Raw genomic sequence first — 85,458 nt, forward strand, 5'->3', positions numbered from 1 at the left:
CCCGGCTCGCGCTGCGCTTAGCCGGGCTACGAGCTGACCGGGGCTACGGGTTCCCTGGCGTCTGCGAGCCGGGAAGGGGGCTGATGCCAGCATCTTTACCCCAGCGGGCCGCCCTGAATGGTTTCGCACAGACCGTTGATAATCCGCTCCCCGGTTTCGGATTTCAGCTCCTGATACCAGGCTTCCGTCAGCGCCATATCTTTACCGTGGGTCACATCGCAGCGCTTACGCGCCTTCAGCACCAGGTCGCGGACCCGGTCGCAGCGCTGCGCTTCGTACTGGCGCAATACCTCGGTGATATCCCGGCTCTGGCGGAACAGATCCCCCAGCACCACCGCATCCTCCAGCGCCGCGCAGCCGCCCTGGCCGATATCCGGCGTGGTGCTGTGCCCGGCATCGCCCAGCAGCGCCACCTTGCCGCGAACCAGCCGTTCAAACGGCTCGATATCATGGATTTCAATGCGGTTAGTGGTCTGCGGGTCGAGGGCGGCAATCAGCTTCTGCACCTGCGGCGACCAGCCGCTGAAGTAGCGGCTGAGATCCGCCCGCAGGGTGCTGCGATCCTCGGCCAGCCCCGCCGGGAGCGGAACATCAAAGAAAAAGTAAAACCGTCCATCGGAGACCGGCATCAGCGACACCCGTTTCCCCTCGCCAACGAAGGTGGTCCACTGGTTGCCCGGCGCAATCGCCTCATCAATTTCCACCAGACCGTTCCAGTTAACGTAGCCCGCGTAGCGGCGCTCAGGGGTATAGCCGAGCACGTACGGGCGCAGCGCCGAATGGCTACCGTCGGCGGCAATCAGAAAATCGCCTTCAGCCATCGACCCGTCGGTAAACCAGACGCGAACCCCGTCGGCGTTTTCTTCGCAGCGGGTGACGCGTTTACCAAACTGCACGGCGTCGCGCCCCCAGAAGTTGAGCATCTCGCGCTGTAGCTCGGCGCGGGAAACCGGACAGGGACGGCCGCCGGTGCGCGCCACCAGCGGCGCTAGGCTGAACTGCGTCAGAGTCTCCCCGCGCAGATAATCCTTGTAAGCCAGAAAATACATGGGGCCGCCGTAACTCTCGATAATATCCCCCATGCCTAAATGCTTCATGCACTTAACGCCGTTAGGCCAGATGGAGATAGCCGCGCCCACCGGCTTGATTTCTTTCACCGCTTCAAAGACTTCGCAGTGGATACCTGCATTTTTTAATGCCACCGCCGCGCTCAGGCCGCCGATTCCGCCGCCGATAACTAATGCTTTCATTTGCTTCTCCTTTACATACGTCGTTATTGGCTTGAGCAATTTGCGTACCACTTTGGCGCAGGCGCTGATTTCGCCGATTCGGGCTCCCCGCGACCGTGCGGTTGCACAACGCTGGTGCGCAGAGCGGGTTTTATTGCCTTTTTATGAATCAATAATTTCTAAATTTGTAATTGAGAATCTAATGTTTCATTGTCTTGCCGAGGTCAGACGCCAGGGAACTGGCAAAAATGATGGGTTATCTGCTTGAAAAAACGGAATAAAATTAAATGTTGCGCAAATGTGAGCGAGTTTGGCCTGTTTTGTGCACCCGTTCCCGCACGCTTATTCGCAACGGGATGAAACGACCATGTCAGATGAAAAAAACGGCGGCTTACTGTACGGCCTTGAGCAGCGGATCCCGCCGCTCCCGGCTTTTTTTAGCGCCTTACAGCACGTACTCGCCGGGCTGGTAGGCATTATTACGCCGCCGCTGATTATCGGCGCGGCGCTGGGGCTGGGGGAGTGGCTGCCCTATTTGATCAGCATGTCCCTGCTGGCTTCCGGCATCGGGACCTTCCTGCAATCCAACCGCCTGTGGGGGATCGGCGCGGGCATGATCTGTATGCAGGGGACCAGCTTTGCGTTCCTCGGCGTCGCCATTGCTGGCGGTATGTGGGTAAAAGGGCAGGGCGGCACGCCGCAGGATATTATGGCCATGCTGTTTGGCGTCAACGTTGTCGCCGCGCTGGTGCCCTGTCTCGTCAGCCGCTTTATTGAACCGCTGAAGCGCATTTTTACTCCGGTGATTACCGGCAGCGTGATTGCGCTGATCGGCATTAGCCTGATTAAAGTCAGCGTCATTAACTGGTGCGGCGGCGAGCAGGCTAAAGCGTTTGCCAGCATGAGCAATATCGCCCTCGGCGCGGGCACGCTGGGGACCATCGTCCTGCTGAGCTGTGCGAAAAACCGCTGGCTGCGTCTCTCTTCGGTGGTGGTGGGGATTGCCGTCGGCTGCGCGGCGGCGGCGCTGAGCGGATCGTTCCAGCTTAAAGGCGTCGGCGATGTCTGGTTCCGCTTACCGCAGCTGTTCCCGTTTGGTTTTCAGTTTAACAGCGCGATTTTTCTGCCGATTGCGCTGGTGTCGCTGGTCTGCATTCTTGAGGCGGTAGGCGATCTGACGGCCAATTGCCTGATCTCTCAGCAGTCGATAGATGACGAGGCCTTTCGTTCGCGGCTGAAAGGCGGCATTCTTGCCGATGGCATAAGCTGCATGGTGGCGGCGATGCTGTGCGCGTTCCCCAATACCACCTTTGCGCAAAACAACGGCGTGATTCAGATGACTGGCGTCGCCAGCCGCTACGTTGGCCGCTACATCGGGGTGATTTTGATTCTGCTGGGCCTGTTTCCGCCGTTCGGCGAGATACTGCGCCAGATCCCGGCGCCGGTGCTGGGCGGCGCGACGATGGTGATGTTTGGCTGCGTTGTGGCGGCGGGGATCCGCATTATCACCCAGAAACCGCTAACCCGTCGCGATATGCTGATCGTTGGCCTGGCCTTCGGTTTTGGTCTCGGCATTGAAGCGGTTCCGGCGTTTCTGACCCACTTCCCGCCGATCGTGGGTAACCTGTTCGGTTCCGCGGCGACCAGCGGCGGGCTGGTGGCGATTGTCCTGAATCTGATTATTCCGGAAGAGAAACCGGCCGCGGCGGCGGCCACAAGGAGCACCGATGATCGCGCTGAATCACTTTAATCAGCTGAGCGGCGAACATGCCGTCGCCGTGCTGGAACCCTGCGTGGCCATCTCCGGCTGGGCGGCGGCGCTGGCCGCCGGCCGGCCCTGGCGCAGCCGCGCTGATTTACTCAGCGCCGCCCGGCGGCTGATGGCGGCGTGGGGCGAAGCGGAGCTGACCGAGGCGCTAAGCGCCCATCCGCGTATCGGCGAAAAGCCCGCCGGGTCTCAGGCGCACGCGGCGCTCTCGCGTCAGGAACAGGGAAGCGTTGATGACCGCGATGCTGCGCTGGCGCAGGCGCTGAAAGAGGGCAACGCCCGCTACGAAGCGCGATTTGGCCGGGTCTTTTTGATTCGCGCGAAAGGGCGCAGCGGGGATGAAATCCTGGCGGCGCTGTCGCGTCGCCTGCAAAACAGCGAGCGCGCAGAAGTCGAGGACGCGTTAGCGCAGCTGCGCGAAATCACCCTATTAAGACTGGAAGGAGCGATTGGCGAATGAGTACCTTAAGCACCCATATTCTGGATATTTCCACCGGCCGACCGGCGCAGGGCGTAAAGATTGCGCTGGAGCGCGAAGGCGCGCTGGTTGCCCGCGGCGTCACCGATGATAACGGTCGCATTGGCGAACTCGGCGCCGGGACGCTGGCGCCGGGGCGTTACCGGTTGTGCGCGGAAATCGGCGAGTGGTTTGCCGCCAGCGGGCGCGAGACGCTCTACCTGAGCGCGCAGATTGATTTCGTCATCCGCGAAGCGGCTGGCGAGCACTATCATTTACCGTTTTTAATTGCCCCCGGCGGCTGGTCCACCTATCGCGGCAGCTAAATTTCCCCGGAGGCGGCGCTGCGCGCCTGTCCGGGCTACGAGTTCGGCACTGTCTGTGGTCTGGTAGCCCGGACAGGCACAACGTGCCGCCTCCGGGAAAGGGACTACTGCGCAGCCGCATCCCCCCACACGCGCTCGCCGTTTACCCACGTCTCGCTGATATTACGTTCATCGCCCAGGGTCATCAGCACGAACAGCTGTTCATAGATATCTTTGCAGCGCCCGCTGCGCAACCTTTGCAGCGGCGTGACCGCCGGGTCGATAACCACAAAATCGGCCTCTTTGCCGGGCTGGAAATTGCCAATCTTCTCGTCAAGGCGCAGTGCGCGCGCGCCGCCAAGGGTCGCATGGTAGAAGGCTTCGCTGGCGCGCAGGCGATAGCTTTGCAGCTGGCTGACCTTATACGCCTCGCCGAGGGTGCGCAGCATACTGAACGTGGTGCCCGCGCCAACATCGCTACCGATGCCCATGCGCACTTTGTTCTGCCAGCAGGCCGGTAAACGAAACAGCCCGCTGCCGAGAAACAGGTTTGACGTCGGGCAGAAGGCCAGCGCTGAGCCGGTCTCGTGCAGGCACTGCCACTCGGCGTCCGCCAGGTGAATGCCGTGGGCAAACACGCTACGCTCGCCGGTCAGCCGATAGTGATGGTAGACGTCAAGATAGTGCTCATGCTCCGGCCACAGGCTTTTTACCCACGCCACTTCGTTGAGGTTTTCGCTCAGATGGGTGTGCAGCCAGGTATCGGGAAACTCTTCCCGCAGCTGCCGCACCGCGGCCAGCAGCTCCGGCGTTGAGGTCGGCGCGAAGCGCGGCGTAATGGCATAGCCGAGGCGGCCGCGCCGGTGCCAGCGTTCAATCAGTTCGCGGGTTTGCCGGTAGCTCTGCTCCGCGCTTTCGCTAAGGTAGTCCGGCGCGTGGCGATCCATCATCACTTTGCCGGCGAGCAGGCGCATATTCAGGCGCAGCGCTTCGTTAAACAGGGCATCCACCGATTGCGGATGCAGCGTACAAAAAACCAGTGCGGTGGTGGTGCCGTGGCTCAGCAGCTGGTTGACAAAAAACTGCGCGATCTCCGCGGCGTAGTCGGCATCGGCAAACTGGCTCTCCACGGGAAAGGTATAAGTGGTGAGCCACTCCAGCAGCTGCTCGCCAAATGCGCCGATCATCTCGGTTTGCGGATAGTGGACGTGGGCATCGACAAACCCCGGCAGCAGTAGCTTACCGCGCAGGTCGCGATAGCCCTTCTGCGGGTGCAGAAAGCGTTCGCCCTCCTGCCACGGCAGCAGCGCCTGAATGCGTCCGTCGCGAAGAAACAACACGCCATCCTCCAGATAGCGCGCCTGGCGGGCGATATCGTCGGCGCTCTCGGCAACCCCGGCGATATCGAAAAATGCGCCGCGAACCGCGGCATGGTAGTCAAACATCATAGCTGCCCTGTGGGTTAGCGAAAGGATAGGTTGATTGAGCAAGATTAATGCCAGTTTGCGCAGGCGGAGAGCCGCCGCGACGTGACGCCGCGGCGGGAAAGCCGGGTTACTCTTTCTGGGCGAGGGCGCTGAAGCCGGCGGTGGCGCCGACGCGCTCGTCGCGGGCGATCCAGCGGTAGGCCGCGCCGCTCAGGAAGACGCCGATAAACCAGCTAAAGTTAGCCACTTCGTGCAGGGCCGGAATAAAGCTGATGACCAGACCAATCGCGACGGAGGGTACCAGGGCGGCGATCGCTTTCGGGTTAAAGCCGTTGCGGTACCAGTACTGGCCTTTTGGCGTGTCGTCGAACAGGTCGTTAACGGAAACCTTGCCGCGCTTAATGATGTAAAAGTCCACGATCAGGATACCGAACAGCGGGCCGATAAATGCCCCCAGCACGTCGAGGGTGTAGTGGATCAGCTCCGGCGAGTTAAACAGGTTCCACGGCGTCAGCAAAATCGATCCCACGGCGGCAATCATCCCGCCGGTGCGGAAGCTGATTTTCTGCGGCGAGCAGTTAGAGAAATCGAACGCCGGGGAGACAAAGTTGGCCACGATATTAATCCCGATGGTGGCGGTGATCATGGTCAGCAGGCCAATGGCGACCGCCAGGTCGTTACCCACGCGGCTCACGGTCTCAATCGGGTCGGTGATCATGCGGCCAAACAGCGACTGCGTGCCGGAGACAATCACCACGGTCACGATGGAGAACAGCAGGAAGTTAAACGGCAGGCCCCAGCGGTTGCCGCGGCGGATCTCACCCATGCTTTTGCCGTAGCGCGAGAAATCGCCAAAGTTGAGCAGCGGGCCGGAGAAGTAGGAGACCACCAGCGCGGTGGCGGTGATCATCTGCCAGGTCTGCTCCCCGGCGCTCAGCGATTTGCTGGCGAGGGTAAAGGAGATCCCGTCAAAACCGGTCTTGTATACAATCCATCCCGCCAGCGCCAGCATTACCACGTAGACCGCCGGGCCGGCGATATCGATAAAGCGCTTGATGGCGTTCATCCCGTGCCAGAACACCATCGCCTGCAGCAGCCACATGGTGGCGAAGCAGAGCCAGCCCAGATGCGACAGGCCAAGGAAGCTGGAAGCGGTGAGCGTCGACAGCGAGGGCCAGAACTTCAGCAGCACCAGCATCAGCGCGTTGGCGGCGAGATAGGTCTGAATGCCGTACCACGCGAAGGCGATAAGCCCGCGGATCACCGCCGGAATATTGGCCCCAAAGACGCCAAACGCCTGACGGCAAATGACCGCGTAGGGCACCCCCGCCATCTGGCTGGGCTTCGCCACCAGGTTAGCGCACAGCTGAACGATGCAAATCCCCACCAGCAGGCACAGCAGCACCTGCCAGCTCGCAAGACCAAGGGTAAAGAAGCTCGCCGCCACCACGTAGCCTCCCATGCTATGCACGTCCGACATCCAGAAAGAAAAGATGTTGTACCAGCTCCAGTTCTGGTCGCGCGTCGGCGCCAGATCCTCATTGCAAAGCCGTGGGCTGTATCCAGCGTGGGGATCAGCGGCCTTAACCTGATGCGTATTTTGTTGATTTGGCATGAAACCTGCTCCTGTAAATGAACACCCGTTTAAATGGATTGCCGAGGCTGTTGCAGGAATCAGGCCAAAACAGTTAATTTTGTATGCAAGAATTAAATTTTATGTATACGATCCGATATCAAAAAGTAAAAACCGGAGTGGTGAATGAGCAACCAATATCGTCTGCAGGCCGCGCCAGAGCTGCAGGATAAAGACGAATCCATCTATCAGGCGCTGATGACCGCGATCGTCGAGCATCAGCTGCCGCCGGGGAGCAAACTGCCGGAGGAGGCGCTGGCGGAGGTGTTTGGCGTAAGCCGCACCGGGATCAGAAAAGTGCTGCAACGACTCGCGACTGTGCAAATGGTCGCCCTGACGCCCAAACGTGGTGCACAGGTCGCCAGCCCAACGGTCGAAGAGGCGCAGGCGATCTTCCGTACCCGCGCGCTGCTGGAGGTGGCCAACCTGCCGGATGTGCTGACCCGCTGCCAGCCGCCGCACCTGGCGGCGCTGGAGGCCATTATCCGTCAGGAGCAGCAGGCGCATGAACGCTATGACGGCCCGGCGGCGATCCGCTATTCGGCCGAGTTTCATATCCAGCTGCAGGCGATCTCCGGCAATCAGGTGCTCACCGAGATGGTGACCCGCCTGAGCCAGCGTTCATCCTTGGTTATCGCGGCGTGGGGATCGCCGTGGCGTCAGGGCTGCCGCTGCGACGATCACGAACAGCTTGTCCAGCTGCTGCGCGACAAGGCGCTCCAGCCCCTGAGCGACGCCTTAAGCCACCATTTTGAACATATTGTCGCCAGCCTCTGTTTTGAGCGCTCTGGCGTGACTCTGCCCGATTTTGCCCGGCTGTTTGCCGGCTATAAGGAGCCGTAATGGCCGCTGTTTGTATACAAGTCATCAACCCCAACACCAGCCTGGCTATGACGGAAACCATCGGCGCCGCCGCGCGGGCGGCTGCCGCGCCGGGAACCGAGATTCTGGCGGTCTGCCCCCGCGAGGGCGTGCCGTCGATAGAGGGCCACTTTGATGAAGCCATCGCCGCCGTGGGCGTGCTGGAGCAGATCAAAGCCGGTCGTCAACAGGGGGTAGACGGGCACGTGATCGCCTGTTTTGGCGACCCCGGGCTGCTGGCGGCGCGCGAGCTGGCGCAGGGGCCGGTGGTGGGGATTGCCGAAGCGGCGATGCATATGGCGACGCTGGTGGCCACCCGTTTTTCCATCGTGACCACGCTGCCGCGCACCCTGATCATCGCCCGTCATCTGCTGCACCAGTATGGTTTTCATGACCACTGCGCCGCCCTGCACGCCATTGATTTACCGGTGCTGGCGCTGGAGGACGGCAGCGGTCTGGCGCAGGAGAAAGTACGAGCGCGCTGTATCCAGTCGCTAAAAGAGGACGGCTGCGGGGCTATCGTGCTGGGCTGCGGCGGGATGGCGACGCTGGCCCAGGAGCTGACCCGCGAGCTGCGCGTGCCGGTGATCGATGGCGTCAGCGCGGCGGTCAAAATGGTTGAGTCGCTGGTGGCGTTAGGCCTGTCGACCAGCAAGCAGGGCGATTTAGGGTTTCCGGAAGCCAAGGCGTTGAGCGGCAAATTTCAGGCATTAAATCCCTTTTAATATGAAGAGGTAGCAGATGGCATTTTTGGCAGACGATTACCCGCGCGACCTGCGCGGCTACGGTGGACAGCCGCCGCACGCGCGGTGGCCGAACAATGCGCGCATCGCCGTGCAGTTTGTTCTGAACTACGAAGAGGGCTCGGAAAACCACGTGCTGCACGGCGATGCCGGTTCTGAGCAGTTTCTGTCCGATATTATCGGCGCCGCCAGCTATCCTGACCGGCATATGTCGATGGATTCGCTGTATGAGTACGGCAGCCGCGCCGGTTTCTGGCGCATCCATAATGAGTTCAGCCAGCGGGGACTGCCGCTGACCGTGTTTGGCGTCGCCATGGCGCTGGCGCGTCATCCCGAGGTGGTCGAGGCGATTAAGTCGGCGAACTATGACGTGGTCAGCCACGGCTGGCGCTGGATCCACTACCAGAATATGCCTATCGAGCAGGAGCGGGAGCATCTTCATAAAGCCGTGCAGGTGTTAACCGATCTGTTTGGCAAACCGCCCACCGGCTGGTATACCGGGCGCGATAGTCCCCATACCCGCCAGTTGGTGGTGGAGCACGGCGGTTTTGATTACGACAGCGACTATTATGGCGACGATCTGCCGTTCTGGAGCGAGGTGGCCTGCGGCGACGGGACGCGTAAGCCGCACCTGATCGTACCTTATACCCTCGACGCCAACGATATGCGCTTTGCCACCGCCCAGGGGTTCAATACCGCCGAGCAGTTTTACACCTATTTGAAAGACAGCTTCGATGTGCTGTACGCCGAGGGGGCCTGCGCGCCGAAGATGATGTCCATCGGGATGCACTGCCGCCTGCTGGGGCGCCCGGGCCGCTTCCGCGCGCTGCAGCGTTTCCTTGATTATGTGCAGCAGCACGACCAGGTTTGGGTCTGCACTCGTCAGCAGATTGCCGACCACTGGCGCGACGTTCATCCGTTCCGGGGGTAAAGGCGTTCCCCGGGTCGCGCCGCAAGCGGCTTACCCGGGCTACAGCTCTGCAAACGGCCGCAATCCGGTAGGACCCGTAGCCCGGGTAAGCGCAGCGCAACCCGGGGGATACCGGGAAAGGCGCGGGGCTTAACTCATCAAACTCACCTGGGCGGCGACGATGCGCCAGCCGCAGGGGAAGCGCACCCAGGTTTGCTGCTGTCGGCCAATGCGTTCGCTGCCTTCGCGGGTGAATTCGGTGCTGCACACCGCGTAATCCTCGCCGAAGGTGGTGATGGTGGTGTGCCGCAGCGCGCGCTGCAGGCCGGCGGCCGGGCGGGCGGCGCGAAAGGCGCGGATTTCGTCGATACCGTAGAGATTTTCCCCGGCCCCCAGCCGCACCGTGCGCTTATCGTGCCAGAACAGCTCATCCAGCACCGCGATATCGTTGCTCACCAGCGCTTCCTCATAGCGGTAAAACGCCGCCGTCACCTCCGCGAGAACCAACGGGCGATTAATCTGCTCTTGCGTCATCATGCTGCTATCTCCACCGGGCGGGCGTCGGTAATGCCCATCTCTTCCAGCGCCCGCGCCGCGCGCAGACAGGCTTGTTCATTAAAAGGCGCGGCAATCAGCTGCAGGCCAATCGGCTGACCGTTCGCCGTACGCAGCGGCACGGTGACCACCGGCAGGCCAAGGAAGGAGATGGGCTGGGTCAGCATCCCCATGCTGGCGCGAATCGGCAGCGGCTGGCCGTTAATCTCCATGGTCTGCGCGCCGATGAGCGTCGCGCTGCACGGCGTGGCCGGGGCGATCAGCACATCCGCATGGGCGAACAGGGCTTTAAACGCCTGCTGCGCGTGGCGGCGGAAGCGCTGGGCCTGAAGATACCAGGCCGACGGGATCATCGCGCCCGCCAGCAGGCGCTCGCGGGAGTTCGGCTCAAAACGTTCGGGCTGGCTACGCAGCGCGGGCAGGTACTGATTTCCGCCCTCGGCGGCGCTGATAATAAACGCCGCCGAGCGGGCCAGCTCCGCCTCCGGGAAAATCACAGCCTCATGCGCCGCCAGCGCCCCGGCGACGCGAGCGACGGCCGCACGGGCGTCGTTATCGCACCATGTCGTAAAATAACCGACGAGCGTGGCACAGCGCAGGCCTTCGAGACCGCGCGACAGCAGATTAGCCGTGCGCTCGCTGGCCTTGTCGGCCTGAAAACCATCGCCCGGATCGCGACCCTGCAGCGCATCGTAGACCGCCGAAAGGTCGCTGACGCAGCGGGCAAACGGACCGATATGGTCGAGGCTGGCGACGAAAGGATGGCTGCCGGAGCGCGACAAACGGCCAAAGGTCGGCTTGAGGCCGAAGATCCCGCACAGCGAGGCCGGGACGCGAATGGAGCCGTTGGTATCGCTGCCCAGCGAGAAATTCACCAGCCCGGCGGCCACCGCCGCCGCCGACCCGCCCGAGGAGCCGCCTGCGATCCGCGAAAGATCGTGCGGGTTACGCGTCGCCCCGTAGTGGCTGTTCTCGGTGGTAAAACCGTAGGCGTAGGCATCCATATTCAGCATCCCGGAGAGCAGAGCGCCCGCGCTATGCAGCTGGCGCACCGCCCAGCTGTCGGCGGCGGCGGCGGGGCGATCGCTCAGCAGCTGCGCCCCGGCAAGGGTGGTATGGCCGGCGACATCGAACAGATTTTTCACCGCGTAGGGAACGCCTGCCAGCGCGGGCAGGGGCTTTTTTTCCCGCCGCAGGGTATCGATATTCTCCGCCTCAGCGAGCATGCGCTTTTCGCTGACGTGGGTCCAGGCGTTGATCTGCGGGTTAACGCGGGCGATGTTCTCCAGGGTGTGGCGGGCGATCTCTTTGGCGCTGAGCTCGCCGGCGGCCAGCGCGCGCTGGATTTCGTGAATCGTCATTTCAGGTAGCTTCATGCTTTATAGACTCCGGCGATTTCGACGCGATCGTCGAGGGGAAAGGCCAGCAGCGGCCCGGCCATGGCGGCAATGCGGCTAAACTGCATCCTGAGCTCTGCGCGCCGCGCATCGTCCAGCTCCAGCGCCAGCAGCTGTTCCATTTGTGTGAGGTAAGCGTCCCATTCATTGTGCGGTGTGTTCATCATCAGCTCCTAATAACCGGCGGCGGAGCCGTTGCTGCGCGGATCGCTGGCCCCCTCAAACAGGCCGTTGGGATGGCGTACAATCGCCCCGGCGTGGCCCATGGCTTCGCTAAAATCGGCCAGCACGTCAACGTCGTGCCCCAGCTGACGCAGGCGGGCAACGCTTTCGGCGCTGAAGCGGCCCTCCAGCTTGAGCGAGTCGGAAGTCTGCCCCCAGGTACGCCCCAGCAGCCAGCGCGGCCGGGTGATGCTCTCCTGTAGCGGCACGTTTTGCATGACGTAGCGGGTGAAAATAGCGGCCTGAGTTTGCGGCTGGCCGTCGCCGCCCATGGATCCGTACACCATCACCCGGCCATCGTTCAGCCTTGCGGCGGCGGGGTTGAGGGTGTGAAACGGCTGCTTGCCGGGCGCCAGCGCCAGCAGGTGGCGCGGGTCGAGGCTGAACGATGCCCCGCGGTTCTGCCAGACAATGCCGCTTTCCGGCAGCACCACGCCGCTGCCGAACTCGTGGTACAGGCTTTGGATAAAGGAGACCGCCAGCCCGCTTTTATCGATAACCCCCATCCATACGGTGTCGCCCGGGCCTTTGCCCGCGCCCCACGGGGCCGCCCGCTGGTCGTCGATATTCTCCGCCAGCGGCTGCAGCGCCGCCGGCGCCAGCAGGCTCTGGATATCGACATCAAGGTGGCGGGGATCGGTGATATGCGCGTCGCGCAGGCCGAAGGCCAGCTTGGTCGCCTCCACAATTCGGTGGACGGTCATCGCATCGTCGGCATCGGCCATCGCCAGCCTGTCGGTGATGCCGAGGATCGCCAGCGAAACCAGCCCCTGGGTCGGCGGCGCGAGGTTCCACAATTCGCCGTGCCGGTGCGCCAGCCTGAGCGGCTGGGGGCGGCGAGCGCGATGCTGCCGCAGGTCTTTCAGGGTGACGGGCAGCCCGTACTTTTCCATACCGCGGGCCAGCTGCTCCGCCAGCGGGCCGCGATAGAAGCTGTCTAAACCGTCTTCGGTTAATCGGCGCAGGGTGTTCGCCAGCGCCGGCTGCAAAAAGCGGCTCCCGGCCTTCGGCGGCTGGCCGTCCACCAGAAAGGTTTCGGCGAAGCCGGGCTGGTCGCGCAGTTCGCTGAATTTATCGGCGGTCGCGCTGGCCTGCGAGGCGGTCACCGGGATACCGCCGGCGGCGTAGCCGATGGCATCTTCCAGCAGACGCGTCAGCGGTAGCGATTTCCCGGTTAACTCCCGCGACACCTTCAGTGCTTCGTCCCAGCCGCTGACGGTGCCCGCCACGGTCAGGGCCGCCTGCGGTCCGCGGTGGGGGATCTGCGCGAGGCCGGCGTAGGCCTGCGGCGTCGCCAGCGACCCCGCCGCGCCGCTGGCGTCAATGGCGATGGGATCGCCCTCGGGGGGCACGATAAGCCAGAAGCCATCGCCGCCGAGGCCGTTCATATGCGGGTAAACCACGGCGATGGCCGCAGCGGCGGCGACCATCGCTTCTATAGCGCTTCCGCCTTCGCGCAGAACCGCCAGCGCACTCTGGCTGGCCAGATGATGGGGCGCAACCGCCATCCCGCGGGCGGCAACATGACTTTGCATGGGGTGTCCTCAATTAAGCGAAATGTCCGCAGAGGGTTGCAAAAGCTGTTCCATATCTGAACGTAAAGTTTCAATCGCTGCCGACGATGCGCGTTTTTTGCCGAACTGGCATGCATTATGAAAGGCGTTAGCGGTATAGTGCGGTGAAACGAAAGTTACAGAGGTCTTATGCAACAGCTTGATGAACGACTGAAAGAGCAGTACCCGTCATTATCGCCCCAGGAGCAGCGGGTGGCGGATTTTATTTTCGATCATTTTGATGACCTGATTAGCTACAACAGCGCCGAGCTGGCGCAGCTGAGCGGCGTATCGAAAGCCACGGTCAGCCGGCTGTTCAAGCGCCTGGGCTATGAAAAATATAAAGATATGCGCGATGAGCTGCGCACCCTGCGCCAGAGCGGAATGCCGCTGACCGATAATCGCGATGCGGTGCAGGGCAACACGCTGCTGGCGCGCCACTATAAACAGGAGATGGCCAACCTGACCCAGTGGGTTAACGCCCTTGATGTCCAGCAGTTCGCCGAGGCGATTCAGGCGCTGGTGAGCGCCAGGCGTATCGTGATTATCGGCATGCGCAATGCTTATCCGGCGGCGCTGCATCTGCGCCAGCAGCTCCTGCAGGCGCGCGGGCAGGTGCTGGTGCTGCCGCAGCCGGGACAAAGCTTAAGCGAAGAGCTGGTGGACTTAACCGCCGACGATCTGGTGGTGGTAATGGCGTTCCGCCGCCGCCCGCGAATTATTCGCCCGCTGCTGCAGCAGCTGCAGAGCAGCGGCATTCCGGCGCTGCTGATGTGCGAGCCGCAGGCCCACGGCCTGTTTCCGCTGGCGCGCTGGCGGCTCTGCGCGCCGCTGGATAGCGTATCGGCCTACGACAGCTACGCCTCGGTCAATAGCCTGATCAATCTGCTGTCGAACGCCTTTCTGCACGAAATTCTCGATAAAGGCCGCCCGCGCATTCACGACATCGCCACCCTTTATCAGCAGCTGGACGAGCTGGAACAACGATAATGGGGCGCCAGCGTGGTGCTTTGCATGGTTTTGGTGCGATCAAATAATGGGGGAACGCGCGGTCGTTCCCTCTTAATTCCTCAATTTCCCTTGTTTTACGTTCGCTTAGCCAAACGGCGGGCTAACCCGATGCGCGGCGCTTTATCTGGCACATTAGTTGCAAAAGTGACTTTAAAGAATCTTTTGTTTCATGCTAACGTAACGGGTAAACATCATGAAGAAACTGTTGATCGCACTGGCCGGGGCCGCTTGTCTGTTAACCAACCTCCCGGCGGCGAAAGCTGACCAGCTCCAGGATATTGAAAAGCGCGGCACAATCCGCATTGCGGTGCCGCAGGATTTCCCGCCGTTTGGCTCGGTAGGCACCGACCTTCAGCCGCAGGGCTACGACATCGATATGGCGCGCTATCTCGCCAAAGAGATGAAGCTCAAGCTGCAGCTGGTGCCGGTGACCAGCGCCAACCGCGTGCCTTACCTGCAAACCGATAAGGTGGATCTGGTGATTTCCAGCCTCGGTAAAAACGCCGAGCGCGAAAAGGTGATCGACTTTAGCCGCGCCTATGCGCCGTTCTTCCTCGGCGTATTTGGCCCGAAAGGCGCGGAGCTGAAAGACCCGGCGGCGCTGAGCGGTAAAAGCGTGGGCGTGACCCGCGGCGCGGTGGAAGATATGGTGCTGACCAGCGTGGCGCCGAAAGAGGCGCAGATTAAGCGCTACGAAGATAACAACACAACGCTGTCGGCCTATTTATCTGGCCAGGTGCAGTATGTGGCCACCGGCAACCTGGTGGTGGCGGCCATCTCCCGGCAGAACGCTGACAAGGCCCCGGTGCCGAGCTTTATGCTGAAGGATTCGCCGTGCTTTATCGGCCTGAAAAAGAACCAACCGGCCCTGAAGGCGAAAGTGGATGCGCTGATTGAGCAGGGCGTAAAAGACGGCACCCTGAACGGTTTGTCTGAGAAGTGGCTGAAAGCGCCGCTGCCTGCCAGCCTCGGCGCATAAGGTCCGGGCATGACGGAGCAACTTCATTTTTCTGCGCTCTGGCCGCACTGGCCGGAGCTGCTGGCGGGGCTGTGGGTGACCATTCAGCTGACGGTGCTGGCGACGATAGGTGGCCTGACGATTGGCATCTTCGGCGCCGCCATCCGCAGCGGGCGTCCCACGTGGTTCAGCCGGATTTGGGGCGGGTATGTCGAACTGATTCGCAACACGCCGTTTGTGGTACAGCTGTTTTTTATCGTCTTCGGCTTACCGAATCTGGGGCTGAAGATGACGGCGGGCGAGGCCGCGCTGCTGGCGATGGTGGTCAATCTTGGGGCCTACAGTACCGAGATCGTACGCGCCGGGATTCAGGTGACGCCGAAAGGTCAGTGGGAAGCGGGGCGCGTACTGGGGCTGACCCGGACGCAGATCTTTATTCAGGTCATTCTGCCGCCCGCGCTGCAGCGCATTTATCCGGCGCTGGTGAGCCAGTGCATCATCGTCATGCTCGGTTCATCGGTGGTGTCGCAGGTCTCTTATGAAGAGCTGACCTTTGCCGCTAACCTGATTCAGTCGCGCACCTTCCTCAGTTTTGAGGTCTATCTGGTGACGACGGGGATTTATTTAGCGCTGTCGATAACGATGCGTCAGCTGCTGATGGCGGCGGGACGTAAATGGCTGGGGGTGCAGGCATGATGACCACCTTTACCGATTGGGACATTGTCCGCAATCTGCTGCTGGCCGGGCGCTGGACGGTGCTGCTGTCGCTGGTGGCGTTTCTCGGCGGCGCGCTGGTCACGCTGCCGCTCCTGCTGCTGCGCATGACCGGCGGGCGTCAGGTAAAACGCCTGATCCGCGGCTATGTCGAACTGTTTCAGGGGACGCCGCTGCTGATGCAGCTGTTTCTCGCCTTTTTCGGCGTGGCGCTGTTCGGCATCGACGTTTCGGCGTGGACCGCGGCGTCGCTGGCGCTGACGCTGTATACCAGCGCCTTTTTGCTTGATATCTGGTTTGGCAGCATCCGCGCCCTGCCAAAAGGGCAGTGGGAAGCCTCGCGCTGTCTGGGGCTGAGCTTTGGCCAGACGCTGTATCGGGTCGTCGCCCCGCAGGCGCTGCGGATCGCCATCGCCCCGACGGTGGGGTTTGCCGTGCAGGTGATCAAGGGTACCGCGCTGGCGTCGATTATCGGCTTCGTCGAGCTGACCAAAGCGGGAACGATGCTGACCAACGTGACGTATCAGCCGTTTAAAGTCTTTGCGCTGGTGGCGCTGGGCTATTTCATTCTGTGTTACCCGCTGTCCCGCTACAGCCGTCATCTGGAGAACAAATTCAATGCCTCTCATCACCATTAATCAGATGCAGAAGTACTACGGCGATAACCACGTGCTCAAGGGCGTCGATCTGGATATCGATATGGGCGAAGTGATCTCGATTATCGGCCGCAGCGGGTCGGGCAAAAGCACGCTGCTGCGCTGCATCAACGGCCTGGAAGGCTATCAGGAAGGCAGCATTAAGCTCGGCGGGATGACCATTACCGACCGCGAATCGCAGGCGCGGGAGATCAGCCGCTCTATCGGCATGGTGTTCCAGAGTTTTAACCTGTTTCCGCATATGACGGCGCTGGAAAACGTGATGCTGGCGCCGCGTCGGGTGCTGAAGAAGAGCGCCGCCGAGTGCCGTGAACTGGCCCAGCGGATGCTGGAAAAGGTCGGATTGGGCGACCGGCTCGATTACTACCCGTCGAGTCTCTCCGGCGGCCAGCAGCAGCGCGTGGCGATTGCCCGCGCGCTGGCGATGTCGCCAAAAGTTTTACTCTGTGACGAGATCACCTCGGCGCTGGATCCGGAGCTGGTTGGCGAAGTGCTTAAGGTGCTGGAGCAGCTGGCGGCGGAGGGCATGACGCTGATTCTCGTGACCCATGAAATGAATTTTGCCCGCGAAGTGGGCGACCGCGTCGTGTTTATGCATCAGGGACGGGTCTGGGAGCAGGGCGACAGCAAAACGCTGTTCGCCAACCCGCAGACCAGCGAACTGAAGCAGTTTATTTCCTCCGTGCGCGGCCTCAATCAATAAGGACTTAAAGATGGATATCACTCAGTTTCCGCAACTCAATCCGCCGTCGCGCCTGCTGATGGGGCCCGGCCCGATTAACGCCGACCCGCGCGTGCTGCGCGCCATGTCGAGCCAGCTGATCGGCCAGTACGACCCGGCGATGACCCACTATATGAACGAAGTGATGGCGCTGTACCGCGGCGTATTTCGTACCGAAAACCGCTGGACGATGCTGGTGGACGGAACCTCAAGGGCCGGGATTGAGGCGATCCTGGTTTCGGCTATTCGGCCGGGGGACAAGGTGCTGGTGCCGGTGTTTGGCCGCTTCGGCCATCTGCTGTGCGAAATCGCCCGCCGCTGCCGGGCGGAAGTGCACACCATTGAAGTGCCCTGGGGTGAGGTGTTTACCGCGGACCAGGTGGAGGATGCCATCAAACGTATTCGTCCGCGCCTGCTGCTGACGGTGCAGGGCGACACCTCCACCACGATGCTGCAGCCGCTGGCGGAGCTGGGGGATATCTGCCGCCGCTATGACGTACTGTTTTACACCGACGCCACCGCTTCGCTGGGCGGTAACCCGCTGGAAACCGACGCCTGGGGGCTGGATGCGGTCTCGGCTGGGATGCAAAAATGCCTCGGCGGTCCGTCCGGCACCTCGCCGATTACCCTCAGCGCGCGCATGGAAGAGGCGATTCGCCGCCGCAAATGCGTGGAAGAGGGGATTCGCACCGATGCCCACCGCGACGGCGACGAGGAGATGATCTACTCCAACTATTTCGATCTCGGCATGGTGATGGACTACTGGGGGCCGGAGCGCCTTAACCATCATACCGAGGCCACTACCGCGCTGTTCGGCGCCCGCGAATGCGCACGGCTGATCCTCCAGGAGGGGCTGGATAACGGCATTGCCCGCCATAAGCTGCACGGCGACGCGCTGGTCAAAGGCATTCAGGCGATGGGGCTGGAGACCTTCGGCGACCTGAAACATAAGATGAACAACGTGCTTGGCGTCGTTATCCCGCAGGGTATCAACGGCGACCAGGCGCGCAAGCTGATGCTGGAAGATTTCGGTATTGAAATCGGTACCTCGTTCGGCCCGCTGCACGGCAAAGTGTGGCGGATCGGCACCATGGGGTACAACGCGCGTAAAGACTGCGTGATGACCACGCTCAGCGCGCTGGAGTCGGTGCTGAACTATCTCAAATTCTCCACCACTCAGGGCGCGGCGATGCAGGCCGCGTGGGATCACTATCGCAGCGAGAGCGCCCAATGAGTCCAGCACAACGCCAGCAGGCGGAAATGCAGCAGGTCGCGGCGCGGGTGATGGCCCGCGCCGATGAGCTGGCCGCGATCAGCGAAACGCCGGATGCCCTGACCCGGGTTTATCTCTCCCCACAGCATCTCGAGGCCAACCAGCGGGCGGCGCGGTGGATGACCCAGGCCGGAATGACCGTCTGGCAGGACAGCGTCGGCAATATTTGCGGCCGCTACGAGGGAGAGCAGGAGGGGGCGCCCGCCATCCTGCTGGGGTCGCACCTTGATACGGTGCGCAACGCCGGGCGCTACGACGGGATGCTCGGCGTCCTGGCGGCGATCGAAGTGGTGCACGGTCTGCATCAACAGGGGCGGAGGCTGAAACAGGCCATTGAGATTGTCGGCTTTTGCGATGAAGAGGGGACGCGCTTCGGTATTACGCTGCTCGGCAGCCGCGGGATAACCGGTACCTGGCCCGAGAGCTGGCTGGCGCAGACCGATGCCGACGGCGTCAGCGTGGCGCAGGCGATGGTGCTGGCGGGGCTGGATCCGGCGCGCATTCATCTTGCCGCCCGCCGCCCGGAGGAGATTGCCGCCTACCTGGAACTGCATATCGAGCAGGGGCCGTGCCTCGAGCAGGAAGGGCTGGCGCTGGGGGTGGTCGAGGCGATCAACGGCGCGCGTCGCCTGAACTGCCGCTTTACCGGCGAGGCGGGACACGCCGGGACCGTGCCGATGAGTCATCGGAAAGATGCGCTGGCCGCCGCCGCCGAGTGGATGGTGCGGGTAGAGACCCTGACCCGCGAGCAGGGCGGAAACCGGGTCGCCACGGTGGGTACGCTGCGCTGCGCGCCCGGCGCGGTTAACGTGATACCCGGCGACGTTACGCTGACCCTGGATATTCGCGGGCCGCACGACCAGCCGCTGGATGCGCTGCTGGATACGCTGCTGAAGGAGGCGCAGGCCATTGCTTCTCGTCGCCAGCTGCGGTTCAGTGCCGAAGAGTTTTACCGTATTGCCGCCACCGCCTGCGATAGCGGATTGCAGCAGGTATTGAGCGAGGCGGTGCAGGCGGTGCAGGGGCGTTCGTTGACGCTGCCGAGCGGCGCCGGGCATGATGCCATCGCCATTGCCGAACGCTGGCCGTCAGCGATGCTATTTGTGCGCTGCAAAGGCGGCATCAGTCATCATCCCGCCGAGTCGGTCACCGCCGACGATGTGGCGCTGGCGATAGCGGCCTATTCGCGCGCGGTGTCGGCGTTGGATGCCGGGAAGTAGCGGCTATCGTTTCGCTTCTGGTAAACCGGGCATAGCGCAACCCCCACCACGGTGGGGGCCTGTTTTATCTTTTGCCGTTCGGTTTAAGCTGTTCGCCGGGTCTGAGCCTGAACAGCTCGTCATCTCGCGTGGAGTAGCGAACCGTCCCGTCAGCCAGCCGATAAGCACCCTCGGTGAATCCCGCGCCGTTCAGGAACGGCGCCACCGCGTCCGGCGTGTTGCGGAAGGCGGCTTCCAGGGCGAGAAGCGCATAGGGGGCAATACTATCGATACTGGCATATTCGGCCTCAGGGTCATCGACAAAAAAGCCGTTGAGGCGCTGCTTGTTGATGATGTTCGCGCCGATGCGATCCGCCAGCGTCAAATAGTCCTGCTGCCCGGTGGCCTGCCACAGGTCGATAAGCGCGAAAATCGCATACGGCTGATGGTTCTCCGTTTGGTTATTCAGCCTGCGGTTTGCGCCGCCGGGTTCACCGATATCGCCTAAACCCTGGCCTTTCGCGATGCCGCGGGCGACTTTCCAGATGGCACGATCCGGTTCAAGCGTCCAGGCGCGGGCGTAGGAGAGAAGAAATTCATTTCCCGCCGGATAGGCTTTGAGCACCGTGCCTTTTTTCCCATAATAGCCATCGCGTTTTAACGCATAGCCGGAGAGATCCGTGCCGTTGGCCAGCATCGGGCGGAAGGTATTGTTCTGCTCATCGTAAGCGTAGGTCGCGAAGGCTTTGAGGCCATCAAGGGTCCATTTTTTGAGATCGTCACCGTCTTTGCCGAGCGATTTTGCCAGGGCAAGCTGCATCAGCGCATTTTCTGAGTAGAGCGTGCTGGTCCGGCCCTTCAGCAGCATATTGCCCTCCAGCGCGTCCGGGCCCAGTTCGGGGCCAAACTGACGCTGCGCGCGGTCGCCGTATTTCGAATGCGTGTCGCTGTCATCGGTGGTGTCGGCGCGTTTTAGCGGTTGGGTAAACTGGTAGACGCCAAGTCCGGTCTTCTTATCTCGCGGCAGAACGTACTGTTCGGCCAGACGCTTCGCCCACGTCAGCGCGCCAGCGTCACCATCGTATTGATAGAGCAGCGATGCGGAGTAGATAAGGTCGTTGCCGGCATTGAGAAAGCTCAGGCCTTTGGTGGCGAAAAAGGGCGGCTGTTGGACAAAATCACTTTGCCAGAGCGCGCCCATCGCTTTGCCGTACTCCCCGTGACGGCTGGTTTCCAGCGTTTTCCAGTCGTAAACATGAGCGTTCCAGAAAGCCTTGATAAAGCGCGCGGTAGCCTTGTCATCGACGGCAAACATCATGTCGTAATAGGGATACGCGTTCTTGAGTTCATGGACCATCTCCTTTTCGCTCGGGCCTTGAGGCTGCAGCGTTTTCAAATCAACAAAGCGATGGCCTCCCCACAGCAGTAGCCCGCTGGCGTCCTGATAGTGGTCAAAGTAGTAGCGAATATTCTCCGCGACCCGCTGCTTATATTTTGCTTCGCCGGTCAGGTTGCTTAACCCTACCAGCACCCGCATCAAATTTTGCTGGGCCGAGAAGTTCGACAGCACGGTCACTTTACCGTCCGGAAAGACCCATTCCATTTGCTTGCCGGTGCGAGGATCCACGCCATTGGCCAGCAGAGGAGAGTGATGGCCGTACCGATCTCCCGCTTTATCCAGCACGACGTCAGCGAACTGCTTTACGCTGCTCAGGCGCGCGTTCTCCTGGGCGCCAGCACTCAGTGAGAAGAGACTCAGAGCGCCCAATGCCAGGGTGATTTTTGCAATCTTCATTATTATCCTCTTAATGAAAATAAGGGTTTAATAAAACCCTTATTTATTATCTGGCTGACAGGAAGTTATCAGAAGGAGTATTTCACACCAACGCGATAACGCGTTTGGCGTTCATCGGTGGCTTTACTGCCGGAAACGTTGCCGATGGCCATATAAGGAGACCAGTTTTTATCAAATTTATAGGTTAGCTTAAAATCATGGGTCCAGTCGTAGCTTTCGTTATCCGCTAAAATAACCCCGGCGGAGTTGGCTTTTTTATAGTCCAATTCATAATCGAGCTGATAATCTTTGAGGAATTTCCAGGAAATAACGCTGGTCAGATTATAGCCGTTCTCCGAGGTGTCTTTAGACGTGCCGATATTGCCTGAATTGCGCTTGTAGTAAGGGCGGTAGCGCAATGAGGCACTGACATCGTCGGTCAGATTCGCTTTACCGCGCAGGTAGGGACGATAGTTGTTTGAGGACGAACTGGTATCCAGAGAGAAGCCGGGCTCAATCTGGAAGGTTTTATTTATTTTATGCACATAGCTCGCCACCACTTCGGTGCCGTTACTCACGGTTTCATCATAGGCTTTATTTTTATCCTGCGAACCTTTCCATTTCCCTTCCAGCGACAAGCCAAAGCCATTGGCAAAACGGTGAGACATCAGCAGTCTGTCTTTATGATTATTGCCGGCTTTGTCATTCGTTTCATGACGATAATCAAATGTCACCGCATGGGCAGCAATACTGATAAAAGGGATCGTGACTAATAATAAAGAACGAAACATAGGGTGCCTCTACTTTTTTTATTTTCCAAAGGTACAAGAAATTACCTGCCGTAAAGCAGGCAGAACGATACAAATGAAATTATTAGATGGTAGTGTGGTGCCGGGTGCCTCCCGGTGAATCAGGCGCTGACTTCCTGATTCGTCTATAAAAACGAAACGTCGATGAGGGTATTCCTCAATTCAGCATGACCCCGCCGCTTAGGGGGATTCACCACACATTATTCTTTATTCCCTGATGATGACAAATTCGCACTGCTTGTGATTTTATTGAAAATAACTTTTACACAAAATGAAATGATGTTTTGAGATCGAGATCTGAATATTAAAAATAGAGGGTAAATATTTTTTATGTCATTTATAAAGATAATCCTAATAATTTATTATTCTTTTAAATCAATAGATTGAGTGGTTTCTTTGGGTTTGTTTTGCGTTTTTATTTGCGAATATAAGGATTTTTTGTGAATTGACGGTAATCTTATTCCTATATTTTTAAGCGCTCAATTTGTTAAAACTTAAAAATACTTCGATGGTTTCAATGGTTAAACCGAAGCCAGTACTGCCAATCCCTTTAAGCTAAACGAAAGCTAAACGGAAAAGAGGGCGGTATTGATCTGCCAGACTGACGACATAACACTCTCAGAAAAGCGTCCATATGGAAGGATAATAAAAGACGGTAACCTCGGGACTTCAAGATGACTATTCATGGAAAGGATCGTGTATTTATTTCTGGCGTAGAGAATATAGTGCAGGAGCTGAGCGATGGCGCGGATGCGGGGTTAAGCAACTGCGTGTATGTCACCTGCGGGATGGATATCCAGGAGATATATACTTTGTTCTTTCGCCATCCGCCGGAGCACTACGCCATCTTCATCACCTCTGAGCGCCATTTTGAGACCATCAACCGGCTGTTTCCGGGCCTGTTAAAGCTCTGTTTGTCAGAGAGGTTGACGGTCGAAGAGCTGCGTCAGGCGTTAAAAGTGATGGGCCTGTTATCGGCTCAGAACCAGAGCGTTGCTTATCTGCCCGATACGTTTAATTTTACCCATGCCGAGCAACAGATCATGAGGCTCAGTTTACGCGGCCATTCTCTGGATGATATTGCCCGTATCCGCGGGGTCAGCCCGTCCACGGTCAGCGTCCAGCGTACCCGGCTGATGAAGCGCATGGGAACCAAAAGCCTGCAGGAGCTCTGCTCCCTCTATGCGGCTATGCGTACCAGCGCTTTCTGAATAAACGCAGGGCTGGAATCTGGCGAAATTTGAGATATTATTCTGAGCCATTGTACTAGTTTAAAGGTTCAAAGTGATGACGTTTTCCACCCTTGCCGATGTCAGAAGCCAGATCGATTCGATTGATAGCGAACTGGTTAGCCTGATTGCTCAACGTGCTGAGTGCGTTAAAGCCGCTGCCGCATTCAAAACTGACCACTCCGCCGTTCGTGCTCCCGCGCGCGTGCAGCAGGTTATTGATCGGGTTCGCGAAAAGGCGGCTGCCGCAGGGTTACCCGAAGTGATTATTGAGAAAGTGTATCGGTCCATGATAGATGCATTCATTGAATATGAGCTTGAGAAACATAATCAGCTACAGCGGCAAAAAAGTAACGGTGTGTTGGGTGAGTGACCCACACGATATTCTCCTGGCGTGAAGGGTCAGTTAGCCTCATTCTGACCCCCGACGGGCTGCTAAGCTATTATCCCCACGCTCTGATAGCCAGTGCCGCGATATAGAGCCCGAATCCCCAGGCCAGATGTGTGAGCACGCTTAGCAAGCGAGCCAGCCACGGGCGAGGTGTTTGCGACGCCGCAATGCCGAAGCCCAATGCGGGCTGAAGAATTATGAACGGCGCAAATAACGTTAACCCGCCTGCCAGCAGGCCTCCCGTAAGCGAGGGGGCATCCAGCCAGACGGCGCCGTACAGTACCAGAGGGACAAAAGCAAAAACGATCCCGGTCAGGTAGTGAAATACCCAGCCGGTAAGCCTCTCCCCAGCGATTTCCGGCGTTGAGACGATGGTGCGATGGCAAAGCTTTCCTCTGGATAGCCATAATATCCAGCGACCGACCAGGGCATAGTTCAGCGGCGGTATCTTGAGGAGGTCTTTTTGACACCATGACCACAAATCCATAATCAGCGTCGCGCCAATACCCGTTATGACAGTTTTAACAACAATAATCGTATCCAGGGTGTACTCCTTTTCCAATCAATGACAGGCTGGTAGCCAGTGTGCAACTTAAAGCGAGGTTTAAGTCAACGATGAAAGCGCTGGATATCCGACAAATTGCCGACCTCTCAGGCGTTACCCCCTCAGCCTTGCGGTATTACGAAAAAAAGGGGTTAATTCAGCCTGTTGGCCGTAATGGTTTACGAAGGCAGTATCATGAAAATGTGCTCAATAAGCTGCAGCTCATTGTGCTGGGGCAGGCGGCAGGGTTCTCTCTGGATGAACTTGCCGCGATGTTTGGTACCGCATCAGCGTTAGCGATAGACCGGGCGCAGCTACACCAGCGCGCACAAGAGATTGACGCCACCATTCGCAGGCTGCGGCTGTTAAGCCGCGGGCTGAAGCACGCTGCGCGCTGCACGCAGCCGGAGCATAGGCATTGTGAAGAGTTTAAAAGGATTGTCGCGAGAGGGCTGAGGCTGGTCAGCTAACGAGAATGAGCGAGCCTACGGTTTTTCGCGACGCAGGCCGGAAACGCCGGGAGGCCCGGAGACGGCACATCCCGGTCCGGGCTCCCCGGCCCGCGTTATCCCGAAAGCGATGCCGCGGTGGGATTCAGCGCGCGGTAAGTTTGACCCTGTGGTATCAGACTGGCCGCAAAAAGAATGTTGTGGGTGTTTTGCCATTTCCACTGGCTAGTCGTTGATGAGGGACTGGTTTTTGATTATCGGCAATGAGCATTATGTCGTTACCTTCGCATTCCAGAACCAGATAAATATGATCGTAACCGTGGTGCGCCGCGGGACCGCAGGTGGAGCCGACATCGCCGGGCCGTTGTTCACCCACAGAAATGACTTCCCATTGTCGTTTATCACGAAGATAGTTGCCCAACGCTAATGCCTGCGTAATATCGGGAACGGCAATCCCTCCGGCCTGTAACAGGTTGGCCAGGTTCAGGGCGCAACCATCATGCGGCCACTGCTCATGGGCTAATTTGAAAAGCTCAATCGCAGCGACGGCCTGAACGTTTTCATAACGAACCGGCGTTTTGGCAATATTGACTACGTTGCGCATTTTTTCTTTGTCGCTCAGCGGCGCGATGCTATCGGCAAACATCACAGGAGGCGTATGTAGCGTAACAAATGTCTGGAATTCCTCCACGGCATCACGTCGCACGTGAGAAATAACCATCGCGGGGTTTACGATGGTACCGCACCAGCTGGTGCTGAAACGCAACAATCGGGCACAATACTCTATCGCCAGCGGGTGGTCTGTTTTCATTTTTGTAATGAAATTTTCAGCTGTATCAATGTCATGCTGTTTGGCAAAATTACGGAGTTCCGCCTTTCCATTGCCGATACTGTCAAATGACACCTGAAACGCCCCGGTTTCTTCGCTTTCGATATGAGCCTGTGAACGAGCGTTTTTGGAATCAACGCCGGCATCCCAGCGCCAGTCTGATTCAAACCCCGCCTGAACGCGAAGCACTTCACACATGACGGCTTTACGGTGTAAAAGGCTGGTGTAGGGCCCCAGAGCCCCTTTCATTACGGCATAGATATCATGAAGCTTATTTTCAGCAAAAACCTCATCAGGTAAAGCATTTAAAGTATCGACTAGCTGTTCTAAAAACGCTATCGGTGGACGACCATGCTGCGTGCTGACGGGATAGCGAGTCGCGATGAATATACGCTTGTTGCTAGTATCCATAAAACTCTCCTTCATGACGGTGACGAATATTGAGATAGTGTCTTAGGTCTATTTACTCGAGGTTAAGCCCTGAAAGAGAGAAGAAACTTTATTTACCAGGTAAGGCGCAAATAATGTCATTCCGGCTATCAGGAATTTAATGATTTCACCCAGAGCATCAGGGTTGGATATTTTTCTATTGTGGCCAAAATCAAGTAGCAATAACGAGCCGAAGCCAATATACATAAACAAAATAACCAGCATGCCGATTAGCGCAATGAGCCGGCTCGAACTGGCTTTCATCTCTTTGACCAGAAGCGGTTTGCCCGCAACGTCATAAAGCGGTTTCTTTGTCACGGTATCAGTGCCGTCCGTGGTGGTTTTAACCTCTTCGGTAGCGGATAATTCAACGTCTTCCGAAAGCGCATCGGCTAAAGACCACGCTTCAGGAAGCGACTTGCGGATGACTAAAATAGAAAGCAAGGTACCAAAAATAACGATGAAAAATACAAGGTAAATTAAATATTTGTCGATGTTATCACCGCAGGGCTGCTCAGCCTGACAGGATACATCATTAGCGTGAACTGCGGCAGAGAGAAAAAACAAAACGATTGCCGATGCTGATGTGTGTCTTTTTAGCAAAAACATAAGTATATTCCTCACCAATATAAAGTTTATTTATATGTGGCATGCGAAGATAAAGACATATACGCGGATATTTCTACTGACTACAGGATACTCGCTTATTCCCGTTTGCTATGCCGATAAGATGATTTCTTTTTTCTGACCTCCACCGCCTCTCTTTAGCGGGTTTTATGAAAAGCCACAGGCAAGCCGGGTGCTGACGTGCTCTCCGGACCGGCTGGCAGCAAGCAAAAACCACGTGGTTTAATGATACGCGGCCCCGCGTATAGGGTTCAGTATAATGGTGGTCATGGCATCCACATTCATTCAAATGAATGAGCGAGCAAAATAAATCAGCGATAAATAGCCCTGATAATGAGCAGGAGCTCGGACTGATTGCGGGTATGCGTTTTTCGGTAAAGCGCACTCAGATGGGTTCTGACGGTGGTGATGGCGACGCCCAGATGCATGGCGCATTCATCCGCAGTCATCCCTCTGAGCAGCAGCTCTGCCACCGCATTTTCGGCGGGTTTGACATTAAACAGTTCCATGAGCGCGCTGCCGCTGAGGAAGGGTTCAGGGATGATAATGCAAGCCGTACCGGGAATGCTGGGGGACGGGATGACCAGAATCGGTTTTGGATACCGTCCGGCGGTGTAGCATAATCCTGCCCGCGGACGCGCCTCCGTCCGGGTGGCCTGTTCAATGGCATGCCGCAGTTTTTTGCTGTCCGTATTCAGGCTTAGGGTGTCAGCGCCGACAGACCAGATCGCTTTGTGGTTTGCGCGCTGGTAATGTTCGGCCTGGGTGCTGGCGTAAAGCATTTTCCCGGCGCGATCCACCAGCCAGACCGGGTAGATACCGTTATCCATAACGGCACTCTGATATTTAATCGTGTCACGAAGTTGTTCAAATCTGGCATGAAGCTGGCTGGCGGAAATTAACGCCGGGATGAGACGCCGGAACAGGTCAAATTGTACAGCCAGCGGATAGCTGGCTTCATTAGCCGTCATCAGTGATAAATACGTAGAATAACCGTTGACGGTACACAATTTAACGCTGGTCAGATAATTCAAATCATTAGGATGATGAAATTCATTATAATAAGCGCTGTTAGCAATAAATTTATCCCCTAAAAACTCCCTGTCCCTGTACATCTGCCCTACAGGTAACCCCGTCAATATTTTTTCGGCAGGATCTATTGCCAGAAAGATATCCCGATAGGCCGTAAAGACTTTTTCATCAAAGAGTAATGAATCCGTCATGAGATGCGCATTACCTTTGTCATAATAAAGCAATGCCGCGTACTGATGTCCTGTCAGTAACGATAGTTTCTGCAGCGCGGGTTTCCAGAACTGGGGATCCAGCGCCGCCATCAGAATAGTCTCCAGGATTTCTATATATAAAAGCTCCGGATCAATGGCCATAACGACACCTTATATTTAGCGTTTAACCGGCAGGACACGGCTGATGAGGCGGGTACTATCAGCATAGTTGTGGCAGATAAATAATGGCAATCCCGATTCAGCCAGTTGGTATGGAAATGCAAAAACGGCGCGGAAACCCTTATTTTACGATGGGCTTCCTGCGGTTTATGAAGTTTATCCCTGACCCCGGCGTGGCTTTGATGAATATTCTCCCATCGCCTGCTGATGCAACCCTCTGCTCCCAGACTCGCGCGCTTGCGCGAACCCGCTTCGATAACAATTTCATCTCATACAGAGCATGGGATAGGTGGAAGTCCGCGCCCGTCGCCCGGCATCGCACCTTTACAGTTCGCGCAAACGCTCTGCGCTGTTATGCTAAAAACCCGGCAAGCCGCGCTGTAATGAGACCTGACCATGCCCGAACGCGAAAAAAACATCCATATTCAACCCTCTTCCTCTATCTCTCGAACGCATATTCTTCCGGCAATGCTGGCGATCGTCGTCGTATCGAGCCTGTGCGCGTTCGTCTCGCCGCCGCTGGGGCCGTGGCGCGAAATTTTGACCAATCCAGGGATGTATATCGATCTGCTGGCGCTGCTATTTCTGCTGTTTATGCTCTGGAGTTCGACCAAGGTGCGGATGAACCACGTGGCGGTTAACTGGGTACGCTACGGCCTGCTGCTGTGGATTGCCGGGGGCACTTTCGATCTGATGGACGAAATATTCCACCAGCCGCGCTGGATGGGGTACTACTGCGAAGATCTGCTGCGCCTGTCCGGCATGCTGCTGAGCGCGGTCGGGGTCTACAAAATTATTGAGCGCATCAATCTCCTGTACGTCGACGCGCGTTCGCAATCGCTCAAGGATGAGCTGACCCAGCTGCCCAACCGTCGCTTTTTTATCGACACCATCCGCGAGAAGGAGGGGCGCAGGCTGGCGCTGATGATTGTGGATATCGACTACTTCAAGAAAATTAATGACACCTGGGGACATCTGGTGGGGGACGAAGTGCTGTTTGCCCTTGGCAAACAGCTGGCGAAGCTTACCAGCGATAAGGTGTTGCCTTCGAGGATTGGCGGAGAAGAGTTTGCCATTATTGTCGATGGCCTGTCGGCGCAGGAAGTGGATGAACTGGCGCAGTCGATTTTGCAAAACGCCCGCGCGATCTTGATCAACCACGATAACCCGCTGTCGATCAGCATTGGCGTCGGTCTGCGCCATAAAGACGAGCCGCAGAACCTGTTTATTAAAAAGGTCGATGACGCGCTCTATAAGGCGAAAAATAACGGCCGCGGACGGGTTGAATGGGCCGCGTGAACTATCCCTGCTGCGCGCTGCGGCAGTGGCGACGATATTCGGAAGGCGAGCGCTCGGTGTAGCGTTTAAACACCCGGCAGAAATAGTTGCTGTCGACAAAACCGCAGTTGTGGGCGATCTCTTTGACCTTGAGGTCGTAGCCGCGCAGCATCTTTTTCGCCTTTTCCAGGCGGACGCTGGTGAGAAACTCATTAAAACCGACGGAGCCGGATTTCTGAAATATATGCGACAGGTAGTTGGGCGTAATATGAAAACGCTTCGCTACCGACTCGCGGGTCAGCGGCTGGGTGAGATGCTCTTCGAGATAATCCTGTACCGCCAGAAACAGATCGCGGCTGCGGCTGACGCGCATCTCCAGCCCGACCAGCTGCTCAAGGCAGTGGCTCAACAGGGCCGCGACCACCAGCCTGGCGGTTACCGGGTCCGGCTGCAGGCAGATTTCATTGAGCGACAGCAGCAGGTAGGAGCCCACGCGCGGTCCGAGGCGGGCGACGTTCTGCTTTTCCGTGCGCAGCTGCTTGCCGTCCCAGTGCTGAACGCAAAACCCGAGCTTCTGGCGACCAAACAGAATGCTTAACGTCGACGCCGGCGCGGTCCATTCCGGCAGCGTCCATTTACCCGCCTGAACGTAGAGCACCTGCGAGGCGGAGAGCATTGTCTCCGACAGCGGCAGCCCGCTCTCCTTAAGCTCACCCTCAAGCACAATTTCCAGCCGTGGGAAGGGCACCTTAAACGCCAGCTCGGGCTCGGAGATATCCGGGTCGGGGAACCTGACGTGCAGATTATCTTTCTGATTTACTAAACGATTTAAAATATCCGCCAGATCGTCAATCATTCCGTATGCCTTAGAAGAGAGCAATTATCCTGTTGATTATAATCTATTTTATCTGCACAGGCTTGTTCTGTGTCAGGCGGCTTGGCTAATGATTGCCCTGCAGGAAGGGGGAAAAAGCTGGATTTTGATGGCCATCACACTTTTCCCTGCCGCGTACGCTCGTCCAGTTTTTCGTAGTTTTGCCCTCATGTATTCCCGCCCGCCGCCGATTAGAGTTTGTTTTGTGTTATCGATAAGTTAAGGAATATAAATATGGAACAACAATCTGCGGTTTATCTGGATGCGCTGGGGGCGAACGTTGCGCTGAGCCCGGCAATGAAACAGGAGCTGGATACCCTGGGCTACACCGTCGTGCATAACGTGGCGGACGCGGAGTGGCTGGCGGCGATGCGCGCGCTTATCGACGCCATCGTCGAGAGAGAGGGCGATAATCTGGCGATCGAGCACCACCAGGAAGCGACGGCAACCCGCATCGCCAACCTGATTAACAAAGGCGCGATTTGGGAAAAGGTCTGGTCCCATCCGCTGATTCTCTCCGCCTGTCGGCATGTTTTTCAGGGGGATTTTAAAGTCTCCAGCCTGAACGCGCGGGAAGCGTTGTTCAACGGCGGCCATCAGCCGCTGCATGCGGACTGGAAAAAGCCGCGTCACGATTTTCCGAAAGTGCATCTGGTGAATACCATCTGGGCTATCGATGATCTGAGCGCTGAAAACGGCGCGCCGCGCATTATTCCCGGCACCCATTTGCGTCCGGAGCTGCCGGAAGCGGTGCTGGATGACCCGGAGCTGGCGCATCCTGATGAGGTGGTGTTCGCCGCGCCGGCGGGCAGCGTGATGATTTATAACGCCCACGCCTGGCACGGCGGGACGCGCAACCGCGTCGGCAGCAGAAGGCGCGTGCTGCACGGCTTATATATCGACAGAGCGGATACCGCGCAGCAGGATCAGCAGCGCTGGCTGACGCCGGAAACCGCCAGCCGCCTGACGCCCGCGCAGAAATGGCTGCTGGGGGTGGCGTAAAAATCGCATGGAATTGTAGCCCCGGTAAGCGCAGCGCGACCGGGGGAAGTCTGAGCGGGCGAAGTGTTATTTCCCCGGGCCGCGGCGCAAGCGCCTTGCCCGGGCTACAAAACGGCAAACGGCGGTGAACCTGTAGCCCCGGTAAGCGCAGCGCGACCGGGGGAAGTCTGAGCAGGCGCGGTGCTATTTCCCCGGGCCGTGGCGCAAGCGCCTTGCCCGGGCTACAAAACGGCAAACGGCGGTGAACCTGTAGCCCCGGTAAGCGCAGCGCGACCGGGGGAAGTCTGAGCAGGCGCGGTGCTATTTCCCCGGGCCGCGGCGCAAGCGCCTTGCCCGGGCTACAAAATCACCGGTGTACTCACGGGATCTCAAGATAAACCACCGGCTTTTTCATAATGCATTTCACCGCGTCGACAATCTGCTGCGGCTGCAGCAGAAAGGTTTTGATGCTGGTCTTAATGGTGCGGATGCCGCTAAAGCGTCCGGCATCGTCAATTTCAATATCCGTCACCAGCAGAACGACATCGGCATGGGCGATGTCGTCGGCCATTATTTTGTTCTCAACCCCCAGCGCGCCCTGGGTTTCAATTTTGATATTCCATTTCTCCTGGTGGCCGACTTTTTCCAGCCGCTCGGCCGCCATATAGGTGTGAGCGACGCCGCTGACGCAGGCCGTGACGGCAACGATAGTGAAATCCATAGCATCCTCCTGGCGTTATCCGCCGACGGTCACGCTAAAACCGGCCCGTTCGGCCAGCGTCCTGAATGGCTGAATCTCAGATTCTGCAGGGGCTTTAATCATCGACATCGACCATTTTTTTCCCAGTAAGTGATATTTGGGTTCGCCGTACTGATGGAACGGCAGAAGATGAATTTCCGGCAGCTTAAAGGGGGCCAAAAACGCCAGAATCCGGCGGAAATTCGCTTCATCAAGCGTGAATCCCGGAATCAGCGGCACCCGGGGGATCACGTGAATATGCGCTTCCACCAGACGGGTAAAGTTATCCAGCACCCGCGGCATATTCATCCGCAGCTGCTCGCGGGCCAGCGTTTCATCCATGATTTTCAGATCGAACAGCACTTCATCGCAGGCCTGCGCCAGCGGAAAAAAGCGGCGGTAGGCGGTATCGCCCGCCGTTTCAATCGCCGTTCTGATCCCCCATTCGCGCAGGCGGCGCAGCAGGCGCGCGGCGAATTCGGCCTGCATCAGGACTTCGCCGCCCGACAGGGTCACGCCGCCGCCGGAGGCGCGGAAGAAGACCTCATCCTTCAGCACCTCTTTAAGCAGATTATCGAGAGTGACGTCGCGGCCAATCTGCTGCCACGCGCCGGAAGGGCACTCGACCACGTCCTGCTGGCAGCGGGAGCAGCGCAGGCACTTGCTCTCCCGGCGTACGGTCTGAATTTGCGGCGAGATCGATTCCGGATTGGCGCACCAGGGACAGGTATGCGGGCAGCCTTTAAAAAACACGACGGTGCGGATCCCCTGACCATCATTCAAAGAGTAGCGCTGGATATTAAAAATGCGCGCCTTATCGGCGCGCGTTTCCAGGACCTCACAGCTGATGCGCGGTGCGGCGGATAATGTCATCCTGAATCTCCTGCGACAGCTCGACGAAAAAGGCGCTGTAGCCCGCAACGCGCACCACCAGGCCGGCAAAATCCTGCGGCCGCTGCTGGGCTTCGCGCAGCGTATCGGCGTTAACCACGTTGAACTGAATATGCTGCAGCTTCAGCCTGGTGAATGCCTGCAGGAAGTCGGCCAGCTTATTGAGGCCGCCGTCGCCGGCAAGGGTCGCCGGGGTGAATTTGACGTTCAGCAGCGTACCGTTGGAGAGCAGAAAGTTATCCAGCTTGCTGACCGACTTGAGCACCGCGGTCGGCCCCTGCACGTCCTGGCCGAGCATCGGCGACAGCCCGCCGTCCGCCAGCTGCTCTCCGGCCAGGCGTCCGTCCGGAGTGGCGCCGACGACCGAGCCGAGCGGCACGTGGGCAGAGACGGTATAGGAGCCCGGCGTAAAGCGACCGCCGCGCGGGTTGCGGTACTGCTCTACCTCTTTGCAGTAGAAGCGCAGCAGATCGGCGCTGATATTGTCCACTTCGTCAATATCGTTGCCGTATTTCTCGAAGCGGTTGATCAGGCGCGCGCGGATTTTTTCCCCTTCCGGCGTCTGGAAGTTGGCTTTCAGCACCGCGATCAGTTCAGCGAAGCTGAGCCGTTTTTGCTCAAACACCATCCCTTTAAGCGCGTGCAGCGAGTCGCTGAGGTTAGCGATGCCGATGCCCTGGACCCCGGAGAAGTTATAGCGCGCGCCGCCTTCGGTGATATCCTGGCCGTGCTGCACGCAATCCTCAATAAAGGAAGAGAGCAGGGGAACCGGCGCCCAGTCGCGGTGGCCGATATCGCAAATATTGCTGCCTTCGACCATCAGCTTAATGTAATAGCGAATCTTGTCGCGGATCTGGTCGATCAGCCCATCCCAGGTGATGTCAGGGTTGCTTTCGTTTTCCAGCATCACGATTTCCATCACCTTCAGCAGGTTGAACATGGCGATATCGTGCAGGCCGTAGGTGCGCCCCGGGATCGACAGCTCAACGCAGCCAACCACCGAGTAATCCCGCGCGTCATCCAGCGAGACGCCGCGGTTGAGAAACGCCGGGATCACCACTTCATCATTGAAGATTTGCGGAATGCCGGTGCCGAGGCGAATGGTCTCGGCGGTTTTGCGCAGGAAAGGGCGATCGACCAGCTCGTTGACCCGCACGCCGAGGTTCGGCTGCGGCAGGCGAACGTTCTGGTAGGCGTCGAGGGATAAAAACGACAGGATATTGACCGCGCTGCGTCCGGTCTCGGTCAGGCCGCCGAGCAGGGCGGTATAGCCGGTCGGGAAGCCCGCGAAGTAGCGCGCGCTGCTGGTGGAGCGCAGCAGGACAATATCGTTGCACTTCACCCACAGCGACTCCAGAAGCTCCTGAAGAAACTGCGGATCCTGGCCGCGATTCAGCGAAGCCTGATAGTACGGCAGCATGTACTGGTCAAAGCGACCCAGCGAGATGGAGCTGGCGTTGGATTCATACTGCAAAATGATGTTCATATACCAGAAGAGCTGGCAGGCCTGCCAGAAATCTTCCGGGCGGTGCACCGCGTTATGGCGGGAGATGTCCGCGATGGTCTCCAGCTCTTTGCGCCGCTGCCCGTCGCCGCAGACGGCGGCCATGTCATCGGCAAGCGCCGCATAGCGCAGAATATGGCGCTGGGAGGCTTCCAGCAGGATTAGTACCGCCTGATAAAAATTGTTCTGCGGGTGCCGCTGACTCACCGCTTTCATCTCCGCCACCAGCGCGGCGAGGCCGTTTTCCAGCAGGCGAGGGTAGTCGATGATGATATGTCCCTGGCCTTTATCGGTCTGGTTGACGCTAAAAATCTGCGTGCTGACGGCGGCCTTCACTTCATCGGTCATCTGGGCGTTGATGAAGTCCTTCATCGATCGATTTTCCCAGTAGGGGAACAGCACTTCGCGGTAGATGCGCTTATCTTCTTCGCTGATGTTGAAGCGGTCCTGCGGGCGGGTCGGGAACTGGTCCAGCTCCTTGAGCAGCCAGTAGGGATCCATCTCCGGCGACATGATCCCGGCGCGCGGTTTGATCGTACGGTTGCCGGCAATCAGTTCATCATCACGAATCGAAATCTGCACATGATCGAGGACCCATGCGGTCGCTTTCGCCCGGCGGATCATTACCGGCTCCCCCTCGGTCTGTTTATGGCTGGCGGTGTAGAGCAGCGCTCGCTCGAGGGAGATTTCGCGCGGGTTGGCGAACAGACGATCTTTTAAGCGTTGAGTGCGATTAGTCATCAATATGCCTCCAGGATATTCCCACCGATAAAGCTGGGGAGGAATGGAAACGGTTTTCGTGCATGAATACTGTATGTTTGATCACTATCAATAGCCCTCACATAATTGTGCGTATCTTGTAACACCATGAAACGCGCATATAAATTTCGATTCTATCCATCAGCCGATCAGGTTGAGCTTCTGGCTCAGACGTTCGGCTGTGTGCGTTTTGTCTACAATTCAATCCTTCGTTGGCGCACTGATGCGTACGACGAACGGCAGGAGAAAATGGGTTACGTCCAGGTCAGCGCCCGGTTAACGGCCCTAAAAAAAGAGCCGGAATTTGCCTGGCTCAATGATGTTTCTTGCGTGCCATTGCAGCAGTCTTTACGTCACCAACAGACTGCCTTTGCGAACTTCTTCGCCGGGCGTGCCGCATATCCGGCATTCAAAAGTAAGCGTCATAAACAAGCTGCTGAATTAACCGCTAGCGCATTCAAATACCGTGACGGCAGATTGTATATGGCAAAGAGCAAAGCGCCGTTAGACGTGTGCTGGAGCCGTGAGTTGCCGTCTGCTCCGTCTACCGTCACCATTTCAAAGGATGCTGCCGGACGATACTTCGTCTCCTGTCTCTGCGAGTTTGAACCTGTATCACTGCCAGTCACTACAAAAACGGTCGGCCTTGATGTGGGTTTAAAAGATTTGTTCGTCACCGATACCGGATTTAAATCCGGCAATCCCCACCATACTGCTAAATACGCGGCACGCCTGGCGCTGCTCCAGCGCCGATTAAGCAAAAAGGCCAAAGGTTCGAAAAACCGCGCCAAAGCCCGCTTAAAGGTGGCCCGACTCCACGCGAAAATAGCCGATTGCCGAATGGATGCCCTGCACAAGGCCACCCGCAAACTGATTAACGAAAACCAAGTTGTTTGTGTCGAATCCCTCAAAGTGAAGAACATGATCCGTAACCCGTTGCTGTCCAAAGCGATAGCAGACGCAGGCTGGGGGGAGTTTACGCGCCAGCTCCAGTACAAGGGCGAATGGGCCGGGCGTTCAGTGGTCGCTATTGACCCGTTTTTCCCGTCCTCAAAACGCTGTAGCTGTTGCGGTTTCACCATAAAAAAGATGCCTCTGGATGTTCGTAAATGGTCTTGTCCTGAATGCGGCGCAGACCATGATCGCGACATTAACGCGGCCCGTAATATCAAAGCGGCAGGGCTTGCCGTGTTAGCTTGTGGAGTGGCTGTAAATCCTTAATTCTTTCTGGGCTAAGGTTCGCCACCGTGAAGCAAGAATCCCTTCCCTGAGTCGCGCTAGCGCAAAGGTGGGGGAGTACGCCAAGACAAACTCCATGTTATTTTGCGGGGCGCAGGCCGCGCCCCGTGCATTCAGTCAGGCATTCTGCGAAAGGTGGCTGTCGATTTTGTTCATAATGGCTTCGGCGCGCTTCACGGCGTCGCTGATGTTGACGCGCACGATGGTTTTACCGGCAAAACGCTCTTCAAACTTGATACCGATATCTTTGGTCAGAATCACCATATCGGCGCTGGCGACGTCTTCTGCGGTCAGCTCGTTCTCAATGCCGATGGAGCCCTGGGTCTCGACTTTGACCTGCCAGCCTTTGGCCTTAGCGGCGCTCTCCAGCGATTCAGCGGCCATATAGGTGTGGGCGACGCCAGACGGGCAAGCGGTAACGGCGATAATTTTGGTCATACAATATTCCTTCCCGTGTCTCAGTTAATTTCGAAATCAAGATCCATCTCGTCATCGGCTTTGGCGTCAGACGTTTTCTTTTTCGCCAGGGCCTTAAGCAGGATGACGCAGGCGGCGCTGACGATGGCGCCAACCGCGAGGCCGGCAATAAATCCGCCTTTACCCTCAACGACCGGCAGAACGATAAGCCCGCCCCAGCCGGCATAGCACTGGGCGCCGAGCAGTGCGGCGGTAACGCAGCCGGCGGCGGCGCCGATCATATTGGCCGGGATAACGCGCAGCGGGTCGGCGGCGGCGAAGGGGATCGCGCCTTCGGTCACGCCAACGCAGCCCATCACCAGCGCGGCTTTCCCGGTTTCGCGCTCTTCCGCGGAGAAGTATTTACGTCCAATCAGCGTTGCCAGGCCCATGCCCAGCGGCGGCACGGCGATGCCGACGGCGGCGATGGCCACCACGCTGTAAACGCCCTGGGAAACGCAAATCAGCATGAAGGCGTAGGCGACCTTATTCACCGGACCGCCCATGTCGAAGGCCAGCATCAGGCCCATGATGATGGCGAGAATCACGATGCTGCCTTCGCGCATGCCCTGCAGCCAGCCGGTCAGGCTGGCGGTGAGCGCGCCAATCGGCTCGCCGAGGCCCCACATCATGATCCCGGCGGTAATAAAGGTGCCGATAATCGGGATAACGAAGATGGGCATCACCGAGCGCAGCACCTTATGCACCGGGATTTTCTTCAGGTAGTAGACCACCAGCCCGCCTATGATCCCGGCAATCAGCGCGCCGAAGAAACCGGCGCCGAAGCTGTTGCCGACCCAGGCGCCGATGGCGCAGGGAGCCAGCGCCGCGCGGTCGGAGATGGAGTAGCCGATATAGGCCGCCAGAAACGGCACCATTAGCGTCAGGCCGGCCACGCCGATATCAAACAGTTTTTTCAGGTTAGGGTCGGTGGCGGCATCGGGCACCGCGCCCTTGCCGTACAACATGACGGAGACTGCCAGCAAGATCCCACCGGACACGACAAACGGGATCATATGTGAAACCCCGGTCATGAGGTGCTGGCGGGTATTTTTTAATATTTGCACCAGTTCATTCATTGTTATTCTCCTGAGCGCTGCGTGGCCCGTGACTGAGTTGATGCTTCAACCTTAGAAAAAGGGCGGCGCATAAAATAGTAGAGAAAAAGTGCATTTACTGGATATTTGTAAGGCCAGAGGAAAATTGCGATCCACCTCAAATCTTAGCGCTGGTGGGTTTTTGGCGCCGTTAGTCAGGCGATTTGTGACCGCGAGCATAAAAAAGAGTCGGGCATACAATTATCCAGTAATTGCCACTTTTATCGTGTAGTGGCGGGCCGGTTCTTTCTTTACCTTTTGGCTAAATACGCATTATTCAGGAGGAAGGCGATGGCTCTGGTAATTGAATTCATATGTGATTTGCCCAACGGCGTGCATGCGCGTCCGGCAAGCCTGGTAGAAACCCTGTGCAATACTTTTTCGTCTTCGGTCGAATGGTTAAATACCCGGACAGAAGGTCGTGGAAACGCGAAAAGCGCGCTGGCGATTATCGGCACCAATACCTTGAAGGGGGACCGCTGCCAGCTGGTCGTCAGCGGTGAAGATGAACAGCAGGCGTTTGACGCGCTGTCGGCATTCATCAGCGAGGAGTTCCCGCACTGCGATGCGCCGCTGCCGACGGCGGAATCCATGGACCTTCAGCCGGTTCCTGAATCCCTCTCGCGCCTCAATCCCACGCTGTTTCACGCCCAGCCGGTCTGCGCCGGCAGCGCGGGCGGCAGGCTCACCCATCTTAAGTCCCTCGACCTGCGCGATTCAGGCGCGCTGCCCGCAGCGGGCGCAATTGAACAGGAACAGGCGGCGCTGGACAAGGGCCTGACCCTGCTGGTGAAAAATATTGAGTTCCGCCTGCTGGATAACGACGGTACCGCCAGCGCGATCCTTGAGGCGCATCGCTCTCTGGCTACCGACGCCTCGCTGCGCCAGCATCTGCTGGGCGGGCTGCTGAGCGGCCTGAGCTGCGCTGAGGCGGTGGTCGCGACCGGCGAACATTTTTGCGCCCAGTTCAGCGCTTCCGGCAATAGTTATTTGCAGGAGCGGGTGCTGGACGTGCGCGATGTCTGCTTCCAGCTTCTGCAGCATATCTACGGTGAGGATCGTTTTCCGGCACCGGGTAAGCTGACGGAAGAGGCCATCTGCCTCGCCGATGAACTCACCCCCAGTCAGTTTCTTGAACTGGATAAAACCCTGCTTAAAGGTCTGCTGTTGCGCAGCGGCGGCACCACTTCACATACGGTGATCCTCGCGCGTTCGTTCAATATTCCCACTCTGGTGGGCGTCGATATGGAGGCGCTGCTGCCGTGGGTCGATCGGCGAGTGCAGATTGACGGTAACGCCGGGCTGGTGGTGGTGAATCCCGATGAAGCGGTGGCGCGCTACTATCAACAGGAGGCCTGGGTGCAGGCGCAGATCCGCCGCCAGCAGCAGGCCTGGCTGGATAAAGCGGGGCGTACGGAAGACGGTATTCGCCTGGAGGTGGCGGCCAACATCGCCCATTCGGTAGAGGCGACGGCGGCCTTCAACAACGGCGCGCAGTCGGTAGGCTTGTTCCGCACCGAAATGCTCTATATGGACAGGCCCAGCGCGCCGTCGGAAAACGAGCTGTATAACCTATTTTGCCAGGCGCTGGAGCCGGCCAACGGGCGCAGCATTATCATCCGCACCATGGATATCGGCGGCGACAAGCCGGTGGCCTACCTCAACATTCCGGCGGAGAACAACCCGTTCCTCGGCTACCGGGCGGTGCGTATTTATGAGGAGTATCAGGCGCTGTTCCGCACTCAGCTGCGGGCGATTCTGCGCGCTTCCGCGCACGGCGCGCTGAAAATCATGATTCCGATGATCTCCTCGATGGAGGAGATTCTGTGGGTGAAAGAGCAGCTGGCGGATGCCAAACAGTCGCTGCGCAGCGAACAGATTCCGTTTGATGAAAAGATCCCGCTGGGCATTATGCTCGAGGTGCCGTCGGTGATGTTTATCATCGACCAGTGCTGCGAAGAGATTGATTTCTTTAGTATCGGCAGCAACGACCTGACCCAGTATCTGCTGGCGGTGGATCGCGATAACGCCAGGGTGACGCGCCACTACAACAGCCTCAATCCGGCCTTTTTGCGCGCGCTGGATTACGCGGTTCAGGCGGTGCATCGCCAGGGTAAATGGATCGGCCTGTGCGGCGAGCTGGGGGCCAAAGGTTCCGTGCTGCCGCTGCTGGTGGGGCTGGGGCTGGATGAGCTGAGCATGAGCGCGCCGTCGATCCCGGCGACCAAGGCGCGTCTGGCGCAGCTTGACAGCCGCGCCTGCCGTCAGCTGCTGAATCAGGCGATGCAGTGTCGTACTTCGCTGGAGGTCGAGCACCTGCTGGCCCAGTTCCGTATGACCCAGCAGGATGCGCCGCTGATTACCCCTCAGTGCATTACGCTGAACAGCGACTGGCGCAGTAAAGAGGAGGTGATTAAGGGCATGACCGACAATCTGCTGCTGGCCGGGCGCTGCCGCTATCCGCGTAAGCTGGAAGCGGATCTGTGGGCCCGCGAAGCGGTGTTCTCCACCGGGTTAGGGTTTAGCTTCGCCATTCCGCACAGTAAATCGGAGCATATTGAGCAGTCGACCATCAGCGTCGCCCGTCTGGCGCAGCCGGTGGCGTGGGGCGACGACGAGGCGCAGTTTGTGATTATGCTGACGCTCAATAAGCATTCGGCGGGGGATCAGCATATGCGTATTTTCTCGCGGCTGGCGCGGCGCATTATGCATGCGGAGTTCCGGCAATCGCTGGTGACGGCGCAGAGCAGCGAGGCGATTGCGGCGCTGCTGCAGCGCGAGCTGGAGCTGTAATTCGGTCCGGAGAATCTCCCCGGTGGCGCTGCACTTACCGGGGCTACGGGTTTCCAGCCGTCTGTGGGGCAGTAGCCCGGGTAAGGCGTTTACGCCGCGACCCGGGATTTCCAGGCCCGGTGCCTGAGAGAGGCAGATTGGGTAGCCCGGACAGGCGCATCAAGCGCCGCCTCCGGGAAAGCGTGCAGGGGTTCCGTTCACTATTATTCCGCAGAAAATGTCTCAACGTGGTACGTGAACGGGTAAAGGGGGAGAAAACCGTCTCCCCCTTTACAATCCCCGCGGTCCCGCAAAGAAATCGGTGCTGCGCACTGCGCTCACCTCCCGGTCCTCAGCCTGCGGTCGGCTCAACTCGACATCGCTGTCTCGATTCGCCTCTGGCCGCCATCCCTGGCGGCCAGCCCTTGTCTTCGGTCCTCCGGTTCGCCGATTTCAGCGGGCACCAGGGCATCGCTGCATATCACGTTGTTTCAGAGGCATATCGTAGCTGCACGAACACCGTCCCGGAGGCGGCGCTTGACGCGCCTGTCCGGGCTACTTTTGTTCAACAATCGCCCGACAAATCGCCTCGCCCACCTGCTGGGTGGAGGCGCTGCCTTGCATATCCGGCGTCTTTGGTCCGCTGGCAATGGTCTGCTCAATCGCCGCCAGAATACCGTCGTGGGCGGCCTGGTAGCGTGCGTCCCCGTTGCCGAGGAGGTCGAGCATCATCGCGCCGGCCCAGATGGTGGCAATCGGGTTGGCGATATTTTTGCCGTAAATATCCGGCGCCGAACCGTGTACCGCTTCAAACAGCGACGGAAAGGTGCGATCCGGATTGAGGTTTGCCGACGGGGCAATGCCGATGGTGCCGGTACAGGCCGGGCCGAGATCGGAGAGGATATCGCCGAACAAATTGGAGCCGACCACCACGTCAAAACGCTCCGGCTGCAGCACGAAGCGGGCGCACAGAATATCAATATGCTGCTTATCCCATTTCACCTCCGGGTAGTGCTGCGCCATCGCTTCGACGCGCTGGTCCCAGAAGGGCATGCTGATGGCCAGACCGTTGGATTTGGTCGCCGAGGTCAGGGTTTTGCGCGGGCGGCTCTGCGCCAGCTCGAAGGCGTAGCGCAGGATCCTGTCAACGCCGCGACGGGTAAATACCGACTCCTGAATCACCACTTCATGCTCGGTCCCCGGATTCACATGGCCGCCGAGGGCGGAATATTCCCCTTCGGTGTTTTCACGCACCACGTAGAAATCGATATCGCCGGGCTGTTTACCCGCCAGCGGGCAGGGGACGCCGGGGAACAGGCGCACCGGACGCAGGTTGACGTACTGGTCGAACTCGCGGCGGAACTTCAGCAGCGAGCCCCACAGGGAAATGTGGTCCGGCACGATATCCGGCCAGCCGACCGCGCCGAAGTAGATCGCATCAAACGTTTGCAGCTGCGCGCGCCAGTCGTCGGGCATCATGGCGCCGTGCTGCGCGTAATAGTCGCAGCTGGCCCACTCAAAGTGCTCGAAGCTTAACGCCAGCCCCCAGCGTTCGGCGGCGGCCTGCAGTACGCGGACGCCTTCCGGCAGCACTTCTTTACCGATGCCATCGCCGGGGATGGCGGCAATACGTAAGGTTTTATTCATTGTTATTCTCAGTTTGAGGTAAGGAAAATTGACTTCACCGCTATCCTATAATTGACTGATTCATAATTAATCCCGTTAACTGGTGAAACATAAAACACGAATCATGAATAATCTGCCGCTGCTGAACGATTTACGCGTATTTATGCTGGTTGCCCGCCGCGCCGGTTTTGCCGCCGCCGCGGAAGAGCTCGGCGTCTCGCCGGCTTTCGTCAGCAAGCGCGTGTCGCTGCTGGAGCAAACGCTCAACGTCCAGCTGCTGCACCGTACCACCCGGCGCGTGGCTATCACCGAAGAGGGCGAGCGCATCTACGAATGGGGACTACGCATTTTGCAGGATGTCGACCAGATGATGGATGAGCTCTCCGATGTGCGGCAGGTGCCGCAGGGGACGCTGCGGATTATCAGCAGCTTTGGCTTTGGCCGGCGGGTAGTCGCGCCGGCGCTCTCCGAGCTAGCCCGTCGCTACCCGCAGCTGGAGATCCGTTTTGACGTCGCCGACCGGCTGGTGGATTTGGCCAATGAAGGGGTCGATCTGGATATTCGCGTCGGCGACGATATCGCGCCCAATCTGATAGCCCGCCAGCTTGCCAGCAATCACCGCATCCTCTGCGCCTCGCCGGCGTTTGTCGCCCGCTATCCCCGGCCGAAACAGCTCAGCGATCTCGCCGCGCTGCCCTGTCTGGTGATCAAAGAGCGCGACCGGCCCTTTGGCGTCTGGCAGCTGCGCGATGATAAAGAGGGGGAGCACGCCATCAAGGTGACCGGACCGCTGTCGTCTAACCACGGTGAAATCGTCCATCAGTGGTGCCTGGAGGGACAGGGGATTGCGCTGCGCTCGTGGTGGGACGTCAGGGAAAATATCGCCAGCGGCAATCTGGTGCAGCTGCTGCCGGAGTACTATCAGCCCGCCAATATCTGGGCGGTATACGTGTCGCGGCTGGCGACCTCGGCCAAAATTCGTACCACCGTGGAGTTTTTGCGCCACTACTTCCAGCAGCGATTTCCGCCGCACAACGGCGAGGAAAAATAGCCGACGGCGGGCACCGTCGGCCGGGGGATTACACGCCGAGCCGATCGCGCAGGCTGTAGTAAGCCGCGCCCATGGCGGTAAACGGAATACGCAGGCTGCGCCCGCCGGGGAACGGATAGTGCGGCAGCCTGGCGAAGGCGTCGAAACGTTCGGCGTCCCCGCGCAGCAGCTCCGAAATCAGCCGTCCGGCGAGGTGGGTACAGGTGACCCCGTGGCCGCTGTAGCCCTGCATATAATAGATATTGTTATCGAGGCGGCCAAACTGCGGCATTCGCGAGAGGGTCAGCAGGAAGTTGCCGGTCCAGCGGTAGTCGATTTTCACCCCCTGCAGCTGCGGGAAGGTTTTCAGCAGCTTCGGCATAATCAGCCGCTCAACGTCGTCCGGATCCCGCGCGCCGTACACCACGCCGCCGCCGTACAGCAGACGGTTGTCGGCGGTCAGGCGGTAGTAATCCAGCAGATAGTTACAATCTTCTACGCAGTAGTTTTTCGGGATCAGCGAGCGCGCCAGATCCTCAGACAGCGGCGCGGTGGTGACCACCTGGGTGCCGCACGGCATGCTGCGTTTCGCCAGCTCCGGCTCGAGCTTATCGCCGAGATAGGCGTTACCGGCGACGATCACGTAGCGGGCGGTGACCTGTCCGCGTGCGGTGGTCACTACCGCCGGGCTGCTGTGCTGAATGCCGGTGACCGGTGATTGTTCGTAAACCCGGCCGCCGTTGAGCCGAATGGCGTCCGCTTCGCCAATCGCCAGATTGAGCGGATGGATATGACCGCCGCTGTGGTCCAGCAGCGCGCCGGCGTAGCGGTCGCTGTCCACTTCGCGACGAATGGCGCTGGCATCCAGCAGCTCCAGCTGGGTATTGCCGTAGCGCTCCCAGTTCGCTTTCTGCTCTTCCAGGGTCTCCAGCTGTTTATGATTCAGCGCGACAAACAGCCCGCCGGGGCGATAGTCGCAGGCAATCTGATAGCGCTGGATACGTTCACGAATAATGTCGCCGCCTTCAAACATCATGCTGCCGAGCATTTTCGCGGCATCCGGGCCGTAGGTTTTTTCGATAACGTCGATATCGCGGCTATAGGAGTTGACTAGCTGGCCGCCGTTGCGTCCGCTGGCGCCGAAGCCGATGCGCGCGCCTTCCAGCAGCACCACATCGTAGCCCATTTCGGCCAGATGCAGCGCCGAAGAGAGGCCGGTATAGCCGCCGCCGACGACGCAGACGTCGCAGCTGATCGATTCGTCCAGCGTCGGGAACGGCTCATAGCGGTTGGCGCTGGCGGCGTAATAGCTGGTGGTATGTTCGCTCATGATTAAGACTCCAGGGCAATCCAGATAGTTTTCAGTTCAGTGAATTTTTCCAGCGCGTGCAGGGACTTATCGCGCCCGTTGCCGCTCTGCTTATAGCCGCCGAAGGGCACGGTCATATCGCCATCGTTGTAGTTGTTCACAAAGACGGAGCCGGCTTTCAGACGGCGGCTGACGCGGTGAGCGCGGGAGAGATCGCGGGTCCAGACCGCCGCGCCGAGGCCGTAGCGGCTGTCGTTGGCCAGCGCCAGCGCCTGCTCTTCGGTTTTAAAGCGGGTCACCACCAGCACCGGGCCGAAGATCTCCTCCTGGCTGAGGGCGGAGGCGGGGTCGACGTCGACGAAGATGGTTGGGCCGACCGCCGCGGGCCACGGATTTTTACGTCCATCCAGCAGCAGCGTGCTGTGCGCTTCGCCGGCGCGAATGAAGCTGTGGACGCTATCGGCGTGGCTATTGTCGATCAGCATGCCCATGGTGGTATTCGGGTCGAGTGGATTGCCAGGCTGCCAGCCCTTTGCCTGCTCTTTTAGCAGGTCGAGAAAGCGGTCGGCGATGCTCTCCTCAAGCAGCAGACGGGTACCGGCGATACAGACCTGGCCCTGATTGTAGAAAATACCGCCGGCGGTGGCGTTAACTGCTTTTTGCAGGTCCGGGCAGTCGGCAAAGACGATATTGGCGCTTTTACCGCCCGCCTCCAGCCAGACGCGCTTCATATTGCTGTCGCCCGCGTCTTTCAGCAGCTGTTTACCGGTGCGGGTGGAGCCGGTAAAGGTGATGACTTCAACGTCATGATGCTGCGCCAGCGCCTGACCGGCCTCATGGCCGAAACCGCTCACCACGTTGAATACGCCGTCCGGCAGCCCGGCCTGTTTCGCCAGGCCCGCCAGGCGCAGAGCGGTAAGCGGGGATTTTTCCGACGGCTTAAGCACCACGCTGTTGCCGGACGCCAGCGCCGGGCCAAGCTTCCAGCAGGCCAGCAGCAGCGGAAAATTCCACGGCACCACCGCCGCAATCACGCCAATCGGTTCGCGGACGATCATGGCCAGTTCGTTGCCGCCGGTGGGGGCGACTTCGCCGTACACTTTATCGATGGCTTCGGCGTACCAGCGGATCGCGCGGGCGGCGCCGGGGACATCGTCGCGCAGGCTGTGGCGAATCGGTTTACCGGTGTCGAGGGTTTCCAGCAGCGCCAGCTCTTCGCGATGGGCTTCCATCAGGTCGGCGAATTTATGCAGCACCGCTTTGCGCTGGGCAGGGGAGGCCTGCGACCAGTCGCCGCGATCGAAGACGCCGCTGGCGGCCTGGACCGCGCGCTCGACGTCGGCCTTTTTGCCGCGCGCGACCTCGGCGAGCGTCTGCTGGGCGGTAGGGTCGACGGTGGCGAACACGCTATTATCGGCGGCGGCGCTGTATTCGCCGTTAATAAATAGCCGCGTTTCAATCGCGATATTGTTTGCTTTTTCTTGCCAGTAAGCCAGGTTGTGAAAATCCATCATGACTCCTTAATGACATAATCGGAAAAATAAAAAAGTGGTGATTTCAGACCCTCAGGGCGCAGGGCGTCCCCGGGGTTGAGTACCGTTTAAATTGCCCATTAACAGGCGTGAATTATCCGGGGCCAGCGGAATAAGTCTTTCCGCATTGCGCAAGGTGAACTACGTTATCTTCGCGCCGCCGGAGTTCGCCTCCGGCGGCGCAGGCCTGAAGAAAGCCTGAGAAAACCTCAGGCTAAAAAATCAGAATGTGGTGGGGGTATGGGCGCTGATAATTCGGCAGATACCCGCCGAGGTGTTGCTGAAGCTATGCGGTATGCCGGTGTTAATGGCATAGCTTTGCCCAGCCACCAGATGATACGCCTGACCGTTGATGGTCAGCACGACTTCACCTTCCAGTATGGTGCCTATCTCCTCACCCTGATGCTTGATCCTCTCCCCGGTTGTGGTTCCAGGCTGGTACGTTTCAAAAATCATCGCCAGCGTGCGGTTCGGATTACCATTATGAACCAGCTTCATCGACACCCCCTGACTGCCGATTTCAATCAGATCGTCCTGATTGATAACCACCTGCGGTTCAGCCGGTTTTTCTGGTTCAGAAAAGAATTCCGAGAGCGACAGCCCGTAGACTTTCAGCAGCTTTTGCAGCGTACTGATCGCAGGACTGACTTTGTCCTGCTCTATGGTGCTGATGGCACTATGTGTTAACCCAGACAGTTCGGCGGCACGACGCTGTGAGAGACCCAGCTGTTGGCGGATCTCTGACAGACGTTTCCCTGGCGCCAGTCCGTCATCGCTCATATTTGCATTTCCTTAACGGTAGTGGTCAGAGTCGCTGTTTTTCAGCAACATATACCCGTCATACTTCAAGTTGCTTGTGCGTTGGCTTTGCTCGCTCACCCCAGTCACTTACTCCAGTAAGCTCCTGGGGATTCCCTCACTTGCCGCCTTCCTGCAACTCGAATTATTTTGGCTATAGCTCTGACAGGCGGTGATAAAACCTTCAAACAACATTCGCGACAGGGCGTATTCGCTACTGTTCCATTCAGGATGCCACTGCACGCCGAGGGCGAAAGGGTGGTCGTTAACGCTGACCGCTTCCACCAGCCCGTCCGGAGAACGCGCCTCCACGCGCAGCCGTGGACCCGTCGTTTTTGCTCCCTGCCCGTGTAACGAGTTTACCCAAAACGTGTTGCAGCCCGGTATTAACTGAGAAAGTAATCCTCCTTGCTGAACCTGAACTTCATGCGAGGGCGCATATTGCTGCTCGACGGGAAGTTCGGGGTCTTCGCGGTGTTCAAGAAGCTCAGGCTGCTCGAACAGACGACGATACAGAGTCCCGCCGGTGGCGACAACCAGTTCCTGTAGTCCACGGCAGATGGCGAAAATGGGGATGCGCCTTTCGAGCGCGGCGTCGATCAGCGCCATGCTCAGAAGATCACGCCCGGGATCGGCGTCAGGCTCATCGCCGTTTTCACCATAGAGGTGCGGCTGTACATTGCTCGGGCTGCCGGGCAGATAAATGCCGTCCAGTTTCGGCAGTAGCGCAGAAAGCAGTTCCGGCTCGGCCAGCGCGTGCGGCAGGGCAATTGGTACGCCGCCGGCGTTCACAATCGCGTTCAGGTACTTCTCTTGCAGAGTCTGGGTCTGGTGACCCTTAAGCCTGTTTCGACACATCACTACGCCAATAACTGGCTTGTACATTATATTTTCCATGATCGCCCTCACAAAGTGGACTAAATTATGACCGGATTAGCGGGTAAAACGGCCATTTCGTTCAATATTTTCTCAATTTAGCAGTGGATATAGCCATTTGCAAACTTAATTTAACATTGGACAAACAATTTGTTTGCATACACATTCGAAGGGTGGACATTATATTTAACAGTGCCATTCAGGGTCCGAAACTAAAACAACGGCGGTGAATCATGGAAACCAATATCGTAGAAGTTGAGAATTTTGTTCAGCAGTCGGAAGAGAGACGGGTCAGCGCATTCACCTGGGAAGTGAAGCGCTACCTCGAGCGTTACCCCAATACGCAATACGTTGATGTGCTGCTAACCGACCTGAACGGCTGCTTCCGCGGTAAGCGGATCCCGGTGTCCAGCCTGAGCAAGCTGGAGAAGGGGTGCTATTTCCCGGCTTCGGTGTTTGCGATGGATATTCTCGGCAACGTGGTGGAAGAGGCGGGGCTCGGCCAGGAGATGGGCGAACCAGACCGCACCTGCGTGCCGGTGCTGGGAACCTTAACCCCGTCGGCGGCGGACCCGGAATACATTGGTCAGGTTCTGCTGACCATGGTTGATGAAGATGGCGCTCCCTTTGACGTTGAGCCGCGGAACGTGCTGAACCGGCTCTGGCAGCAGCTGCGCCAGCGCGGGCTGTTCCCCGTGGTAGCGGTAGAGCTGGAGTTCTATTTACTTGACCGCAAGCGCGACGCGGAAGGTTACCTGCAGCCGCCGTGCGCGCCGGGAACCGGCGATCGCAATACCCAAAGCCAGGTTTACTCCGTCGACAACCTCAACCACTTTGCCGACGTGCTTAACGAAATCGACGAGATCGCCCAGCTCCAGCTGATCCCCGCCGACGGCGCGGTGGCGGAAGCCTCTCCCGGCCAGTTTGAAATCAACCTCCACCATACCGATAACGTGCTCGACGCCTGCGATGATGCGCTGGCGTTAAAACGTCTCGTGCGTTTGATGGCGGAGAAGCATAAGATGCACGCCACTTTTATGGCGAAACCCTATGAAGAGCACGCCGGTAGCGGGATGCATATCCATATCAGTATGCAGAACAACAAAGGCGAGAACGTGCTGGCGGACGCGGACGGCGAAGATTCCGCGATGTTAAAACGCGCGCTCGCCGGGATGATTGACCTGATGCCGGCGTCGATGGCGCTGCTGGCGCCAAACGTGAACTCGTATCGTCGTTTCCAGCCGGGAATGTACGTGCCGACCCAGGCGTCGTGGGGGCACAACAACCGGACGGTGGCGCTGCGCATTCCGTGCGGCGATCGGCACAATCACCGCGTCGAGTATCGCGTGGCCGGGGCGGACGCCAACCCGTATCTGGTGATGGCGGCGATTTTTGCCGGCATCCTCCACGGTCTGGATAATCCGCTGCCGTTACAGGAAGAGGTGGAGGGCAACGGCCTCGAGCAGGAGGGGCTGCCGTTCCCGATTCGCCAGAGCGATGCGCTGTGGGAGTTTATGCAAAACGATCATCTGCGCGAGCGGCTTGGCGAACGCTTCTGCCACGTTTATCACGCCTGTAAAAATGACGAATTACTGCAGTTTGAGCGTCTGATCACAGAAACTGAAATCGAGTGGATGTTGAAAAACGCCTGATTTTCGCCCCGCGAGGGGCGCTTTAGCATTATCACGAGTAGCATCATGCGGCCTGAGCGGAGCCTGGTCGGACGTTTTTGCTGGGAGCCCAGCCATTCCCGGATGTCGCGTTAAGGAGCGCAGGCGGCAACGGGGCTTCAGTTAACGACACAGTGTGTAACGAGGTAGGAAATGATGCAGATGTTTAAATATCCGCAGGGAGAAGGGGGCCGTCATGGCCGCATGGAATGCGTCGCCACCGCCGCTCGTCGGTTCTTTTTACCTTTTGATTTGCCATTAACCCCGTTGCGAAGCAGGTTGGTTTCCCGGTCTCTACGACCGCAAACCCAGGTGTGCAGCGGGGGAAATGGCTATGTCTATTAATCCCTCTCTCGATAACGCCTCCGGGGCGGAAAAACCGCGCCTGCGCAAGTCTCTCAAGCTGTGGCAGGTGGTGATGATGGGCCTCGCCTATCTGACGCCGATGACGGTTTTCGATACTTTCGGCATCGTCTCCGGCATCAGCAACGGCCACGTCCCGGCGTCCTATCTGCTGGCGCTGGCCGGGGTGCTGTTTACCGCCATCAGCTACGGCAAGCTGGTGCGCCAGTTTCCGCAGGCGGGTTCGGCCTATACCTATGCGCAGAAGTCGATCAGCCCGCACGTCGGTTTTATGGTGGGCTGGTCATCGCTGCTGGATTATCTATTCCTGCCGATGATCAACGTGCTGCTGGCGAAGATTTATCTTTCCGCGCTGTTTCCGGACGTGCCGCCCTGGGTGTGGGTGGTGACGTTTGTGGCTATTCTCACCGCGGCGAACCTGAAAAGCGTCAACCTGGTGGCGAACTTCAACACCCTGTTCGTGCTGGTGCAGATCTCGATCATGGTGGTCTTTATCGTGCTGGTGGTGCAGGGGTTGCATAAAGGGGAAGGGGTGGGCACCGTCTGGTCGCTCCAGCCGTTTATTAGCCAGAATGCGCACCTGATTCCGATCATTACCGGGGCGACGATAGTCTGCTTTTCGTTCCTCGGTTTCGATGCGGTGACCACGCTTTCCGAAGAGACGCCGGACGCCGCGCGGGTGATCCCGAAGGCCATTTTCCTTACTGCGGTCTACGGTGGGGTGATTTTTATCGCCGCCTCGTTCTTTATGCAGCTCTTTTTCCCCGATATTAGCCGTTTTAAAGACCCGGACGCGGCGCTGCCGGAGATCGCCCTCTACGTTGGCGGCAAGTTGTTCCAGTCGATTTTCCTGTGCACGACGTTTGTGAATACCCTGGCCTCAGGCCTGGCTTCGCACGCCAGCGTGTCACGGCTGCTGTACGTCATGGGCCGCGATAACGTTTTCCCGGAGCGCATTTTCGGCTACGTCCATCCGAAATGGCGTACCCCGGCGCTGAACGTGATCATGGTGGGGATTGTCGCGCTGTCGGCGCTGTTCTTTGACCTGGTCACCGCCACGGCGCTGATTAACTTTGGCGCGCTGGTGGCGTTTACCTTCGTTAACCTGTCGGTATTTAACCACTTCTGGCGGCGTAAAGGTTTTAATAAAACCTGGAAAGATCGCTTTCACTATCTGCTTCTGCCGATGGTGGGCGCGCTAACGGTGGGCGTACTGTGGATTAACCTGGAGGCGACCTCGCTGACGCTGGGTCTGATATGGGCGGGCCTCGGGCTGCTGTATCTGACGTATCTGACCCGCCGCTTCCGCAAGCCGCCGCCGCAGTTTGACGGCGCCAAAGCGGAACAGGCCTGGGAATCGTAACGATTTTTTACGCCGACACAAAGGCAGGCGATTGAGCCTGCCTTCTTTTTTGTCATTCTCGTTTGAAATCAGGCGCTCGGGAGAGATAGCAGGGGCAGAAGGTAAGAATAGTGAGGACGTATTATTTCTTTTTCTTATGAGTTGGCAGCTGTGCAGAGCGCCGATCCTTCACATAGGAGACCAGGCTGAAGATGGCTACTCCCAGCAAAACCACCGCGACGATAAAGAGCAGGATACCTGACATAGATTAACCTAATGTTATGTTTAACATGAAGAAAAAATACCGTGATATCGAGATAATAGCATCGGGATATTTCTTAAAGATGACCCGATGAATCAGACGAGAATAGACTGCCAGCAATACACTGAAATTATTATTTACATGAATAAATGTGAAGAGTAAAGCAAAGGTGTGGTGAAAAAATGAACGGGTTACACTCGTTTAAGCGAATTTACAGACGAGAGTGCCACAGGCTGCTACCCTTGGCCCGCTTAAATAGGGTTGAGAGTAATAAATGTTTAACAAGCATATCATCGGTCTTATTGGGCCGTTGTTGATTCTGACTTCATTCCATAGCCTGGCTGACGCCGGGCAGCCGTCAATTCGTGAACGTATTGTCGAGCAGGTGTTAAAACCCTGCGAAGGAAAAAAAGCCGGCGATAAAGTGCTGATCGTCGACCATCGCGGCGGCAAGCATGCGGCTATCTGCACGCTGGCGGCGGTACCGCTACCGGAGTAACGCCCCCCTCTGATTTCAGCCTCCCTTCGTTCTGGCGGAAAGCGTATTTCTTTCCGCACTTTGCGAGCCATTGCCCGGAAAAATGTCATAAATTTGTCACAATTAAGGCGATGATAATCACTGACTGAGGATTAAGGGATGAGAAAAAGTCTACTCGCTGCCGCCGTGACCGGCGTTATTTTACTCTCCGCCGGCGTCCAGGCGCAGGAACAGGCGGCACCGGAAGGGTACCAGCTTCAGCAGGTGCTGATCATGAGCCGCCATAACCTGCGCGCGCCGCTGGCGAACAACGGCAGCGTGCTGGAGCAATCAACGCCGAAGTCCTGGCCTGAGTGGGATGTCCCCGGCGGCCAGCTGACCACCAAGGGCGGGGTGCTGGAAGTGTATATGGGGCACTATATGCGCGAATGGCTGGCGCAGCAGGGGCTGGTGACCAGCGGCGAATGCCCGCCGGAGAACGCGGTCTACGCCTATGCCAATAGCCTGCAGCGCACCGTCGCCACCGCGCAGTTCTTTATCACCGGCGCGTTTCCCGGCTGCGGCGTGACCGTGCACCATCAGGAAAAAATGGGCACCATGGACCCGACGTTTAATCCGGTGATCACTGACGATTCCGCCGCGTTTAGCGAAAAGGCGGTGCAGGCGATGGAGAAAGAGCGGCAGGGGATGCAGCTGAGCGAAAGCTATAAGCTGCTGGAGGAGATGACCGACTACCGTAACTCCCCGTCCTGCAAAGAGAAGCAGCAGTGCTCGCTGAGCGATGCGAAAGATACCTTTAGCGCCAAATATCAGCAGGAGCCGGGCGTTTCCGGGCCGCTTAAAGTCGGCAACTCGCTGGTTGACGCCTTTACGCTGCAATATTACGAAGGTTTCCCGAAAGACCAGGTGGCGTGGGGCGAAATCGCCAGCGATAAGCAGTGGCAGGTGCTGTCGAAGCTGAAAAACGGCTATCAGGACAGTCTGTTCACCTCGCCGGAAGTGGCGCGCAACGTGGCTAAACCGCTGGTGAAATATATCGATAACGCGCTGGTGGGCGACGCGGCGAAAGCGGCGAAAGTCACGCTGCTGGTGGGGCACGATTCCAATATCGCCTCGCTGCTGACGGCGCTGGATTTTAAACCTTATCAGCTGCACAACCAGTACGAACGTACGCCCATCGGCGGCAAGCTGGTGTTCCAGCGCTGGCATGATAAGAGCGGCAATCGCGACTTGATGAAGATTGAGTACGTGTATCAAAGTACCGAACAGCTGCGCAATGCCGATGCGCTGACCCTGCAATCGCCGCCGCAGCGGGTGACGCTGGCGCTGAACGGTTGTCCGGTCGATGACAACGGCTTCTGCCCGATGGACACCTTTAAAAAAGCGATGGCCGAGGCCACGAAGTAGCAGAGTATAAAAAACCCGGAGCAATCCGGGTCTTGCTGCCGATGTTTAGCCTGGTCTTATAGCCCGAACAGGCGCCTCCGGGAAGCTCATGTAAGAACTCCCGGAGGCGGTACTGCGTACCTGTTCTGGCTACACGTTCTTGCGTTCGATAGTTTGTTCGCCCCAGAACAGGGAGTCTTTGTCGGTTTTGGCGAAGGCGAGGGGCAGGACTTCATCGCTGCCTTCTTCCCAGATTTTCTCCGCCAGCTTTTCATCGTAATTGGCTAATTCAAAAATCGCCTCGGCAATTTCGGGAGACGTATTGCGCAGACTGGCCCATTCACCCACGCGGTGGGCCTTTGCTTCTTGATTCGGCATGCTTGTCCTCCTGCTGAAGATTAACCGTGTAATTTCACTGCCAGACCCGCAACGTGTTGCCCCTGATAGCGGGCAATGGCTAATTCTTCTTCACTTGGCTGGCGTGAGCCGTCGCCGCCGGCAATGGTGGTGGCGCCGTAAGGCGTGCCGCCGCGAACCTGCGAGACATCAAACAGCTCCTGGGCGCCGTAGCCAATCGGTACAATAATCATCCCGTGGTGGGCAAGCGTGGTCCAGGTTGAGGTGATGGTTTGCTCCTGACCGCCGCCGGTACCGGTTGAGCTGAATACGCTGGCCAGTTTGCCGTACAGCGCTCCGGACGCCCACAGGCCGCCGGTTTGATCGAGAAAGGTGCGCATCTGTCCGGACATATTGCCGAAACGGGTTGGGGTACCAAAGATGATGGCGTCGTACTCAGCCAGCTCCTGCGGCGTGGCGACGGGCGCGTTTTGCGTTTTCCCGCCTGCTTTGGCAAAAACCTCTGCCTGCATGGTTTCCGGCACGCGCTTCACGACCACTTCAACGCCATCTACCTTGTTTGCTCCTTCGGCGACGGCATGCGCCATGGTCTCAATGTGTCCGTACATGGAATAATAAAGCACCAGAATCTTAGCCATTTGCATCACTCCTCGGTTGCGTTATGAGCCAGCCAGTCGACTGGCTACCTTTAAAGATAAGACCTCTGGCGAAGAGTGCAAATGCAACAATCATTTATTTGATTTATAACAACATTGCTAACATTCAGGGCTGTTGCAAAAAGATACATCTTCAGCGGCGCTATTTTAGGCTGTCATAAGAGTCGCTTAGCGCGCGTCCGGCGCAATAGCGGCAGTTCTTATACAAAATCTATTTCAGAATGTGACGATATCCACCCGGCACGGCTTTCCTTCGCTAACCTTAAAAGCACGTGATACGCAACCCGTATCGCGGAGGCCAGAGCCTCGTGTTTCACCTAATGCAGCATGATGTCTAACCTAAATGGAGGTCAGTAATGGCAAACCATCGTGGCGGTGCCGGCAACTTTGCCGAAGACCGTGAAAGAGCATCAGAAGCAGGTCGTAAAGGTGGCCAGCATAGCGGGGGGAACTTTAAAAACGATCCTCAACGCGCTTCCGAAGCGGGCAAGAAAGGGGGCAAAAACAGTCATGGTAGCCGCGAAAGCTAGCGCGCCGGATTGTTGCTGATGGGGTTAATCTCCCGGGCCCGACCCCATCACCCTCGCCGCCGACGTCACGTCGGCGGTTTTTTTTTCCACTTTGCAGGTTCCGCTGAGCGGGAGGAGCGCCCGGCTCGCGGCGTAAACGCCTTAACCGGGCTACGGGTTGACGCTGTTTTGTAGCCCCGGTAAGCGCAGCGCGACCGGGCATTTCCCGGTACGGGTCTGCTGGCGTTGCACGCTTTTATACCGGGGTGACGTTGGTTTGCCCGGCCTCACGCGGACGGCGGTTAAGCAGAGCGTGGAGCAGGATCGCGCCGAAGGTGGCCGTCCCGATGCCGCCGAGGGTAAAGCCGCCGAGCGAAAGCGCGAAGTCGCCCGCCCCCAGCACCAGCGTCACCGCCACCATAATCAGATTTGCGTTCTGGCTCAAATCCACGCGGTTTTGCACCCAAATTCGCGCGCCCGCGACGGCAATCAGGCCAAACACCACAATCGATGCGCCGCCGATCACCGGTCCCGGAATGGTATGGATCAGCGCGCCGAATTTCGGTGAAAACCCAAGCAGCATCGCAATCAGCGCCGCCGCGACGAACACCAGCGTCGAGTACACTTTGGTGACCGCCATCACGCCGATATTCTCCGCGTAGGTGGTCACGCCGCTGCCGCCAACCGAACCGGAGAGCATCGTTGCCAGTCCGTCGCCGACGAACGCGCGGCCCATATACGGGTCCATATTGCGCCCGGTCATCCCGGCAACCGCCTTCAGGTGGCCGAGGTTTTCCGCCACCAGAATCACCGCCACGGGAGCGATCAGCATCATTGCCTGGCCGTTAAAGGTCGGGGCGGTCAGCTGCGGCAAACCGAACCACGCCGCCTGCTCAAGCAGGCTAAAATCCAGCGGCTTGCCCAGCCCGAGGCCGTTGGCCAGCAATGCGTACAGCGCGCAGGCGATAATCAGCCCGACGAGGATCAGCAGCCGCTGCAGCATCCCGCGGGTAAACACCGCGACCAGGCCGATGCTCAGCACCGTCAGTACCGCCATCCAGCCGTCGAACGGCGTTGCTGATACGCTGCGTACCGCGATGGGCGCGAGGTTAAGGCCTATCGCCATGACCACCGCGCCGGTGACTACCGGCGGCATCAGCCGCTCAATCCAGCGGGTGCCGATTTTCATCACCACCAGGCCAATCAGGGTATAAACCAGCCCGCAGAGCATAATGCCGCCCAGCGCAACGCTAAGGTGCGGGTTAAGCCCCTGGCCATTGAAGCCGGTAACGGCAATGACCACGCCGACAAAGGCGGCGCTGGAGCCAAGGTAGCTCGGCACGCGCCCGCCGGTAACCAAAAAGAACAGCAGGGTGCCGATGCCGGACATCAGGATCGACAGATTGGGATCCAGCCCCATCAGGATTGGCATCAGGACGGTCGCGCCAAACATCGCCACCGCGTGCTGAACGCCCATCACCACGGTTTGCCCGACCGACAGACGTTCATCGGGGGCCACGACGCCGGACGCGGCGGAGGGGGAGGTTAACTGCCAGCGAGGAAAATCGAAGAGAGCCATGATGAGATCCTGGGTTTAGGGTTAACAGGCTGGACGCATCAGCGTGTGGTAGCCGCGGTCGAACCACATCAGTCCGCGCGGTTCCGGATGGCGTACAATCGCCGCCACTTCGCAAAACAGGATGTCGTGAGTTCCGACGCTGACGATCTGGCTGATGCGGCAGTCGAAGCTGACCAGCGCCGCTTCCAGACGCGGACAGCCGGTCGCGCCGGTTTGCCAGTCGGCGGCGGCGAAGCGCTCCGCCATCGGCGTTTTACCGCCGAAAACGTTCGAGAGTTCTTCCTGGCCGGCCGCCAGGGTGTTGACGCACAGGGCCTGGTGCTGGCTGAAGATCGGCCACACCGAGGCGGAGCGATTCAGGCACACCAGCAGCGTGGGCGGCGCGTCGGTAACGCTGCAGACGGCGCTGGCGGTAAAGCCGGCGCGGCCTGCGGGACCATCGGTGGTGATGATGTTGACCGCCGCCCCGACGTGGGCCATGGCGTCGCGAAAGCTTTGTTTATCGGCAGTAGACATGCGGGCTCCTTATGCCAGCTGGCAGGCATCATCAAAAGGCAGACGCGGCAGGCGAGCGTACAGCTTGCCGGGATCGCCGTAGCCGATATTAATCAGCAGGTTGCTTTTCCAGGCGCCGTCGGCAAAAAACGCCGCATCGACTTTTTCGCGGTCAAAGCCCGACATGGGGCCGGTGTCCAGGCCCAGCGCGCGGCAGGCGAAAATCAGGTACGCCGCCTGCAATGAACCGTTGCGAAAGGCGGTCTCTTCCACCATCTGCGGGCTGGAGGTAAACCAGCTGCGGGCGTCGCCGTGAGGGAACAGCTCCGGCAGCCGGTCATAGAACGCGCTGTCCCAGGCGACGATAGCGGTGACCGGCGCCTGCAGGGTCTTCGCAACGTTGCCGCTCGACAGGGCCGGGCGCAGCTTCTCTTTGCCTTCCGGTGTGCGGATGAAAACGAAGCGCGCCGGGGAGCAGTTAGCGGAGGTCGGTCCCATTTTCAGCAAGGCGTAGATTTCACGCAGCTGCTCGTCGCTGACCGGCCTGTCCAGCCAGCCGTTATGGGTTCGGGCCTCGGTAAACAGCGCGGCGCAGGCGGCCGGGCTAATGGCTTCGCTCATAGATTCTCCTGGGGGACGGGCAGCATCGCGGCCAGCCCGTCGCATAAAATAGGGTTAAAGGTGGCGGTATCGGTGACGTTGCAGGCGTGGCCGCCCCAGGCCATTTCCGCCAGCTGGCTGCCGGGGATTGCCGCCTGCAGCACGCGGGAGCAGGAGGCCGGGACCAGCAGATCGTCAGCGGCGCTGATAATCAGCGTCGGGCAGGTTATCGCTGCCGCCCGCCGCGAAAAGTCGGCCTGCTTGAGGGCGTTCAGCCTTTTCAGTAAATTCTCTTTGCCCTGGAAATGGCTGATGGCTAGCGCGTCTTCGGCCTCCAGCCGCGGCAGGCGAGAAGCCATCCACTCCGCCGGATAGAGGAACAGCGGCTGCGCTTCTACCCACGCCTGCGCGCCGCCCGCGTGCAGCAGGCGTTCGCGCACCAGAAAGCAGCGGCGGGTATGCGGGGAGAGCGTCAGCCAGCCGTTCACCAGCACCAGGGCGCTTATCGCTTCGGGATGGTCCAGCGCCAGCTGCAGACCGATCAGCGCGCCCAGGGCGTGACCGACCAGCGCAAAACGCACAATCCCCGCCGCCTGCAGCGCCGCGTTAAGCTCCTGCGCCATGGCCGCCATGCTGTAGCCGACGGGCAGCGGGCCGCCGTTTTCACCGGTGCCGTTATGGTCATAGCTCACCAGCTGATAGTGCGGTTCGAGCGCCGCCCGCTGCGGTAGCCAATAGCCGCCCGCGCCGCCGAGCCCGGCGCTCAGAACCACCGCCGGCGCGCCCGGATAAGGCGCCGGGGAGACATTTAGCTTCATCATGCCGGCTTCCCGATATGCGCGATGGTGGCTATTTCCACCAGCGCATCGGGCTTCACCAGCCCGCACTGAATGCAGAAACGCGCCGGTTTGTCGCCGGGGAAGAACTCCGCGTAGACCTCATTAATCGCGGCGTAGTTTTTCCAGTCGGTGATAAAGATGCTGTTGAAGGTCACATCCGCCATACTGCCCCCCGCCGTCTCGATAACGCTCTTGATGGTTTCCAGCACGTGGCGGGTTTGCGCCTTTGGGTCGCCGATATAGACCACGTTGTTTTGCTTATCGAACGGCAGGGTGCCGGAGACGTAAACCACGCCGTCGGCCAGCGTGCCCGGGACAAACGGGGCGATAGGCGTAGTGGTGCCTGGCGGAATAATCACCTGTTTAGGCATAACGTTTCTCCTCGGAAAAGGCGCGCGGCGCGGCGGGCTCAAGGGCGGTACAGAAGCTGGCGACATCGCTGACCCAGCCAAAGAAGGTTTCGATATTGAACAGCGCCGCCTGCTGGGCGAACGCCGGACCGGCCTGATGGGTGGCGTCTTCCAGCACGATACCGAAATACTCGAGGAAGAAGCCGTCGCGCAGGGTCGATTCCACGCAGACGTTGGTGGCAATACCGGTAAAGATCAGATGGCGGATGCCGCGGCTGCGCAGAATGCTGTCGAGCGCGGTGTTAAAGAAGCCGCTGTAGCGCGGTTTCGGCAGCACGATATCGCCGGGCTGCGGCTTAAGCTGATCGACCAGCTGATAGTCCCAGCCGCCTTTCGCCAGCAGCTTGCCCTGCAGCTCCGGGTTCTTTCGCATGGTTTTCAGCGCGTTGGATTTATGAAAATTCGGCGAACCGGGGCCGCCGGCCTCCACGTACTGGTCGTCCCAGCCGTTCTGGAACCAGATAATCAGCATCCCGGCGGCGCGCGCGGCGGCCACGGCGACGTTGATATTGTCGATAACCGGGCGGGTGGCGGAAACGTCAAATCCGGCGAGGTCGAGATAGCCGCCCTGGCTGGCGTAGGCGTTCTGCATATCGACAACAATCAGCGCGCTCTGCTGCGGCGCAAAGGTCAGGGATTCCGGGCGAGCGGGCAGGGTAATCATCAGGCAACCTCTTGAGTCATGGTGGCGATATGGTCGCGGCAGCGCATCAGCGGCTGAATGCGCTGACCAAAGGCTTCGATACCGATAAGGAAATCATCAAACGTCAGCAGCACGCCGTCGGTGCCGGGTACCGCCGCCACTTCGTCGAGCATGCGGGCGACGCTGGCATAAGAGCCGACAAGGGTGCCCATATTGATGTTGACCGCCGAGGTGGGATCGGCCATCTGGCGCACGTTGGTGTCGCTGCCGGAGCGGGTGTCTTTCTGGCTCTGTTCGGTGAGCCACGCCAGCGCTTCGTCATCGGCGCCGGCTTTGTAATGCTCCCATTTGGCGCGGGCCGCCTCGTCGGTTTCGTCGGCAATCACCATAAACAGGACGTAGGAACCGACGTCGCGGCCGGTTTTTTCCGCCGCCTCCATCATCCGCGCGGCGGTCGGGGCGAAGGCGGCAGGGGTGTTGACCCCTTTGCCGAAGCAGAAGTTGTAGTCAGCGTGCCGGGCAGAGAACGCCATACCGGCGTCGCTTTGCCCGGCGCAGATCACTTTCATCGGCTGCGACGGCTGCGGGCTGACGCGGCAGTCGTTCATGGTGAAGTAGTCGCCTTTAAAGTCGCTGCGCCCGGTTCCCCACAGGTCGCGCAGGACCTGGACATATTCGGTGAGATAGTCGTAACGGCTGGCGAAGTAGTCGTCGCCCGGCCAGATGCCCATCTGCTCGTATTCCGGCTTTTGCCAGCCGGTCACCAGATTGACGCCAAAGCGGCCGCCGGAGATAGAGTCGATAGTCGAGGCCATGCGCGCGACGATCGCCGGGGGCAGCGTCAGCGTGGCGGCGGTGGCGTAGATCTTAATGCGCGAAGTGACGGCCGCCAGTCCGGCCATCAGGGTGAAGGACTCCAGATTATGATCCCAGAATTCGGTCTTACCGCCGAAGCCGCGCAGTTTAATCATCGACAGCGCGAAATCGAAGCCGTAGTGTTCGGCTTTTTGCACGATGGCCTTATTGAGCTCAAACGTCGGCATGTACTGGGGAGCATGGGTGGAAATCAGCCAGCCGTTATTACCAATCGGAACGAAGACACCAATTTTCATACCTACCTCTCTGCATGTCGTTGAACAAGAAGGCGCGGCGCTGCATCCTGCATCTCCCTCAATCACCTCGCCTGAAAGATAAAGCAAAGGCGATGCCAGTTTTGCAAAGGCTAATGTTATTAAGGTGTTGCTGGATGGTTGCCGAAAATAGCAGCAATAAAAGTGGACTGAATGGTCAAAATCGGTGCACGAAAAAACCGCAGTCGTGCGCAATCAGGGTGCAGAGAGTCGTGTCGGCGCTGGGCTTTTGCTATGCTGATGGCGTGAAAAGAAGGAGATAACGAATGGCACAGGGCGGCGTGAAAAAGATCGGCAAACGCTCACAGGCGGTGAGCGCGAAAAAAGAGGCTATCCTGGCCGCCGCGCTGGACGCGTTCTCGCAGTTTGGTATCCACGGTACGCGGCTTGAGCAGGTCGCCGAACTGGCCGGGGTATCGAAAACGAACCTGCTCTACTACTACCCGTCGAAAGAGGCGCTGTATATTGCCGTGCTGCAGCAGATTCTGGCTATCTGGCTGGCGCCGCTAAAGGCCTTTCGCGAAGATATCAGCCCGCTGGTGGCCATCGGCGAATATATCCGCCTTAAGCTGGAGGTTTCCCGCGATCACCCGCAGGCGTCAAGGCTGTTCTGCCTGGAGATGCTGCAAGGCGCGCCGCTGCTGATGGGCGAGCTGACCGGCGATCTGAAAGCGCTGGTGGATGAAAAGTCGGCGATTATTTCCGGCTGGGTCGAGAGCGGCAGGCTGGCGCCGGTTGACCCGCAGCATTTGATCTTTATGATCTGGGCGACCACACAGCATTACGCCGATTTCGCCACTCAGGTTGAGGCGGTAACCGGCGCGACGCTGCGCGATGAGGCGTTTTTTCAGCAAACCGTCGATAACGTCCAGCGGATGATTATCGAAGGGATTCGCGTACGTTAATTGGCGGGCGGCAGCGGGCAGCTCTGATCGCCATCCTCGCACTGCAGCAGCGAGGCGAGGAACGATTCGCGCTCGACGGTTTTATCGGACATGCACTGGTTGATCAGCATCGGCTGTACGCTGCCGCCTTCAGCGCCGGAGGCGAGGAATTGACAGTCGGCGTCGCGCAGGGCAATCCACGACAGCTGCGCTTTTTTCAGCAACTCCTGCTGCTTGCCGGAGGCGCGCTTCAGCGCTTCCTGATACGTTTCATTTAGTTTTTTGTCGTCAGCCTGGTACCGCTCGGCGGTGCACTGGTTCATTTCCGTTTGATTGCTGGCGTTGCTGCATTCGTCCGCCAGCGCATGGGTGCTTGCCAGCAGCGCGGCAAAAGCGAGTAAAGTGCGTTTCATTGGTCAACTCCCATAAAAAAAGCTCCCGTCCGGGAGCCTTAATTAACCACAGCCTGCGTCTGGTGTCATTAGCTGACGTTGTGCCGTCGGCTTCCCGGGGGCGGCGCAAAGCGCCTTGCCCGGGCTACTGATAGTGCGGGCTGTGGTTGGGTAGCCCGGGTAAGGCATCAGCCGCAACCCGGGAAGCGGGCTTAGCCAATCGTCATCAGGCTGGCGTTGCCGCCGGCCGCGGCGGTATTGACGCTGAGCGAACGTTCAATATAGAGGCGCTCCAGCAGCAGATTGCTCTCGCCGCGGGCGAAGCCCTGCACCGACACGATCGCGCCATCGCGCGCCGCCACCTGTTCGCACAGCTCCCGCAGCTGATCGGAATCGCCGTGGTAGATAACCGCATCGAAAGGCTCGGTCGTCAGGGTTTCCGCTTTGGCGAAGTGGATCCGCGCGCTGACCTCACGCGGCAGCTTTTTCGCCAGCTCGCGCTGCAGAGGAGCGTCCGGCCACAGCACTTCGCAGCCAACGGCGGTCACGCCCGCCAGCTGGGTGAGCGCGTCCTGCTCATTATCGGCCACGCACAGCACGCGGTCGCGCGGCATAAAGGTCAGGGTGTTGCGCTCGCCGGTTGGCCCCGGCAGCAGACGCTGGGTTCCGGCCTGCGCCTGCTCGCTGAACTGCTGGCACAAAGCCTGCAGCTCCGGGCGATCCGCCGCCCACTGCTGTAAAGCGACCAGCGGTTTTTCCAGCAGCGTCTTCAGCTGCGCGTCCAGCGGATACTCCGCGTCCTGGCGGGCGAGGGTAATCCCGACGGCGTTCTGCGGGCGGCTGGAGAGCAGTCGATACAGATACAGCGGGCCGCCGGCTTTTGGACCCGTACCCGACAGGCCCTCGCCGCCGAACGGCTGCACGCCGACCACGGCGCCGACCATATTACGGTTGACGTACAGGTTGCCGACGTTGGCGCTGCCGGTGACCTGAGCGATGGTTTCGTCAATACGGGTATGCACGCCGAGGGTCAGACCGTAGCCGGAGGCGTTAATCTGTTTGACCAGCCCGTCCAGCTCGTTGCGGTTATAGCGCACTACGTGCAGCACCGGGCCGAAGACCTCTTTTTTCAGCTCATCGAAGCTGTCGAGCTCAATCAGCGTCGGCGGAACGAAAGTACCGCTGGTCCACTCGCGGGAATCTTCGCCGTTTTCGCGCACCGCCTGGAAGACTTTGCGCCCTTTGGCGCGCAGCGTCTGGATGTGGCGCTCAATATTCTCTTTGGCTTCGGCGTCAATCACCGGCCCGATATCGGTGGTCAGACGGCCCGGATTGCCCATCCGGCACTCGGCCATCGCGCCGCGCAGCATGGTCAGCGTATGATCGGCGATATCATCCTGCAGGCAGAGTACGCGCAGGGCGGAGCAGCGCTGCCCCGCGCTGTCGAACGCCGAGGCGAGCACATCGATCACCACCTGCTCGGTTAATGCTGAAGAGTCGACGATCATCGCGTTCATGCCGCCGGTTTCGGCGATCAGCGGCGTCGGACGACCCTGAGCATCCAGCCGGCTGGCGATATTGCGCTGCAGCAGGGTGGCGACTTCGGTTGAGCCGGTAAACATCACGCCGCGTACGCGCTCGTCGGAAGTCAGCGAGGCGCCGACGGTTTCCCCGCGGCCCGGCAGCAGCTGAATAACCCCCGGCGGTACGCCCGCTTCCAGCAGGATCGCCACGCCCTGAGCGGCGATGAGCGGCGTCTGCTCGGCCGGTTTTGCCAGCACGGTATTGCCTGCCGCCAGCGCGGCGGCAATTTGTCCGCTAAAGATCGCCAGCGGGAAGTTCCACGGGCTGATACAGACGACCGGGCCCAGCGGGCGATGGGTTTCGTTGTCAAAATCGTTGCGCACCTGACCGGCGTAGTAGTGGAGGAAGTCCACCGCTTCGCGCACTTCGGCAATGGCGTTGCTGAAGGTTTTCCCCGCTTCGCGCACCAGGATGCCCATCAGGGTCGGCATCTGGCCTTCCATCAGCACCGCGGCGCGTTCGAGGATCGCCGCGCGCTCCTGCGGCGGGGTGGCGAACCAGATTGGCGCGTTGTTAACCGCGCTGGTCAGCGCCTGCTGAACTTCGTCCTCGCTGGCTTCGCGCACGTAGCCGACGATATCTTTTGGCTCCGCCGGGTTCACGACCGGCTGCATTTCGCCTTCGGCCACCGGGTACTCCAGCATCGGCAGCGCCTGCCATTTATGCAGCGCGCTGTTTAATAACGAGGAGGAGAGGGAGGCCAGACGATGCTCGTTGGCGAGATCCAGACCGGCTGAATTGCTGCGGTCTTTGCCGTAAAGGTCGCGCGGCAGCGGGATTTTCGGGTGCGGAAGACCCACCTGGCCCTCCTGCTGGGCCAGTTTTTCCACCGCGGCGACCGGGTCGGCAACCAGTTCATCCAGCGGCAGGGTGCTGTCGGCGATCCGGTTCACGAACGAGGTGTTGGCGCCGTTTTCCAGCAGACGACGCACAAGGTAGGCCAGCAGCGTTTCGTGGGTGCCGACCGGCGCGTAGATACGGCACGGGCGGTTGAGTTTGCCATCGGCGACTTTACCGGTCACCTGCTCGTACAGCGGCTCGCCCATGCCGTGCAGGCACTGGAATTCGTACTGTCCCGGGTAGTAGTTCTGCCCGGCCAGCTGATAAATTGCCGCCAGGGTGTGGGCGTTATGGGTAGCGAACTGCGGATAGATCAGGCTCGGCACCGCCAGCAGCTTTTTCGCACAGGCCAGATAGGAGACGTCGGTGTAGACCTTGCGGGTATAGACCGGATAGCCTTCGAGACCGTCCATCTGCGCGCGTTTGATTTCGCTGTCCCAGTAGGCGCCTTTGACCAGACGAATCATCAGGCGGCGACGGCTGCGGGTCGCGAGGTCGATCAGGTAGTCAATCACGAACGGGCAGCGTTTCTGATAGGCCTGGATCACAAAGCCAATCCCGTTCCAGCCCGCCAGCTCCGGTTCAAAGCAGAGTTTTTCCAGCAGATCGAGAGAGATCTCCAGGCGATCGGCCTCTTCGGCGTCAATGTTGATACCGATATCGTACTGGCGCGCCAGCAGGGTCAGCGATTTCAGGCGCGGGTAAAGCTCTTCCATCGCGCGGTCGTACTGGGCGCGGCTGTAGCGCGGGTGCAGCGCGGAGAGCTTAATCGAAATGCCCGGTCCTTCATAAATGCCCCGTCCGTTGGAGGCTTTGCCGATGGCGTGGATCGCCTGCTGGTAGGAGACCATATAGGCCTGGGCATCGTCGGCGGTCAGCGCCGCTTCGCCCAGCATATCGTAGGAGTAGCGGAAGCCTTTGTCTTCCAGCTTGCGGGCGTTGGCCAGCGCTTCGGCGATGGTTTCGCCGGTGACGAACTGCTCGCCCATCAGGCGCATCGCCATATCGACGCCTTTACGAATCAGCGGTTCGCCGCTTTTGCCGATAATACGGTTCAGCGAGCGCGACAGGCTGGTTTCGTTGTGGGTCGAGACCAGCTTGCCGGTAAACAGCAGCCCCCAGGTGGCGGCGTTGACGAACAGCGACGGGCTGCGGCCGATATGCGACTGCCAGTTGCCGTTGCTGATTTTGTCGCGGATCAGGGCATCGCGGGTGGCTTTGTCGGGAATGCGCAGCAGCGCTTCCGCCAGACACATCAGGGCCACACCTTCCTGCGAGGAGAGCGAGAACTCCTGCAGCAGGCTCTGCACCATTCCGGCGCGGCCGCTGGCGGTTTTCTGATTGCGCAGCTTCTCCGCCAGCTGATAGGCGAGCTTGTGCGCCTGTTCGCCGAGAGTCTGCGGCAGGCGAGCCTGCTCCAGCAGCATCGGCACGGCGTCGGTTTCGGCCCAGCGCCAGGCGGCGGTGATCGACGCGCGGGAAACGGACTGCGGCAGGATCTGCTCGGCGAAATCGAGGAAGGGCTGATAAGGTTCGTCAGCCGGATGACCGGCCTCATCGCTTTCGTTCGCCGCGCCGGACAGCAGCGCCGGCAGCTCCGGCAGCGTCTCGTCGTTTTCCAGCTTTTCCAGATAGTTGAAAATGGCCTGTTTAATCAGCCAGTGCGGCGTGCGGTCAATACGGCTCGCCGCGGATTTAATGCGTTCACGCGTCGCGTCGTCAAGTTTTACACCCATGGTGGTGGTGCCCATGTCAGGAACTCCTGTAATAGAACGTCTTCGTGCCAAGATGAGGTTGCGTAGAAATATCCACCATGTTGCAACTTTGTGCAACCTTGTTAATTGAGAATTGTGTGGCAGGTAGAAAAACGCCGGGAATGTTAAAAATGATGATGAAAATAGCAGGTATTTATCCCCTGTCTAATAAGGTATTTCTATGCGTCACTTAACACTTTTGCGTGGTGCAACCGCTAAAAACGTGAGAGAGTGCAACCTATAACAAAATGAAGTTTGGTCCCGGAAGCATTTCGTGTAAATGCTGTGTTAAATCGTTTGTGAAAAAACAAAGCTTCCGTCAGGATACGGTCGCCCAATACAACCAATAGGCCATTGCCCCGTTCCGGTAGTGGATAAAACGACAAATTTGGACGCTGTCGACAAAAATTCTGGAGATTTTTACATGGCTATTAGCACACCCATGTTGGTGACTTTTATTGTTTATATTTTTGGCATGGTACTCATCGGCTTTATTGCCTGGCGCTCGACAAAGAACTTTGATGATTATATTCTCGGCGGCCGCAGCCTTGGCCCATTCGTCACCGCGCTCTCCGCCGGAGCCTCCGATATGAGCGGCTGGCTGCTGATGGGGCTACCGGGGGCGATATTTATTTCCGGTATTTCCGAAAGCTGGATTGCCATTGGCCTGACGTTAGGCGCATGGATTAACTGGAAGCTGGTGGCGGGGCGTTTGCGGGTGCATACCGAGGCGAATAATAACGCCCTGACGCTGCCGGATTATTTCACCGGCCGTTTTGAAGATAAAAGCCGCGTGCTGCGCATTATCTCGGCGCTGGTCATTTTGTTATTTTTCACCATCTATTGCGCTTCCGGTATTGTGGCCGGCGCGCGTCTGTTTGAAAGCACCTTTGGCATGAGCTACGAAACCGCGCTGTGGGCCGGGGCGGCGGCAACCATTATTTATACCTTTGTCGGCGGCTTCCTCGCGGTAAGCTGGACCGATACCGTTCAGGCCAGCCTGATGATATTCGCCCTGATCCTGACGCCGGTGATGGTGGTGATTTCCGTCGGCGGGTTTGGCGATTCCCTGGAAGTGATTAAGCAAAAGAGCATTGAGAACGTTGATATGCTCAAGGGCCTGAACTTCGTGGCGATTATTTCGCTGATGGGCTGGGGCCTGGGCTATTTTGGTCAGCCGCATATTCTGGCGCGCTTTATGGCGGCGGATTCGCATCACAGCATCGTTCACGCCCGTCGCATCAGCATGACCTGGATGATCCTCTGCCTGGCGGGCGCCGTGGCCGTCGGTTTCTTCGGAATTGCCTACTTCAATAACAACCCGGCCGTTGCCGGTGCGGTTAATCAGAACGCTGAACGCGTCTTTATCGAACTGGCGCAGATTCTGTTCAACCCGTGGATTGCCGGGATCCTGCTGTCGGCGATTCTGGCGGCGGTGATGTCCACCCTGAGCTGCCAGCTGCTGGTGTGTTCAAGCGCCATTACTGAAGATCTTTATAAAGCGTTTTTGCGTAAAAATGCCGGACAGAAAGAGCTGGTATGGATAGGACGCTTTATGGTGCTGCTCGTCGCGTTAATTGCGATCGCCCTGGCGGCCAACCCGGAAAACCGCGTGCTGGGTCTGGTGAGCTACGCATGGGCTGGCTTTGGCGCAGCGTTTGGCCCGGTGGTGCTGTTCTCGGTGATGTGGTCACGAATGACCCGTAACGGTGCACTGGCCGGGATGATCATCGGCGCCTTAACGGTCATTATCTGGAAGCAGTTCGGCTGGCTGGGCCTGTATGAAATCATCCCAGGCTTTATCTTTGGTAGCCTGGGGATTGTGGTCTTCAGCCTGCTGGGTAAAGCGCCTTCCGCCGAGATGCAGCGACGCTTCGCCGAAGCGGACGCCCATTATCACTCCGCACCGCCGGTGCGCGCGACCGCCGAGTAAGCCTCCGCAACCCCATCAAGCCCGCGTAATGCGGGCTTTGTTATTTATGTCTCTTGCTAATGGCTTGAAAATACGCTGATATCTCAGCACAAATAACAATGAGGGTAGCAAAATGAGTTTCAAACAGGGTGCAGTGGCGCTGGTACTGGCAGGGATATTAAGCGGCTGCGTAGCGCCCGCCGCGAAGAGGGCTCCGGCGGCGGACGCTAACGCCTGCCCGGCGGATAACGCCATGGTGCAAACCACGCTTTATTTCGGCTTAAGCCGTCCGGCCGGGAAGGATATTACCGCGCAGGAGTGGCAGCAGTTCGTTGACCGCGACGTGACGCCGCGCTTTCGCGATGGCCTGACGGTCTTTGACGCGCGCGGGCAGTGGCTGGGCAATGACGGTACCGTGGCGCGCGAGCAGAGCAAAGCGCTGATGCTGATTCACGGCAAAGATGAGAAGAGCGAAGAGGGGATTGAGGCGCTGCGCACGACCTATAAATCACGCTTTGCTCAGGAGTCGGTGATGCGCGTTGACCAGCCGGTCTGCGTACATTTTTAATTTGAATCAGGTGATATTCCCGGGTTGCGGCTAACGCCTTACCCGGGCTACATAGCTACGCGGGCCTGTTACCCCGGGGTAACAGGCCAAACGCGCTTCGGTTACAGTACCAGCCCCGCAAAGCTGGCGGAGAGCAGGCTGACCAGCGTTGCGCCATACACCAGGCGCAGGCCAAAGCGGGAAACGATATTCCCCTGCTGCTCGTTCAGGCCTTTAATCGCCCCGGCGATAATGCCGATAGAGGCAAAGTTGGCGAAGGAAACCAGGAACACGGATAAAATTCCCAGCCCGCGCGGCGTCATGCTGGCGGCTATTTTTTGCAGCTCAATCATGGCGACAAATTCATTGGCCACCAGTTTCGTCGCCATAATACTCCCGGCGTTCAGCGCATCGCTAAGCGGAATGCCAATCAGCCACGCCAGGGGATAAAAGATGTAGCCGAGGATCTGCTGGAAGCTCAGGCCAAATATCGTGGCGAACAGGGCATTTATGGCGCTAATTAAGGCGATAAAACCAATCAGCATCGCCAGAATAATCATCGCGACTTTAAAACCGGCCAGAATATATTCACCGAGCATTTCAAAGAAGCTCTGGGATTCATGCAGTTTTTCAAGCTTGATCTCCTCCTCGCTGCCCGGACGCGTCGGGTTAATGATCGACAGCACAATAAAGGTGCTGAACATATTCAGGATCAGCGCGGCGACGACGTATTTCGCGTCGAGCATACTCATATAAGCGCCGACGATGGAGAGCGACACCGTCGACATCGCGGTGGCCGACATGGTGAACAGGCGGCGGGAAGAGAGATCGCCGAGCACGCCTTTATAGGCAATAAAGTTCTCTGATTGACCGAGAATCAGCGAACTGACCGCGTTGAAGGACTCCAGCTTACCCATACCGTTAACCTTTGACAGCAGAGTGCCAATCAGGCGAATAAAAATTGGCAGAATACGCCAGTGCTGAAGAATACCGATGAGCGCGGAGATAAAGACAATGGGGCACAGCACGCCAAGGAAAATAAACGCCAGCCCTTTTTCACTCATGCCGCCAAATACAAAGTTGGTGCCTTCGGCGGCAAAGCCGAGCAGTGATTCAAAAAAGGATGCGATATTTTTCACTAGCCACAGGCCGCTTTCGGCGTGGAGAAAAAAGAAAGCCAGGGCAACTTCAATAATAATTAACTGGATAATATAGCGAATGCGGATTTTTTTACGGTCGTAGCTGGCAAGCCAGGCAAGGGCGAGGATAACCACCAGCGCCAGCAGGAAGTGCAAGAATTGAGTCATGTCGTTTATTTCGCAGGTCAATAAGGCCGCCATTTAGCCACAGCTGGGCAGCCGGGTAAATATCTGGCGCAAAAAATCCCGTCCTCCTGCCCCGAGGGGCCTGGGCTGCGAGATAATCGCGCAAGTCATTATTTGTTCGCGACTGATTTACAAATCGTCATCATTCACTCCACATTTCACTTGTGTTTCTGATTATTGTAATGATAATCACTATCATAAATATTTACCTATCTTTGCATCAGTTGACTGCGGTTCACATTTAAGGGTGTTGGCATGTTTGTCCCATTTCTCATCATGTTACGTGAAGGCCTGGAAGCTGCGCTGATTGTCAGCCTGATTGCCAGCTATCTGAAACGCACCCAGCGCGGTAGCTGGATTGGCGTCATGTGGATTGGGGTGCTGCTTGCGGCGGCGCTGTGCCTGGGCCTCGGAATTTTTATCAACGAAACCACCGGCGAGTTTCCGCAGCGCGAGCAGGAGCTGTTCGAAGGCATCGTGGCGGTGGTGGCGGTGTGCATTCTGACCTGGATGGTGTTCTGGATGCGTAAGGTGTCGCGCAACGTCAAACAGCAGCTTGAGCAGGCGGTTGATAATGCCCTCCAGCGCGGAAATAACCACGGCTGGGCGCTGGTGATGATGGTCTTTTTCGCCGTTGCGCGTGAAGGCCTGGAATCGGTCTTTTTCCTGCTCGCCGCTTTCCAGCAGGATGTCGGAATCTGGCCGCCCATCGGCGCGATGCTCGGCCTGGCGACGGCCATCGTTTTAGGGTTCCTGATCTACTGGGGCGGCATCCGCATGAATCTCGCCGTCTTTTTCAAATGGACCAGCCTGTTTATTTTACTGGTGGCCGCAGGCCTCGCCGCGGGGGCTATCCGCGCCTTTCATGAGGCCGGACTGTGGAACCATTTCCAGGCGGTCGCCTTCGACCTGAGCAACGTCATTTCGACGCACACCCTATTCGGCACGCTGCTGGAAGGGATCTTCGGCTATCAGGAAACGCCGACCGTCAGCGAAGTGGCGGTCTACTTTATCTATTTGATCCCGGCGCTGGTGCTGTACGTCTCGCCGCCGGGTAAAAAAACCACCGCATCCCGGGCAGCGTAGTCGGGCATCGCGGATTGCAATAGTGACAACATACTTATCGAAAGGGATGGTCATGATGAATCATTTTCGTCGTAATGCGCTGCAGCTTACGCTTGCTGCGCTGTTCAGTTCGGCTTTTTACGCCCAGGCGGCCGATATTCCGCAGGTCAAAGTGACCGTCACCGACAAACAGTGCGAGCCGATGAACGTCACCGTGAAGGCGGGTAAAACCCAGTTCATCATTCAGAACCACAGCCAGAAAGCGCTGGAGTGGGAGATTCTGAAAGGGGTGATGGTGGTGGAAGAGCGGGAGAATATCGCCCCCGGCTTTACGCAAAAGCTGACGGCCAACCTGCAGCCGGGTGAATATGATATGACCTGCGGCCTGCTGACTAACCCGAAAGGCAAACTGACGGTGACCGGCGAGGCGACCAAAGATGCCGCCAAAGCCGATGCGCTGCTCAGCCTGGGTGAAGCCATTACCGCCTATAAAGCCTGGGTTAGCGCCGAGACCGCGGAGCTGGTTAGCGGCACGAAAGCCTTTACCGATGCGGTGAAAGCGGGCGATATCGAGAAGGCGAAAGCGCTGTACGCGCCGACGCGCCAGCACTATGAGCGTATCGAACCGATCGCCGAACTGTTCTCCGATCTCGATGGCAGCATTGACGCCCGCGAGGATGACTACGAGAAAAAAGCCGAAGATCCGAAATTCACCGGCTTCCACCGGCTGGAAAAAGCGCTGTTTGGCGATAACAGCGTCAAGGGAATGGATAACTATGCCGATCAATTGAACGCTGACGTTCTCGAGCTGCAAAAACGCATTAGCGAACTGGCGTTTCCGCCGTCAAAAGTGGTCGGCGGCGCGGCCGGTCTGATTGAAGAAGTGGCCGCCAGCAAAATCAGCGGCGAAGAAGATCGCTACAGCCATACCGACCTGTGGGATTTCCAGGCCAACATTGACGGCGCGCAGAAAATCGTCGACCTGCTGCGTCCGCAGCTGCAAAAAGAGAACAGCGCGCTGCTGGCGAAGGTGGATGCCAACTTCAAAAAGGTGGACGCCATTCTCAGCAAATACCGCACCAAAGATGGCTTTGAGACCTATGACAAGCTGACGGATGCCGATCGTAACGCGCTGAAAGGCCCGATCACCACGCTGGCGGAAGATTTGGCCCAACTGCGCGGGATCCTGGGTCTGGACTAAGGCGATGGCTGAGCAAAAATATGATGTTAATCAACCGTCCCGGCGGCGGTTGTTAAAAGGGATCGGCGCGCTTGGCGGCGCGCTGGCGATATCCGGCGGCTGCCCGGTGGCGCACGCGGCAAAAGACAATAGCTCTCCGGGCACGGTGTCGCCGGATGCGCGTCAGGAAGCGCAGCCGTTTTATGGTCCACATCAGGCAGGAGTGCTGACTCCGCAGCAGGCGTCGATGATGATTGTCGCCTTTGATGTGCTGGCCAGCGATAAAGCGGACCTTGAGCGGCTGTTTCGCCTGCTGACCCGGCGTATCGCCTTTCTGACCAAAGGCGGTCCCGCGCCGGAGACGCCGAACCCGCGGCTGCCGCCGATGGACTCAGGCATTCTCGGGCCGTGGATCGCCCCGGATAATTTGACGATCACTGTCTCGGTGGGGCATTCGCTGTTTGACGAGCGTTTCGGCCTGGCTAATCATGCGCCGAAGAGGCTGCAAAAGATGACGCGTTTTCCGAACGATTCGCTGGATGCGGCGCTGTGCCACGGCGATCTGCTGCTGCAAATTTGCGCCAACACCCAGGATACGGTAATTCACGCCCTGCGGGATGTGATTAAGCACACCCCGGATTTGCTCAGCGTGCGCTGGAAGCGGGAAGGGTTTATCTCCGACAGCGCCGCGCGCAGCAAGGGTAAAGAGACGCCGGTGAATCTGCTGGGCTTCAAAGACGGCACCGCGAATCCGGTGAGCACCGATAAGGCGCTAATGGATAAAGTGGTGTGGGTCACCGCCGACCAGGGAGAGCCTGCGTGGGCGACGGGCGGCAGCTATCAGGCGGCGAGGATTATTCAGTTCCACGTTGAGTTCTGGGATCGCACGCCGCTGAAAGAGCAGCAGACTATTTTTGGCCGCGATAAACTGAGCGGCGCGCCGCTTGGGATGAAGCATGAGCACGATGTCCCGGATTACAGCAAAGACCCTGACGGCGATTCCATTGCGCTCGATAGCCATATTCGTCTGGCGAACCCGCGTACCCCGGAAACCGAATCCAGCCTGATGATGCGCCGGGGCTATAGCTATTCGCTGGGGGTGACCAATTCCGGTCAGCTGGACATGGGGCTGCTGTTTGTTTGCTACCAGCACGATCTGCAAAAAGGCTTCCTGACGGTGCAAAAGCGCCTGAATGGAGAAGCGCTGGAGGAGTACGTGAAGCCCATTGGCGGCGGCTATTTCTTTGTTCTGCCAGGGGTTATCGACGATCGGCATTATCTCGGGCAATCGCTGCTCGAAGCCTGACGTACCTGCCCGCAAGGGCAGGGCGTTTTCTGCTGTTTTTCCATTCATTTTTTGTATTTCCTGCCTTGTTTCATTTTTCTGTAATCTTATAGTCGGAAACTCTCCTCAGCTGCGATGAGAATTATTTGTTGTCTGTGTGTGAAAAATAAGTTGCGCTTAGAATTATTTCTGATGTACTTATTACAGGCGCGGTAGTTCTCGGCAGTAGTCTCGTTTCATTATGGAGATCGCGAATGCCCGATTGCTGTAACGGAAAACGTCAAACCCCAGACCGTACTCATCAGCACGGGAGCCCAACTTCCGGCCGCGATTTTCACACCGCAAAATCCTTCTCCTCTATCAAAGAAAACCAGAACCCAGGCAAGGTTACCGGTGCGCGTAGCCGTGACCCTCTGCCAATTCGTCAGGCAAGCAATGGCTTACAAGGAAGCCAAACCTCAATCGTTAGTGCGCATAATCGCGTCGATCGTGGCGCGTGTGATGTAAACCAACAACGCAAGGTGCTATCCATGGGAAGACAAAAAGCAGTGACCAGAGCTCGTCGTGAGGCCAAACGTGTGCTGAGACAGGATTCGCGAAGCCATAAGCAGCGCGAAGAAGAATCGGTCACATCGCTTGTGCAAATGAGTGGCGTAGAAGCCATTGGCATGGCGCGGGATAGCCGCGACGCATCGCCAATCGAAGCGCGCAATGACGCTCAGGCGCATTATTTGAATGCCATCGACAATAAACAGCTGATCTTCGCCACGGGCGAGGCCGGGTGCGGTAAGACCTGGATTAGCGCGGCAAAAGCAGCTGAAGCCCTGATCCATAAGGATGTGGACAGAATTATTGTTACCCGTCCCGTTCTGCAGGCCGACGAAGATCTCGGCTTCTTACCGGGAGATATCGCCGAGAAGTTTGCTCCCTATTTCCGACCGGTCTATGACGTGCTGGTGAGAAGGCTAGGGGCTTCCTTTATGCAGTACTGCCTGCGTCCGGAAATCGGCAAGGTGGAAATCGCGCCGTTCGCCTATATGCGCGGACGTACATTTGAAAATGCGGTGGTGATTCTGGACGAGGCCCAGAACGTGACCGCTGCGCAAATGAAGATGTTTTTGACCCGCCTCGGGGAGAACGTGACGGTTATCGTCAACGGCGACATTACCCAGTGCGATTTACCTTCAGGCGTACGGTCGGGTCTGACCGATGCGCTGGCGCGTTTTGAAGAGGATGAGATGGTGGGTATTGTGCGCTTTACAACCGATGATTGCGTGCGCTCAACGCTTTGCCAGCGCGCGCTGAAAGCCTACTACTGAGTTCTTCTGCGTCTGCAAAGCCCGGGTGACCGGGCTTTGTTTTTTGCTGCACTACAGAAGAGCCTGCAGTGAAGGAGCGGCCATCGTGGCTTCAAACGGAACGATCTCGACTTTCGCTACGCCCGATTGCTGAAATGGATCCTGGCTCAGCCAGTTTTGCAGCCCATCCATATCATCGCCTTTAGCCAGAATCACGCCGCCGGACATGGGGATTTTACGCCCCGAAGCGAGAAATATTCCGTCAGCATAGCCTTGCTTTAGCCATTCCACGTGCGCAGCAAGCTGGGCGTCTACCTGATCAAGCGGTTTAACGTAAGTCAGAACAACAACGGCAATGGTGCTCATTTTCCTTCCTTAACATTTAAATGTAACGCTGCAGAAGCTTATCATTCACGTGAACAGCGCTTCAGGTTTTTTTAATCAACTGACGCGGTGGGTGTCTGGACGAGCGCAGGATCGATTAAAATGTCCAGGTGATTGCCGCGGTCACGGAACCTTCATTGCGCCGTGAGACTATCGGGCTGTCAGCGGCGTGTTCTCCGAGCCAGGTATAGCCGGCGCTGAGCGTGGAACCCCAATGCTCGTCATATTGATGGCTCCAGGTCAGCGCGTTGTCGATGCCGTAAAATCCGCCGGGTGCGCGATAGGGGCGATAGCCGGAACGGGCGCTCTGCCGTTGATCGACCCCGTAAAACGTATTGGCGTACCGGCCGTCGCCAAACAGCGCGGCGGACTGTAAGGCAACGGTGTCCTGCGAGTTCTGGAGCAGCAGCAGGGTTGCGGAGGTCTGATAATGCACGCCCTGGGCGTCGGTAAGCGGAAGCGTAGCCTTACCTTCAACGGTGAGCCACGGCGTGACCGACCAGCCGACGGCGAAGGCGGTATTCATGGTGGCTTTAATATTACCCATCCCCTTCAGCGTATTCGCCCCATCGCGCCAGCCTGAGTTTTTTTCCGCTCGCCCGAGGTCATAACCGAGCGTGTGCTCGAAGTAGAGACCGCTGTCGCCAGCCAGGTCATAACCTATGCCTTTTTGACTATCAATAAAGAAAGCGCCTTTCCGCCCCTGTAGTACGGGAACCACCTGCCAACTCTGCTTGTCAGAGCCGCTGTAACGAGGCGCGTATTTTCCGCCCACCCCGATAGTCAGCCCATCGGAAGGCGCGGCGGCTTCATCGGCACGCGCGCCGGGTGTTATCGCCATTAAAAACGGCACGACCATATACGGCGAGATTTTTCTGGCTATCATACTGTTCTCCACGTGGACGCGGGCGCCGTCGATAAGGACGCGCCGCAGAATGCCGGTGCAGTATGGTTTTGCTGAATCAATGAACGGTCGGGATAGTGTTAAGAAACGGTCAAGGTGAACAGATGTTGTCCAGAAGAGTGTTGATAATTGAAGATGACGCCGATGCGGCCGGGGTGCTTGAGGCCTATTTACGCCGGGAAAACTATGATGTGGCGGTCACCGTGGATGGCCTCGCCGGACTGGATATGGCGCAGCGCTGGAAACCCGATCTGATTCTGCTGGACGTGATGCTGCCCGGACTGAACGGGACCGAGGTGCTGGCCAGCCTGCGGCGGAAAAGCGATGTGCCGGTGATTATGGTTACCGCGATGGGGGATATGCCCGATCGTATTGGCGCGCTGCGCTATGGCGCCGACGATTATGTGGTGAAACCCTATCATCCCGGCGAAGTGGTGGCGCGAGTTCAGGCCGTGCTCCGGCGGAGCCGCAAAGCGGAGACGCAGGAAGACATTCTGCGCTGGCAGGGGCTGGAGGTGGACGTCGCTGCCATCGTCGCGGCCGTCAGCAATCCGGGGGAACCTGTCCATATTCTCGATCTTACCCCGACCGAGTTTTCGCTTCTGGCTACGCTGATGCGCGCCCCCGTCCGTCCCTTTTCGCGACAGTATCTGCTGGAGCGCTGCCTTCCTGAGAGCGAAGCGCTTGAGCGCGTGGTGGATACGCATATTTATAACCTGCGTAAAAAACTGGAGGGGGCGGGGGTATCCGGGGTGCTAGTCAACGTTCGCGGCGTGGGCTACAGGTTCAGACAGCCATGATGAAGACCCGTCACTCCTCTCTCTGGCGCTGGATTTGCGGGCGCATTCTGGCACTGGCCATCGGCAGCGTGATGGTTATCGCCACCTGTATGTGGCTGCGTTTCGCCGTGCAGAACTATTGGATCATGCACAAAATGCCGCCCGCTTTGCGGGAGGAATTCATTGCGCTCAGCCGCAATCCGGAGGCCAACCCGGCGCGTTTTCATCAGATTGTCGATACCTGGTGGGGATTGAGCTATTCCACGCCCTCTATCGCCTCGGCGGACTGGGTGACCGTGGCGGTGCTGGTGCTGGTCATGATCCCCTTCATTGTCGTTATGGGGCTCCGCTACGCCCGTCCACTCTCGCTGCAGTTCAGCCGTCTTCGTGATGCGGCGAAGGACGTCACCGGGGGGCAATTTGGCCGCCAGGCGGAGCTGATTGAGGACGCGCCAGCGGAAATGATCCGCTTTGCTGCCGACTTTAACAAAATGACCGGCCAGCTGGCCCGCTATGATAAAGAACTCCGCGCCTCGCATGTTGCGATGGCGCATGAGCTTCGCTCCCCGCTGACGGCGGCGATTGGCCGTCTGCAGGGCATGCTGGATGGCGTTTTTGATACCCAGCCGCAGCAGCTGGAGATGGTGATGAAACAACTCCAGCATCTGAATCGATTGACCGATGAGCTGCATCTGCTTTCCCTGGCGGATGCCGGCAATCTGGTGCTCGATGAGCGGCCATTTTGTCTGGATGAGCTCCTTCAGGAGCGAGCCGCATGGTTAACGCCGCAGGCGGACGCGCAGAGCGTGACGATCGCCATTCAGCCATCGCCGTCCTGTCCCTTCCGCGGCGATGCTTTTCGCATGGGCCAGGTATTTAGCGTACTGATGGAAAATGCCGTACGCTACGGGCGCAGAGGGGGACATCTGGCAATTACGCTGCGCCGCGGCGAGGGCGCTTACACCATTGATTTTGTCGATGACGGGCCCGGCGTGGCGAGGCATTTTTTACCGGATATGTTTGAACGTTTTACCCGCGAGGAGGCGTCCCGCGCCAGACACTCCGGCGGCAGCGGCCTCGGATTATCCATTGCGCGCGCTATCTGCGTGGCGCACGGGGGGCGCATCAGCGCGTCGCTACCGGCGAGCGGCGGCCTGCAGATTCGCGTTGTTCTGCCGTACGCTCCCGCCGCAGAAGAAAACAGCCTGCCTTGATAATCCCTTGACACAACATCGAGCCATTCTCGATGAATGTGTCATGTAATGGCGCCATTTCCCGAACGGAGTGGCGTTATGTTATATGAGTTAGTTCTTTCCCTTCGTCAGTGCGTGTACGCTTTGCTCGGCGCAGAACGGACGCTATCCTGGTTTGCGCTGTTGCCGCCGATCGTATTGATCCTGATGATCGTACCGCTTGTGGGCTGCGGCGATAAAAGCGCCGAAAAGCCCGCGCCGGCCCGCCCGGTGCGCTACGTGGTGGTGGGTTCCCCGGCGACGCTTCCCGCTCTGGAAAGAACGGGCGAAATCCACGCGCATGATGAGACGGCCCTGAGCTTTCGTACGGCGGGCAGGATGCTGACGCGCGCGGTGGATGTCGGCGATCGGGTCAACTACGGGCAGCTGCTGGCGACGCTTGAAGAGACCAGCGCGCGAAATCAGCTGGACAGCGCGACGGCTGATGATGAGAGCGCTCGAGCGACCGCCCGGGTCGCCGCGCTGAACGTTAACCGGATGCAGAAGCTCATCGCCACGGGCGCAATCGCCCGCTCTCAGCTGGACAGCGCGCAGGCGGACTGGCTGGTCGCCAGCGCCCGGGTGAAGAGCAGCGAGGCCGCTTTGCGCAACGCCAGGGAAAGCCTGGGCTGGACGCGTCTTACTTCGCCGGGTGAGGGGGTTATCACGGCGGTCAGCGCCTCTCCCGGTCAGGTGGTCAGCGCCGGAGAGACGGTGGTGACGCTGGCGGCGGGTCAGGCGCGCGATGTGGTGTTTGATATCCCGGATCCCGCTAAGGTTGAGGCGCAAAGGGCGGAAGAATTTCAGGTTGCTTTGCTCAGCGATGCCGGGGTGAAGGCCTATGCTGTTTTGCGTGATATTAGCCCACAGGCCGATCCCCAGACCCGGACATGGCGCGTCAGGGCAACGCTCAAGAAACCGCCCGCCGCGATGGCGCTGGGCGCCAGCGTCACGGTAAGGCTGCCGTCATCAGGCTCGACGGGGTACGCCATACCGGCTTCTGCGCTGAGCCGCTGCGGAGATAAACCGGCCGTCTTTGTGATTACCCCGCAGATGCAGGCGCAGCTGCGCGTTGTCGTTCTCGCCAGCTACACGGCTTCTTCCGCGATCATCGCCTCCGGCCTTGTGCCCGGCGATCGGGTTATTACCGCCGGCGTTAGCAAACTGCGCCCGGGCGAAAAAGTCGTCGCCGGAGAGAGGCTGCCGTGAAAATAGCGCCGTCAAAAAATCGCTTTAACCTTTCTGCATGGGCGCTGGAAAACCCGCAAATGGTCAGTTTCTTTATGCTGCTGATTATGGTTATCGGTTCGCTCAGCTATACGCTGCTGCCGCGAAATGAAGATCCGGCTTTCACTATCAAAACGGCGGTAGTCTCGGCGCAGTGGCCGGGCGCGTCGGTAACGGATACCACGCATCTGGTGACGGATGTCCTGGAGAAAAAATTACAGGAAACGCCCTGGCTCGATTATATCGAAAGTGAAACCCGAGCCGGGCAAACGGTTATCTATATTAATCTCCGCGATGACACCCCGGCGCACAACGTCCCGGCGATCTGGTACCAGATCCGCAAAAAAATGCAGGATATTGCGCCATCGCTGCCGGAAGGCGCGCAGGGACCGAGCGTGAACGATGAGTTTGACGACACGTACGGCACCATTTACGGATTTATCCCTGACGGATATAGCCTTGAGGAGGTGCGACAGCGGGTGGAGACGATCCGCCGTGAACTGATGTCCGTGCCGGATATCGGCAAAACGGTCCTCCTTGGCGAGCCGCAGGAGCAGATAGTCATCGCTTTTTCACCCGCCCGGCTGGCCGGTATGGGGCTTACCATTCAGCAGGTTGCGGACGCTCTGAAGGCCCAGAATGCCGTGGTGCCGGCAGGAACCCTGCGCACCGGGCAGGAGAATATCACCCTAAACGTCAGCGGGGCCCTCAGGAGCGAAGCGAGCCTGCGCGCCGTCATCCTGCACATCAACGATCGCTATCTTCCCCTGACCGATATTGCCACGATTGAAAGAAGCGCGGCCGAACCGCCTTCAGCGGCGTTTCGCGTTAACGGACGTCCTGCCGTTGGGCTGGCGATTTCCATGGCGCCGACGGGCAATATGCTGCGCTTTGGCGAGACGCTGAATAACAGAATGCGCGCCATCGGCGCCGGGCTGCCGCACGGCATCGAGATAGTTAAAGTGGCTGACCAGTCGGCGGTGGTCAGCGGCGCCGTAAGCGGGTTTGTCCGGGTACTGGTGGAAGCCGTGCTGATTGTGCTGGCGGTTTCTTTTGTCTCGCTGGGATTAAGGGCCGGGCTGGTGGTGGCCGCGGCGATCCCGCTGGTGCTGGCGTTGACCTTTGCCGGGATGCTGCTGGCAGGCATTGGTCTACAGCGCATCTCTCTCGGGGCCCTGATCGTTGCGCTAGGGCTGCTGGTGGATGATGCCATGATCGCCGTGGAAACCATGGTATCCCGGCTTGAGGCCGGCGATACGCGACGGCAGGCGGCGACGTACGCTTTCCAAACCACGGCATTTCCGATGTTGACCGGTACGCTGGTCATGATTGCCGGGTTTATTCCCGTCGGTTTTGCCTCATCCAGCGCGGGCGAATACTGCTTTTCGCTGTTTGCCGTGGTGCTGATGGCGCTTCTGAATTCATGGGTCGTGGCGATTCTGTTCTCCCCTTTGACCGGAACGTGGCTGCTGCCGGAAAAGCTGAAACATCGTGCCGCAGGCCCGGGCCGCATGGCGCGGGGATATGGACGACTTCTGCGCACGGTGCTGCGCCACCGGCTTGCCACCCTGGGAATAGCGCTGGCCGCGCTGGGGCTGTCGGTGTACGGGACCACGTTTATGCAGGGGGAGTTTTTCCCTTCATCGGATCGCCCGGAGCTGCTGGTCAGCCTGACGCTTCCGGCCAATGCTTCGCAGACGGAAACGGAGAAACAAACGGAGAGGCTGGAAAGGGCGCTCGCCGGGAATCGCAACATTGACCATTATTCGACCTATATTGGGGCGGGCGCCATCCGCTTTTATCTGCCGATGGATGTTCTGCTGGATAATGAAAATACGGCGCAGCTGGTGGTGGTGGCGAAAGACCTGGCCGCCCGCGACCGCCTGCGGGAACAGTTAAACGCGCTGCTGACCACGCAATTCAGCGATCTGACCTCGCGCGTTTCGCCTCTGGAGCTAGGGCCTCCGGTGGGCTGGCCGATCAAATACCGGGTCAGCGGGCCGGATTATCTCAAGGTCAGAGAGTATGCCGGGCGTCTGGCCGAGGCGATAGGGCGCTCGCCGTTAACCCGGGAGGTAAACCAGACCGCCGGCGAGCCGGAGAGAACCATCGTCCTGCAGGTGAACCAGACTGCCGCGCGGGCGGCGGGAGTGTCATCGCAGAGCCTGGCGCAGACGCTTAATACCGTCTGGTCAGGCACGACGGTCACATCGCTGAGAGACAATGACCGGCTGGTTGATGTGGTGCTGCGGGCGAACGACAGCGAGCGATTGAATCTTGCCACCCTGTCATCGCTGACGGTTGAGGGGCGCGGTGGAGAAAAAGTTCCCCTCAGCGCGGTGGCCACCCCGACCTGGGGAGTGGACGATCCGGTGCTCTGGCGTCGGCAAAGATTGCCGTTTATCACCGTACAAACCGACCTCGCGCCGGGGATGCGGGCAGAAGGCGTATCGAACGGTCTGCGCCCGACGGTGGATCAACTGCGAGCTGGGTTACCCACCGGTTACAGCATTGTCGAAGGCGGAGTGGTTGCGGAGTCCGAAAAAGGCAACAGCTCGGTATTGAATATTTTACCCGTCACCCTCGGCATTATGCTGTTATTGCTGATGCTTCAGCTGCGGCGCTATTCTCGTATGCTGCTGGCTCTGTTCATGGCCCCGTTCGGCTTGCCGGGGATTGTTATGGCCATGCTGCCGGGCGACACGCCAATGGGATTTGTGGCTCTGCTCGGCGTCATCGCGCTGGCGGGGATGATTATCCGCAATGCCGTGATACTTATCACTGAAGTCGACGGCAATCTGGCTCAGGGCATGGAAAGCGATGCCGCTATTATTGCCGCCGCAGAGCACCGGGCCAGGCCGATATTTCTGACCGCCTGCGCCGCGATACTGGGTATGGTCCCCATCTCTCACCAGGTATTCTGGGGACCGATGGCGTATGCCATCATTGGCGGGCTGATTGTCGCGACGCTCGTCACGTTAACCGTGCTGCCGGCGTCCTTTAGCCTGCTGCTGGAGAGGGGAGGATACCGGGAAAAACGTCCCGCCGCTTAATAACACAGGATGGCCGGGGGCGACCCCGGTCGGGGTGCTATATGCGAAAAAAAAGCCCGTACTTGCGTACGAGCTCTTCTTAAAATATGGCGGTGAGGGGGGGATTGACTCGCTGCGCTCGCCGTTACTCGGCCCGTCCCTGGGCCTCGCCCCTGCGGGGCCAGCGCAGCCGCTGTTCAAAATTGCTCCCGGCAATTTTGTCGGGGCAGATTCCTCGCAGGCTCGTCATCTGTCCAACTGGCTGTCGCCATTTGTCGAACCCCGGTCGGGGCTTCTCATCCCCCCCGGCGGGGTGCTATATGCGAAAAAAAAGCCCGTACTTGCGTACGAGCTCTTCTTAAAATATGGCGGTGAGGGGGGGATTCGAACCCCCGATACGTTGCCGTATACACACTTTCCAGGCGTGCTCCTTCAGCCACTCGGACACCTCACCATATTGTTTTGTCGCTCACCTTGGGTGGGCAACGGGGCGCTACTATAGGGAGTTGCGCTAAAACGGTCAAGCAGTATTTATGCTTTCGCTATCGTTCGGTTAAGCAATGAACACTGCCCCGCCGTAGCACGGCGGGGCAGTCATTTTAACGCTGTGAATCAAGCTGTTCGTTATTCTTCACCACGTCCTGAGCTTTGGAGTAGCTCTCAATCAGCAGCTGGTATGCCGGGAAGACCTTGGTATACACCTCGGCCCACTCAGCGGCATCCGGGCGATTCCAGGTGCGCTGCAGTTCAGAAGCAACCGCTGCGGTATCCATCGGTACGACGCCAGCCTGGACGACGCGGGCGAGGGTGATTTCCTGCGCCATCTTGCTATAGGTACCGGAAGCATCAATGACGGCAAAAACCTTATAGCCATCGGCGACGGCGGCAATGGACGGGAACGCCATGCAGACGCTGGTAATGGTACCGGCGATAATCAGCGTTTTACGCCCGGTTGCTTTTACTGCGGCAACAAATTCCGGGTTATCCCACGCGTTAATCTCTCCTTTACGCGCAATATATTGCGCATGGGGCGCGTTCGCATGAATCTCAGGGATCAGCGGGCCGTTTGGTCCCTGCGGCACTGACGCCGTGGTGATCACCGGGATCCCGGCTAATGAAGCCATCTTCGCCAGCGCGGCGGCGCGCGCCCGCAGCTCCGGCATCGGCATATCACCCACGGTCTGGAACAGACCGCTCTGGTGGTCAATCAGCAGCATGGCGGTATCATTGACATCAATAACCGGACGAGAACCATTAAAGTTAGCTGGGGTAGACATATTATTCACCTCATTCAATATCAGATTTGGCCGAAGTGGCCGCTATTAAAATCACGAACCGCTTCCGCGATTTGTGCTTTGGTATTCATCACAAAGGGGCCGTAGCCCACGATCGGCTCCTGCAGCGGTTCACCGGCCATCAGCAGTACTTTTGCGTTGCTACTGGCCGAGAGGTGGAGCGCTTCTCCTTTCTGGCTGAGCACCACCAGCTGACCCTCGCGGGCGCTACCCTCGCCGTTCACCACCACTTCACCTTCCAGAACGACCAGCGCCGTACTCCAGCCGGCAGGCTGATGCAGCGTGATTTCCTGGCTCTGGTTAAGCTGCAGGTCCCAGACGTTAAGCGGAGAAAACGTGTGCGCAGGGCCGACAATATCTCCGTAGCGCCCGGCAATAACCCGCATATGGCCCGCATTATTCGGCAGCTCAACGTCAGGAATCACATCAGCAGTGATGCTCTGGTATCCCGGCTGCGTCATTTTGTCTTTCGCCGGGAGGTTGACCCAGAGCTGAATCATCTTCAGCTCGCCGCCGGTACGGGTAAATTCCGCCGAGTGGAACTCTTCATGCAGGATCCCGGCGCCTGCGGTCATCCACTGCACATCGCCCGGTCCAATGACGCCGCCTCTGCCGGTAGAGTCACGATGTTCAACTTCGCCGGAATAGACCACGGTGACGGTTTCAAATCCGCGATGCGGATGTTCGCCGACGCCGCGTTTGCCTGTCCCCGCCGGGAAGTGATGGGGGCCTGCGTAGTCGAGCAGCAGGAAGGGGCTTAGCTGTTCGCCATGCGTCTGGTAAGAGAACATTGAGCGAACCGGGAAACCATCGCCTACCCAGTGCTGTGAAGGTGCGGTGTAGATACCTGTAATTTGTTTCATGGCAGTCTCCTGAATAGCTGTTTCTGATGTGAATAAGCATATATTCGCCACTAATAGTCCGCTAGATAGCAAAAATGACCTATACTGTTCTAAAAATGGAACGATGGGGGAAGGATGCAGGATCTCAATGACTTAGCCTGGTTCGTACAGGTGATCGATCACGGTGGTTTTGCCGCGGCGGGCAGGGCGCTCGATCAACCCAAATCCAAGTTGAGCCGTCGTATCGCCCAGCTAGAAGAACGCCTCGGCGTCCGTTTGATTCAACGTACAACCCGGCAGTTTGCGGTAACGGAAGTTGGCCTGACCTTTTATCAGCACTGCAAAGCGATGCTGATCGAGGCGGAAGCGGCAGAACAGGCGGTGGAAACCCTGCGTTCCGAGCCGCGCGGGAGCGTAAAGCTGACCTGCCCGGTAACGCTATTGCATGCGCATATCGGGCCGATGCTGGCACGGTTTATGGTGCGCTATCCGGGCGTGAATCTGCAGCTGGAAGCGACTAACCGACGCGTTGATGTTGTTGGAGAGGGCGTCGACGTCGCGATTCGCGTACGTCCAAGGCCGATAGAAGATAGCGATCTGGTGATGCGTGTTCTGGCCGATCGCGGGCACCGTCTGGTCGCCAGCCCACGGTTGGTGGAGCGGCAGGGGCAGCCTCAGGTTCCTTCAGCGCTAAGCGATTGGCCGGGGTTAAGCCTGGGGGCGGGCAAGCATCAGCATAAGTGGCAGTTGACCGGCCCGGAGGGGGCAAGGGCGGAAATCTACTTTACTCCCCGGCTGGTCACCACGGATATGCTGGCGCTCCGTGAAGCGGCCATTGCCGGCGTTGGGGTGGTACAGCTTCCTTTATTAATGGTGCGCGATCAGTTGGCCGCCGGAGAGCTGGTGGTTGTCCTCGATGAGTGGCAACCGCGCAGGGAGGTGATCCATGCGGTGTTTGCCTCTCGTCGCGGATTACTCCCCTCGGTCAGGGCGCTGGTGGATTTTCTCAGCGAAGAGTATCAGCGGATGGAAGAGGATTAGCATTTGCCACAATCCCGGCGGCGGCGCGATGCGCCTGTCCGGGCTCGGATTACCGGCAATCTGCGGCCCGGTAGCCCGGCTAAGCGCAGCGCAAGCCGGG

General features: G+C 58.6%; 78 protein-coding genes, 1 tRNA gene and 2 pseudogenes. 38 read left to right on the forward strand and 43 right to left on the reverse strand.

The window, feature by feature from the left end; all coding sequences use genetic code 11:
* Positions 1-95: 95 nt before the first annotated feature.
* Positions 96-1,250 carry an FAD-dependent urate hydroxylase HpxO gene (gene hpxO / locus ABLU88_RS20980; protein WP_046877434.1) on the reverse strand — a complete coding sequence of 385 codons (1,155 nt, stop codon included), beginning with the start codon at positions 1,248-1,250 and terminating at the stop codon, positions 96-98.
* Positions 1,251-1,596: 346 nt separating this feature from the next.
* Between hpxO and ABLU88_RS20985 the strand changes: the two genes are divergently transcribed.
* Genes ABLU88_RS20985 through uraH form a run of 3 tightly spaced genes read left to right on the forward strand, consistent with a single transcriptional unit; the run spans position 1,597 to position 3,780 of the window.
* Positions 1,597-2,979 carry a nucleobase:cation symporter-2 family protein gene (locus tag ABLU88_RS20985; protein ID WP_014228757.1) on the forward strand — a complete coding sequence of 461 codons (1,383 nt, stop codon included), beginning with the start codon at positions 1,597-1,599 and terminating at the stop codon, positions 2,977-2,979.
* Positions 2,957-3,457, forward strand: a complete 501-nt coding sequence (uraD, locus tag ABLU88_RS20990) for a 2-oxo-4-hydroxy-4-carboxy-5-ureidoimidazoline decarboxylase (protein WP_038424292.1) — start codon at positions 2,957-2,959, stop codon at positions 3,455-3,457. Before ABLU88_RS20985 ends, uraD begins: the two co-directional genes overlap by 23 nt.
* The gene (gene uraH / locus ABLU88_RS20995; protein ID WP_025106221.1) at positions 3,454-3,780 is read left to right on the forward strand and encodes a hydroxyisourate hydrolase; all 327 of its coding nucleotides are present in this window, start codon (positions 3,454-3,456) and stop codon (positions 3,778-3,780) included. Before uraD ends, uraH begins: the two co-directional genes overlap by 4 nt.
* Before the next feature lie 104 nt (positions 3,781-3,884).
* Here the strand turns inward: uraH and guaD are convergent, their stop codons facing one another.
* Positions 3,885-5,204, reverse strand: coding sequence for a guanine deaminase (gene guaD / locus ABLU88_RS21000; RefSeq protein ID WP_025106222.1), 1,320 nt, complete (start codon positions 5,202-5,204; stop codon positions 3,885-3,887).
* Between the two features lie 109 nt (positions 5,205-5,313).
* Entirely contained in the window at positions 5,314-6,801 is a 1,488-nt protein-coding gene (locus tag ABLU88_RS21005) for an NCS1 family nucleobase:cation symporter-1 (RefSeq protein ID WP_014228761.1), read from the reverse strand.
* A gap of 144 nt (positions 6,802-6,945) precedes the next feature.
* Here ABLU88_RS21005 and ABLU88_RS21010 point away from each other — a divergent pair, with 144 nt between their 5' ends.
* The 3 genes and pseudogenes from ABLU88_RS21010 to puuE all read left to right on the forward strand — a co-directional run bounded on the left by ABLU88_RS21010 (position 6,946) and on the right by puuE (position 9,354).
* On the forward strand, positions 6,946-7,662 hold the full coding sequence (locus ABLU88_RS21010) for a GntR family transcriptional regulator (protein ID WP_064378460.1): 717 nt from the start codon (positions 6,946-6,948) through the stop codon (positions 7,660-7,662).
* Positions 7,662-8,534, forward strand: a pseudogene (locus tag ABLU88_RS21015) (aspartate/glutamate racemase family protein); the annotation flags it as partial. The gene ABLU88_RS21010 and the pseudogene ABLU88_RS21015, both read left to right, overlap by 1 nt.
* Positions 8,422-9,354: an allantoinase PuuE gene (gene puuE, locus ABLU88_RS21020; RefSeq protein ID WP_064378458.1), complete on the forward strand. Its 933-nt coding sequence runs from the start codon at positions 8,422-8,424 to the stop codon at positions 9,352-9,354. The pseudogene ABLU88_RS21015 and the gene puuE, both read left to right, overlap by 113 nt.
* Before the next feature lie 129 nt (positions 9,355-9,483).
* Here the strand turns inward: puuE and hpxZ are convergent, their stop codons facing one another.
* The 4 genes from hpxZ to hpxW are packed head-to-tail and all read right to left on the reverse strand — an operon-like array spanning position 9,484 to position 13,042.
* The gene (hpxZ, locus tag ABLU88_RS21025) at positions 9,484-9,870 is read right to left on the reverse strand and encodes an oxalurate catabolism protein HpxZ (RefSeq protein WP_009653539.1); all 387 of its coding nucleotides are present in this window, start codon (positions 9,868-9,870) and stop codon (positions 9,484-9,486) included.
* On the reverse strand, positions 9,867-11,264 hold the full coding sequence (locus ABLU88_RS21030) for an AtzE family amidohydrolase (protein ID WP_348837841.1): 1,398 nt from the start codon (positions 11,262-11,264) through the stop codon (positions 9,867-9,869). Before ABLU88_RS21030 ends, hpxZ begins: the two co-directional genes overlap by 4 nt.
* Positions 11,261-11,449: an oxalurate catabolism protein HpxX gene (gene hpxX, locus ABLU88_RS21035; RefSeq protein ID WP_047725089.1), complete on the reverse strand. Its 189-nt coding sequence runs from the start codon at positions 11,447-11,449 to the stop codon at positions 11,261-11,263. The genes ABLU88_RS21030 and hpxX overlap by 4 nt, the downstream gene beginning before the upstream one ends.
* A gap of 9 nt (positions 11,450-11,458) precedes the next feature.
* Complete coding sequence (gene hpxW / locus ABLU88_RS21040) at positions 11,459-13,042, reverse strand: oxamate amidohydrolase (RefSeq protein WP_348837843.1); 1,584 nt, start codon at positions 13,040-13,042, stop codon at positions 11,459-11,461.
* Between the two features lie 168 nt (positions 13,043-13,210).
* Between hpxW and hpxU the strand changes: the two genes are divergently transcribed.
* The 7 genes from hpxU (at position 13,211) to hpxK (ending at position 19,613) form a co-directional block, all read left to right on the forward strand.
* Positions 13,211-14,050, forward strand: coding sequence for a MurR/RpiR family transcriptional regulator HpxU (gene hpxU / locus ABLU88_RS21045; protein WP_004849708.1), 840 nt, complete (start codon positions 13,211-13,213; stop codon positions 14,048-14,050).
* Between the two features lie 214 nt (positions 14,051-14,264).
* Positions 14,265-15,050: a transporter substrate-binding domain-containing protein gene (locus ABLU88_RS21050; RefSeq protein ID WP_014838043.1), complete on the forward strand. Its 786-nt coding sequence runs from the start codon at positions 14,265-14,267 to the stop codon at positions 15,048-15,050.
* 9 nt (positions 15,051-15,059) lie between these two features.
* Positions 15,060-15,725 (forward strand): amino acid ABC transporter permease, encoded by a 666-nt coding sequence (locus ABLU88_RS21055; RefSeq protein ID WP_064375815.1) that lies wholly within the window; start codon positions 15,060-15,062, stop codon positions 15,723-15,725.
* Complete coding sequence (locus ABLU88_RS21060) at positions 15,725-16,381, forward strand: amino acid ABC transporter permease (RefSeq protein WP_014228771.1); 657 nt, start codon at positions 15,725-15,727, stop codon at positions 16,379-16,381. Before ABLU88_RS21055 ends, ABLU88_RS21060 begins: the two co-directional genes overlap by 1 nt.
* Positions 16,362-17,102, forward strand: a complete 741-nt coding sequence (locus ABLU88_RS21065) for an amino acid ABC transporter ATP-binding protein (RefSeq protein WP_025106229.1) — start codon at positions 16,362-16,364, stop codon at positions 17,100-17,102. Before ABLU88_RS21060 ends, ABLU88_RS21065 begins: the two co-directional genes overlap by 20 nt.
* Before the next feature lie 10 nt (positions 17,103-17,112).
* Positions 17,113-18,354: an alanine--glyoxylate aminotransferase family protein gene (locus ABLU88_RS21070; RefSeq protein ID WP_057174116.1), complete on the forward strand. Its 1,242-nt coding sequence runs from the start codon at positions 17,113-17,115 to the stop codon at positions 18,352-18,354.
* Positions 18,351-19,613 carry an allantoate amidohydrolase gene (gene hpxK, locus ABLU88_RS21075; protein ID WP_064358685.1) on the forward strand — a complete coding sequence of 421 codons (1,263 nt, stop codon included), beginning with the start codon at positions 18,351-18,353 and terminating at the stop codon, positions 19,611-19,613. The genes ABLU88_RS21070 and hpxK overlap by 4 nt, the downstream gene beginning before the upstream one ends.
* Before the next feature lie 64 nt (positions 19,614-19,677).
* On the opposite strand, the gene ABLU88_RS21080 is transcribed toward hpxK, so the two are convergent.
* Together ABLU88_RS21080 and ABLU88_RS21085 are read right to left on the reverse strand one after the other, a co-directional pair.
* The gene (locus ABLU88_RS21080; protein ID WP_049082344.1) at positions 19,678-21,387 is read right to left on the reverse strand and encodes a pectate lyase; all 1,710 of its coding nucleotides are present in this window, start codon (positions 21,385-21,387) and stop codon (positions 19,678-19,680) included.
* Positions 21,388-21,455: 68 nt separating this feature from the next.
* Positions 21,456-22,157, reverse strand: a complete 702-nt coding sequence (locus ABLU88_RS21085) for an oligogalacturonate-specific porin KdgM family protein (RefSeq protein ID WP_064375817.1) — start codon at positions 22,155-22,157, stop codon at positions 21,456-21,458.
* Positions 22,158-22,849: 692 nt separating this feature from the next.
* On the opposite strand from ABLU88_RS21085, the gene ABLU88_RS21090 reads away from it, so the two are divergent.
* Together ABLU88_RS21090 and ABLU88_RS21095 are read left to right on the forward strand one after the other, a co-directional pair.
* Positions 22,850-23,386 carry a LuxR C-terminal-related transcriptional regulator gene (locus tag ABLU88_RS21090; protein WP_025106233.1) on the forward strand — a complete coding sequence of 179 codons (537 nt, stop codon included), beginning with the start codon at positions 22,850-22,852 and terminating at the stop codon, positions 23,384-23,386.
* A gap of 76 nt (positions 23,387-23,462) precedes the next feature.
* Positions 23,463-23,777, forward strand: coding sequence for a chorismate mutase (locus ABLU88_RS21095; RefSeq protein ID WP_025106234.1), 315 nt, complete (start codon positions 23,463-23,465; stop codon positions 23,775-23,777).
* A 70-nt stretch (positions 23,778-23,847) separates the two neighbouring features.
* Here ABLU88_RS21095 and ABLU88_RS21100 read toward each other — a convergent pair whose 3' ends face one another.
* Positions 23,848-24,327 (reverse strand): DUF2938 family protein, encoded by a 480-nt coding sequence (locus ABLU88_RS21100; RefSeq protein ID WP_077254595.1) that lies wholly within the window; start codon positions 24,325-24,327, stop codon positions 23,848-23,850.
* Positions 24,328-24,410: 83 nt separating this feature from the next.
* Between ABLU88_RS21100 and ABLU88_RS21105 the strand changes: the two genes are divergently transcribed.
* On the forward strand, positions 24,411-24,809 hold the full coding sequence (locus ABLU88_RS21105; protein ID WP_025106236.1) for a MerR family transcriptional regulator: 399 nt from the start codon (positions 24,411-24,413) through the stop codon (positions 24,807-24,809).
* A 154-nt stretch (positions 24,810-24,963) separates the two neighbouring features.
* Here ABLU88_RS21105 and ABLU88_RS21110 read toward each other — a convergent pair whose 3' ends face one another.
* The 4 genes and pseudogenes from ABLU88_RS21110 to ABLU88_RS21125 form a co-directional block, all read right to left on the reverse strand.
* Positions 24,964-26,028 carry a hypothetical protein gene (locus ABLU88_RS21110; RefSeq protein WP_025106237.1) on the reverse strand — a complete coding sequence of 355 codons (1,065 nt, stop codon included), beginning with the start codon at positions 26,026-26,028 and terminating at the stop codon, positions 24,964-24,966.
* Between the two features lie 48 nt (positions 26,029-26,076).
* Entirely contained in the window at positions 26,077-26,655 is a 579-nt protein-coding gene (locus ABLU88_RS21115; protein ID WP_025106238.1) for a hypothetical protein, read from the reverse strand.
* A 329-nt stretch (positions 26,656-26,984) separates the two neighbouring features.
* On the reverse strand, positions 26,985-27,101 hold the full coding sequence (locus ABLU88_RS21120; RefSeq protein WP_239659190.1) for a hypothetical protein: 117 nt from the start codon (positions 27,099-27,101) through the stop codon (positions 26,985-26,987).
* Positions 27,059-27,263, reverse strand: a pseudogene (locus ABLU88_RS21125) (hypothetical protein). The gene ABLU88_RS21120 and the pseudogene ABLU88_RS21125 overlap by 43 nt, the downstream one beginning before the upstream one ends.
* A gap of 1,209 nt (positions 27,264-28,472) precedes the next feature.
* Between ABLU88_RS21125 and ABLU88_RS21130 the strand changes: the two are divergent.
* Positions 28,473-29,375, forward strand: a complete 903-nt coding sequence (locus ABLU88_RS21130) for a GGDEF domain-containing protein (RefSeq protein WP_025106240.1) — start codon at positions 28,473-28,475, stop codon at positions 29,373-29,375.
* Between the two features lies 1 nt (position 29,376).
* Here ABLU88_RS21130 and ABLU88_RS21135 read toward each other — a convergent pair whose 3' ends face one another.
* Positions 29,377-30,210, reverse strand: coding sequence for an AraC family transcriptional regulator (locus ABLU88_RS21135; RefSeq protein ID WP_049082348.1), 834 nt, complete (start codon positions 30,208-30,210; stop codon positions 29,377-29,379).
* Positions 30,211-30,462: 252 nt separating this feature from the next.
* Between ABLU88_RS21135 and ABLU88_RS21140 the strand changes: the two genes are divergently transcribed.
* On the forward strand, positions 30,463-31,230 hold the full coding sequence (locus tag ABLU88_RS21140; protein WP_057174232.1) for a phytanoyl-CoA dioxygenase family protein: 768 nt from the start codon (positions 30,463-30,465) through the stop codon (positions 31,228-31,230).
* A 358-nt stretch (positions 31,231-31,588) separates the two neighbouring features.
* Here ABLU88_RS21140 and ABLU88_RS21145 read toward each other — a convergent pair whose 3' ends face one another.
* From ABLU88_RS21145 to ABLU88_RS21155, 3 genes are read right to left on the reverse strand one after another with little or no spacing between them, the layout of a single operon-like run.
* The gene (locus tag ABLU88_RS21145) at positions 31,589-31,930 is read right to left on the reverse strand and encodes a PTS fructose-like transporter subunit IIB (RefSeq protein ID WP_004849743.1); all 342 of its coding nucleotides are present in this window, start codon (positions 31,928-31,930) and stop codon (positions 31,589-31,591) included.
* Positions 31,931-31,945: 15 nt separating this feature from the next.
* Positions 31,946-32,821, reverse strand: a complete 876-nt coding sequence (locus tag ABLU88_RS21150) for a [formate-C-acetyltransferase]-activating enzyme (RefSeq protein ID WP_025106242.1) — start codon at positions 32,819-32,821, stop codon at positions 31,946-31,948.
* Positions 32,787-35,084 (reverse strand): formate C-acetyltransferase, encoded by a 2,298-nt coding sequence (locus tag ABLU88_RS21155; protein ID WP_348837853.1) that lies wholly within the window; start codon positions 35,082-35,084, stop codon positions 32,787-32,789. Before ABLU88_RS21155 ends, ABLU88_RS21150 begins: the two co-directional genes overlap by 35 nt.
* Positions 35,085-35,210: 126 nt before the next feature.
* Between ABLU88_RS21155 and ABLU88_RS21160 the strand changes: the two genes are divergently transcribed.
* Positions 35,211-36,323 carry a transposase gene (locus ABLU88_RS21160; protein WP_348837855.1) on the forward strand — a complete coding sequence of 371 codons (1,113 nt, stop codon included), beginning with the start codon at positions 35,211-35,213 and terminating at the stop codon, positions 36,321-36,323.
* 135 nt (positions 36,324-36,458) lie between these two features.
* On the opposite strand, the gene ABLU88_RS21165 is transcribed toward ABLU88_RS21160, so the two are convergent.
* Complete coding sequence (locus tag ABLU88_RS21165; protein ID WP_004100938.1) at positions 36,459-36,779, reverse strand: PTS fructose-like transporter subunit IIB; 321 nt, start codon at positions 36,777-36,779, stop codon at positions 36,459-36,461.
* Positions 36,780-36,799: 20 nt separating this feature from the next.
* On the reverse strand, positions 36,800-37,876 hold the full coding sequence (locus ABLU88_RS21170; RefSeq protein WP_004131253.1) for a PTS fructose transporter subunit EIIC: 1,077 nt from the start codon (positions 37,874-37,876) through the stop codon (positions 36,800-36,802).
* Between the two features lie 309 nt (positions 37,877-38,185).
* Here ABLU88_RS21170 and ptsP point away from each other — a divergent pair, with 309 nt between their 5' ends.
* Positions 38,186-40,687: a phosphoenolpyruvate--protein phosphotransferase gene (gene ptsP, locus ABLU88_RS21175; RefSeq protein ID WP_348837858.1), complete on the forward strand. Its 2,502-nt coding sequence runs from the start codon at positions 38,186-38,188 to the stop codon at positions 40,685-40,687.
* A 534-nt stretch (positions 40,688-41,221) separates the two neighbouring features.
* Here ptsP and ABLU88_RS21180 read toward each other — a convergent pair.
* The gene (locus ABLU88_RS21180; RefSeq protein ID WP_348837860.1) at positions 41,222-42,313 is read right to left on the reverse strand and encodes a tartrate dehydrogenase; all 1,092 of its coding nucleotides are present in this window, start codon (positions 42,311-42,313) and stop codon (positions 41,222-41,224) included.
* An 82-nt stretch (positions 42,314-42,395) separates the two neighbouring features.
* On the opposite strand from ABLU88_RS21180, the gene ABLU88_RS21185 reads away from it, so the two are divergent.
* On the forward strand, positions 42,396-43,343 hold the full coding sequence (locus ABLU88_RS21185; protein WP_162557340.1) for a LysR substrate-binding domain-containing protein: 948 nt from the start codon (positions 42,396-42,398) through the stop codon (positions 43,341-43,343).
* Positions 43,344-43,371: 28 nt separating this feature from the next.
* Here the strand turns inward: ABLU88_RS21185 and ABLU88_RS21190 are convergent, their stop codons facing one another.
* The 4 genes from ABLU88_RS21190 to puuD all read right to left on the reverse strand — a co-directional run bounded on the left by ABLU88_RS21190 (position 43,372) and on the right by puuD (position 47,846).
* Positions 43,372-44,652 (reverse strand): FAD-binding oxidoreductase, encoded by a 1,281-nt coding sequence (locus tag ABLU88_RS21190; protein ID WP_049082249.1) that lies wholly within the window; start codon positions 44,650-44,652, stop codon positions 43,372-43,374.
* A gap of 2 nt (positions 44,653-44,654) precedes the next feature.
* Positions 44,655-46,142: an aldehyde dehydrogenase PuuC gene (gene puuC, locus ABLU88_RS21195; protein ID WP_348837892.1), complete on the reverse strand. Its 1,488-nt coding sequence runs from the start codon at positions 46,140-46,142 to the stop codon at positions 44,655-44,657.
* 243 nt (positions 46,143-46,385) lie between these two features.
* The gene (gene puuR / locus ABLU88_RS21200; RefSeq protein WP_004849766.1) at positions 46,386-46,943 is read right to left on the reverse strand and encodes an HTH-type transcriptional regulator PuuR; all 558 of its coding nucleotides are present in this window, start codon (positions 46,941-46,943) and stop codon (positions 46,386-46,388) included.
* A gap of 108 nt (positions 46,944-47,051) precedes the next feature.
* Complete coding sequence (gene puuD / locus ABLU88_RS21205) at positions 47,052-47,846, reverse strand: gamma-glutamyl-gamma-aminobutyrate hydrolase (RefSeq protein ID WP_224225524.1); 795 nt, start codon at positions 47,844-47,846, stop codon at positions 47,052-47,054.
* A 224-nt stretch (positions 47,847-48,070) separates the two neighbouring features.
* Between puuD and puuA the strand changes: the two genes are divergently transcribed.
* Together puuA and ABLU88_RS21215 are read left to right on the forward strand one after the other, a co-directional pair.
* Positions 48,071-49,489, forward strand: coding sequence for a glutamate-putrescine ligase (puuA, locus tag ABLU88_RS21210; protein ID WP_004849770.1), 1,419 nt, complete (start codon positions 48,071-48,073; stop codon positions 49,487-49,489).
* 352 nt (positions 49,490-49,841) lie between these two features.
* On the forward strand, positions 49,842-51,233 hold the full coding sequence (locus tag ABLU88_RS21215; RefSeq protein WP_014228791.1) for an APC family permease: 1,392 nt from the start codon (positions 49,842-49,844) through the stop codon (positions 51,231-51,233).
* Between the two features lie 121 nt (positions 51,234-51,354).
* Here the strand turns inward: ABLU88_RS21215 and ABLU88_RS21220 are convergent, their stop codons facing one another.
* Complete coding sequence (locus tag ABLU88_RS21220) at positions 51,355-51,477, reverse strand: small membrane protein (RefSeq protein ID WP_004849777.1); 123 nt, start codon at positions 51,475-51,477, stop codon at positions 51,355-51,357.
* A gap of 271 nt (positions 51,478-51,748) precedes the next feature.
* Here ABLU88_RS21220 and ABLU88_RS21225 point away from each other — a divergent pair, with 271 nt between their 5' ends.
* Together ABLU88_RS21225 and agp are read left to right on the forward strand one after the other, a co-directional pair.
* The gene (locus tag ABLU88_RS21225; RefSeq protein ID WP_064380751.1) at positions 51,749-51,973 is read left to right on the forward strand and encodes a hypothetical protein; all 225 of its coding nucleotides are present in this window, start codon (positions 51,749-51,751) and stop codon (positions 51,971-51,973) included.
* A gap of 138 nt (positions 51,974-52,111) precedes the next feature.
* The gene (gene agp / locus ABLU88_RS21230; protein WP_025106248.1) at positions 52,112-53,359 is read left to right on the forward strand and encodes a bifunctional glucose-1-phosphatase/inositol phosphatase; all 1,248 of its coding nucleotides are present in this window, start codon (positions 52,112-52,114) and stop codon (positions 53,357-53,359) included.
* Between the two features lie 129 nt (positions 53,360-53,488).
* Here agp and ABLU88_RS21235 read toward each other — a convergent pair whose 3' ends face one another.
* Positions 53,489-53,716 (reverse strand): YccJ family protein, encoded by a 228-nt coding sequence (locus tag ABLU88_RS21235; RefSeq protein ID WP_004849783.1) that lies wholly within the window; start codon positions 53,714-53,716, stop codon positions 53,489-53,491.
* Positions 53,717-53,736: 20 nt separating this feature from the next.
* On the reverse strand, positions 53,737-54,333 hold the full coding sequence (gene wrbA, locus ABLU88_RS21240; RefSeq protein ID WP_004100968.1) for an NAD(P)H:quinone oxidoreductase: 597 nt from the start codon (positions 54,331-54,333) through the stop codon (positions 53,737-53,739).
* Between the two features lie 374 nt (positions 54,334-54,707).
* Here wrbA and ABLU88_RS21245 point away from each other — a divergent pair, with 374 nt between their 5' ends.
* A complete protein-coding gene (locus tag ABLU88_RS21245) occupies positions 54,708-54,881 on the forward strand; it encodes a general stress protein (protein ID WP_004131287.1) in 174 nt (57 codons plus the stop codon).
* 235 nt (positions 54,882-55,116) lie between these two features.
* Here the strand turns inward: ABLU88_RS21245 and rutG are convergent, their stop codons facing one another.
* From rutG to rutA, 7 genes are read right to left on the reverse strand one after another with little or no spacing between them, the layout of a single operon-like run.
* Complete coding sequence (rutG, locus tag ABLU88_RS21250) at positions 55,117-56,439, reverse strand: pyrimidine utilization transport protein G (RefSeq protein WP_348837867.1); 1,323 nt, start codon at positions 56,437-56,439, stop codon at positions 55,117-55,119.
* Between the two features lie 21 nt (positions 56,440-56,460).
* Positions 56,461-56,955, reverse strand: coding sequence for an NADH-dependent FMN reductase RutF (rutF, locus tag ABLU88_RS21255; protein ID WP_004849801.1), 495 nt, complete (start codon positions 56,953-56,955; stop codon positions 56,461-56,463).
* 9 nt (positions 56,956-56,964) lie between these two features.
* The gene (locus ABLU88_RS21260; protein ID WP_014228796.1) at positions 56,965-57,555 is read right to left on the reverse strand and encodes a malonic semialdehyde reductase; all 591 of its coding nucleotides are present in this window, start codon (positions 57,553-57,555) and stop codon (positions 56,965-56,967) included.
* Complete coding sequence (gene rutD, locus ABLU88_RS21265) at positions 57,552-58,355, reverse strand: pyrimidine utilization protein D (protein ID WP_348837870.1); 804 nt, start codon at positions 58,353-58,355, stop codon at positions 57,552-57,554. Before rutD ends, ABLU88_RS21260 begins: the two co-directional genes overlap by 4 nt.
* Entirely contained in the window at positions 58,352-58,744 is a 393-nt protein-coding gene (gene rutC / locus ABLU88_RS21270) for a pyrimidine utilization protein C (RefSeq protein WP_348837872.1), read from the reverse strand. The genes rutD and rutC overlap by 4 nt, the downstream gene beginning before the upstream one ends.
* Entirely contained in the window at positions 58,737-59,447 is a 711-nt protein-coding gene (gene rutB / locus ABLU88_RS21275) for a pyrimidine utilization protein B (protein ID WP_004849808.1), read from the reverse strand. The genes rutC and rutB overlap by 8 nt, the downstream gene beginning before the upstream one ends.
* On the reverse strand, positions 59,447-60,538 hold the full coding sequence (rutA, locus tag ABLU88_RS21280; protein ID WP_348837875.1) for a pyrimidine utilization protein A: 1,092 nt from the start codon (positions 60,536-60,538) through the stop codon (positions 59,447-59,449). The genes rutB and rutA overlap by 1 nt, the downstream gene beginning before the upstream one ends.
* Before the next feature lie 284 nt (positions 60,539-60,822).
* Here rutA and rutR point away from each other — a divergent pair, with 284 nt between their 5' ends.
* On the forward strand, positions 60,823-61,461 hold the full coding sequence (rutR, locus tag ABLU88_RS21285; RefSeq protein ID WP_004849813.1) for an HTH-type transcriptional regulator RutR: 639 nt from the start codon (positions 60,823-60,825) through the stop codon (positions 61,459-61,461).
* On the opposite strand, the gene ABLU88_RS21290 is transcribed toward rutR, so the two are convergent.
* Together ABLU88_RS21290 and putA are read right to left on the reverse strand one after the other, a co-directional pair.
* On the reverse strand, positions 61,458-61,853 hold the full coding sequence (locus tag ABLU88_RS21290) for a lysozyme inhibitor LprI family protein (RefSeq protein WP_014228800.1): 396 nt from the start codon (positions 61,851-61,853) through the stop codon (positions 61,458-61,460). The two genes, rutR and ABLU88_RS21290, sit on opposite strands and share 4 nt — an antisense overlap.
* Before the next feature lie 191 nt (positions 61,854-62,044).
* The gene (gene putA / locus ABLU88_RS21295) at positions 62,045-66,007 is read right to left on the reverse strand and encodes a trifunctional transcriptional regulator/proline dehydrogenase/L-glutamate gamma-semialdehyde dehydrogenase (RefSeq protein WP_348837878.1); all 3,963 of its coding nucleotides are present in this window, start codon (positions 66,005-66,007) and stop codon (positions 62,045-62,047) included.
* A 427-nt stretch (positions 66,008-66,434) separates the two neighbouring features.
* Between putA and putP the strand changes: the two genes are divergently transcribed.
* On the forward strand, positions 66,435-67,943 hold the full coding sequence (gene putP / locus ABLU88_RS21300) for a sodium/proline symporter PutP (protein ID WP_032719707.1): 1,509 nt from the start codon (positions 66,435-66,437) through the stop codon (positions 67,941-67,943).
* Positions 67,944-68,055: 112 nt separating this feature from the next.
* Positions 68,056-68,490, forward strand: coding sequence for a DUF3574 domain-containing protein (locus ABLU88_RS21305; protein ID WP_025106253.1), 435 nt, complete (start codon positions 68,056-68,058; stop codon positions 68,488-68,490).
* Between the two features lie 101 nt (positions 68,491-68,591).
* Here the strand turns inward: ABLU88_RS21305 and ABLU88_RS21310 are convergent, their stop codons facing one another.
* Entirely contained in the window at positions 68,592-69,776 is a 1,185-nt protein-coding gene (locus ABLU88_RS21310; RefSeq protein WP_348837881.1) for a nucleoside transporter C-terminal domain-containing protein, read from the reverse strand.
* A gap of 273 nt (positions 69,777-70,049) precedes the next feature.
* Between ABLU88_RS21310 and efeU the strand changes: the two genes are divergently transcribed.
* The 4 genes from efeU (at position 70,050) to phoH (ending at position 74,643) form a co-directional block, all read left to right on the forward strand.
* Positions 70,050-70,880 carry an iron uptake transporter permease EfeU gene (gene efeU, locus ABLU88_RS21315; RefSeq protein WP_009653546.1) on the forward strand — a complete coding sequence of 277 codons (831 nt, stop codon included), beginning with the start codon at positions 70,050-70,052 and terminating at the stop codon, positions 70,878-70,880.
* Between the two features lie 52 nt (positions 70,881-70,932).
* Positions 70,933-72,060 carry an iron uptake system protein EfeO gene (gene efeO / locus ABLU88_RS21320; RefSeq protein WP_025106254.1) on the forward strand — a complete coding sequence of 376 codons (1,128 nt, stop codon included), beginning with the start codon at positions 70,933-70,935 and terminating at the stop codon, positions 72,058-72,060.
* Between the two features lie 4 nt (positions 72,061-72,064).
* Positions 72,065-73,345: an iron uptake transporter deferrochelatase/peroxidase subunit gene (gene efeB, locus ABLU88_RS21325; protein WP_049079879.1), complete on the forward strand. Its 1,281-nt coding sequence runs from the start codon at positions 72,065-72,067 to the stop codon at positions 73,343-73,345.
* Positions 73,346-73,854: 509 nt separating this feature from the next.
* Positions 73,855-74,643, forward strand: a complete 789-nt coding sequence (gene phoH / locus ABLU88_RS21330; protein WP_014228807.1) for a phosphate starvation-inducible protein PhoH — start codon at positions 73,855-73,857, stop codon at positions 74,641-74,643.
* A gap of 51 nt (positions 74,644-74,694) precedes the next feature.
* Here the strand turns inward: phoH and ABLU88_RS21335 are convergent, their stop codons facing one another.
* Together ABLU88_RS21335 and ABLU88_RS21340 are read right to left on the reverse strand one after the other, a co-directional pair.
* Positions 74,695-74,988, reverse strand: coding sequence for a YciI family protein (locus ABLU88_RS21335; RefSeq protein ID WP_348837885.1), 294 nt, complete (start codon positions 74,986-74,988; stop codon positions 74,695-74,697).
* 115 nt (positions 74,989-75,103) lie between these two features.
* Positions 75,104-75,892 carry a MipA/OmpV family protein gene (locus tag ABLU88_RS21340; protein ID WP_049079878.1) on the reverse strand — a complete coding sequence of 263 codons (789 nt, stop codon included), beginning with the start codon at positions 75,890-75,892 and terminating at the stop codon, positions 75,104-75,106.
* 122 nt (positions 75,893-76,014) lie between these two features.
* Between ABLU88_RS21340 and ABLU88_RS21345 the strand changes: the two genes are divergently transcribed.
* The 4 genes from ABLU88_RS21345 (at position 76,015) to ABLU88_RS21360 (ending at position 82,201) form a co-directional block, all read left to right on the forward strand.
* Positions 76,015-76,710, forward strand: coding sequence for a response regulator (locus tag ABLU88_RS21345; protein WP_049079877.1), 696 nt, complete (start codon positions 76,015-76,017; stop codon positions 76,708-76,710).
* Complete coding sequence (locus ABLU88_RS21350) at positions 76,707-77,903, forward strand: HAMP domain-containing sensor histidine kinase (RefSeq protein WP_032749615.1); 1,197 nt, start codon at positions 76,707-76,709, stop codon at positions 77,901-77,903. Before ABLU88_RS21345 ends, ABLU88_RS21350 begins: the two co-directional genes overlap by 4 nt.
* Before the next feature lie 78 nt (positions 77,904-77,981).
* Positions 77,982-79,130 carry an efflux RND transporter periplasmic adaptor subunit gene (locus ABLU88_RS21355; RefSeq protein WP_032749614.1) on the forward strand — a complete coding sequence of 383 codons (1,149 nt, stop codon included), beginning with the start codon at positions 77,982-77,984 and terminating at the stop codon, positions 79,128-79,130.
* Positions 79,127-82,201 carry an efflux RND transporter permease subunit gene (locus ABLU88_RS21360; protein ID WP_316540217.1) on the forward strand — a complete coding sequence of 1,025 codons (3,075 nt, stop codon included), beginning with the start codon at positions 79,127-79,129 and terminating at the stop codon, positions 82,199-82,201. The genes ABLU88_RS21355 and ABLU88_RS21360 overlap by 4 nt, the downstream gene beginning before the upstream one ends.
* Positions 82,202-82,546: 345 nt before the next feature.
* Here the strand turns inward: ABLU88_RS21360 and ABLU88_RS21365 are convergent.
* From ABLU88_RS21365 to ABLU88_RS21375, 3 genes are all read right to left on the reverse strand, one after another.
* Positions 82,547-82,634: transfer RNA gene (locus ABLU88_RS21365), tRNA-Ser, on the reverse strand.
* A 145-nt stretch (positions 82,635-82,779) separates the two neighbouring features.
* The gene (locus tag ABLU88_RS21370; RefSeq protein ID WP_046876518.1) at positions 82,780-83,457 is read right to left on the reverse strand and encodes an isochorismatase family protein; all 678 of its coding nucleotides are present in this window, start codon (positions 83,455-83,457) and stop codon (positions 82,780-82,782) included.
* A gap of 20 nt (positions 83,458-83,477) precedes the next feature.
* A complete protein-coding gene (locus tag ABLU88_RS21375; RefSeq protein ID WP_046876517.1) occupies positions 83,478-84,338 on the reverse strand; it encodes a pirin family protein in 861 nt (286 codons plus the stop codon).
* A 114-nt stretch (positions 84,339-84,452) separates the two neighbouring features.
* Between ABLU88_RS21375 and ABLU88_RS21380 the strand changes: the two genes are divergently transcribed.
* Positions 84,453-85,358, forward strand: coding sequence for a LysR family transcriptional regulator (locus ABLU88_RS21380; RefSeq protein ID WP_014228816.1), 906 nt, complete (start codon positions 84,453-84,455; stop codon positions 85,356-85,358).
* Positions 85,359-85,458 lie beyond the last annotated feature (100 nt).

Source organism: Klebsiella sp. GW_Kp182 (assembly GCF_040062275.1).
GTDB lineage: Bacteria > Pseudomonadota > Gammaproteobacteria > Enterobacterales > Enterobacteriaceae > Klebsiella > Klebsiella michiganensis.

Excerpts from the sequence above, each read along its gene's own strand:
- hpxO (WP_046877434.1), bottom strand. The coding sequence starts at position 1,250 with ATGAAAGCATTAGTTATCGGCGGCGGAATCGGCGGCCTGAGCGCGGCG.
- ABLU88_RS20985 (WP_014228757.1), top strand. The coding sequence starts at position 1,597 with ATGTCAGATGAAAAAAACGGCGGCTTACTGTACGGCCTTGAGCAGCGG.
- uraD (WP_038424292.1), top strand. The coding sequence starts at position 2,957 with ATGATCGCGCTGAATCACTTTAATCAGCTGAGCGGCGAACATGCCGTC.
- uraH (WP_025106221.1), top strand. The coding sequence starts at position 3,454 with ATGAGTACCTTAAGCACCCATATTCTGGATATTTCCACCGGCCGACCG.
- guaD (WP_025106222.1), bottom strand. The coding sequence starts at position 5,204 with ATGTTTGACTACCATGCCGCGGTTCGCGGCGCATTTTTCGATATCGCC.
- ABLU88_RS21005 (WP_014228761.1), bottom strand. The coding sequence starts at position 6,801 with ATGCCAAATCAACAAAATACGCATCAGGTTAAGGCCGCTGATCCCCAC.
- ABLU88_RS21010 (WP_064378460.1), top strand. The coding sequence starts at position 6,946 with ATGAGCAACCAATATCGTCTGCAGGCCGCGCCAGAGCTGCAGGATAAA.
- puuE (WP_064378458.1), top strand. The coding sequence starts at position 8,422 with ATGGCATTTTTGGCAGACGATTACCCGCGCGACCTGCGCGGCTACGGT.
- hpxZ (WP_009653539.1), bottom strand. The coding sequence starts at position 9,870 with ATGATGACGCAAGAGCAGATTAATCGCCCGTTGGTTCTCGCGGAGGTG.
- ABLU88_RS21030 (WP_348837841.1), bottom strand. The coding sequence starts at position 11,264 with ATGAAGCTACCTGAAATGACGATTCACGAAATCCAGCGCGCGCTGGCC.
- hpxX (WP_047725089.1), bottom strand. The coding sequence starts at position 11,449 with ATGAACACACCGCACAATGAATGGGACGCTTACCTCACACAAATGGAA.
- hpxW (WP_348837843.1), bottom strand. The coding sequence starts at position 13,042 with ATGCAAAGTCATGTTGCCGCCCGCGGGATGGCGGTTGCGCCCCATCAT.
- hpxU (WP_004849708.1), top strand. The coding sequence starts at position 13,211 with ATGCAACAGCTTGATGAACGACTGAAAGAGCAGTACCCGTCATTATCG.
- ABLU88_RS21050 (WP_014838043.1), top strand. The coding sequence starts at position 14,265 with ATGAAGAAACTGTTGATCGCACTGGCCGGGGCCGCTTGTCTGTTAACC.
- ABLU88_RS21055 (WP_064375815.1), top strand. The coding sequence starts at position 15,060 with ATGACGGAGCAACTTCATTTTTCTGCGCTCTGGCCGCACTGGCCGGAG.
- ABLU88_RS21060 (WP_014228771.1), top strand. The coding sequence starts at position 15,725 with ATGACCACCTTTACCGATTGGGACATTGTCCGCAATCTGCTGCTGGCC.
- ABLU88_RS21065 (WP_025106229.1), top strand. The coding sequence starts at position 16,362 with ATGCCTCTCATCACCATTAATCAGATGCAGAAGTACTACGGCGATAAC.
- ABLU88_RS21070 (WP_057174116.1), top strand. The coding sequence starts at position 17,113 with ATGGATATCACTCAGTTTCCGCAACTCAATCCGCCGTCGCGCCTGCTG.
- hpxK (WP_064358685.1), top strand. The coding sequence starts at position 18,351 with ATGAGTCCAGCACAACGCCAGCAGGCGGAAATGCAGCAGGTCGCGGCG.
- ABLU88_RS21080 (WP_049082344.1), bottom strand. The coding sequence starts at position 21,387 with ATGAAGATTGCAAAAATCACCCTGGCATTGGGCGCTCTGAGTCTCTTC.
- ABLU88_RS21085 (WP_064375817.1), bottom strand. The coding sequence starts at position 22,157 with ATGTTTCGTTCTTTATTATTAGTCACGATCCCTTTTATCAGTATTGCT.
- ABLU88_RS21090 (WP_025106233.1), top strand. The coding sequence starts at position 22,850 with ATGACTATTCATGGAAAGGATCGTGTATTTATTTCTGGCGTAGAGAAT.
- ABLU88_RS21095 (WP_025106234.1), top strand. The coding sequence starts at position 23,463 with ATGACGTTTTCCACCCTTGCCGATGTCAGAAGCCAGATCGATTCGATT.
- ABLU88_RS21105 (WP_025106236.1), top strand. The coding sequence starts at position 24,411 with ATGAAAGCGCTGGATATCCGACAAATTGCCGACCTCTCAGGCGTTACC.
- ABLU88_RS21110 (WP_025106237.1), bottom strand. The coding sequence starts at position 26,028 with ATGGATACTAGCAACAAGCGTATATTCATCGCGACTCGCTATCCCGTC.
- ABLU88_RS21115 (WP_025106238.1), bottom strand. The coding sequence starts at position 26,655 with ATGTTTTTGCTAAAAAGACACACATCAGCATCGGCAATCGTTTTGTTT.
- ABLU88_RS21120 (WP_239659190.1), bottom strand. The coding sequence starts at position 27,101 with ATGCATCTGGGCGTCGCCATCACCACCGTCAGAACCCATCTGAGTGCG.
- ABLU88_RS21130 (WP_025106240.1), top strand. The coding sequence starts at position 28,473 with ATGCCCGAACGCGAAAAAAACATCCATATTCAACCCTCTTCCTCTATC.
- ABLU88_RS21135 (WP_049082348.1), bottom strand. The coding sequence starts at position 30,210 with ATGATTGACGATCTGGCGGATATTTTAAATCGTTTAGTAAATCAGAAA.
- ABLU88_RS21140 (WP_057174232.1), top strand. The coding sequence starts at position 30,463 with ATGGAACAACAATCTGCGGTTTATCTGGATGCGCTGGGGGCGAACGTT.
- ABLU88_RS21145 (WP_004849743.1), bottom strand. The coding sequence starts at position 31,930 with ATGGATTTCACTATCGTTGCCGTCACGGCCTGCGTCAGCGGCGTCGCT.
- ABLU88_RS21150 (WP_025106242.1), bottom strand. The coding sequence starts at position 32,821 with ATGACATTATCCGCCGCACCGCGCATCAGCTGTGAGGTCCTGGAAACG.
- ABLU88_RS21155 (WP_348837853.1), bottom strand. The coding sequence starts at position 35,084 with ATGACTAATCGCACTCAACGCTTAAAAGATCGTCTGTTCGCCAACCCG.
- ABLU88_RS21160 (WP_348837855.1), top strand. The coding sequence starts at position 35,211 with ATGAAACGCGCATATAAATTTCGATTCTATCCATCAGCCGATCAGGTT.
- ABLU88_RS21165 (WP_004100938.1), bottom strand. The coding sequence starts at position 36,779 with ATGACCAAAATTATCGCCGTTACCGCTTGCCCGTCTGGCGTCGCCCAC.
- ABLU88_RS21170 (WP_004131253.1), bottom strand. The coding sequence starts at position 37,876 with ATGAATGAACTGGTGCAAATATTAAAAAATACCCGCCAGCACCTCATG.
- ptsP (WP_348837858.1), top strand. The coding sequence starts at position 38,186 with ATGGCTCTGGTAATTGAATTCATATGTGATTTGCCCAACGGCGTGCAT.
- ABLU88_RS21180 (WP_348837860.1), bottom strand. The coding sequence starts at position 42,313 with ATGAATAAAACCTTACGTATTGCCGCCATCCCCGGCGATGGCATCGGT.
- ABLU88_RS21190 (WP_049082249.1), bottom strand. The coding sequence starts at position 44,652 with ATGAGCGAACATACCACCAGCTATTACGCCGCCAGCGCCAACCGCTAT.
- puuC (WP_348837892.1), bottom strand. The coding sequence starts at position 46,142 with ATGGATTTTCACAACCTGGCTTACTGGCAAGAAAAAGCAAACAATATC.
- puuR (WP_004849766.1), bottom strand. The coding sequence starts at position 46,943 with ATGAGCGATGACGGACTGGCGCCAGGGAAACGTCTGTCAGAGATCCGC.
- puuD (WP_224225524.1), bottom strand. The coding sequence starts at position 47,846 with ATGTACAAGCCAGTTATTGGCGTAGTGATGTGTCGAAACAGGCTTAAG.
- puuA (WP_004849770.1), top strand. The coding sequence starts at position 48,071 with ATGGAAACCAATATCGTAGAAGTTGAGAATTTTGTTCAGCAGTCGGAA.
- ABLU88_RS21215 (WP_014228791.1), top strand. The coding sequence starts at position 49,842 with ATGTCTATTAATCCCTCTCTCGATAACGCCTCCGGGGCGGAAAAACCG.
- ABLU88_RS21220 (WP_004849777.1), bottom strand. The coding sequence starts at position 51,477 with ATGTCAGGTATCCTGCTCTTTATCGTCGCGGTGGTTTTGCTGGGAGTA.
- ABLU88_RS21225 (WP_064380751.1), top strand. The coding sequence starts at position 51,749 with ATGTTTAACAAGCATATCATCGGTCTTATTGGGCCGTTGTTGATTCTG.
- agp (WP_025106248.1), top strand. The coding sequence starts at position 52,112 with ATGAGAAAAAGTCTACTCGCTGCCGCCGTGACCGGCGTTATTTTACTC.
- ABLU88_RS21235 (WP_004849783.1), bottom strand. The coding sequence starts at position 53,716 with ATGCCGAATCAAGAAGCAAAGGCCCACCGCGTGGGTGAATGGGCCAGT.
- wrbA (WP_004100968.1), bottom strand. The coding sequence starts at position 54,333 with ATGGCTAAGATTCTGGTGCTTTATTATTCCATGTACGGACACATTGAG.
- ABLU88_RS21245 (WP_004131287.1), top strand. The coding sequence starts at position 54,708 with ATGGCAAACCATCGTGGCGGTGCCGGCAACTTTGCCGAAGACCGTGAA.
- rutG (WP_348837867.1), bottom strand. The coding sequence starts at position 56,439 with ATGGCTCTCTTCGATTTTCCTCGCTGGCAGTTAACCTCCCCCTCCGCC.
- rutF (WP_004849801.1), bottom strand. The coding sequence starts at position 56,955 with ATGTCTACTGCCGATAAACAAAGCTTTCGCGACGCCATGGCCCACGTC.
- ABLU88_RS21260 (WP_014228796.1), bottom strand. The coding sequence starts at position 57,555 with ATGAGCGAAGCCATTAGCCCGGCCGCCTGCGCCGCGCTGTTTACCGAG.
- rutD (WP_348837870.1), bottom strand. The coding sequence starts at position 58,355 with ATGATGAAGCTAAATGTCTCCCCGGCGCCTTATCCGGGCGCGCCGGCG.
- rutC (WP_348837872.1), bottom strand. The coding sequence starts at position 58,744 with ATGCCTAAACAGGTGATTATTCCGCCAGGCACCACTACGCCTATCGCC.
- rutB (WP_004849808.1), bottom strand. The coding sequence starts at position 59,447 with ATGATTACCCTGCCCGCTCGCCCGGAATCCCTGACCTTTGCGCCGCAG.
- rutA (WP_348837875.1), bottom strand. The coding sequence starts at position 60,538 with ATGAAAATTGGTGTCTTCGTTCCGATTGGTAATAACGGCTGGCTGATT.
- rutR (WP_004849813.1), top strand. The coding sequence starts at position 60,823 with ATGGCACAGGGCGGCGTGAAAAAGATCGGCAAACGCTCACAGGCGGTG.
- ABLU88_RS21290 (WP_014228800.1), bottom strand. The coding sequence starts at position 61,853 with ATGAAACGCACTTTACTCGCTTTTGCCGCGCTGCTGGCAAGCACCCAT.
- putA (WP_348837878.1), bottom strand. The coding sequence starts at position 66,007 with ATGGGCACCACCACCATGGGTGTAAAACTTGACGACGCGACGCGTGAA.
- putP (WP_032719707.1), top strand. The coding sequence starts at position 66,435 with ATGGCTATTAGCACACCCATGTTGGTGACTTTTATTGTTTATATTTTT.
- ABLU88_RS21305 (WP_025106253.1), top strand. The coding sequence starts at position 68,056 with ATGAGTTTCAAACAGGGTGCAGTGGCGCTGGTACTGGCAGGGATATTA.
- ABLU88_RS21310 (WP_348837881.1), bottom strand. The coding sequence starts at position 69,776 with ATGACTCAATTCTTGCACTTCCTGCTGGCGCTGGTGGTTATCCTCGCC.
- efeU (WP_009653546.1), top strand. The coding sequence starts at position 70,050 with ATGTTTGTCCCATTTCTCATCATGTTACGTGAAGGCCTGGAAGCTGCG.
- efeO (WP_025106254.1), top strand. The coding sequence starts at position 70,933 with ATGATGAATCATTTTCGTCGTAATGCGCTGCAGCTTACGCTTGCTGCG.
- efeB (WP_049079879.1), top strand. The coding sequence starts at position 72,065 with ATGGCTGAGCAAAAATATGATGTTAATCAACCGTCCCGGCGGCGGTTG.
- phoH (WP_014228807.1), top strand. The coding sequence starts at position 73,855 with ATGGGAAGACAAAAAGCAGTGACCAGAGCTCGTCGTGAGGCCAAACGT.
- ABLU88_RS21335 (WP_348837885.1), bottom strand. The coding sequence starts at position 74,988 with ATGAGCACCATTGCCGTTGTTGTTCTGACTTACGTTAAACCGCTTGAT.
- ABLU88_RS21340 (WP_049079878.1), bottom strand. The coding sequence starts at position 75,892 with ATGATAGCCAGAAAAATCTCGCCGTATATGGTCGTGCCGTTTTTAATG.
- ABLU88_RS21345 (WP_049079877.1), top strand. The coding sequence starts at position 76,015 with ATGTTGTCCAGAAGAGTGTTGATAATTGAAGATGACGCCGATGCGGCC.
- ABLU88_RS21350 (WP_032749615.1), top strand. The coding sequence starts at position 76,707 with ATGATGAAGACCCGTCACTCCTCTCTCTGGCGCTGGATTTGCGGGCGC.
- ABLU88_RS21355 (WP_032749614.1), top strand. The coding sequence starts at position 77,982 with ATGTTATATGAGTTAGTTCTTTCCCTTCGTCAGTGCGTGTACGCTTTG.
- ABLU88_RS21370 (WP_046876518.1), bottom strand. The coding sequence starts at position 83,457 with ATGTCTACCCCAGCTAACTTTAATGGTTCTCGTCCGGTTATTGATGTC.
- ABLU88_RS21375 (WP_046876517.1), bottom strand. The coding sequence starts at position 84,338 with ATGAAACAAATTACAGGTATCTACACCGCACCTTCACAGCACTGGGTA.
- ABLU88_RS21380 (WP_014228816.1), top strand. The coding sequence starts at position 84,453 with ATGCAGGATCTCAATGACTTAGCCTGGTTCGTACAGGTGATCGATCAC.